This is a genomic window from Aeromonas veronii, from assembly GCA_041319085.1.
GTDB lineage: Bacteria > Pseudomonadota > Gammaproteobacteria > Enterobacterales > Aeromonadaceae > Aeromonas > Aeromonas veronii_F.
The window spans coordinates 3,019,283-3,134,625 of sequence record CP101033.1; the positions used below are offsets into that span (position 1 = coordinate 3,019,283).

The following is a 115,343-nucleotide window of genomic DNA, read 5'->3' on the forward strand; positions in this document are numbered from 1 at the left end:
AGCAGCTGGAGCAGGCCGCCGCCAGCGCCGATCTGGTGCTGAGCTCGGGCGGGGTCTCCGTGGGCAACGCCGACTTTATCAAGCTGGTGCTGGCGGAGCTCGGCCAGATCGATTTCTGGCGCATCCAGATGCGGCCGGGCCGCCCGCTCGCCTTTGGCAAGCTGGGGCAGACCCCCTTCTTCGGCCTGCCGGGCAATCCGGTGGCGGCGATGATCTGCGTGCTGCAGTTTGTCGAGCCCGCCATCGCCCGCCTGCAGGGCAAGCGGTGGCAGCCGCTGCGCCTGTCGGCACTGGCGGATGAGAAAATGAAGAGCCGCCCGGGGCGCACCGAGTTTCTGCGCGGCATCTTCCATCAGGACCGTAACGGCCAGCTGCGGGTGCGCACCACCGGGCCACAGGGCTCCGGTATTTTGAGCTCCATGGCCGATGCCAACTGCCTGATAGAAATCGTACCGGATCAACCCGGGATCGCCGTTGGCGAGCGGGTCTGGATCCACCCCTTGCAGGGACGACTGGCCTGATACCCGCACGGGGCGTCGGCCGGATGCACGGCGCCCCGTCACCCACCTGACAGGAGGTAGACCTTGCGTCTTGATGCCCCCCTCTCCCGACTCGATCTGCTGGTCTATGGCCGCTACCGGATCGTCCATGGCCTGCGCATTGCGCTCGCCTTTATGCTCACCTTTCTGCTGACCCGCGAGCTGAAACTGCCGGAGAGCACCTGGCCGCTGATCACCCTGGTGGTGGTGATGGGCCCCATCTCGTTTTGGGGCAATGTGCTCTCCCGCGCCCTGCAGCGGGTGGTGGGCACCATCTTCGGCGCCAGTTGCGGGGTGGTGGCACTTTATATCGAGATCTACTCCCTGCCGCTCACCCTGGTCTGGTGCGGATGCATCATGTTCCTCTGCGGCTATCTGGCGCTCGGCAAGCGCCCCTATGTGGGGCTGCTGATCGGTATCACCCTTGGCATCACCATGGGGGCCATGCCGGGGGACATCAAGATGGCGCTGTGGCGCAGTGCCGACGTGATCCTCGGCTCCCTGCTGGCGCTGCTCTTTTGCAGCATCTATCCCCAGCGGGCCTACAGCCACTGGCGGCTGCAACTGCACCAGATCTTGCAGCAGTCGGGGCGGCTCTATCACACCCACCTCTCCCCCAATGTGCTGGAGCGCCCGCGCCTCAAGCACAATCTCTCCCAACTGCTGGCCCAGACCGGCAAACTGCGGGCCCTGTTAGCCCCCGCAGCCAAGGAAACGCGCCACAGCGTCGCCCTGTTTGATGCGGTGCAGGTCACCATGCGCAACACCCTCTGTACCCTGGAGATGCTGGCCAACACCTACTGGAACGATCGGGAGAGCCACTTCCTGATGCAGAGCACGGCTGCGCTGCACATCTGTCATCAGGCTACCGAAGAGGCGATCAGCCAGCTTGCCCTGATGATGCAAACCGGTGACGGGCGTGGCGCAGACGCCGCCATCGCCCGCCTGCACGAGGTGGCAACGCAGGTGTCGCTGCCGCCCAATACCGAGGCGGCGATCAATGGCTACCTCTGGCTCAACGTCCAGCTGACCGAACAACTCACCCACCTGCACCGTCTACTGGAGCTGATCCTCACCCCGCCGCATCGCAAGCAGCCCGACTAGGCACAATGCAAAACGCCCCGCAGTTGCGGGGCGTTTGTTGTCGGCATGAGCCGTGATAATCAGGCGGCGCTGGCGTTCACGCTCATCTGCTCCAGCTCTGAGCGGGTCAGGGTAGAAACTAACTTGCCGTCGAAGTAGATATCCATCAGCTCGCCGCGCTTCTCGCCGCGCATCATGCTGCTGCGACCATCCAGATAGTGCACTTCCATCTGGGCGGTTCGCTCGTTCGGGTAGCTGATCTCTACCTCGCGCACCCCTTGTGGCAGCATGGCCAGCGGCACCTTCTTAAGGGCCGGATCCAGATGCTGGTTCACCTTGATCACCGGATTGGCCTTCATGTCCACCACGGCCGGGGATTTGCCGGTGATGGGGTTTTTGCCAGACCAGAACTCGATGGTATTGAAGACGAACAGGTCCGCGGTCGCGGCCAGACCGTAGATAGGGGAGAGCAGCATAAAGACCCCGGCACGACCGTAGCGGTTATCCACCACGCTCAGGTTGCCTTTGGTGACCATGCCGGAAAGCCCCATCTGCCCCATGCAGCCGCCCAGACCCATGCTCGCGACCATAACCAGCAGGGCCATGGCCCGCCCCTTCTGTTGTAATGCCATCTTGTTCTGTTCCTGCTCTGAAATGAATAAGGCGGCAAGCCTAGTCAAGGGGCCAGGAGAGGACAATTCACAATGGCGGCACGATACAGGAGGGGTTCAGATTGGGGGACTGACTGCTCAAATATGCGTCAATGCCTCGTCATGGCAGGAAGTCAGGGAGCTCAGAACGCCAGATCCGAGACGGTGCTGGCGACGTCAGAGATCTCGGTCGTGACCCTGTCGATCAGTTCGCCGTATTTCTGGATCACGCTGGCGATCTCGCCGGTCGAGAGGATGCCACTTATCGGCATCCTCTTTTGTGCTGGTTCAGCTCAAACCATCTGAGGCATACTATCGCCCGCAATGCACCTTAAGGAGCGAATTATGCAAACAGAAAAAACCCTGCTCAGTCATGATGAGCTGCTGGCAATGGCCAATGACATTATCAAGAATCACGAGGATTTCATCCACGGCATGCGCGCCGACTCGGTGGAGCAGAAGGGGGAGATTCTGGTGTTCAAGGGGGAGTTTTTCCTGGCCGAAGATGGCACCCCGACCGGCAAGACCATGGCGGTCTTCAACATGTTCAAGCTGCTGGCCCAGCAGCTCTCCGGCAAGTACAAACTGGCCTGATTTCACCAGCACATTGCCAACAGGATGCCGCCCTCAGGCGGCATCTGTTTTTGCGCTGTTCTGACCCTCGACCACCACGCAGTTGCGTCCCGCCATCTTGGCCTGATAGAGACACTCATCGGCACGGTTGATCAGAATATCGATGGTGTCGTCACTATGGGCCAGGGCAATCCCGATACTCACCGTCACTTCCAGCAATTCGTCCGAGGTGGGGCTCTTCACCAGCCGCGCCTCGACCGCAATGCGCAGCCGCTCGGCCACCCGACTCGCCAGCACCGGATCACCGCAGTTATGCATCAGGATGGCAAACTCTTCGCCACCATAACGCCCCAGCACCATATCGGGCTCCAGCTGCTCCCCCAGAGTGGTGGCCACCTCCTTGAGCACCGCATCCCCCGCCAGATGGCCGTAGATATCGTTGATCCGCTTGAAGCGATCGAGATCCAGCAGCATCACCGCAAAGGGCTTCCTCTTGGTCTGCAACCGGACTCTGGCCTGCTCCAGCTGCTTTATCAGCAAGCGGCGGTTCATCATGCCGGTCAGCTCGTCGGTTGTGGATTCCCGATAGAGCCGCAGCAGCATGTTGAGCTGGCCGCACTGCACCCAGCAACTGGCCATGGTAAACATGCCAAGTACCCACACCTGATTCAGGGTGGCCTGACTCCAAATGCTCTGGCCCACCAGCAGCCAGTGGCCCAGCAGCATGGTCACCAGCACCACGCCTGCCAGCTGCAAGCCGAGGGAGAGGGGGATGGGGAAGATGGCAAACAGGGTGATCAGCAGATAGGGAAAGACGGCATAACCAGCCTGCAACTCCTGCTCGCTGCCAAAGCTGTGCAAGCAGAAGAGGGAGAAGATCATCATCACCATCATCAGATAACCGAGAGCCAGCTTCATCCGCTCGCGACGAAAGTGAATGAGGTAAGAGAGGGGGATCAGCGGAGAGAGCGCCAGGGTGCAGAAGATCCTGGCCTGGAACAGCTGCTCGAAATGAACGGCGGGCAAGGTCAACCAATCCACCACGGCCCAGGCGGGCAATCCGAGCATCAGCAAGCAGGTCAACAGGCGCAAACGCACCGTCATGAAACCCATACGAGTACGAGTAAAGTCTTCGGAGTGAACCCTCGCACTCCAGAACTCTGACAACTTGAGCATCCAGAGTCTCCACGATGAATACGGAGGGCTCATTCTACACCTACAAAGTGGTAAAAATGTCATTAGCGGGGAGAATAAAAAGGAGAGGTCGATCACACAAACCGACAGATGATAATCGCCGCGCGCAAACGTTTCAACCCATCAAAAAATAAACCTTTTTTTGCATAATTAGCGCTGGTCAGCGTCAGTTCAATCACTACAATAGCGCCCAATTTTCTCCCCCTCCCCACACAATTCGAGGTACTTATGGAACAGGCTGCTGTCACACGCGCCAATCGAGAGGCACATCCCCCCAGGCGAGCCCATAGCGAACTGGTCTACGGCATAGACGATGTACCGCCCCTGCCCCAGACGCTGTTCGCCGCCCTGCAGCATATGCTCGCCATGTTTGTCGCCATCATTACCCCACCCCTCATCATTTCCAATGCCCTCGGCCTTCCTGCCGCCGACACCCGTTATATCGTCTCCATGTCGCTGGTCATGTCCGGCATCGCCTCCTTCATTCAAACCCGCCGCTTCGGCCCCATCGGTTCCGGCCTGCTCTCGGTGCAAGGCACCAGCTTCAACTTCCTCGGCCCCATCATTGCCTCCGGTCTCGCCCTTAAGCAGGCGGCCATGCCCACCGAGGATCTGTTGGGCACATTGTTTGGCACCATGATGGTTGCCGCACTCACTATCGTGGTGATGAGCCGCTTCCTCCATCTGGTGAAACGGATCATCACCCCGCTGGTGACCGGTATAGTGGTACTGCTGATCGGCCTGACCCTGATCAAGGTGGGGCTGATCAGCATGGGCGGCGGCTATGCAGCCCTCTCTGATGGCAGCTTCGCCAGCCACACCAACCTCTTCCTCTCTCTGCTGGTGCTCGGCCTTATCGTGTTGCTGCAGCGCAGTCGCAACCCCTGGTTGCGCCTCTCCGCCATCATGATCGCCATGCTGGCGGGCTATGCCGTGGCGCTGCTGCTGGGCAAAGTGAGCGCCCCCACCTTCGATGGCCCGCTGGTGATGGTGCCCATTCCGCTTCACTACGGCCTCGGCTTTGACTGGCAGCTGTTCGTGCCGCTCGCCATCATCTTCGTGGTGACGGCGCTCGAAGCGATCGGCGACATGACCGCCACCTCGGATATCTCCGGCGAGCCGCTGGAAGGGCCTGTCTATATGGCGCGGATCAAAGGCGGCGTGCTGGCCGATGGTGCCAACTCCATGCTGGCGGCGCTCTTCTCCACCTTCCCCATGTCCACCTTCGCCCAGAATAACGGCGTTATTCAGCTGACCGGAGTGGCCAGCCGCCACGTCGGCCTCTTTATCGCCGCCATGCTGGCGCTGCTCGGCCTGTTCCCGGCGGTCGCCAGTCTGGTCCAGCAGATCCCGGAACCCGTGCTGGGGGGCGCCACCATAGTGATGTTTGGCACCATCGCCGCCGCTGGCGTGCGCATCATCTCCCGCGAGGAGCTGGATCGCCGGGCCCTGATGATCCTGGCGGTATCGCTCGCCATGGGGCTGGGTGTCGCGCAGGTGCCGGAAGTGCTGCAACACCTGCCGGAGCTGGCCAAGAGCGTGCTCTCCTACGGCGTCGCCACCGGTGGCATCACCGCCATCGTGCTCAACCTGCTGCTGCCCAAGCGCGAACCGCGTCACTCCTGAGACGTCGCCCACCGATAGCAAACCCAAGCCCCGCACTGCGGGGCTTTACCTTGCCAGCGGCCACGGGTAGTGTGCTGGGCAGCCCTTTTTGAGGATGCCGCCATGCCCTATCGCCTGCTCTCTCCCCTCCCCGATACCGCCTCCCCCGCACAGATACTGGCGCAAGAGCAGCGCTGGCTGCGCGACTGTGCCCGTGACGGCCAGCCCCGCGCTCACCTCTGGCAGGCGCCCCAATGCCTGATTGTCACCCGCAAGGATACCCGGCTGCCCCGCTACGAAGCAGCCTGCCAGCAACTTGCGAATGAAGGCTGGCCGGTACATGTGCGCGACAGCGGCGGCACCGCCGTGCCCCACGGCGCGGGCATTCTCAACCTCTCCCTGCTATTGCCCCGCACCACCACCGATCTCGCCCACTACTACCGGCTGCTGGGCGCGCCGCTGCTGACCCTGCTGGCAGAGTACGGCCTTGCGGGAAGCTATGACTTCGTGCCCGGCTCCTTTTGCGATGGTCAGTACAATCTGGTGATCGGGGGACGCAAGATCACCGGCACTGCCCAGCGCTGGCTGGCGCCGGGGCAGGATCACCAGGGTGCCGTGCTTGCGCAAGCCATGCTGCTGGTGGCGGGGGATGTGGATGAGGGAACCAGGATGGCGAGCCGCTTCTACGAGCTGGCGGGTGGCGAACAGCGCTTTATGACGGGAACCTCCACCACGCTGGCAAGCTGCATCGATTGGCGCGGTAGCGATCAGGCGTTGGTGAAGAAAGTGCGAGCACGTCTGGATAACCTGCTAAGCGAGGGGCTATCCCCCTCATCCTGACCTTATCCCGAAGGGAGAGGGAAAGTCCCCATCCATAGACACAGCGCCCAAAAAAGCCACGACCGGAGTCGTGGCTTGTTCTTTTCAAGGGGAGCGTGAAACGGGCTGAGGCGTTCAGGCCGTCTGCGGCTCGGGCTCCGACTCCGTATCGCAGTCGCGGCCAAAGTAGGCGCGAGTCTCGGCGATCACCACATGGCGCAATCCGATAAGGCCGATGAGGTTGGGCACCGCCATCAGACCGTTGACGATATCCGCCAGCAACCAAATCATATCCAGATGGAGAAAGGCGCCGCTCGCCACCAGCGCCAGATAGACCAGACGATAGGGCTTGATCGCCTTCACCCCGAACAGGTATTCGGTGCAGCGCTCACCGTAGTAGTTCCAGCCAAGGATGGTGGTAAAAGCGAAGAACAACAGGCCAATGCTCACCAGATACTGGCCAATATGGGCATCCAGTCCTTGCGCAAAGGCGGCACTGGTCATGGCCGCACCGCTCAAGTCACCACCCCATACCCCGGTCACCACCAGAGTCAGGCCGGTCATGGTACAGATGATGATGGTGTCGATGAAGGTGCCGGTCATGGAGACCAACCCCTGCTCCACGCAGGAGTCGGTCTTGGCTGCCGCTGCCGCGATGGGCGCAGAGCCCAGCCCCGACTCGTTGGAGAAGACACCGCGCGCCACCCCGGACTGAATGGCCAGCATGATGCTGGCGCCGACGAAGCCGCCGGTCGCCGCATGGCCGGTGAAGGCACTCTCAATCACCAGCATGACGGCATCGGGCAGGGCGCTGGCGTTGTTCACCAGCACGCCCAGACAAGCGACGATGTAGAAGATGGCCATGAAGGGCACCACCTTGCTCGACACGCTGGAGATGGACTTGATCCCCCCCAGAGTCACCAGCGCCACGATCAGGGTCAGCACCACGGCGGTCGCTTCACGGGGCACCGAGAAGGAGAGGCTCATGGCGTCGGAGATGGCATTGACCTGCGGGAAGGTACCGATGCCGAAGAAGGCGACACCGATGCCGAACAGGGCAAACAGCTTGGCGAGCGGTTTGGAACCGAGCCCCTTCTCCAGATAGTACATGGGGCCGCCAGCCATCTGGCCGTTGGCATCCTGCTCGCGGTATTTGACCGCCAGCAGGCACTCGGCATACTTGGTGGCCATGCCGAACAGTGCCGCCATCCACATCCAGAACAGGGCACCGGGGCCGCCGAGCTTGATGGCGGTAGCCACCCCGACGATGTTACCGGTGCCAATGGTGGCAGAGAGTGCGGTACAGAGGGCGCCGAAGCTGGAGACATCTCCCTGCTTACCCTGCCCCTGATCGCGACCAAAAACCAGCCGCAGAGCGAGCGGCAAGCGCACCACCTGAAGCAGACCCAGACGCAGGGTGAGATAGATACCGGTCCCGACCAGCAGGATCAGCAGGGGCGGCCCCCAGATAAAACTATCGATGGCGGTTAACGCCGATTGAATTGATGACATGCATCCTCCTTAAGAAACAGAAATTAAGGAGGAGAAGGATGATCTTCCCATAGGTGTCGCGATCGGCCAGAGGCGATCGGATGCGGGCCAAGCCCAGGTACAACCATCCCATCCCCTCTGTCCTTTTGCCTGAGAGTTTCCGGCGCCAGCCTGCCCTTGCGGGTAGTCATGGTGCCTTGCTCCTTCGGCGCCCGATTTAACGGGTCTCTCCAGAGTATCGTCCAGTAGCAGTCCACACCGGTTGCCCGGTACCTGAAAGATTCACTTCTTCGGTGGATGGTTGCCCATCGCTCTCCTGCTACCTTCATCCGAACTAGTTTGGATTAGGAAGTCGGCATGTTAATCCAAAAAATGTGAGCTGTCTCGCACTTGGCCGCCCCCATTTATATTTTTTTAGTGACCATCAGAATCGCAGCAAGAATGTTAAATGTTAGTTAACTATCAACAAGTTAGGCTCTCACGAATCAAATGTGGCCCAAACGGGAAAAATGGCGGATAGAGAACAGTGATCCCTCTCGTTTCGCCAAGAAAATCTTGCCGACATATCCAATCAAAATGCTTGCACACAGAATCAATAAGCCGATAATCCGCTGCATAACCAAGCACTTTGTTATCAATTTATGCACTGTGTTCGGTTGGTCCCACCGGACCGCTCGCCTGACCCGGCCGTCGCCGGTTCAATCGCATATGGCTTGGGCATATCACGCCCCCTAAGGATGACCAAAAGAGAATGAACGAGACCCTGGTTGCAAAAGATGTGGTCGCACAAGATTACCGTCAGCTGGTTGAACAATTCGGTTCCCCCCTGCTGCTGCTCGACAAGGCAGCCGTCCGCAAACAGTATCGGGCCCTGGCCGCCGCCCTGCCCGATGTACGATTGCACTATGCACTCAAACCCCTGCCCCATGAGGCGGTGGTCTCTGTCTTGAAGGAAGAGGGGGCCTGTTTCGATCTGGCCACCAACGGCGAAGTGGATCTGGTGCGCAGTCAGGGGGTTCGCCCGGGACGTTGCATTCATACCCATCCCATCAAGCGCGACAGCGATATCCGTTACGCGCTGGAGTTCGGCTGCACCGTGTTTGTCTATGACAACCCGCTGGAGCTGGAAAAGTTCATTCCCTACAAGGACGAAGTGAAACTGCTGCTGCGGGTCAGCTTCCCCAACCCCGAGACCAAGGTCGATCTCTCCAAGAAGTTCGGCTGCACTCCGGAGCAGGCGCTGCCGCTGCTGCAACTGGCCCACGCCAAGGGGATCAAGGTGATGGGGCTGTCGTTCCACGTCGGCTCCCAGGTACCCCACGCCCGTCGCCATGTGCAGGCCATCGACGCCTGCCGCGAGATCATGGAGCAGGCCTGGGCGCTCGGGCTCAAGCCCTGGGTGCTGGATATCGGCGGCGGTTTCCCGGTCGATTATGAAGGGGGCGAGTTCGATATCGACGGCTTCTGCGCGCCGATCCGCGAAGCACTGGCCAAGCTGCCCGCTACCGTGCAGAAGATTGCCGAACCGGGCCGCTTTATCAGCGCGCCGGCCATGACTTCGGTATCCAGCGTGATGGGCAAGGCCCACCGTGGCGACAAGATCTGGTACTACCTGGATGACGGTCTCTACGGCAGCTACAACGGCCAGCTCTATGACCACGTTACCTATCCGGTGAGCACGCCTTATGCCTGTGGCGAGCAGCACAACTCGGTGCTCTCCGGCCCCACCTGCGACAGCGTGGATGTGATCCGCGATGGCATCATGCTGCCGGATCTGGCTATCGGCGAGTTGGTGGTTGGCAAGGTGATGGGCGCCTACACCTGGGCCTCGGCCTCCACCTTCAACTTCTTCCCCAAGGCCAACATCCTCATTCTGGACAGCAGCCAGAAGGGGCAGAAGCTGGTGGCAGTAGCCTGAGCACACCGCTCGCTCGCCAACAGGTTCACTGGGCAAAAACAAGAGGGGGAAGCTTGCGCTTCCCCCTCTCTCATTTCACCAACCCCTATCAGATAAACTGACTGGTCAGCAGCCAGCCGGTGTAGGCGACGAAGCAGGTGAGCAGCACGCCCCCCTCCAACCGGTTGATACGGCCTTGTCCCTTGCGGCCCAGACACATCACCAGCAGCAGCAGGGTCAGCCCCATCATGATGCTCCAGTCACGGGTGAGCACCTCCGGCGCCACATCGAGCGGGTGGATGCCCGCCGCAATCCCCACCACCGCCAGGGTGTTGAACAGGTTGGAGCCGAGCACGTTGCCAAGGGCCAGATCATGCTCGTTCTTGCGAATGGCGATGAGGGACGAGGCCAACTCCGGCAGGGAGGTTCCCACCGCGACTATGGTGAGGCCAATCACCAGATCGCTGATACCAAGCGCCTGAGCGATGGTCACCGCCCCCCAGACCAACAGGCGGGAAGCGCCGATCAGCAACACCAGCCCGACCACCAGCCAGAAGATGGCGCTCTTGAGGGACATCCCCTCGCTCTCGATATCCTCGGCGGTCTCGGTATCCAGCGCATCTCCCTTGCCATTCATGCCAGCCCAGATGGACCAGCCCATCAGGGCAACGAAGACGGCCCCCAGAATGACCGCATCCATCCGGCCCAGATGCCCATCAATCAGCAGGGCGCCGGAGAGCAGGGTAATACCGAGCAGAATGGGGATCTCCTTGCGTACTACCTGAGAGGCCACCGCGATAGGGCTGATCAGTGCCGTCAGACCCAGGATCAGCGCGATATTGGTGATGTTGGAGCCATAGGCATTACCGAGCGCCAACCCGGGATTGCCCTGGGACGCCGCCAGTGCCGAGACCACCATCTCCGGTGCCGAAGTGCCAAAACCGATGATCACCATGCCGATCAGCAGCGGCGGCATCCCCGCATAACGGGCAGTGGCGGCAGCACCATCGACAAACTTGTCTGCACTCCAGACCAGCAGCGCCAGTCCGGCAATCAGGGCAACAAAAGCCAGGGTCATAGGATCTTCTTCTCTTATTATCTGCAACGAAGCGCCAGCCAAAACAGGCAGGCACCATGGGAAAGTGGCGCCAGTGTAGCTGTGCCGCCTCCCATTTCAAGGGGAAATCAAACCGTGATTAACATTTCACAGCCCAGCCAGCAGACTCGCGGCATCGGAAACCTCGAACTTGCCCGGCGCCTCCACAAACAGCTGCTCGACCACGCCATCGTTGGCGATCAACGCAAAGCGCTGGGCACGGATGCCGCCAAAGGCGCCGGTATCCTTGGCCAGGCCCAGCGCCCGGGTCCAGCTGCCATCGCCATCTGCCAGCATGGTGATCGCCTCGGCATTCTGGGCCGTCTGCCAGGCCCGCATCACGAAGGCGTCGTTGACCGACAGACAACAGATGGCATCCACCCCTTTGGCCATAAACTGATCGGCCAGCACCACGTAACCGGGCAGATGGGCATTGGAGCAGGTGGGAGTAAAGGCGCCGGGCACGGCAAACAGCACCACTTTTTTACCGGCGAACAGCGTCTGGCTATCCCACAGCTGCTTGCCCTCGGCGGTGATAAAGGTAAATTCGCCCGCAGGCAGGGGTTGTCCTACAGCAATCATGATTTCTCGTCCTGAGTCGTGGTGGCAAGTGGCCAGTTTAACCCGATGTGACGAGCCATCCCAACCGGAACCGTGAGTCGGATCACCGATGGCGGACGGGCATTTTCCCCTTGGGCAGACTACTCTTGAGCTGGTTTCACGGCGCCAGGAGGCCCCATGCAACACTATTACGATGGTCTGGAAATTCGTCCCCCCGCCCTGCGCGAACAGCAGCAACTGGACCAGCTCAATCATCAGCTTACCCATGTCAGTCAATATTGCGCCGGTTACTCCAGCGCCTATCGCCAGTGTCGCCTCGAGGATCTGGCAGAGCTGGCCACCCTGCCCTTGCTGGACAGCAAAGAACTGTTTGCCGCCCAGCAGGCTCACCCCCCCTTTGCCGGTCTCACCGGCCGACCAGCCAGTCAGGCGCTGCGGGTCTTCTCATGTCCGGGCCAGCTGGCCATCCCCGAATATGCCGGGGCAGACTGGTGGGGCGCCACCCGGGCGCTGTTTGCCGCCGGTTTCAAGGCGGGAGAGGTGATGCTCAACGGCCACGACTATCACGCTGGCCCCACCGCTTTTATCTTCGATAACGGAGCCCGCCAGCTGGGCGCCCCCGTGGTGCCTTGCGGGCCACACGATACCCAGCGCCAGCTGGAGGCACTGCTTCGCTATCAACCCACCGGCTACGTCGGTCCGCTGGTGACCCTGCTCGACCTGCTGGAGGCGGCCGAAGCGGCGGAGATCCCGAGCGACTCGCTGCGCCGCGCCCTATTGTGCGAAGCCACCCATCCTGAAACCGCGCCGCTGCGCGCCATTCACGGCATTGCGGCCCTCAACTGTCTGGTGTGGCAGGATGTAGGGGTAGTGGCCTACGAGAGTCAGCCCGGTCAGGGCTTTATCGTCAACGAGAGCTGCATTGTCGAGATCATCGATCCCGCCAGCGGCAACCCCGTGAGTGGCGACGAGACCGGCCAACTGGTGGTGACCCGGCTCGATCTGGAGTATCCCCTGCTGCGCCTCGTCACCGACTGGCAGGGCCACTGGCTCGCCAAGCCGAGCGCTTGCGGGCGCACCAACCGGCGCCTCAAGCTGGTGTAGCAACTCAAACAGATGCACAAATGCACAAATGCAAACGGGCAGCCATCAGGCTGCCCGTCTTGTCTCTGGCGAGGAGAAGGTCTGAAATTGGTCAGCGCCTCGCCTGCCAGGTGGCGATGGCGAGCAGGGAGTCGGGGGTAAATTCGTTGGCGCGCTCGGCAATCTCGGCCAGGCTCATCCAGTGCACCGCGCTCACCTCTTCGGCCTGCAGCTGCAACGGCCCCTGATAGCGACAACTGAAGAGACCGCCCCAGACCCGATAGCCCGCCCCTTCGGCATAAAAACTGCCAAAGCCCTGCAGGGGGACATCGGCAATGCCCAGCTCCTCGGCCAGCTCGCGCCGGGCGGAGAGTTCCATCTCCTCACCGGTCGTGACCACACCACCGGCGCAGGCATCCAGCATGCCGGGGCAGAAATCCTTGCTGAGGGTGCGCCGCTGCACCAGGATCCGATCCGCGTCGTCGAGCACCAGAATATAGCTGGCGCGATGGCAGAGATTCTCCCGCCGCACCTTGGCTCGCTCGGCCACGCCAATCACCCGGTTATCCTCGTCCACCACATCAACCCATTCCACGCACAGGCCCTTTCGTTTGTTCCATTCAAGCCCGCAGTATATCGGTGCAGCTCGTTGTCATGGCACTACTTTTTCGGCCGGAGCCCCCCTTTTATGGGGTTCTTCGCGGAAGCGTGGGGAAGAGTAAGTTGACAGACAGGGTTCGGGTAAACTGGTAGTCGCCAAACAACCGGACTCCCTTACCCTGCTGTCGCTATGCATCATATTGATTTTGCCTCGTTCTGGCCAGGTTACGACGTTTCTGTACATCGCCGCTCTGCCACACAAATCACATTGGCTCTTGAGCCTCTCGCCAATCATCTACCGCTCTGTGGTCAGTGCCATCAGCCCTGTCCACTCATCCATGACCGCCGAATGCGCACAGTTCGTGACCGTGACCTCTTTGAACTTCGCGTACATCTGCAAGTCCCCGTCCGTCGGGTTGACTGCCTGCGTTGTGGTCGGGTTTCTGAGCATATCGATTGGTTACCCCCAGCTCCCGGTTGACACAGCGATTGCTGCGCTGGGTAGAGGCCTTGCTTGAGCTGATGCCTATCAGTCATGTCAGCCAGCTCACCGGACTGCACTGGCATACCATCAAGGCCATCGACAAGCGTCGGCTACAGGCCAGTGTTGGCACCTTTGAGCCCGGCTCGGTGCGGCGCCTGGTGATGGATGAATTCGCCCTGCATAAAGGCCACCGCTATGCCACAGTGATCATGGATGCTGAACGGACTCGCGTTTTGTGGGTGGGGCATGGCAACAGCCGAGAGGCTATTCGCCCCTTTTTCGAGCTGATGGGCGAACGATGCCAACAGATTGAAGCGGTGGCCATGGACATGAACTCCGCCTTCGATCTGGAAGTGAAACAGCACTGTCCACAGGCGGAGGTGGTGTATGACTTGTTCCATGTGGTGGCCGGTTATGGCCGCAAAGTGCTCGACCGAATTCGGGTGGATCAAGCCAATGCATTAAAGCATGACAAGCCGGCTCGCAAGGTCGTCAAGCTGGCGCGTTGGCTACTCCTGCGCAATCGAGAAAATCTCAAGGAAGACCAGGCGGTGAAATTACAAGAGCTATTGGAAGCCAATAAGCCCTTGGCGACAGCATATGTTCTCAAGGAGGCCCTGAAGGAAATCTGGTACGCCCCGAGCGTCAGGGAAGGTTGGCGACGATGGAAGGCCTGGATGCGGCAAGCGAAGGAAAGTGGCCTGGAGCCCTTAGAGCGTTTTGCCAAAAACCTTCGCCGTTACACCCGGGGGATTTTGGCTAGCGCAATCTTTCCCATGCACACCAGCCTGCTGGAGGGCGTGAATAATCGGATCAAGGTGATCAAACGCATGGCTTATGGATTTCGGGACTCAGAATACTTTTTCCTGAAAATCAAGGCCGCCTTCCCCGGAAAGACGCGATGAACCTTTTATGGTGCCCTTCGCCATAATGAGGATTCATGCAAATCTTTATAAACCGTCATCTCGGTGTCATCGACCGACACCATAGTGTGGCCTGTCCAGGCAATCAGGGAACTTGTGATGAAGGTGTTCAAGCAGTTATCCCCACGGCAGATCGCTCGCTACATCAAGAGCTTTCACCGAGGCTATTTTGCCATCGAGTCGCTGGGGACATTTGAATTCAACGCAGGCAGGATCAGCCTCCATGGCCTGACCTGCCGCCAGCGGCTGAGGCTGGCCCGCCAGATCAATCAGGCCATCAGCCAGCTTCGTCACAACGCCCCCTTGCCGGACATGTGAGTCAAAGGGTCTTGCCCTACTGTCTGTTGTGCAACCATGCTTTGCCCGCCGGCTAGTCGCCGCGCGGGCCGTTTTCGATGTCGGTGATGATGCCGTTGCGCACCGTCACGAAGCGCATGAACTCGTTCTTGCCGAAGTTGTAGGTCCAGCGTTCGCCATACCTGACCTGGATCAGGTTGCCAAACTGGTTCTCCTCGTTGCGACTGAGCTCTTCTCGCAGCATGGGCTCACCGCACTTGAGCAGCATCTCGGCGGTGGTGTCGCCCTCGGTGATCAGGGCGTTCTTGCAGCGCATGGCATCGGCACTGGCCGGAATGCTCAGCAGCAACAGGGACAGCCCCGCTACCATATTCATCTTTTTGCTCATCGGGTTCTCCTTCTCCGGTCGCATGAGTCGCAGTATGCCTGTTCCCGTTACTGAAAAAACCAGTCAATGGCGCAAAAGAGCCGCCATTTTCTGCTCCACAGCCCGCAGGCCGCGACACATGCTGGCTATCGCATCGCACCAAAAACAAACGGCGACCCGAGGGTCGCCGTCTGCATCAAGCCCGCAGGATCACAGGATATCCAGCAACTCGACTTCAAATACCAGTGCAGAGTAGGGCGGGATGGAGCCCGCGCCACGGGCACCGTAGGCCAGATCGTGGGGGATGTAGAGCTTCCACTTGGAACCAACCGGCATCAGCTGCAGCGCTTCAACCCAGCCAGCGATCACGCCGGTCACCGGGAACTCGGCCGGCTGGCCGCGAGCGACGGAGCTGTCGAATACGCCGCCGTGGGTGAAGGTACCGTGGTAGTGCACGCGCACGGACTGACCGGCTACCGGAACGGCACCGTTGCCTTCGACCAGCACTTCGTATTGCAGACCGGAGTCGGTCACGTTCACATCGTCGCGCTTGGCGTTATCAGCCAGGAAGGCTTCGCCGTCAGCAGCGGCGGCCTTGGCAACGGCTTCCTGCTCTTCTTGCATGCGTGCAGTGATCACCTGGAAGGCATCATTGATATCGTCACGGCTGACCGCGAACTCCAGACCATTCAGGGCATCTGCCAAGCCTTGTTGCAGGGCCGGGATATCCAGACCGGCGAAAGCTTGCTGCGCTAGCTGATCACCCATGTTGCGGCCGATGCCATAGCTGGCCTTCTGTTCGATAGAGTCGTATTGGGACATTGAGATGTTACTCCAGATCCAAGTAATAAAGAGGCGGGATAATATCAGACTTTTGGCCGGGGTGCTGCCGGAGGCGCCCCTGATTTCCCCGTCAGTGGGAGGAACTTCACATCTGTCCCTCATCCCCGGCCCTTCTCCCACGAGGGGAGAAGGGAGAAGAGTGATGCATCACTCTTTATCAGGTTCGATCCAGCAAGGCTCTGACCGCGGCCACCTTGGCACCATCGGTGATATTGACCCGACCATCGTCCGAGGTGCCCATATTGACGCTATACGGAGGGACACCATGCCACCGCGCTGCGTTCCTCACGCCTTGTCGAGCAGAGCTCTGACAGCTGCGACCTTGGTGCCATCGGTGATATTGACCCGGCCATCGTCCGAGGTGCCCATATTGACGCCATGGGGTACCATGCCACCGCGCCAGCCCATGCCGGACATATGCACTTCGCTCACCCCGGTGAACTCGATGATGGTGCGCACGTTGTCGGCATTGACCCCGGCGCCCGGCATCAGGCTGGCACGCCCCGCCAGCGCCTGTTGCATCGCCTGCAGGGTTTCCAGCCCCGCCAACGCGGTCGGCGCATGGCCGGAGCTCAGAATGCGCTCGCAGCCAGCAGACACGATGGTCTCCAGATCGGCGCGCCAGTCGGAGGAGAGGTCGATGGCGCGATGGAAGGTGACCCCCAACGGGCCGGCGGCATCCACCAGCTGTTTGAGCTTGGCAGCAGGCACCCGCCCCTTCTCATCCAGCAGACCGACCACCACCCCTTGCAGACCGGCAGAACGTGCCGCCGCGATATCTTGCAGCATCATCTCGAACTCGCCGTCGTTGAAGCAAAAATCCCCGGCGCGCGGGCGGATCATGGCGTACACCGGCACGCTGGCGTGGCGGGCAGCCAGCTGCATAAAGCCGCAGGAGGGGGTCAGACCACCCAGACCCAGCGCAGAGCAGAGCTCGATGCGATCCGCCCCGGACCGCTCTGCGGTGAACAGGGATTCCAGGTTGTCGATACAGATTTCAAGACGGGTCATGAGGACTCCTTTTTCGGGGAGATCAGACCCCACATCTGATCTCATAGATTGAGCAAGGCTGCGCCGCGCACACCACCGGCGCCGCCAAAGCGGGCCTGACGGATCTCGGGCAGGGCGACCCCGGGCAACAAATGCCCCGGCAGGCGCAGCGGCAGCTGTTCATAGAGGGCGGGCAGGCCGCTCAGGCCGCCCCCCAACACCACCACCTCGGGATCCATCACCGAAATGGCGGTGGCAAGCCCGGCGGCCATGATCTCCAGCCAGCAGTCGACGGTCTCGACCGCATGGGGCTCATGGGCCTCGAAGCGTCCCACAATCTGGTGACCCGTGGCGCGCTGGCCATGGAAATGGTGATAGAGACGCTCCAGACCGGTGCCGGATGCATAGGTTTCAAAACAGACCAGACGGCCGCAACCGCAACGGGGACGGGGCAACTCGGGGTACTTCATCAGCATGGTCGCGGGCAAGGGATAGTGACCAATCTCGCCAGCCAGCCAGTTGCGCCCCTGAATAAGCTTGCCCGCCAGATAGACGGCGCCGCCGATACCGGTGCCGACGGTGACACCGAGCGCACTGCCTGCGCCGTCGGCTGCCCCTTGATGCACTTCGGACCAGAGGAAGCAGTTGGCATCATTATCCACCTTGACCGGCCGCTCCAGCAACTCGGCCAGATCGGCGCCCAGATGGCGACCATTGATGGAGGGCAGATTGGCCGCCACTATGCTGTGATCCTGGCTGTTGATGACGCCGGGAAAACCGATACCAACCGAGCCCCGTGCGCCGAAGCGAGCATCCGCCTGCTCGACCCGGGAGCGGATCAACTGCTGCAACCCCTCGTAATCGTTGCCGGGGGTGCTCATGCGCTCCTCGTGGCAGAGGTTCAATGCACCGTCATAGACCGCGAAGGCGATCTTGGTGCCACCGATATCAAAGCCGTAATACATGCCCGCACTCCCTTGTCAGCCTGTGTTTATCCAACTCTGTTCCAAGGGGGACATTGTATTAATTCGCAAAAAAAATAAAGTGACCGGAGGCGAAAAACGGGAGCGTGGTCAGAGCAAACGGCTCATTTGTCGCTGCAGGCAGGGCTGTCCGGGGCTTATCAGGGTGCGCTCTGCACCATCAAAGACGAAGCCGCGGCGCAGGTAGAACCCCTCGCCGATGTGGTTGCCATCGAGCAGCCACAACTTAACGCAAGAGCAGCCGTTGCGGCGCATCTGCATCGCCACTGCCTGCCACAGCCGCTTGCCATAACCTTGTCGCCAGTGTTCGGGATGGAGGTAAAAGGCGCGGATCAGGGCATGGCTCTGTCCCGCTTCCTGCTGTGGTTGCCAATAGAGCAGGCCAATCACCACCTCATCAAGGCAAAGCAGCATGGGCCTTGGGCCCAGCTTGGCCAGACGGCTCTGCCAGATCTGCAGATGGGCGGTGACGTCCAGCTGCTCCAGCAGGTCAGCACCGAGCACCTGACCATAGGCAGCGAGCCAGCTGGCTCGCTGTATCACCGTCATGGCGGCGGCATCGTCGCTGCGCGCCATGCGCAGGTTTATGCCTTGCATTGGGGCACCAGACCGTTGGCGCGGGCCTGCTCATAGAGCGGCAGCACTTGCGCCTGTTGCGCCCGCAACTCGGCGATCCGGTTCTCGTTGCTCGGGTGGGTGGAGAGCAGTTGCGGCGGGGTATTGCCACCGGCGGCGGCACTCATGTTTTGCCACAGGGGGATCGCCTCGGCCGGATTGAACCCGGCGCGTGCCATCAGCGCTAACCCCAGCCGATCCGCTTCGCTCTCTTGGGTGCGGCCATAGGGCAGCATCACCCCGACCTCAACCCCGAGGCCAAGGGCGGCCATGGTGGCGCCGCGATACTCGCTGGTGCCCATGGCAATGTCGGCGGCCGCCAGACCGATCCCCGCCAGCTGGCTGCGCGAGAGTCGCTCGTTGGAGTGCTGGGCCAATACGTGAGTCAGCTCGTGGCCAATGACGGTCGCCAGCTGATCCTGATTCTTGGCCACCTTGAGCAGGCCACTGTAGACCCCGATCTTGCCGCCCGGCAGGGCGAAGGCGTTGACCTGTTTGGCGTCAAACACCACCACTTCCCAATTGGTGATGCCATAGCTGGCCGGCACCTGCGCGGTCACCGCCTTGGCGACACAGGAGACATAGGCGTTGAGTTTGGTATCCTTGCTCACCTTCTCCTGCTTCTTCATCTGTTCGAAGGAGTCGGCGCCCAGCTGGTTCATCTGCTGGGGAGAGTAGAGCAGCATCTGGCTGCGGCCGGTCGGCGACTGGGCGCAGGCGACCAGCAGAGAACTGCAGAGGGCTACCAGGCCAAACTTGGAGAGAGACGCAATCATGAAGGGATCCTTTGCCGTGACGTTGCGCTATTCTCGGAAATGCCGCCAGGCTCTGCAAGGGAGCAAGCTCCCGGCTGGCGGAAAAAGATCCATCCTGCGCGATTAACAAAGCTGACAGCCGCCAAAAAACAAAACGAGCCCGCTTGGGGCTCGTTTTATCAGGGCATGCTGACTGCAGGCAGTTACATGATACCCAGCTTTTTCAGGTCAGCCTGTACCACCTTGGCCGGCACCGGCACGTAACCATCTTTGGCAACGATGCTTTGGCCCGCTTTGGAGAGCATCATCTTGACGAACTCTTGCTCCATCGGGGAGAGCGGCTTGTTCGGATGCTTGTTCACGTAAACATACAGGAAGCGGGACAGCGGATACTTGCCGGTGATGGCATTATCGGAGGTCGCTTCGATGAAGGTCTTGCCATCCTTGGAGAGCGGAACCGCACGCACGCCGGAGGTGACATAACCGATACCGGAGTAACCGATGCCGTTCAGGGAGGCGGAGACGGACTGCACCACGGAGGCAGAACCCGGCTGCTCATTCACACCGCTCTTGAAGTCGCCGTTACACAGCGCGTGCTCCTTGAAGTAACCGTAAGTACCGGATACAGAGTTGCGACCGAACAGTTGCAGATCCTTGCCGGACCAGTTGCCGGTCAGCCCCAGATCAGACCACTTGGTGGCGGCCTTGGCTTCGCCGCACTTGAGGGTGCTGGAGAAGATGGCGTCGATCTGCGGCATGGTCAGCCCCTTGATGGGGTTGTCCTTGTTGACGAACACGGCCAGGGCATCAACCGCGACGCGGATGGCAGTCGGCTTGTAGCCGTAGCGCTTCTCGAATGCTTCCTCTTCACCGGCCTTCATGGCGCGGCTCATCGGACCAAACTGGGCAACACCTTCGGTCAGGGCGGTCGGCGCGGTAGAGGAGCCGGCAGCCTGGATCTGCACGTTGACGTTGGGATACATGCGCTTAAATTCTTCAGCCCACAGGGTCATCATGTTGGCCAGGGTATCCGAGCCGACAGAGGACAGGTTGCCCGAGATGCCGCTGGTCGGGGTGTATTCCGGCAGGTTTTTATCGACACCATAGGCCAGGGTGCTGGCAGAAAACAGGGTTGCTGCGGTGAATCCGATTACACCAGCCAGTTTGTTGAGTTTCATCCAATCTCTCCAAAGTTACTAAAGGCGATTACCTTGAGTTTCATTCTGTCCCCTCTCTCCAAAGTGACAGAAGGCTATTACCAATACATGGCGCCGATTAACACTGTCTTGCGGCAGTCAGTTCGACTGAGTCAGCGGTGAGTTCCATTCCGACCAACTCTCCAAAGTTACAGAAGGTCCGTTGTTAAGACGGCGCCAGTATCTGACCTGGCAGTGACAAATTTATGGATTTAATGTGACACTTTAATGACATGGCGACAGATTTGAACAAATGAAAAGAGGGCCCGCTCAGTGGCCCTCTTGTTGAAGCTAACCCATTGCCATAAAAGACTATTTAATCACCACCATGCGTGCCGGGATCAGAAAGCTGAAGCGGCTGCCAAGGCCGACCCGGCTCTCGATATCGAGCTGGCAGTCGTGATGACTGAGGGCATGCTTGACGATGGCAAGCCCAAGACCCGAGCCGCCGGTATGGCGGGAACGGGCCTTGTCGACCCGATAGAACCGCTCGGTCAGCCGCGCCAGATGCTCGGGGGCAATCCCCTCCCCCTCATCGCTCACGGCAAACAGTGCCATCGCTCCCTGCTTGCGCCACTCAACACTGATCTTGCGCCCCGCCGGGGTGTAGTGGATGGCGTTATAGACCAGATTGGAGATGGCACTGCGCAGCTGCTCCTGATCCCCGCGCACCAGAAGATTGGGCTGCACCATAAATTCGATCTGGTGGGCCCGCTCGCCCGAGAGCGCCCGCGCCTCCTGCTCCAGCAGCCCCAGCATGGCGGGCATGTCCACCAGATGGGAGAGATCCACCGAGGGAGCCGCCTCGATACGCGACAGGGTGAGCAGCTGATTGACCAGATTGTCCATCCGGATGGTCTGCTCCATCATTACCCGATGCGCCTTGGCCCACATGGCGGGCGGGGGCGGCTCTTCGGTCATCTCCAGATAGCCCTTGAGCACGGTCAGCGGGGTGCGCAGCTCGTGGGAGACGTTGGAGACAAAGTGTTTGCGGGTCTTCTCGAGACTGCGCAACCGGGTGACATCCCGCACCACCAGCATCGCCTGATCCGAGGCGTAGGGCATGATGCGAAACTCGAGAAACTTCTCCTCGTTGACCGGGGAGCTCATCTCCAGCGGCTCGTCATACGCCCCCTTGCCCAGATAGGCGTTAAAGGCCGGATTGCGAATGAGGTTGCCGATATGCTGACCGGCATCTTCCGGCCAGCGAAAACCGAGCAACTGCTCCGCCAGCCGATTGCACCAGAGGATGCTGCCATCGGTACGAAACACCACGGCCGCATCGGGCAGCGCCTCGGCCCCTTCCCGGAAGCGGCGGATCAACCCCGCCAACTCGCGGCGGCGAGCCCGGTGACGCTGCTGCAACTTGTAGATACCGTTGAAGATATGCTCCCAGCTGCCACTGCCGTTGGGCGGCACCAGACTGCGGTCATGCCACAGCCAGTCCGACAGCCGCTTCTGAAAGCGATAATGCCAGCCCAGATGCAACACGGCCGCCACCAACAAGCAGAGGGGGAGATGATCAATCAACCAGCCAACCAATGCGAAGGGGGCGTAAAAAAACGCCATCCGCCACAACTGTCGCCGCCAGGCGTAAGGTTGCAACATAACTGCCTCTAGAGACGGGTTGAGAAGCGGTATCCGGCTCCACGCACCGTCTGGATCAATCTGTCGTGCCCGGTCTCTTCAATCGCCTTGCGCAAGCGACGAATATGCACATCCACGGTTCTGTCCTCGACGTACACATTGGTACCCCAGACATTGTTGAGCAGCTGTTCACGGCTGTAGACTCGCTCGGGGTGGGTCATGAAGAAGTGGAGCAGCTTGAATTCGGTCGGCCCCATGTCGAGCGCCTTCTCTTCGGCACTGACCCGGTGCGAGACAGGATCGAGTTTCAGCCCCTGTACCTCGATCACCTCGTCCACCGAGGTGGGAGAGACGCGTCGCATCACCGCATGGAGGCGAGCGGTCAGCTCCTTGGGCGAGAACGGCTTGGTGATGTAGTCGTCGGCACCGGCCTCCAGACCACGCACCTTGTCCTCCTCTTCACCGCGGGCGGTGAGCATCACCACCGGGATCTGGCGCGTCACCTCATCCTGCTTGAGCTGCTTGATAAACTGGATGCCACTGCCGCCCGGCATCATCCAGTCCAGCACGATGAGTTCGGGGTAGGGTTCGCGCACCTTCGCCAGTCCATCGGCGAAATCTTCCGCTTCAATCGTCTCATATCCCTTCTGCTCGAGCACGAAGCAGAGCATTTCGCGGATCGGTGCTTCGTCCTCGACCACCAGAATTCGCTTAGCCATTCCCTTCTCTCTCCTCTGTGAAGATGGGTGCGCCAATTATTAGAATTTTCTGTGACACTTTTATGACTTTATGACAGGCGGGATGATAAACGTTTTCAGATTCAGTTGGCAGCAGTGCGTTGCAACAAGTCCCAGCGGTTGCCACTGATGTCCTCGAACACCACCACGGTGCCGTAAGGCTCGTCGCGGGGCTGTTCACAAAAATGAACACCGTACGCCTGCATGCGCTGGTAATCCCCCCAGAAGTCATGGGTCTCGAGAAACAGGAACACCCGGCCGCCGCCCTGCTTGCCGATGGTGGCCTGCTGCTGTGCATTAGCCGCTTGCGCCAGCAACAACGCGGAACCGGGGGCGCCTTTGGGGGCAACCCGCACCCAGCGTTTACCCGGTTTGCCCGGCTCATCGAGCCGGGTATCTTCCAGTAGTGCGAAGCCAAGTCCCTCGGTAAAAAAGCGAATGGCCTGATCGTAATCGGCCACCAGCAGGGTTAGTGCCCCTATATGTTGTGACATGGCAGAAAATCCTCAACGGATGAGTCAACGGGCGCAATGCCCCGGCAAGGACGCATCATAACGGCTGGACGGGCAGGGCTCCAGCCGCCATGTGCGTCTTGAAAACAACCGATGAGAGAGTGTGAGAACTCAAGGGGCTTCGCGCAGCGCACGGTAGAGGGTGGTACGGCTGATCCCCAGCTGGCGCGCCGCCTCGCTCACATTGCCGCCGCATGCCGCCAGGGTTTGCTGTACCCGCCGCCGGGTTTGTTCACGCAAGCTGGTCGCCTCCCCCATCGACAAGGCGTCGGGCTCTGTGGCCACACTGGGCAGATGCAGGTGGGCGGGTTCTATCCAGCCCAATCCCTCAGCCAACACACAGGCCACTTCCAGTGCCTGCTTGAGCTGGCGCACGTTGCCGGGCAGCGGATGGGTCAGCAGTTGCCGCTCCGCATCGCGGGTCAGACGCAGGGTCGGGTCCATCTCCGCCAGCAGTCGCTGGATCAGTCCCAGACGCTCAGCAGCAGGCCAACGGCGCAGCGGCATCTGCTGCTGGCGCCAGCCGCAGATCCGGTAATAGAGATCTTCGCGAAATGCGCCGCTCTGCACCATGGCCGCCAGATCCCGATGGCTGGCGCTGACCAGCCAGAAATCCACCGCCTCCGGCTTGTGACTGCCAACCGGGGTCACGCTGCGCTCCTGCAATACCCGCAGCAGCCGGGTTTGTGCCTGCAGCGGCAGTTCGCCAATTTCATCAAGCATCAGCATGCCGCCGTGGGCTGCGCGCAGATACCCCTGACTGCCCTGGCTGCGGGCACCGCTGAAGGCCCCGCCCACATATCCAAACAGTTCGGCTTCCACCAGATCTGCTGGTAACGCGCCACAGTTGACGCACACCAGTGGCTGATCCCGCCGACTGGACGCTCGGTGCAGTTCGCGCACCAGATGCTCCTTGCCGCTACCGGTCTCCCCCTCGATAAGTAGCGAAATGCCGCGCTCCAGCATCTTGAGCGGCACCTGCTGCGGATAGGGCAACGGGTTTGAGTGATCCTGTAGTGCGGTGCACGAAGGTGTCGCGTTCGCTTCTGGCACCAGCCGCAAGCCACGCCCCTCGCGCAGCAGTTGCCGGCCATCGAAAGGGTGCTGGCCGAGCCAGAGTCGGCCTGCCCGGTTGGCGCCGAGCAGTTCGCCCTCCTCACCCAGCAACAGGCGGGCGGACCAGAGGCTCTGGGGATCGAGATCCACCAGCCAGCCCGGCTGGCGCGCCAGCAGTGCGTTTTCCAGCGTCATGGCCAGCAGCCGCACCGTGCCCAGCATGTCACCATCGTGGTGGGCCGCATCGGTGGAGATATCGAGCACCCCCAGCAATTGCCCATCCGGCCCGAGCAGCGGACAGGCGCTGCAACTGAGAAAGCCGTGCTGGGCAAAGAAGTGCTGATTGCCGAGCACCTGCACTTCGCTCTGCTCGGCCAGCGCGGTACCGATGGCGTTGGTGCCCTTGCTCGCCTCCCCCCAGCGGACGCCGCTGCGCAAGAAGATCCGCTCGGCATGGCGGGCGAAGCCCTCATCTCCACTGGCAGCCAGAATGGCCCCCTCACCGTCGCACAACAACAGGCGACAGGGGCGCCCTGCCAGCAACTGGCCAAACAGCGGCAGCACAAAGCGCTGGAAGCAGGCGATCAGCGCCCTGTGCTGCTCCTGACGGGCCGACAGCTCCCCCTGGGGCAGCAAGTCCAGATCGGCGCTCTGCTGGCGGCTCAGCCCCTGATGCAGGCAACGCTGCCAGGAACGCTGGATCGGACCGGGACCGGGACCGGGTTGAAGTGACTCACTCATCACGCCTCCTGTTCACAAACAGCACGACTGTCTCGGCCACTGTCCAGAAACGGCACAGTTTTCTCGCCACAGCCGTGGTCATTGGTTAACCAAGATACGCCCTCACACCCCATTTGATAACGTTTTTGTAACTTTTCCAGTGCTGGCCAGCCCCTCTGGCACGTCCCTTGCGATACACAGCAGCAACCGGTCTGTCAGCCAGCCCGGTCAGGACCACACACATAAAGGATGATGAGATGATTTATACCGCTCCCGGTCAGGCAGGTGCCCTGGTCAGCTTCAAGTCCCGTTACGAAAACTTCATCGGTGGTGAGTGGGTGGCGCCGCGCGCCGGCCGCTACTTTGAAAACATCTCGCCGGTGGATGGCAAAGTATTCTGCGAAGTCGCCCGCTCAGATGCCGCCGATATCGAGCTGGCGCTGGATGCCGCCCACAAGGCGTTCACCAGCTGGAGCAAGACCAGCGTCACCGAGCGCAGCAACCTGCTGCTGCGCATCGCCGATCGCATCGAGCAGAACATCGAAAGGCTCGCCATCGCCGAAACCTGGGAGAACGGCAAGGCGGTGCGTGAAACCCTGGCGGCAGACCTGCCGCTGGTGGTGGATCACTTCCGCTACTTCGCTGGCTGCATTCGCGCTCAGGAGGGCTCGGCCGCCGAGCTGGATCAGCATACCGTCAGCTACCACTTCAAGGAGCCCATCGGCGTGGTCGGCCAGATCATCCCGTGGAACTTCCCGCTGCTGATGGCGGCGTGGAAGCTGGCCCCGGTGCTGGCGGCGGGTTGCTGCAGCGTGCTCAAGCCCGCCGAGCAGACCCCGGTCACCATCATGCTGATGATGGATCTCATCAAGGACATCCTGCCTGCCGGCGTGGTCAACGTGGTCAACGGCTTCGGCGCCGAGGCGGGCCAGGCGCTCGCCACCAGCAACCGGATCCAGAAACTGGCCTTTACCGGTTCGACCGAAGTGGGCGCCCATATCCTGCGCTGCGCCGCCGACAAGCTGATCCCCTCCACCGTGGAGCTGGGGGGCAAGTCCCCTAACATCTACTTCGCCGACGTGATGCAGCACGAGAGCAGCTACATCGACAAGGCGGTAGAAGGGATGTTGATGACCTTCTTCAACCAGGGGGAAGTGTGTACCTGCCCCTCCCGCGCGCTGGTGCAAGCCAGCATCTACGACGACTTTATGGACCGAGTGCTGGCCCGTGCCCGCACCATCGTTCAGGGCAACCCCCTCGATACTGCAACTCAGGTGGGTGCGCAGGCGTCCCGCGAGCAGTTCGACAAGATCCTGGGCTACATGGAGATCGGCCGCAGCGAAGGGGCCAAGATGCTGATCGGTGGCGGCCCGGCCAAGGTGAGCGGACTGGAAGGGGGCTTCTACATCCAGCCCACCATCTTCTCCGGCCAAAACAAGATGCGGGTGTTTCAGGAGGAGATCTTCGGGCCCGCCCTCGGGGTCACCACCTTCAAGGACGAAGCGGATGCCCTGGCCATTGCCAACGACACCCAGTACGGGTTGGGGGCAGGCCTGTGGACCCGCGACAGCAATCTGGCCTGGCGAATGGGGCGTGGCATTCAGGCTGGCCGGGTCTGGGTCAACTGCTACCACGCCTACCCGGCACACGCCGCCTTTGGCGGTTACAAGAAGTCGGGGATCGGCCGCGAGACCCACAAGATGATGCTGGACCACTACCAGAACACCAAGAACCTGCTGGTGAGCCACGACATCAACCCGCTCGGCTTCTTCTAGCGCAAGCAGATGTCATCAGAAAGGGCGCCTGCGGGCGCCCTTGTTATTTGGCCATATGGCCATTGGGCGTCTCAACCAGCCCGCCGCCAGCGGTAGCGTCGCTCCGGCCGCCCGCGCTGACCGTAGTTGAGATCCACATCCACCCGGTCTTCCGACTCCAGATACTCCAGATAGCGGCGCGCTGTGGTACGGCTGAGGGAGAGTCGCAGCGCCACCGTGTCGGTGGAGAAGACGTTCTCCGGCTCGCCCGCCAGCAGATCCAGCACCTGACGCAGGGTGATGCTGTCGATCCCCTTGGGGGTGACGCGCATCTCCTTGATCTGGGAGCGCCCCCCCTTACCCAGCAGCTTGTCGAGATCGTCCTGCTCCAGCCGACCTCGCTCGCACAGACGGCTGTGCAGTTGCAGGATCTCATCCAGGCTCTGCTGGATGCGAAACAACCGCAGTGGCTTGATGACGTAGTCATGAACCCCCAGATTGAGGGCCTGCTGGATGGTCTCCACATCCCGCGAGGCGGTCACCATGATGACGTAGGCTTCGCGGTTGTGGCTGCGCAGACGGCTGACCCACTCAAGGCCGGAGCCATCGGGCAGCGAGACATCCACCAGCAGCAGTTGGGGCACCACATCGGCCATCATGGCATCGGCCTGGGCCAGGGTGCCGGCCCGTCCCAGCAGGGAGAAACCGGGGGTCGCCGCCACCAGTTCTGACAAGATGGCACCGATCCGATCGTCATCTTCAATAACAAGCGTGATTATTGGGTCCATGGCTCACATTAATTGGTTTTTATTCAAGTAGATACCAAACAGGGTGGTCTGTTCGGCAGTTCGCCGCCATTCTATCACACCCTCGTGCCGACCCACGGTCTCCTTGACCAGGAACAGGCCCACCCCGTGATCGCCACTCTGGCGACTCACCCCGTAATCGAACAGATGATCGGCCAGCTCCTCGTCAACCCCCTCGCCGCTATCCTCCACCTCAATCACCAGCCGCCGCCCCACATCGCACAGGGACAGCAGCACCCGGGGCGGCCGCTGCTGGCGGTTGCGCCAGGCCGCCTGCAAACCGTTATCCAGCAGGTTGCCAATCAGCGTGATGAGATCGGCCGAGACCGAGGCCGGATACTCCGCCAGCGCCGAGTCGGGATCGAGCTCCAGGGTCACCCCCAGCTCGCGGGCCCGGCTGAACTTGCCGAGGATCAGCCCCGCTACCGGCTTGTTGTCGATCAGCCGCAGCAGCTCCTGCAACATGGTCTGGCACGCTTCATTCTCCTGCTGGATCAGCTCCACCGCCTGATCCACATGGCCCAACTGCAGCAAGCCGGAGAGGCTGCTCAGCTTGTTGGCAAACTCGTGGCTTTGCATCCGCAGCATCTCGGCATACTGGCGCAGATGGGTCACCTGCACCCCCAGACTGGCAGCCACCTCCGGACGACTGAAGATCAGCAACCGCCCCGGAGCCTTGCCCTGCACCGCCTGCCAGCGACCAACGAAGGACTCCCCCTGAATGGTGAAGCTCACCTCGCTCCGCTCCTGCTCCAGACAGGGGGCAAGAGGCGGCACCAGCTCAGCCAGCGACTGCCCTTGCAGGGCGTGGCGCCCGGTGACCGGCAGCCGCAGCTGATAGCTAGCCGTGCTGTTGATCATGTTGATGTTACCGTGGCCATCGAGGGCGATGACCCCTTCGGTGATGTGTTCCAGCACCAGGTCCTGCAGGGTAAAGCGGCGCACGATCGCCTCCGGCTCCAGATCGAGCAGGGTCTTGCGCAGCAGGTATTGCACCCAGAGCGCCAGCAGCAGGCCACACCCCAGCACCGCCACGATGGCGCTGATCAGCAGGGCCACCCGCTCCATGTAAATGCCCTCCACCTGCTGCATCAGGTAGCCCACCACCACGGCCCCCATGACGCGTCCGTCCCCGCCCACCACCGGGGAGAAGCAGCGGATCGCCGGCCCCATGGTGCCCCGATCCTTGGAACAGTAGCTACGCCGCTCCTGCAGCGCGGGCCAGATATCTTCGCCACGGAACTTCTGTCCCACCAGTTCGGAGTTGGGGTGGCTGAGACGGCGACCATGCTCGTCGGTCACCACCATATAGGTGACATCAGTGCGGTTGCTGACCGCCTCCATGTAGTCGCGCAGGGTCGGGTCCCTCCCCTGCCGCAGCGCCTCGACCACCCGGGTATCGGCCGCCATGATCCGGGCCAAATCGCTCCCCTTCTCCTGCAGGTTGCTCTCCAGCAGATGACGGATAAAGAGGGCCAGCAAGCTGCCCAATATGAGGATCAGCAGCAGGGAGAGCCCAAGGGAGAGAGTGACCAACTGATGGCGAAGTTTCATGCACATACCTTAAATCGTCAGGACGCGGCCCAATAGTGCGGATGCCACCAGGTCTGGTCAATCAAAGGTGCCGGATCGCCGGCAAAGCAGCAAAGGGATCAGGTTGCTCACCACATATTGATAGCTGTCGGCAGTCGGCTGCCGCCTGCTTATAACGGCGCGGCAGCCGGCCGCTCAAGCTCGGTCAGTAGGGAGCCCGGCACGAACATCACATTCCAGCCGGAATACGGGGCGCAGGTCACCAGCCCAAGAAAGATAAAGAGCAGTATCCCAGTTATTTGTTGGCCACCTATCACGGCGACCTTTTCTTGTGTGGTTGGGAGGGGTGAGAGGTTTTTCATTGTTATGAAATGTGATCTGCGTGTGATTGCCGCGCTACTTTATTGAACCCCCACTCCTCGGTCGGTTAGCCAGACTACAAAACCATATAAAAACATTAAAAACTTAAACTTCATGGTGCCACCCAGGGCGGGAGCACACTTCGCTGCTTATTTAGCTTTAGCCAAAGAACAACTTGAACAACACCGGTAAAAGAACCCCGCGTGGATCCGTGCCGGAAACAATATCAGGGGCTCGAATGCCACTCACTCGCACCAACCAAAGATCCGACCAGAAACATGATCTTCATCACGCTATTTACTTAGCCTGCTAAATAAGTAAAATGCTTAGCAGGCTAAGTACATTGAGGATGAGAAGATGACGGATCTGGAAAGGTTGCGTGAGCTGTCGCTCGCCGAGCAGATAGCGCGGATGCACCGGCTATGGCGTACTGCCGCCGATCTGGAGTTGGCGCCCCTTGGCCTCACCCATCCCCGCTGGACCGCACTGTGGAAACTTTCCCGCATGGGGAACCATGTCAGCCAGAAGACCCTGGCCGAAGCCCTCGAGATAGAGCTCCCTTCCCTGATGCGCACCCTGGGCCAGCTGGAAGAGCAGGGACTGATTGAGCGCCACTGCTGCAGTCAGGACAAGCGCGCCCGTATCGTCTGCGTGACCCCGGCTGGCCAGACTCTGCTCGATCAGATCGCCGACCGCATCATGAATATCCGCCGCGAGCTGCTGGGGGGCATCGACGAACAGACCCTGCAACTGTTTGAAGCCACGGTGCAGCGGATCTCGGCCAACGCCCTCAGCAAGATTGAACAGCACCACGACCGACAGGCAGGAGGCGATACAAGCCCTCCCGATGCCAGCACAGAGAGAGAATAAGATGACACCGGATCAACAATTTACCCGCTGGATCAAATGGTCCATGGCAGGCTTTGCCGCCCTTTTTGCCTATTTTCTGGTAGCCGATCTGCTGATGCCCCTCACGCCGCAGGCGATGGCTACCCGGGTGGTCACCAAGCTTGCCCCGCAAGTGAGCGGCAAGGTGGTCGAAGTTGCCGTTCACAACAACCAGCAAGTCAAGAAAGGGGACCTGCTGTTTACCCTGGATCCCGAGCCCTTCGCACTGGCGGTAGAGCAGGCCCGTCTGGCCTTGGCTCAGGCCGAACAACAGAACAACGAACTGGATGCAGAATTGACCGCTGCCGCCGCCGATATCAGCGCCAAAGAGGCGCTGGCCAGCCAGAAGTGGCGAGAAGCAGAGCGCCTCGATGCGCTGTTCCAGCGTCACATGGTCTCATTGCAACAAAAAGATGAGGCGGACAGCGCCCTGCGCAGTGCTCAGGCCAACCTGCGCGCCAGCCAGGCCAAACTGGCCCAGATCAAGGCCAGCCGTGGCGTGACCGGTGAGGACAATCTGTTGCTGCGCCAGGCTCGCAACAAGCTGGCGCAGGCGGAGCTGGCCCTCTCTTACAGCCGGGTTCACGCGGATCAGGATGGCACCATCACCAACCTGCAGCTCAAACCGGGCAGTATCGCCAGCGCGGGCAGCCCGCTGCTGGCGCTGGTGTCAGAGCAGGTCGATGTGATCGCCGACTTTCGGGAGAAGAGCCTGCGCCATGTCGGCGAGCAAACCCGCGCCCTGGTCGCCTTCGATGGCGAGCCGGGCCAGCTCTATCCTGCCCGGGTGAGCAGTCTGGATGCCGGGGTGAGTGCCGGTCAGTTTGATGCCAACGGTCGGCTGGCGGCGCCGACGGAGTCGGATCGCTGGGTACGGGATGCCCAGCGGATGCGGCTGCACCTCGAGCTAGAGCAGTTACCCGACCATCTGCCAGCAGGAGCGCGGGCCACGGTGCAACTGCTGCCAGACAATGCCCTGACCGCCATGCTGGCACGGGGCCAGATCCACCTGCTCAGCCTGCTCCATTATGTCTATTAATCAGGTATCTACTAATCCCGTAGCGACCTCCGTAGCTGCCGATACCGTGCCTGCTCATCACGCCACGCACCTCTGGTATCGGCCCCTTACCGGCAACGAGCTGCGTCAGTGTTTGCGTATCGCTTTTGGCTGCACCACGGGCTTTCTGCTCTGCAAGCTGTTTGGCTGGGGTTACGGGGTCTTCTACACGGTCACACCGGTGCTGCTGCTGGGGATGGTGCCAGTGATGAATGGCCATGCCGCCCGCCAGCTTATCGCTTCAGCGGTGGCCTGTGGTGTAGAGGTCGGGCTGCTGGGGGGGCTGTTTGGCAGCCATCCAGCGCTGATAACCCCCATCGCCTTTCTGCTGTTTCTCTACCGCTTCGCTGCCATGTCACGCGGCAGCCTGTTTCTGTTCGGGGCCAACGGGGTGCTGAGCCTCAGCATCATGCTGCACTTTGCCAGCTATCCACAAACCGATCTTAACGATCTGATTTTCAACAATCTTTGGGCAAACATCCTGTCGGTGCTGATCGCCTATATGATGACGGCGCTGATCCCCGACCTGGAGGCACGACCGAAACCGGCACCCGCCCCCAAGGCGCCGCACCGGATGCGCCACGAGGCGCTACTGGGCGCCACGGTGGCCACCCTGTCGTTCCTGTCCTTTCAGCTGTTTGATCTGCGTGACTCCATGTCAGCCCAGGCCACCACCCTGCTGGTACTGTTCCCCATGCACTGGAACGGCGCCCTCAGTTATGCCCGCAAACGGGCGATGGGTACCTTGCTGGGGGTCACCTTTGGCCTGCTCGGCCAGCTGGTGCTCTATGACTGGTCAGGTCAGCTGCTGCTGGTCGCCCCGCTGCTGTGGCTCGGCGCCATGTTGTTCAGCCATGCCCACGTCAAGGAGGCAGGCGGTTCCGGCGTCGGCTTTGGTGCCCTCACCACCCTCGGCATTCTGTTTGGTCAATACCTCACGCCGGGCAACGATCTGGTGTTCAGCGCCCTCTACCGGGTCAGCAGCATCCTGTTTGCCATCGTGGTCACCCTGCTGGCCTGCTACCTCATCCACCGGTTGCTCAACCGCTTCGAGGCGACCCGCTTCGGTTATTGATCTCCTGTTGTAAACACTGTTGTCTGCCCATGGATGAGCTCTCTTTCGCCCCGTCGCCTGCCGGGGCATTTTTTTGTCTCCCTCGTTTTCCTGCCTCGCACTCCCCGCTGCCACAGGTCAGCGCAGAAGTGTGGCTATGCTTGAAAAGCTGCTGTCGATGAGGTGTACCTATGGTCATATTATTTAAAAAAATGGCTGGTTTATCTGGTACGACTGGCCACCAACCCACTCGGGCCGCACCGCTGCTCATTGGCGCCGAAGCTGGTCAAGGCGGTGTTCGCCGCCGGAGGGAGCGAGATTGTGTTTCGCCCCCTCACCGAAGATAACCGCCAGCATTACCACTGGCACGCCCCCCCGTTGTTCGAGGAGGCTCTCGCCTTCTCCCGCCACCACCCACAAGAGGAAACACTGGCCAAACGGTTCGAGCAGGCGCTGCAGAAGATCAACAACAACGGCACCTATGAGACTCTCAGCCGCCAATATAAAACCCAACTTGGCTTGCATGGATTGTCGCGCCCTTGCTGGTATCGAAATCCCACCTCACACCCACGACGGTATGCCGGACAGCCAGCGGCGCACCGAATGGCCCCGATGATTGAACAATAACGGTAACCTGTTAGGCCGTAACTGTTCACCCGCAGGGTATTGACAGGCAAATAATGATACGATCGTCTCTTGATCCACATTTGCTTCTTGTTTGATCCTGCCCATCAGGCAACCTTGTCTTCATGAACAGGAACAACACGCCTCCACCAGGATTGCCGCTCACGCTGGAGCAGGCCAATGAGCTGATTTACAAGCTACTCGACCGTATTGCCGAGCTGGAGGATCGCCTTAATCAACACAGCGGCAATTCATCCAAGCCGCCATCCAGCGATGGCGCAGCGGCCCCACGCTCTGAGCGCAAACGGCCTGCTTCTGGCAAGAAGCGGGGGCACAGCCCGGCCACAAGGGGAGCCGGCGCGAACTGCATCCCCATGATGCCCGGCTGACGACAACGGCTCACTATCCGGCGTCGGAGTGCCTCTGTTGCGGTGGCAACGTCTTGCCTCATGCCAAACCCTACCGCGTGCATCAGGTGTTTGAACTGCCCGAGGTAAGCTACTTCGTCACTGAGCATCGGCTGTTTCGGGGCACCTGCACTCACTGCGTGACCAGTGCCCAGGCTGAGCTGCCCGAGACGATCAGCTGCTGCCAGATGGGCACCCATTTACTCAGTTACATTGCCCTGCAAAGTGGCCAGTTCCATCAGAGCATCAGCCAGATACAGCAGCAGCTTAAACAGCACTTCGGCCTGACCTTCAGTCGCGGTGCCATCAGCGAGGCGCAGGGCCGGGTGAGCGCCATGCTCACCCCCACGCACCAGGCCATCAAGCGGCAGGTGCAGTCGGCAAGCCATATCCATGCCGATGAGACCCGGCACCAGCGCGGTGGCGAGCGGCGCTGGATGTGGTTGGCGCTGAGCAAGATTGCGGTCTGCTTCATGACCGCCTACGGGCGTGGTCAGGATGCCGCCAAGCGGTTGCTGGGTTCTGAACTCGATGGCGTGTTGGTGACAGATCAGTACGCCGGTTACCGCTTCATCGATGCCAGTCAGCGTCAGCTGTGCTGGGCCCATGTGGCGCGCAATGTGGCCGCAATAGCCGATAGCAGTGATGACGTTAATCAGCTAATCGGAGCCCGCCTGGTCCTGCTGGCAGACAGCGTGTTCAGGGCCAGGCACCGATGGGAAAACGGTCTGCTGAGCAAAGAGCGTTATCTGCGAAGGCTCAGGCGATACAGGCAAAACTGGCGCAAGCGGTTGGAATTGGGAGCGTTATGGTGCACCAAGCGTTACCGTGGGCGCTGTGAACTCTTGCTCCGGGATGACGAGATGCTGTGGCGGTTCATGAACGATGATGAGCTCGCCTTGACTAACAACGAGGCGGAGCGAGCCCTGCGCGGTTATGTGCTGTGGCGTAAGGGAAGCTTTGGCGTTTGGTCTCATCGAGGGGAACAATTTCGCCAGCGCATCCTGTCATTGGTGGAGACCGCCAAAAAACTGGGTCGTTGTCCTCAGGAGTGGTTGCGAGCAGTTGTTCGTGCTTGCATCGAGAAAACAGATTACCCCATTCCTGTCGAATTGTGTGTGTCAAGCCCCTGTCGGTGAACGCTTACGTTAGGCCCACGCCCGTATCCGATCCTGTGCCGTAGAGGCAATACCCTGTGCAAATTTATGGCATAGGATTTTATGGCGTTAGTCACAGAGTCAGGCGGCCAGCAAAGCGTCATCACGTATGCCGGAATAACCATTGACAGAGGGGAATGCAAAAACCGTGAATTATATTCCAGAGGAATCTTTAATAATCTTGATATGCATATTCAAGCGAACTTTTACAGCCCCTTAAAAAAGCCGAAAGCGGATATCCATGCACCATCTCATGCATTATTTGCACATCAGCGCATAATATTAACCCTTTATTCACACTTCGGCTTCCCCGAGAGGGGGACAACAAACCCTATCAGGACAAGGCTATCCGCCAGTTCAGCTTCATTTGCCCACGAATTGGCTGCGATTGCGGGTGAATTGAATAGCAATCCGATTAAATTTGCACGCATTGAGCTATCTCATAGAAATGCGATCAGCAGTTTGCAACCCCTGATAGCCACTCATAGAATCGCAGCGTCTGAAATATCTACCCTGTCCTATCCTCCCTTATTCCTCTCGGCGATTGAGTGGATCACAAATAATAACCGGGGATGCCGCCGCAGGCAAAATGGCCGTGGCGCACAACAAGATGGGGTAAACCTGTACCTGAATGAACAACAAATATTAAAAAGAGGCATATCTATGAGTGGCACCATCATCAAGTCGGCAAGAAATACCCCCCATGCACCCCAGGATCTGGGCCCCTGCACCCAATCGGTGGCGTTTTCTCATTACAACAATATCTCCGCCCAGCTGCCGGTCGATCCCGCCACCGGCAAGCTGGTGAGTGGCGATGTCACTGCGCAGGCCAGACAGTGCCTGAGCAACCTCAAGGCGATCATCGAGAGCATCGGCCACGTGATGGACGATATGGTGAAAGCGACCATCTTCCTCAAAGAGATGGCGGATCTGGAAGCGGTCAACGCCGTCTATCGCGAATTCTTCCCGGGCTATCTGCCGACTCGCACCACCCTCGCCGTCGCTGCGCTGCCGCTGGGCGCGCTGGTGCAGATCGATGCCATCATCTCCAACGGCGAAGGCACCTTCCCGCAAGCCCCCTGTGCGCTGGTGAAGCTCGCCCGCAATAGCGACAAGGCGCCGCACAACCCGCTCTCCACCCAGACCGTCGCCTTCTCCCACTACAACAATATCGGCGCCCAGCTGCCGGTTGAGCCCGCATCCGGCGCCCTGATTGGCGGCGGTATTCGCGAGCAGGCGGCCCAGTGCCTGCACAACATCAAGGCGGTGCTGGAGGGGATCGACGTGCCGTTTGACGATATCGTCAAAGTGAATATCTACCTGACCAGCCTCGCCGATCTGGAGGCCGTCAACGAGGTCTACACCACCTTCTTCCCCGACTCTGCCATCGCCCGCGCAGTGGCCTATCTGCCAGCCCGCTCGGTGGTCAGTGCCGCCGCCCTGCCCATGGGTGTGCGGGTGCAGATGGATGCGGTCATCTCCCACGGTGACGGCACCCCGCCACAACTGGTGGAAGATCGCCACAATCTGGTGATCCGTGCCCGCAATACCGACAAGGCGCCGCGCAGCCCGTTGCACACCCAGACCGTTGCCTTCTCCCACTACAATCATCTCTCTGCCCAGCTGCCGATTGACCCCGCCACCGGCAAAATCCTGACCGGCTGTGTCAAAGAGCAGACCGCCCAGTGCCTGAGCAATATCAAGGCGATTGTGGAGAGCATCGGCCACGTGATGGACGATATCGTCAAGGTCAATATCCAGCTCGGCAATATCGCCGATCTGGATGCGGTCAACGCCGTCTACACCAAATACTTCCCGGGCTATCTGCCGGCCCGCACCGTATTCGGGGTGAGCGAACTGCCCGCAGGCGCCCTGGTGCAAATTGATGCGGTGATGTCCAACGCGGAAAGTACCCCGCCGCAAGTTTAAGGCTCGCTTTAAATAATAAAAAGAGACCGGCTATATGTCGGTCTCTTTTTTGGTAACAAGAAGGGATATGATTTTTATGGCATCGAATTACAGAACGCGAACGTCCGATTACGCTTCGCTAATCGAACCTACAGACTTTCTTGACTTATTTCGCCACGACTTAACATTCCTACGTTCTTTTTCAACCAATCTTGAACGCCACATTAAATCTGACAGTAATATTGCCATAGCAAAATTAAAGCGCATTCTTGGTGTTGAATTTGACCCCGGCTCATCTGGGCCACACCAAGGTAACTGGCTCACAAGATTTAGTACCTTACCAGAACAAAAATCAACACATCTCCAACTATGACCGAACTCATTTCTAATCTTACGGATTATAGTTATCTCATGATACTCACTTTCTTCAATTAGACCGAGCGCATGAGCAGCAGTTACCTTGGCGGCAAACGTTCCAAGTAGTGCATTGAAACCACTAAAATAAAACGCCCCTCATCTTGCGATGGGGGGCGTTTTATCGTTCCGGCTATTGGGCCAAGTTTGCCCAACGTTCAGGAATTACAGGGGCTGTTACAGGGATTCAGCGGTCGCAACCACGTTTTCCACGGTAAAGCCAAATTCCTTGAACAGCAGCTCGGCCGGTGCGGACTCACCGAAGGTGGTCATACCGATGATCTTGCCGCCGAAACCGACGTACTTGTACCAGTAGTCAGCGATGCCGGCTTCGATGGCCACACGCTTAGGTACGGACATCGGCAGGACGGACTCTTTGTACTCGGCAGACTGGGCGTCGAACACGTCGGTGGCCGGCATGGAGACCACGCGCACGGCACGGCCCTTGGCAGTCAGCTGCTCATAGGCGGCAACAGCCAGTTCTACTTCGGAACCAGTGGCGATCAGGATCAGCTCAGGCGTGCCGGCGCAATCCTTCAGCACGTAACCACCCTTGGCGGTGTCGGCCAGCTGCTGGGCAGTACGGTCCATCTGGGCCAGGTTCTGACGGGAGAAGATCAGCGCAGTCGGGCCGTCGGTACGCTCGATGGCGTGCTTCCAGGCGATGGCAGATTCAACCTGGTCACACGGACGCCAGGTGCTCATGTTCGGAGTCAGACGCAGGGAGGCGATCTGCTCAACCGGCTGGTGAGTCGGGCCATCTTCACCCAGACCGATGGAGTCGTGGGTGTAAACGAAGATGGCGCGCTGCTTCATCAGGGCGGCCATGCGCAGGGCGTTGCGGGCGTACTCCATAAACATCAGGAAGGTGGCGCCGTAGGGGATGAAACCACCGTGCAGGGCGATACCGTTCATGATGGCGGACATGCCGAACTCACGGACACCGTAGTGGATGTAGTTGCCGGAGGCATCGTCGTTGGTCAGGGACTTGGAGCCGGACCACATGGTCAGGTTGGACGGTGCCAGATCCGCAGAGCCGCCCATGAATTCCGGCAGCAGCTTGCCGAACGCTTCCAGCGAGTTCTGGGACGCTTTACGGGTGGCGATCTTGGCCGGGTTGGCTTGCAGGGTTTCGATGATCTTGGCGGATTCGGCAGCCCAGTTGGCCGGCAGTTCGCCAGCGGTACGGCGCTTGAATTCGGCAGCCAGCGTCGGGTGAGCGGCTTCATAGGCGGCGAACTTGGCAGCCCAGTCGGCTTCCAGCGCAGCGCCCTTCTCCTGAGCGTTCCACTCGGCAGCGATATCAGCCGGGATAACGAACGGCGCGTGGTCCCACTTCAGGAACGCGCGAGCGGCGGCGATCTCGTCGTTGCCCAGCGGTGAGCCGTGGCAGTCGTGAGAACCGGATTTGTTCGGCGAACCGTAACCGATGATGGTACGGCAGCAGATCAGAGTCGGTTTGCCGGTCTCGGCCTTGGCGGCTTCGATGGCGGCATTGATGGCTTCCGGGCTGTGACCGTCAACAGCCGGGATAACGTGCCAGCCGTAGGCTTCGAAACGCTTGACGGTGTCGTCGGTGAACCAGCCTTCTACGTGACCGTCGATGGAGATACCGTTGTCATCCCAGAACGCGATCAGCTTGCCCAGTTGCAGGGTACCTGCCAGGGAGCACGCTTCGTGGGAAATACCTTCCATCAGGCAGCCGTCGCCCATAAAGGCGTAGGTGTAGTGGTCAACGACATCAAAGCCCGGCTGGTTGAACTGCTCAGCCATGGCTTTTTCGGCGATCGCCATACCCACGGCGTTGGTGATGCCCTGACCCAGCGGGCCAGTGGTGGTTTCAACGCCCGGTGCATAGCCGTACTCCGGGTGACCCGGGGTGCGAGAGTGCAGTTGGCGGAAGTTTTTCAGATCATCGATGGAGAGGTCATAACCGGAGAGATGCAGCAGGGAGTACAGCAGCATGGAGCCGTGGCCGTTGGAGAGAATGAAACGGTCGCGGTCGGCCCACTTGGGGTTGTTCGGGTTATGTCTGAGGTGGCTACGCCACAGCACTTCGGCGATATCCGCCATTCCCATGGGGGCGCCCGGGTGACCGGAGTTGGCTTTTTGAACGGCATCCATACTCAATGCACGAATGGCATTGGCAAGCTCTTTACGAGAAGGCATCTGAATCTCCTGCGATTGCTTCATTTTGATGGCCAAGATTAAGGCGCGTCATTGTCCCAGTAGGGCGCACGGCGTGCAAATATTATCTGGACTAATAAAATGGCTTTGGGAGGACAATCGCTTTTCTTGCCCTCGATTGACCAGCAGCAATCATGGAAAAACGTTTGACTTTCATCTCCTTTGGGATTGGAGAGCGCCGCTTGCGACCCATCAGCCTCGGTGCGACAAAATAGTGCTGGCAATCATAGAGGGCGCTAATTAAAATAGACGTCCAGATGTAGATACCTCTACACCATCCCATTCATCCGGTTATTGCTGTGACGATAACCCAGACAAGCTGAGACTCCCATCATGGCAAAGCTGTTTACTTCCGAGTCGGTCTCCGAAGGCCATCCCGACAAAATTGCGGACCAGATCTCCGATGCGGTACTGGACGCCATCCTCAAGCAAGATACCAAAGCCCGTGTCGCCTGCGAGACCCTGGTCAAGACCGGTATGGTCATGGTAGCCGGCGAAGTCACCACCTCTGCTTGGGTCGACATCGAACAGATCGTGCGCGACACCGTGCGTGAGATTGGCTACACCCACTCCGACATGGGCTTCGACGCCGACTCCTGCGCCGTGCTGAACGCCATCGGCAAACAGTCCCCGGATATCAACCAGGGCGTTGACCGTGCCGATCCGCTGGAGCAGGGCGCCGGCGACCAGGGTCTGATGTTCGGCTACGCCACCAACGAAACTGACGTGCTGATGCCCGCCCCCATCACCTACTCTCACCTGCTGGTGAAGCGTCAGGCTGAAGTGCGCAAGAACGGTTCCCTGCCGTGGCTGCGTCCGGATGCCAAGAGCCAGCTGACCTTCGCCTACGACGGCGCAGGCAAGATCATCGGTGTGGATGCCGTGGTGCTCTCTACCCAGCATTGCGACTCCATCAGCCACAAGGATCTGGTGGAAGCGGTACGCGAAGAGATCATCAAGCCGGTGCTGCCGGCCGAGTGGGTCAACAAGGACACCAAATACTTCATCAACCCGACCGGCCGTTTCGTTATCGGCGGCCCGATGGGCGACTGCGGTCTGACCGGTCGCAAGATCATCGTCGACACCTACGGCGGCATGGCCCGTCACGGTGGTGGCGCCTTCTCCGGCAAGGATCCGTCCAAGGTTGACCGCTCCGCAGCCTATGCCGCCCGCTATGTGGCCAAAAACATCGTCGCTGCCGGGCTGGCCGATCGCTGTGAAATCCAGATCTCCTACGCCATCGGCGTGGCCGAGCCAACCTCTATCAGCGTCGAGACCTTCGGCAGCGCCAAGGTGGCCGAGGATCTGCTGGTCAAGCTGGTGCGCGAGCACTTCGAGCTGCGTCCGTATGGCCTGATTGAGATGCTGGATCTGAAGCGTCCGATCTACCAAGCCACTGCCGCCTACGGTCACTTCGGTCGCGAGGAGTTCCCGTGGGAGCAGACCGACAAGGCCGAACTGCTGCGTTCCGCCGCTGGCCTGTAAGGCTCGCTGTTGTGATAAAAGGGGAGCCTGGCTCCCCTTTTGCTTATCCGCTACCTGACGAGATGTTGATGTCTGCCACCCCTGCCCAGCTTGTCGCCCTGCTGCAACAACGCGTAGAAGCCAGTTTTGTGCAGGCCGAAGCGCGCCTTGGCCGCACCTTCCCCCGCCCGCAAGTCCATTGCAACATGCGGGGCCGGGCGGCGGGATCGGCGCGGCTGCAAACCTGGGAGCTGCGCTTCAATCCTGCCCTCTATCAGGCCAACCAGCAGGCGTTTCTGGCCGAGGTGGTACCCCACGAGGTGGCCCATCTGCTGGTCTATGCCCTTTGGGGTGAACATAGCGGGGAAGGACGCGGCAGATCGCGGGTGCTGCCCCACGGCCGCCAGTGGCAGTCGGTGATGCGGGAGGTGTTCGGCCTTGAGCCCAGAACCACCCACAGCTTCGACCTGGCGGTATTGGCGCAGCGCACCGTGCCCTATCGCTGCCTCTGCCAGCAGCATCAACTGTCGGTGCGACGCCACAACAAGGTGGTGCGCGGCGAGGCCCGCTATCACTGCCGCCGCTGCAAGCAGCCGCTGGAGCGGGAACGGCCGGAGCCCAAACAGTAAGCCAGCTTGTGTCGCACCCCTGTGGTAGGGTGCCCGCCATCGTTCGTCAATCATCCCGTTTGCAAGGAATCCCATGCGTCTTATCTCCTCCCTCGCCCTGACCCTGCTGGCCGGTTCACCGCTGCTCAGCGCTCCCCTGCACGCCCAAACCTTTCGTGAAGCCAAGCAAGATCTGGTGAAGCTCTATCGCAGCCAGCCTGCGGCCACCACCTTCTACTGCGGCTGCAAGATTGACTATCAGGGCAAGAAAATGAGCCCGGATCTCGCCAGTTGCGGCTATGAGCCGCGCAAACAACCCAAGCGCGCCGCCCGCATCGAGTGGGAACACGTGGTCCCCGCCTGGGAGTTCGGCCACCAGTTGCAATGCTGGCAGGATGGCGGTCGCAAGAACTGCGAAAAAGCGAGCCCCGAGTTCAACAAGATGGAGGGGGACATGCACAACCTGTTCCCCGCCATCGGCGAAGTGAACGGTGATCGTGCCAACTACCGCTTCAGCGACTGGAACGGCAAGCCGGATCAGTATGGCCAGTGCCAGATGCTGATCGACTTCAAGGATCATAAAGTCCAGCCCGCCAAGGGGCCGGTGCGCGGCCAGATTGCCCGTGCCTATCTTTATATGAGCGACCGCTACAAGCTGCGTCTGGCGGATCAACAGCGTAAACTGTTCGAAGCGTGGGATCGCCAGTACCCGGCAGAAGGCTGGGAGTGCGAGCGCAACCGTCGCATCGGCACACTGCAGGGCAATACCAATCCCTTTATTGAAAAGCAGTGCCAATAACCCCATTTGACCAGGGAGGGGGATCGCCCCTCCTATCATGAAGCCCTTCCCCACTGCCGCGTGAGCCTTGCTCGCCGCCTCGCTGCAGGATATGAAGGGTTTCCAAGCAAGAGACTGACAATCAGCCATGCGCATTCCACGTATCTATGAAGCGGCCACCCTGCAAGTTGGCCAGACCCTCGCCCTGTCGGAAGACGGCGCCAACCATATCGGCCGGGTACTGCGCATGCAGCCGGGCCAGCAGCTCGAGCTGTTCAATGGCGATGGCAATCAATACTCCGCCACCATAGCCAACGTCGGTAAAAAGTCGGTGGAAGTGACCATCGACCGCTGCGACGCCCAATCGGTGGAGTCACCGCTGGCCATCCACCTCGGTCAGGTGATCAGCCGTGGCGACAAGATGGACTTCACCATCCAGAAATCGGTGGAGCTGGGCGTCACCTGCATCACCCCGCTCTTCTCCGAGCGCTGCGGCGTCAAGTTGCCGGCAGACCGCTTGGAGAAGAAGCGCGAACAGTGGCAGAAGGTGGTGATCAGCGCCTGCGAACAGTGCGGCCGCAACGTGGTGCCAGAGGTGCGCATGCCGATGGAGCTGGATGTCTGGCTGGCGGAAGAGACCAAGGAGCTCAAGCTCAACCTGCATCCGCGCGCCGAGTACAGCATCAACACCCTGCCCGTTCCCGAGCACGGCGTACGGCTGCTGATTGGCCCGGAAGGGGGATTGTCGAGCGACGAGATCGCCCGTACCGTGCAGGAAGATTTCAAAGAGATGCTGCTGGGGCCGCGGGTGCTGCGCACTGAAACTGCCGCCCTGACTGCGATAACTGCGCTGCAGTGCCGCTTTGGCGATCTCGCTTGAAACCAGTCCAATGTCTTACTGCGAGGTCGTGATCAAGGCTCATGCGCTGCTCGGAATCCTCACGTATGTCTATACGCTCCGGTTCCTGCGCTGCTCTTTACCTTGCTGACAACCTCTCGTGACAGACTTTGAACAGGTTTTAGAATCTCACTCGCAATCGAGCTACCAGAAGGATATTCGGATGACCATTAAACTCGGCATCGTGATGGACCCCATCTCGGCCATCAACATCAAGAAAGATTCCAGCTTTGCCATGCTCGAAGAGGCGCAAAAGCGCGGCTATGAGCTGTTCTATCTGGAGATGAAGGATCTCTACATGGAAGCCGGTCGCGCCTTTGGCACCATGCGTCCGCTCACCGTCAAATATGACTATGCCGACTGGTACAGTCTGGGTGAGGTGGTGGATCAGCCCCTCTCCAACCTGGACGTGATCCTGATGCGCAAGGATCCGCCGTTCGACACCGAGTTCATCTACGCCACCTACATGCTGGAGCGGGCCGAGGATGAGGGTTGCCTCATCGTCAATAAGCCGCAGAGCCTGCGCGATGCCAACGAGAAGCTCTACACTGCCTGGTTTGCCGAGCACACCCCGACCACGCTGGTGACCCGCCGCGCCGACAAGCTGCGCGCCTTCCACGCGAAGCACAAGGACGTGATCCTCAAGCCGCTGGACGGCATGGGCGGCGCCTCCATCTTCCGCATGAAGGAAGATGACGCCAACGTCGGCGTTATCATCGAAACCCTGACCGCCCACGGCAGCCAGTACTGCATGGCCCAGACCTATCTGCCCGCCATCAAGGATGGCGACAAGCGGGTGCTGGTGGTGGATGGGGAACCGGTGCCCTACTGCCTGGCGCGCATTCCGGCGCAGGGTGAGACCCGTGGCAATCTGGCGGCCGGTGGCCGTGGCGAGGCACGCCCCTTGAGCGACGCCGACTGGGCCATCGCCCGCGCGGTGGGCCCGACGCTGAAAGAGAAGGGTCTCATCTTCGTCGGTCTCGACATCATCGGCGATCGGCTGACCGAGATTAATGTCACCAGCCCGACCTGCATTCGCGAGATTGAAGCGGCCTTCGACGTCCATATCACCGGCATGTTGATGGATGCCATCGAGCGTCGACTGGCTCAGTGATCGCCAAGCAGGCTAACCGGCCTGTTTAGGAGCAAGCCCAGAACCAGAGAGGGTGGCCCAGCGCCACCCTCTCTGTTTCAAGGCAATCCGGACAGGGGCGGGATCTCGCCCAGCCCAAAAAGCGGTTTTTCCCATGGGGATCAACTGCCATAATTGATCTCAAATACCTTTGCACTATTTAGCCTCTATGCAAACACTGCAAAATCACTTCCTGCTTGCCATGCCAAGCCTGACGGATCCCTACTTCGAGCGCTCGCTGGTCTATCTGTGCGAGCACAACGAAGAGGGCGCCATGGGGCTGGTGGTCAACATTCCGGTGGAGATGTCGCTGGAAACCATGCTGACCCAGCTCCAACTCAACCCACCCGGCAACCCTGAGCTCAAGCAGCCGGTGCTGCAAGGGGGACCGGTGCACGCCGATCGCGGCTTCGTGCTGCACAGCTTCCGCCCCGGTTTCAACTCCACCCTGCAGGTGGGGGATGAGATGATGGTGACCACCTCCAAGGATATACTGGAAACCCTGGGCACGAGCGAGGCCCCTGCCCATTGGCTGGTAGCCCTTGGTTATGCGGGCTGGAGCGCCGGTCAGCTGGAACAGGAGCTGGTGGATGGCGCCTGGCTGGTGATCCCCCCCAATCCGGCTCTGGTGTTCAAGACCCCCATTCACAAACGTTGGCAACAAGCCGCCGCCAGCATAGGGGTGAACCCGGTTCACCTCTCCAGCGACATCGGCCACAGCTAACCCCTGCAGCACATCTGAGCATTTCGAGGATTTTTTCATGTCATCACGCAGCATCATGGGCTTTGACTATGGCACCAAGAGCATTGGCGTCGCCATCGGTCAGGAGCTGACTGGCACAGCCCAGCCTCTGCGCGCCCTCAAGGCCAACGACGGCATCCCCAACTGGGACGAGATTGAGAAGCTGCTCAAGGAGTGGCAACCGGACCTGCTGGTAGTCGGCCTGCCGCTGAATATGGATGGCACCGATCAGGAGATCACGGTACGGGCCCGCAAATTCGGCAACCGGCTGCACGGTCGTTTCGGCAAACCGGTGGAGTTCAAGGATGAGCGACTCACCACCACCGATGCCCGTGCCCGGCTGTTTGAGCGCGGCGGCTATCGCGCGCTGGAGAAAGGCAGTGTGGACGGGGTATCGGCACAACTGATCGTCGAAGCCTGGATGGAAGAGCAATATTGACCAGACCGGGAGCCTTGGCTCCCGGTTTTTCATGCAGGGCACCCGGCTAAACCATGTGCAATTCGGCCAGCGGTATCGCGGTTTGTTGACCACCCTACCTGTGTTATGGTTAATACTATAAAACAGCGTTTCTAATTTTCAGGTTTATCAGGTTATGAATCGTTTTGTCCTGGCTGATGCCAGCCACTGCATTGGTTGCCGCGCCTGCGAAGTCGCCTGCGTGATGGCGCACAATGATGACCAACACGTCGCGACCGCCGCTGAATTTCAGCCGCGCGTACAAGTGATCCGCCATGAGGCGCTGCGCACGGCCGCGCTCTGCCGCCACTGTGAAGAGGCCCCTTGCGCCAAGTCCTGCCCCACCGGGGCCATTGTCGAACGAAATGGCAGTGTGCAGGTGCTCCCCGAGCGCTGCATCGGCTGCAAGAGCTGCGTGCTCGCCTGCCCGTTTGGTGCCATACAGATGGCACCACAAGCCGGCAGCCAGCGCCACGTGGCCCACAAATGTGACCTGTGTGAAGGGCGCGAAGATGGCCCGGCTTGCGTGGCCGCCTGCCCGAGTGACGCGCTGCAATTGATGAGTGACGAGACGCTGGCTCGTCTGCGCCAGCATCGTCAACAGTGCAGCGCCACCGGCCAGACCATCCGCCACGTGGCCGTCAAACGCAACCAGATGGCACAGACGCCGGAGCGCTGCGATCCCGCCAAGATCCCGCTAACCCTGCGCCGCAGCACCTTTACCGAGCTCTACCCCACCTACTCGACCGAGCAGGCCAGATCCCAGGGCGATCGCTGCCTCGGCTGCGGCCATCACAGCGTCTGCGAGTGGACCTGTCCGCTGCACAATCACATTCCGCACTGGATCGCGCTGGCCCGTGAAGGCCGCATTCTGGAAGCGGTCGAGCTCTCTCACCAGACCAACAGCCTGCCGGAGATCACTGGCCGCATCTGTCCGCAAGATCGCCTGTGTGAGGGGGCTTGCACCCTGAAAGATGAATCCGGCTCGATGGCGATCGGTAATCTGGAGCGCTATATCACCGAGCAAGCCTTCGAGCTTGGCTGGCGTCCTGATCTCTCCTATGTACAACCGACCGGTAAACGGGTCGCCGTTATCGGTGCCGGCCCCGCCGGGCTTGGCTGTGCTGACATTCTGGTGCGAAACGGCATTCAGCCGGTGGTATTTGACCGCCATTTTGAAATCGGCGGCCTGCTCACCTTCGGCATTCCGGCGTTCAAGCTCGACAAACAGGTCATGATCCGCCGCCGCGAGCTGTTTACTGCCATGGGCATCGAGTTTCGCCTGGGCGTGGATGTCGGCCATGACATCCAGCTTGAAGCATTACTCGAGGAGTTTGATGCGGTCTTTGTCGGCGTGGGCACCTACCGATCCATGACCGGCGGCTTGCCCAACGAAGAGGCGCCGGGTGTTTACGCGGCCCTGCCCTATCTGATGGCCAGCACCCGTCATCTGATGGGCTTGCCACAACCCGAGAGCGAGCCCTACCTCAATCTGGCCGGCAAGCAGGTGGTGGTGCTCGGCGGGGGGGATACCGCGATGGATTGCGTGCGCACGGCATTGCGCCAGGGGGCAACTTCCGTCACCTGCGCCTATCGCCGGGATGAAGCCAACATGCCGGGATCGCGCAAAGAGGTGAAAAACGCCCGCGAAGAGGGGGCCGATTTTGAGTTCAATGTGTTGCCCGTCGCCATCGAGCTCAACGGGCAAGGCGCAGTCAGTGGCATTCGCATGCAGCGCACCCGCATGGGCGAGCCCGATGCTGCCGGGCGCCGTCGCCCGGTGGTCATTGAAGGCTCCGAGTTTGTGATGCCGGCTGATGCGGTGCTGGTCGCGTTTGGCTTTAATCCACACCCGCTGCCCTGGCTTGAAGCCCAGGGAGTGCGTCTCGATCGCTGGGGACGGATTGCGACCTCTCATGCCGAGCAGTTTGCCTACCAGACCAGTAACCCGCAGATCTTCGCCGGTGGCGATGCCGTTCGCGGCGCAGATCTGGTGGTAACCGCCATGGCCGAAGGACGCCAGGCGGCTGCCGGAATCATGGCGTATCTCGACGTGGCGCCGCAGCGACCCAAGATAACACCCGATCAGGCCGCTTGACTTCGCGCCAAATGAATGGGGGAGCCGATGGCTCCCCCTCTTACTATTACTTCTCCGGCTGATCCCAGATACCCGCCTCAAGCTGGCTGCGGATCTCGGGGTACTTGTTGGCATCGAAGCTGGGCACCTTGCCAAGCCTGAGCTGGTCGTTGTAATCCTTCGCCAGCTTGATGGCGACGCCGGAGAGCAGCAGGATCGCCACCAGGTTGACGATCGCCATCAGCCCCATGGAGATATCCGCCATCGCCCACACAATCGGCAACTCACCCACGGCACCGAACATCACCATCCCTAGCACGAACAGCCGGAACAGCATCAGGCCGCCCTTGTGGTTGTGCTCGAGGAACACCAGATTGGTCTCGGCATAGGAGTAGTTCGCCACGATAGAGGTGAAGGCGAAGAAGAAGATGGCCGCAGCAATGAAGATGTTGCCACCGCTGCCAATCTGGGAGGAGAGCGCCCGCTGGGTCAGCTCGACACCTGTGATACCTGAGCCCGGTTCAAACTGACCGGACATCAGGATGATGGCGGCGGTGCAGCTGCAGATGACGATGGTGTCCATAAAGACCCCCAGCATCTGCACATAGCCTTGTGAAGCCGGATGCGGCGGATAGGGAGTGGCTGTCGCCGCGGCATTGGGCGCAGAGCCCATGCCCGCTTCGTTGGAGAAGAGACCACGCTTGATGCCGTTGATCATCGCCTGGGAGATGGCATAACCCAGCGCACCAGAGCCTGCCTGCTCAATCCCGAAGGCGGACTTGATGATCAACATGAAGACATGGGGCAGCTCGGTGATGTTCATCGCCACGATCACCAGCGCCAGCAGGATGTAAGCCAGCGCCATAAAGGGCACCACCAGCTCGGCAAAACGGGCGATGCCACGAATGCCGCCGAAGATAATCATGCCAGAGAGCGCCACCAGCGCCAGCCCGCTGACCCAGTCAGGAATGCCAAACGCCACCTTCATCGCCAGACTGATGGAGTTGGCCTGCACCGCGTTGAACACCAGACCAAATGCCAGGATCAGGCAGAGCGAGAACACCACCCCCATCCAGCGCATGCCAAGTCCTTTCTCCATGTAGTAAGCGGGGCCACCACGGTAATTGCCATCCTCATCCTTGACCTTGTAGAGCTGGGCCAGGGTGCTTTCGACGAAGGCGGTCGCCATGCCGATAAAGGCGATCAGCCACATCCAGAAGATGGCACCGGGACCACCCAAATAGATGGCAACGGCCACACCGGCGAGGTTGCCGGTACCGACACGAGCGGCGAGACTGGTACAGAGAGCCTGGAAAGAGGAGATGCCCGCGTTGTCCGATTTACGGCTGTTTCTCAGCACGGAGAACATGTGACCAAAGTGACGAACTTGGATAAAACCCAGTCTGAAGGTGAAAAAAATACCGACCCCGATCAGCAGGTAGATGAGCACGGCTCCCCACATCAGGTCGTTTAGCATCGCAATCAAGGTGTCCATAATTCTCTCGTTGTTATTCACATCCATGGTCAATCTGCGCTGACCGTTTTCTGTCTATCGTTTAATTAGCGTTTCGCTAAAGGGGCGGAATCTAGCACAGCAGGAGAGCCTGGAATAGTGAACCCGATCACTCGGGACACAAAAAACGAACGGAAAAAGCCAATAAAGCTCCATTTAAATCGCAAAATTTCAAAAAAAACAATAACTTGATCAGATAGGCCACCTTTAGGCTCCATAAGAGAACCTCTTTGATATATCCCTGATGAGTTATCCGAAAACGCAAACGCTTGCCTGAAATGGCTTTCAAACGGGGATATTTAGCCAAACGTTTTCTATGTAATTAAATTTCAAGTACGCAACGAGATAATTTATGTGATCGACGACACAAATATGGAGATTGGCTAAAAAAGTTGAGCTGAAAGCAAACCGGAGCGAGGTCGGGATGAAATGTAAAAAACCTTACTAATCATATAGTTTCACACCATAAAACGGGATAACTCAACAGCCTGAATGTTTAACAACCAAGCGCCCCTATTGCAGGATGCAGCACATCAGTATTAATTAGGCAGGCAATGACGATGGGCCCTACCCATCGCGCTTTTCTGAGCCTGAGGCACCACGCTCCTGTAATTTTATTTCAGAACCACCGTCTCAAGCCCTCAACCCAGGGATGACTCCCTCATTAAGAGATGATATTCGCTATGGCCGATAAATTAACCCAGCTGAAAGCCCTGACCACTGTTGTTGCCGACACCGGTGATATCGAAGCCATCAAACGCTATCAGCCCATCGATGCCACCACCAACCCCTCTCTGGTTCTGAAGGCCTCCGAGATCCCCGAGTACGCTCCGCTGATCGAAGACGCCATCAACTGGGCCAAAGCCCAGAGCCAGAACAAGGCACAGCAAATCATCGACGCGGGCGACAAGCTGGCCGTCAACATAGGTCTGGAAGTGCTGAAGATCGTTCCGGGCCGTATCTCAACCGAAGTGGATGCCCGTCTCTCCTTCGATACCGCTGCCAGCATCGCCAAGGCCCGCAAGCTGATCCGTCTCTACAACGAAGCGGGTATCAGCAACGACCGCATTCTGATCAAGCTGGCCTCCACCTGGGAAGGGATCCGTGCCGCCGAGGTACTGGAGAAAGAGGGTATCCAGTGCAACCTGACCCTGCTGTTCTCCTTCGCCCAGGCCCGTGCCTGTGCCGAAGCCGGTGCCTTCCTGATCTCCCCGTTCGTGGGTCGCATCCTCGACTGGTACAAGGCCAAGCACAACCGTGACTACACCGCCAGCGAAGATCCGGGCGTAGTGTCCGTTACCGCCATCTATGACTACTACAAGCAGCACGACTACCCGACCGTGGTGATGGGTGCCAGCTTCCGCAACACCGGCGAGATCCTGGAACTGGCCGGTTGCGACCGCCTGACCATAGGCCCAGCCCTGCTGGAAGAGCTGAGCAAGACCGAAGGCACCGTGGTTCGCAAACTGGACTACACCGGTGAGCGCAAGGCCAAACCGACCCCGATGACCGAAACCGAATTCCGCTGGGAGCTGAACCAGGACGCCATGGCTCACGAGAAGCTGGGCGAAGGCATCCGCATGTTCGCCATCGACCAGGGCAAGCTGGAAACCATGCTGGCAAGCCGCCTGTAATCAGTTCTTTTTTGTGATAAAAACCGGGCCTTTACCAAGGGGCCCGGTTTTTTTCATGGGCTTATTTAGCGCTGTCATAGAGTCGTCACGAAAACGTTTTAATTTCAGATTCATTATGTTATACGGGTGGTGAAAACGATAAAACCAAGGAGGGAGCCATGGAAATGTTCAACTTCGATTATGACGAGGTGGTTGAACTCGGTTCGCGTAGCCGCGGGACAACGGGAAAAAAACGTAAATGGCGTGAAATCGAGGCGTTGAAAGACAAACATCGCCTGCAGAAGGAGCTGCAATCCATCGATATCGCCTATGAAGGTCTCACAGACGAGATTGAACTGTAATATCACCAGACACCTGTAAAAGCGCCCCACACAGCCGGGGCGCTTTTTTATGCCGCAATCGGATGATCGAGCTGCGGGTCATGTCACCGCGAGAGATGCCACGAGATGCTGCAATGCAGCGGACGAGCCTGTAAATAATTCTGTGTAACTGCCCACCCCATTACAGGTGACCGTTCAGGCGATCACCGAACTCGATAATAAAGCGATTCAGGGCAGGCTTCCAATTCTGGATCGGCATGGTCCATTTCTTGGAAGCCTGTTGTATCGCCAGGAACGCGACTTTGAGCGCCGAATCATCGGTCGGGAACAGCTTCCTTTGCTTGGTCGCTTTGCGCAGTACGCTGTTTAGCGACTCAATGGCATTGGTGGTGTAAATCACCTTCCGGATCGCAGGGGGATAATCAAACAGTGTGATCAGATTGACCCAGTTACTCTGCCAAGAGCGCGCTATTTGCGGGTACTGACTATCCCAGCGTTCACCAAAGGCCGCTAGCGCCTGCTGAGCCTCACGCTCTGTCGCAGACTGGTAGATCTGCTTCAGATCCGCCGTCACCGCTTTGTAGTCTTTCCAGGACACATAGCGCAACGAATTGCGGACCATGTGGACGATACACAGTTGGACCTTCGTCTGGGGATACTCCACGGCAATGGCATCAGGGAAGCCCTTGAGACCATCCACACATGCGATCAAGATGTCTTCCAAGCCGCGATTCTTCAGCTCCGTCAGGACCGACAGCCAGAATTTTGCTCCTTCGGTCTCGGCCAACCACAGGCCCAACAGCTCCTTGTGCCCCTCCATATTGATGCCCAGAGCCAAATAGAGCGACTTGTTGATCACCCGCTGGTTCTCGCGGATCTTCAACACAATGCAGTCCAGATAGACAATGGGATAGAGCGGATCGAGCGGCCGGTTTTGCCATTCGTGGACCTGCTCAATGACACGCTCGGTTACGTTGGACACCAGCGTCGCCGAGATATCGGCGTCATACATCTCTTTGAACGCGTCAACGATATCGCGCGTGCTCAAGCCCTTGGCGTAGAGGGCGAGGATCTGATCGTCCATCTGGGTCAGGCGGGTCTGCCCCTTGCGGACGAACTGCGGCTCGAAGGAAGCGTTACGGTCGCGAGGTGCCTGAATGGTGACCTCGCCGTGCTGCCCTTTGAGGCGCTTGGTGGAATAGCCATTACGATTGTTGCCGGTCCCGCGGCCCTCGGGTGCGTGCTTTTCGTAGCCCAAGTGCTCGTCCATTTCAGCATTGAGAGCGGTCTCGACAGTGAGCTTGATCAGCTGTTGGGTGAGGGTGCCGAGATCTTTTTCAGACTTGATGTCTTTGGCCAGCTCAGCGGCCAGTGCTTTGAGTTTGTCTTGGTCCATTTGCTTACCCACGAAGGTATCCTTTTGAAAAAGTTACTTATTCGTGGGCGGTTACACAATTGGATTTACATGCTCCAGCGGACCAGAGACAGACAGGCTGACAGGCTACAGACAACGCGGGCCACACTCCTCTTTCTGCCACCCTGACAGCCCTCGCCTACAGCATGGCATACCAACCCCTCCCCTCACCCGCGAATGCAGACCCGCGCCGTTTCAGGACGCGTTGGGGCAATCACCGCAAGAGCGGTCATCAGCAATAAAAAGGCGCTGTTCCCTTTACGTGTAGGTGAGCCGAGTGACTCCGCCAAGCAGCCATGAACAGGATGTATTCGGCTCCTGGTTCACCACTCGAAACCAAGCAAGGTAGTTTTCCAGGTAGTCTGTCCCTACTCCGTGAAATTTGGCCATCCATTCCCGCCAACGACTCACGTAGTTATTGAGGGTCTGGATGTGGAAAACATCATCTTCTACTCGATGATGAGCGCTGGCGATCAACCGCTTATGGATCACGCCCGGCGCATTCTGTGCAATCGTGCTGTAACTTAGATTGCCATCCGTGCACAGGATTGTTCCCGCCGTGAGGAGTGGTTTTAGGGAAGGTTCGATTTGACTCAGGCTTTTATCTAACAACACAGCATCACTTTCTCGACCATATCGATCTAGTGCGATTAAGAGCGGGACCAAGGGTATATGCCCACGTTTTTTACCCTTCGCGCCCCGGCGTCTTGCTGGACGATCCAGATGACGTCGTCCCTTAAATGATTCGGCTACAAATACCTCATCGGCCTCGACGATCCCGGCCAATTGCTTGGCTCGAGTGGTCAGTGCGTAGCGCAGAAAGCGATGGCGCCAACGAAATGCGGTCTTCAGGTTGATGGCGCACTCTCTGGCTGCGGCTCGCAGCGACAACCCACGACTGAGGCAGTCAGCATAGGCAGCCCACTTGTGCTTGTGATGAAGCCCCGCCAAAGCAGAACCATCCAATTGATTGAATGTTTTGCCGCATGCCTTACAACGGAACCGCTGCTGACCACGAGCACGTCCCCAATGAATGACATGGGAGGAATTGCAACAGGGGCATGCTGCGACAGCCTCGCTCTGGTTTGCCAATGCCTGATGGAGTTGATCACGTTGCAGATGGTGACGAAGTTGTTCCTGGGCGCGTTCTAGCTGGATTGGGTCGAGCTGGGCAAAAGAACGCAGCATTGAGGAAAACGCTTGGCTGTCCATGGCAAGCTCCTTACTCAAATAACCTGAAATAAGTATAACGCTTGCCACCAATACGGCTCTGGAACAGCGCCAATAAAAAGCCCCCGTCGATAACGGGGGCCAGGATGCTCGGGATTAACGGCTGCGCTTAGCAGTAGCCGTAGCCCAGCAGACGCTGGTAGCGCTGCTCCAGCAGTTGCTCGGTATCGAGCGGACGCAGGGCGTCCAGATCCTGCTTGATGCGGGCCTTGAGGTTTTTGGCCATCTTCTCCACATCGCGGTGGGCACCACCGAGGGGCTCGTCGATCACGTGGTCAATCAGCTTGAGCTCTTTCAGACGCTGGGCAGTGATCCCCATCGCTTCGGCAGCTACAGAGGCCTTGTCGGCGCTCTTCCACAGGATGGAGGCACACCCTTCCGGCGAGATGACGGAGTAGGTGGAGTACTGTAGCATGTTGACGCGATCCCCCACGCCAATAGCCAGCGCACCGCCGGAACCGCCCTCACCGATCACGGTGCAGACCACCGGCACGGTCAGACCGGCCATCACTTTCAGGTTGCGGGCAATCGCCTCGGACTGGCCACGCTCTTCAGCACCGACACCGGGGTAAGCGCCCGGGGTGTCGATAAAGGTGATGATCGGCATCTTGAAGCGCTCGGCCATCTCCATCAGACGCAGGGCCTTGCGGTATCCTTCCGGACGCGGCATGCCGAAGTTGCGCTTGATTTTCTCTTTGGTCTCGCGACCCTTCTGGTGACCAATCACCATCACCGGCTCACCGTCGAGACGGGCGATACCGCCGACGATAGCCTTGTCATCGGCATAGGCGCGATCGCCAGCCAACTCGTCGAAATCGGTGAAGATATGCTCGATATAGTCAAAGGTGTAGGGGCGCTGGGGATGACGCGCCATCTGGGATACCTGCCAGGCACCCAGATCACCGAAGATCTTCTTGGTCAGCTCTTCGTTTTTCTTCTCCAGCCGGCGGATCTCGTCTTTCAGATCCACGGCGTGATTGCCTTCACTCACATGTTTGAGTTCATCAATCTGCGCCTGCAACTCGGCAATCGGCTGTTCAAAATCCAGAAAAAGACTCATAGGGCCTTAGAACCTCTAATCAAAAACCAATTCAACCCGCTCTCGTCCAAGCAGGACTCGCAAGTCATCTATCAGTTGATCGGTGGGCGTCACCCGCCACTCGGTACCGAGCGTCAATCGCACCCGAGAGCCGGGGCGACAATAGTTTACCTGAACCGGACAGACTCCGGCACGGGCGGGCTCCAAAATCTCGCACAAACGCGGGAAAAAGCGATCATCAATCCGCTGTTCATCGAGGGAGATGCGGATTGCTCTGGCAAAACGCTCCCTCGCATCGTTGATATCCAGTAATTCTCGAGCCGACATTTTAAGGCCACCGGAGAAGTCATCAAAGCTGACCTGTCCAGAAACCACCAAAATGCGGTCTTTTTGCATCAATTCTTCATATTTTTCCAGCGCTTCACTAAACAGGGTCACATCGAGGCGACCGGAACGGTCGTCCAGGGTGAAGATCCCCATCTTGTTGCCACGCTTGGTCACCATGCTGCGGGCCGCAATCACCAGCCCCGCCGCAGTGGTCACGGTATCGCGGGAGGTGGGATGCAGATCGCACAGGCGACCCGAGGTATAACGACGCAATTCGCTGCTGTACTGGTTGATGGGGTGGCCGGTGAGATAGAGCCCGAGGGTCTCGCGCTCCCCTTCCAGCCACACCTTGTCAGGCCAGTGCGGCACGTTGGCAAACGCCTTCTTGACGTCGTCAATCTCTTCGGTGAGCACGCCGAACATGTCGACCTGCCCCACCGCCTGCGCCTTGGCGTGCTGCTCGGCGGCACGCATCGCCTCCTCCAGGGTCGCCATCAGGGCGGCGCGGTGAGGGCCGAGCCGATCCATGGCGCCGGAGAGGATCAGCTTCTCCATCACCCGCTTGTTGAGCTTCTTGATGTCGACCCGGTTGCAGAAGTCGAACAGATCGCGGAACGGGCCGTCTTGATCCCGGGCGCTCAAGATCGCATCGATGGGGCCTTCACCGACCCCTTTCACTGCCCCGATCCCGTAGACAATATGACCATCTTCGTTGACCGAGAAGCGATAGCGGCCGGTGTTCACATCCGGCGGGATCACGGTGAGCCCCATCCGCTGGCACTCGTCCACCAGAGTCACGATCTTGTCGGTGTTGTCCATATCGGCGGTCATGACCGCCGCCATGAACTCGGCCGGGAAGTGGGTCTTGAGCCAGAGGGTCTGGTAGGAGACCAGCGCATAGGCGGCGGAGTGGGATTTGTTAAAGCCGTAGCCCGCAAACTTCTCCACCAGATCGAAGATCTTCATCGCCAGTTCGCCGTCGACGCCATTTTTGACGGCGCCCTCCTCGAAACCGGCTCGCTGCTTGGCCATCTCCTCGGGCTTTTTCTTACCCATAGCCCGGCGCAGCATATCCGCGCCACCCAGCGTATAACCCGCCAGGGTCTGGGCTATCTGCATCACCTGCTCCTGATAGAGGATGATGCCGTAGGTCGGTTCCAGAATCGGTTTCAGGCTCTCGTGCTGCCACTTCTCGTCCGGATAGGAGATCGCTTCATTACCGTGCTTGCGGTTGATGAAGTTATCCACCATGCCTGACTGGAGCGGGCCCGGTCGGAACAGGGCCACCAGTGCGATCATGTCTTCGAAGCAGTCGGGGCGCAGCCGCTTGATGAGATCCTTCATGCCGCGGGATTCCAGCTGGAATACCGCGGTGGTCTCGTAGCGCTGCAGCAGGTCAAACGACTTCTTGTCATCGATGGGGATGGCGGCGATATCCACCGGCGGCTTGCCCTCTTTGGCAAGACGCGGGTTTATCATGCCGAGCGCCCAGTCGATGATGGTGAGCGTTCGCAAACCCAGGAAGTCGAACTTCACCAGACCGGCGTACTCCACGTCGTTCTTGTCGAACTGGGTGACCGGGTGATGGCCCTCGTCATCGCAATAGAGCGGCGCAAAGTCGGTGATCTTGGTGGGTGCGATCACCACGCCACCGGCGTGTTTACCGGCGTTGCGCACTACCCCTTCCAAGCGGCGAGCCATGTCGATGAGGTCTTTGACCTCCTCATCCTGCTCGTAGAGCTCGGGCAGCTTGGGCTCGGCCTCGAATGCCTTGGCAAGCGTCATGCCCGGATCCGGCGGGATCAGCTTGGAGATACGATCCACAAAGCCGTAAGCGTGGCCCAGTACCCGGCCCACATCCCGCACCACCGCCTTGGCCGCCATGCTGCCGAAGGTGATGATCTGGGAGACCGCATCCCGGCCATACATGTCGGAGACGTGCTCGATCACCTCGTCGCGTCGGTCCATGCAGAAGTCGACGTCGAAGTCAGGCATGGATACCCGCTCGGGGTTGAGGAAACGTTCGAACAGCAGGTCAAACTCCAGCGGGTCGAGGTCGGTGATCTTGAGGGCATAAGCCACCAGAGAGCCCGCCCCCGAGCCCCGGCCCGGACCAACGGGGATGCCGTTGTCCTTGGACCACTGGATAAACTCCATCACGATGAGGAAGTAACCCGGGAAGCCCATCTGGTTGATCACTTTCAGCTCGATGTCGAGACGCTCGTCATATTCGGGACGACGCTCGGCCCGCACCGCCGGATCCGGGAACAGAAACTCGAGACGCTCCTCAAGACCCTCTTTCGACTTGGCCACCAGAAAATCTTCGGTAGTCATGTCGCCGGTCGGGAAGTTCGGCAGGAAGTATTCGCCTAGACGCACCGTCACGTTGCAGCGCTTGGCGATCTCCACCGTGTTCTCCAGCGCTTCGGGGATATCGGCAAACAGCTCGGCCATCTCCTCCTGACTGCGCAGGTACTGCTGGGGGCTGTAGCGACGGGGGCGGCGTTTGTCCATCAAGGTATAGCCATCGTGGATAGCAACCCGGATCTCGTGGGCGTCGAAGTCATCGGCGTTGAGGAACACCACCTCGTTGGTGGCGACCACCGGCAGCTCGAACTCGGTGGCGATGGCCACCGCCATGTGCAGGTAGACCTCTTCGTCGGGTCGACCGGTACGCAGCAGTTCGAGGTAGTAGGCATCGGGGAAGTGGGTCTGATAGAAGGCGACGCACTGCTCGGTCATCTGCCGGTTGCCCTTGAGCAGGAACTTGCCCACATCCCCCTCGCGGCCACCGGAGAGGACGATCACCCCCTTGGCATGCTCGGCGAGCCAGCTCTTGTCGATAACCGGCCGCCCTTGCACGTGGCCGCGCTGGTAACCGCGGGAAATAAGCAGGGTGATGTTCTGGTAGCCGTCGTTATCCATGGCTAGCAGGGTGAGACGGAACTGCTCGTCGCCGAGCTCATCGCTCTGCACCCAGAAGTCGGCACCGACGATGGGTTTGATCCCCTTGCCGTGGGCTGCGCCATAGAAGCGCACCAGACCGCACATGTTCATCTGATCGGTCAGCGCCAGCGCCGGCATGTTGTTGGCCGCCGCCGCCCCGACGATGGGATTGATCTTCTGCAGGCCATCGACCATGGAGAAGTCGGAGTGGACTCGCAGGTGGATAAAACGGGGGTCAGCCATCGTCATCTCCTCTCGCTGCTCAAACTAAATGGCATGGTCTACTCGATCCCCAGTGCGCGGCGCACCGGCTTGAAGCTCTTGCGATATTCGGGCAACGGGCCACGCTCGGCCAGAATGGCGAGGTGCTCAGCGGTCGGATAACCCTTGTGGCGGGCAAAACCATATTCGGGATGACGGCTGTCCAGCTCGGTCATCTCCGCATCGCGGGTCACCTTGGCGAGGATCGAGGCGGCGCTGATGGCGGCCACCAGGCTATCGCCCTTGACCACGGCGCGCGCTTCCATCGGCAGCGCCGGACAGCGGTTGCCATCGATAAAGACCAGCTCGGGGGTGACCTTCAATCCCGCCACGGCGCGCTGCATCGCCAGCATGGTGGCATGCAGGATGTTGAGCTCGTCGATCTCCTCCGGAGTGGCGCGACCGATGGCCCAGGCGAGCGCCTTCTCTTTGATCTCGTCAAACAGAGCGAGGCGCTTCTTCTCGGAGAGCTTCTTGGAGTCGTTGAGCCCCGCGATCGGATTGGCGGGATCGAGAATGACCGCAGCGGTGACCACGTCACCCACCAGGGGGCCACGACCCACTTCGTCCACACCGGCAACCAGCTTGTCGTCAGGAATATCGATCATCATCTTGTAGCCTTGAATCAAAACAGGCCCCGTGGGGCCTGACAGGGGTCGACTGGCGCGGCATTACCGCTCGAAAACGAATGAACGGGTAGCGCGGCGCAATCGACGGTCCGAAATAGCGTTATCTGCCGAGCAGATCCGCCACCGCATCGGCGGCCTGCGAGTCGGCATTGCAGCGGATCAGCTGGTGCAGCTCGGTGAAGGTGTTGACCAGCGCACTGTTGTCGTGCTCGAAGTACTTGCTCACCTCTTCCACCAGATTCTCCGGGGTGCACTCGTGCTGGATGAGTTCCGGCACCAGCATGCGACCGGCGAGCAGGTTGGGCAGAGAGACAAATTCGGTCTTTACCAGTCGCTGGGCCAGCCAATAGCTGAAGGGCTTGAGCTTGTAGCCCACCACCATCGGCTTTTTCACCAGCATGGCTTCGAGCGCCGCGGTGCCAGAGGCCAGCATCACCACGTCAGCGGCGATCATCGCCTCGCGGCCCTGCCCTTCCAGCAGCACCATGTCGAGACCCGGTGCTACCTCGGCCTTGATGGCCATAAACTGCTCGCGCCGTTTCTGGTTGACCAGCGGCACGATGAAGCCGAGATCCGGATAGCGCACCGTCAGGTGTTTGCACGCTTCGAGAAACAGGGGGGACATAAAGCCCACTTCTGCGGTGCGGCTGCCCGGTAGCACCGCCAGCCAGCGGCGATTGGCATCGATACCGAGATTGCGACGCACGGCAGCCTGATCCGGCACCAACGAAATATCGTCCGCCATGGTGTGACCGACAAAACGGCAAGGGGCGTCGAAGCGGTCGTAGAAGGCTTTCTCGAACGGCAGGAAGGCGAGCACCATGTCGGTGGCAGCCTTGATCTTGTGAATGCGGTTCTGGCGCCAGGCCCACACAGAGGGGCTGACATAGTGAACCGTCTTGATACCGGCGCGGCGCAGTTTCAGCTCCACTCCGATATTGAAGTCCGGTGCATCTACGCCGATGAAGATATCGGGCGGATTGGCAATAAAGTGGCGCAACAGTTCGCGACGGACTTTGAGGATGCGCGGCAGACGGCCCAGCACCTCGGTGATCCCCATGACGGAGAGCTCTTCCATCTCGAACAGCGCCTTGACGCCGAGGGCCTGCATCCGCGGCCCGGCGATCCCTTCGAACTGCGCATCCGGGTAGCGGGCCTGCAACTCGCGCACCAGACCGGCAGCCAGAATGTCGCCGGAGACCTCTCCGGCGACGATACCGATACGAACCGGATCAGGCACGGATGATCCCGCGCTCATTGTCTTTGAGGAAGTCCACATAGAGCTGGACGGCCGGTTCGGCTTGCGCCATCTCGATCAGCACCGGCAGCACCTCTTCGATGGTCTTGCCAGAGCGGAAGATCTCTTTGTAGGCACGCTTGACGGCGGAGATAGCCTCCGCGCTGAAACCGCGGCGACGCAGACCTTCGGAGTTGACCCCGAACGGCTTGGCGTAGTTACCAGCAGCCATCACGTAAGGCGGCACGTCCTTGTTCAGGGCAGCGCAGCCACCGACGAATGCATGGGAGCCGACGCGGCCAAACTGGTGAATGGCGGAGAGACCACCGAAGATCACGAAGTCACCGATCACCACGTGGCCCGCCAGGGTCGCGTTGTTGGCGAAGATGCAGTTGTCACCGATGATGCAGTCGTGGGCAACGTGGACGTTGACCATGAACAGGTTACCACTGCCCACCTTGGTCAGGGATTGATCCTGAATGGTGCCACGGTGGAAGGTGCAGTTCTCGCGAATGACGTTGTTGTCGCCAATCTCGAGGAAGGTGCGCTCACCGGCATACTTCTTGTCCTGGCAATCCTCACCGATGGAAGTGTGCTGGAAGATCTTGTTGCCACGACCAATCTTGGTCGGGCCCTTGATCACCACATGGGAACCTACCCAGGTGTTGTCACCGATTTCCACCTCGGCGCCGATGACAGAAAAGGGGCCGATTTCAACCCCTTTACCGATCACGGCAGACTCATGGACGATGGCAGTATCGTGAATGATGGCAGTCTGGTCGATCACGTGTGTTAAACCTCGCGTTTGGCGCACATCAGCTCGGCGGTACAGACCACTTCACCGTCGACGGTAGCGATACCGGTGAACTTGGCAATACCGCGACGCTCTTTCAGGAACTCCACGTCGAGCACCAGCTGATCACCGGGGCCGACCGGGCGCTTGAAGCGAGCGTTGTCGATTGAGGCAAAATAATAGAGTTCGTTGGGAGACGGCTTGCCCACCATGGTAAAGGCCAGGATACCGGTGGCCTGTGCCATCGCTTCCAGGATCAGTACGCCCGGGAACACCGGCTTGGCCGGGAAGTGCCCCTGGAAGATCGGCTCGTTGAACGAGACATTCTTGATGGCACGCAGAGTTTTGCGCTCATCGCTGATCTCGTAGTCGTCCACCCGATCCACCATCAGAAACGGATAACGGTGGGGCAGCAGATCCATGATTTCCTGGATACCCAGGCTCTTCTTTTCAGTAGTCAAAACAGTACCCTATACCAATCGTGATTATTCTTGATCCAGCGTCTTCTCAAGCTTGCTTAACCGCTTGTGCATCTCTTCGATACGCATCACCCGGGCGGCGGTCTTGCGCCACTCTTTATTGGTTTGCAGAGGGATGCCGGAAGAGTAGACACCGGGCTCGGTAATGGGTCGCATCACCATGGCCATACCGGTGACGGTGGCCTGGTCGCAGATCTCCATATGCCCGTTAAAGACAGAAGCGCCGCCAATGATACAGTATTTGCCGACCTTGAGACTACCAGCCATCACGGTGGAGCCCGCCACGGCGGTGCCGTAACCGATCTCCACGTTGTGGGCGATCTGGCACTGGTTGTCGATGATGACGTTGTCAGCGATGCGGGTATCTTCCAGCGCACCGCGGTCAATGGTGGTACAGGCACCGATCTCGACCCGGTTGCCAATGGTTACGCCGCCGAGCTGGGGGATCTTGATCCACTCGCCACGTTCGTTGGCATAACCGAAACCATCGGCCCCGATCACTGTACCGGATTGAACCAGACAGTCGGTGCCCATGGTCACATTGTGATAGAGGGTGACGTTGGCCCACAGCCGGGAGCGAGCACCCAGCCGGGTGTTCTTGCCAACGAAACAACCCGGGCCAATGCGTACATCGTCACCCAGCACCACGCCGGATTCGATCACTGCATTGGCGCCGATGGCCACTCTCTCGCCCAGTTGCACGTCAGCCTCAATAACGGCGCTCGGATGGATATCCGTGGCCGGCTGCGGCGTGGTGTCCAGCAGTTGGGCTACCCGGGCAAAGCCCACGTAGGGGTCTTTGAGCACTAGGGCATTGGTGGGACAAAATGGCAGATCCGCTTCTGTAATGAGCACGGCGGTCGCCTTGCTCTGCTCCAGATAGTGCCGGTACTTTTTGTTGGACAGGAAGGTGATATCCCCCTCCCCGGCCTTTTCCAGTGTCGCTACCTTGCGGATTTCCAGGGTTCCGTCGCCATGAACCTGGGCCCCCAGTTGCTGGGCCAGCTGTGCGAGAGTGAATGCCATCAATTAGTTGCTCTTGCTTACCTGAGAAATAACCTGGGCAGAGATGTCCAGCTTGCTGGCGGCATACGGGGCGGCGTTGCGCTCCAGCACCAGATCGTAACCATTGCTCTTGGCGATGGAGTCGATGGCAGCCTGCACCTTGGTCAGGATCTTGTTGCGCTCTTCGGACTGACGGCGACCGTTGTCCTGCTCAAAGGCTTGACGCTTCTGGTTGAACTCCATCTGCAGCTTGGCCAGCTTCTCCTGGTTCTGCTTCTTCTGCTCGGCGCTCATGAAAGCTTCATCCTTGCGGAACTTCTCGACCAGCTTCTGGCCTTCCTGTTCCAGCTTCTGCAGCTCACGCATGCGCGGCTCGAATTCGCCTTTCAGCTTGGCGGCAACGGCTTCACGCTGGGGCAGCTTTTGGAAGACTTCGCCCATATTAACCACGGCGATCTTGGTCTCAGCGAAGGCAGAACCCATGCCGGCAGCCATCAGTGCAAAGCTCAAACCAGCTACTTTCAACGCTTTATTCACACTTACTCCTTGTTCCCTCATGGTGAGGGCTACCTGATTTACCTGATTATGCAAGCGGCGTTAGGGCCATCTTGTTACCTGGTGAGGCACGCATACCGCGCGTCCCATCATTAAATACCCCCACCACATGGGTGGGGGTGAGACACGAATTAGAAGGTGCGACCGATGTTGAACGAGAAGAACTCGGTGCGATCTCCTTCGTATTTCTTGATTGGCTTGGCCAGGGCGAACACCAGCGGGCCCATCGGCGAGAGCCACTGCAGGGAGACACCGGCCGAGACCCGGATATTGCCCGGGCTGGAGTAGTCCTGGCTCAGATAGTTGCAATCTGCTCCGTCCGCACAAGGGTAAGCACCGTTGGCAAAATCAGTGCTCCAGACCGTACCTGCGTCCATAAAGACGGTGGAACGGATCTGCGGACGGTAGGTCTCGGAGACGAACGGGGTCGGGAAGACCAGCTCCAATGAGGCGACGGCCAGCGCGTTGCCACCCACCGAGGTATCGGAACCTTCGTAGTAGCCAGTTTCACACGGCTGAGAACCCGTGCAACTGCCAGCACCAGGCTTGTTGTAGGTTTTGTAGATCGCCTTGGGACCAATGGTATTGCTCTTGAAGCCACGTACCGTATCGAAACCACCGGCATAGTAGTTCTCGAAGAACGGCAACATGGAGTCACTGCCATAACCCGTGCCGTAAGAAGCGCGCGCTTTGCCGATCATTACCCAGCTATGATCCGCATCGAGCGGGAAGTAGTGGGCATCTTCGGCAGAGAGCTTGTAGTACTGCAGATCCATGCCCGGCACGGTCACCTTGGCGTTAATACGCTGACGATCACCCGCGGTCGGGAACATCCCCTTGTTCAGGGTGGAGCGGGTCCAGCCAGCGGTCACATCAACGGTCACGAAGTCGAGGTTGGCGCCATCTTGCGAGTAGGCATTCCAGAACTGATCCATTTGTTCTGACTGACGATTATCATTCAACTGATTCCAGCAATCGTCGTTCTCATCTACACCATCAGGACCAACGCACTCGTTGTACTTAGTTGGACTAAAGGTAGGACGGCTCAGCTTGGAGCTTTCAATACCGGTACTGAAGTCGAGACGGTTGAATTCGTTAACCGGGAAGCCGCTGGAGAGACGGAAACCGATGGTTTCGTTCTCGTAATCGACGATATCGGCATCATCGGCGCGGAACTGGTTGTAGTAGACCCGACCACCCAGGCTGACACCATCCACGGTGAAGTAGGGGTCGTTGTAGCTCAGGTCAACGTTCTTGGAGTAGTCGTTGGTGCTGGCGTTGATGGAGACCTTTTTACCGGTACCCATGAAGTTGTCCTGGGAGATCCCCGCCTGCAGGCTCAGACCTGACTCGGTACCGTAACCGATACCGGCGTTGATGGAGCCCGCTGGCTGCTCCTTGACCTTGAAGTCGAGGTCAACCAGATCATCGTTGCCCGGCACCCGCTTGGTATCCACTTCGACACTCTCGAAGTAGCCAAGGCGGTTGAGACGGCTCTTGGACTGCTCGATGTTGTCGGAGGAGAGCCAGGTGCCTTCCATCTGACGCATCTCGCGACGCAGCACCTGATCTTCGGTGGTGGCGTTACCGCTGAAGTTGATGTTGCGCACATAGACACGGGGGCCCGGCTCGACGTTGACGATCAGCTCCACTTCCTTGGTTTTGTCATTGACCTGCGGGAAGGTGACCACTTTCGGATAGGCGTAGCCGTAACGGCCGAGGAACTTGGAGAGCACCTCTTCGGTATGAGTTACCTGACTGGCAGAGTAGGTGCTGCCGGCAGCGATCGGGATCAACCCCTTCATCTCGCCACCGCGATCGATCAGATCGCCCTTGAGCTGCACGCCGGAGACCTTGTACTGATCCCCTTCCTTGATGTTGAGGGTGACGTAGACGCCCTTCTTGTCGGGGGTCATGGAGACCTGGGTAGACTCTTGGCTAAAGCGGATATAGCCGCGATCCATGTAGTAGGAGCGCAGGGTCTCGATATCACCCGCCAGCTTCTGCTTCTGATAGCGCTGATCGGCGGTGAAGTTCCACCACGGCACCTCATCGCGCAGGGAGAGCTGGGCAATCAGCTTATCTTCCGGGAAGACGCTGTTGCCAACGATGTTGATCTGCTGGATCTTGGCCGCTTCCCCTTCCACGAAGGAGAACTTGAGGTCAACCCGGTTGCGCGGCAACGGGGTGACGATGGCCTTGACCTTGGCGGAGTATTTACCCACGCCATAATAGAAATCTTCCAGTCCCTTCTCGAGGGAGGTAAGCACGGTGCGATCCAGCGGATCACCCACGCGGATACCGGAGGACTCCAGACTCTGGGTCAGTTGTTCCTCTTTGATATCCTTGTTGCCGGCAAACTCGATGCTGGAGATGGTCGGACGCTCCTTGACCATCACCTGCAGCACCTGGCCGTCACGGTAAACCTTCACATCCTCGAAGTTACCCGAGGCATAGAGCTTTTTGATGGCGCTGGCCAGAGCCACGGAATCGACGGTATCACCGACCCGGATCGGCAGGTTCAACAGTGCAGCACCCAGGGTCACCCGTTGCAGACCTTCGACCTGGATATCTTGCACCACAAAAGAGGCAGGGGCCGCCTGGGCCAGGAAACTGGCACCCAGCAGGCAACTCAACACCAATGCTTTTTTAACAGCCATTTTGTTCTTATGTGTCCTTGTTGATGCTCTGGCCTCAGAGGCGAGCGAAATCGTTAAACAGCGCAATGCCCATCAATAACATCAGAATGGCGGCGCCGATCCTGAAACCCACTTCCTGTATTTTCTCTGATACCGGCTTGCCAGTGACCGCTTCGATGAGGAAGTAGACCAGATGGCCACCATCGAGCACCGGCAGGGGGAACAGATTGATAATCCCCAGGTTGACGCTGATCAGCGCCAGAAAACTCAAGAAATAGACCAGACCATAGTCGGCACTGCTACCAGCACCCTTGGCTATCGAGATAGGGCCGCTCAGGTTGTCCAGAGAGACTATGCCAGCTACCAGCTTGCCGATCATGTCAAAGGTGAGCGTGATCAGGCTCCAGGTCTTGTCGGCCCCCTGCCACAGCGCCTGCAAAGGCCCATACTGTAACAGAATTCGATATTCATCCGGTAATGGAACCAGTTGCGGTGAGAGACCGACGAATCCAACCAGCTTGCCCTGCACCTTGCGGCTATCCGGGGTCAGGGTCAGGTTGAGATCACTGTTATTGCGCTCAACCACCACTTGCAGGGGCTCACCCGGTGCCTGCTGCACCCGTTCGACAAACTGGGCCCAGGCGGTGATGGGCTGATCGCCGACCTGTTTGATGCGGTCACCGATCTGCAGCCCCGCCTTTTCACTGGCACTCTTGGCCACCACGGCAGCCACGACAGGCAGCACTTTGCCACTCAGGGGAACAATCCCCAGACTGCCGATGGGCGACTCTTTATCCGGATCAAAGGTCCAGCCGGTCAGCGACAAGGTTTTGTCGGTGGCGTAGCTGGTATTGGGGGCCTGTACCTTGAGGGTGACCGACTTGTCTCCCAAATGACTGATAAGGGCATAGGTGACGCTCTCCCAGTCACCGGTCTGCTCATCGCCAACCCCGACAATCTCCATCCCGGGCAGCACCCCCGCCTCGGCCACGATGGAGGCCGGACGCACTTCACCGATCACCGGCTTGACGCTCGGCACCCCGATGATAAACATCAACCAGAGGGCAAACAGAGCAAACACGAAGTTGGCCATGGGGCCTGCCGCGACAATCGCCATCCGCGCCCAGACACTCTTGTGGTTGAAGGCATATTGCTCGTCACCGGGTTTGAGTTCATCGACCCGGCCATCGAGCATCTTGACGTAACCACCGAGGGGGATCAGCGCCAGCACATATTCGGTGCCATCCTTGCCCATCCGGCGCCAGATCGCCTTGCCAAAACCGATGGAGAAGCGCTCAACCTTGACGCCACAACGACGGGCCACCCAGAAGTGGCCAAACTCGTGCACCGCGACCAGCAGGCCCAGCGCAACCACAAAAGCACCGATATTCCACAACACACCGCCCATCAGCCAAGCTCCTCAATCAAAGTGTGAGCACGGGCTCTTGCCGCACCGTCCAGGGCAAACAGATCATCGAGCGAGCCGACGGCGCAGCTCTCCAGCGCCAGCATCACCGCCTCGTTGATCCGGGCAATATCCATAAAGCCGATGCGCCCGGCCAGGAAGGCGGCAACCGCCTCCTCGTTGGCCGCATTGAGCGCAGTGGTCGCCGCTTGTCCCTTCTGGCAGGCATTGATGGCCAGCGCCAGACAGGGGTAGCGATCGTAATCAGGCCGGATAAAGCTGAACTCTCCGACACTGAAGAAATCCAAAGGTTCCACGCTGGAGGGAATACGATTGGGATAAGCCAGCGCATGGGCGATGGGCGTACACATATCCGGATTGCCCAGCTGGGCCAGCACAGAGCCATCCTTGTACTGCACCATGGAGTGGATCACCGACTGCGGGTGGATCACCACCTGGATCTGCTCGGGCGCCGCATTGAACAGCCAGCGCGCTTCGATGTACTCCAGCCCCTTGTTGATCATGGTAGCGGAGTCGACCGAAATCTTGGCCCCCATCGACCAGTTGGGATGCGCGATGGCCTGAGCCGGCGTCACCTTGGCCAGCTCGTTAATCTCGGTGTAACGGAACGGGCCGCCGGAACCGGTCAGTAAAATTTTGCTGATCCCCGCCGCCGCCAGATCGCAAAAACCGGGCTGGCGCTGCACGGCGGTCGGCAGACACTGGAAGATGGCATTGTGTTCGCTGTCGATGGGCAGCAGTTCGGCGCCATGCTCGCGCACGGCCTCCATGAAGAAAGCACCGGACATCACCAGCGCCTCCTTGTTGGCCAGCAAAATGCGCTTGCCGGCACGTACTGCGGCCATGGTCGGGGCCAGACCGGCCGCACCGACAATGGCCGCCATCACGCTATGAGCATCGGGATGAGCAGCCACCTCGCACAGGGCGGCGGCACCAGACATGACCCGGGTCGCACTGCCGTGCGCTTTCAGACGGGCGGCCAGCTCACGGGCGGCCTCCTCATCGACCATGACGGCAAAACGGGGGGAGAATTCGAGGCAGTCCCGCAACATGGCATCCACATTGCGGGCGGCGGTCAACGCCAACACTGGCCAACTGCCCGGGTTATGGCGCAGCACTTTCAAGGTACTCTGACCAATGGAGCCGGAGGCCCCCAGAATAACCAATGATTTGCGCATCAAAACTCCCGACTAATCATAAGCAGACCTATGGTACGGTAGGCCCTCAATATCGCCAGTGACTTGTGCATCCAAAACTCCTAGCTGAGTAGCAGATAGCTGAGCAGAAACACCGGCAGGGCGGCGGTCAGGCTGTCGATCCGGTCGAGAATGCCGCCATGACCCGGCAGCAGGGTGCCGGAGTCCTTGATGCCCGCTTCGCGCTTGAACATGCTCTCGGTCAGATCACCGAGTACGGAGGCAAGCACCGCCAGCAGGGAGCAGAACAGCACGGTGATCATCTTGGCAGGCACAAAGCCCATCGACCAGGTAACGCCAATGGCCAGCACGCTGGCGGTAAAGAGGCCGCCACACATTCCTTCGATGGTTTTGCCCGGACTGACGGCCGGTGCCAGCTTGTGTTTACCGAATGCCTTGCCGAAAAAATACGCGCCAGAATCTGCCGCCCAGACCAATCCCATCACGAACAACAGGATCCAGGCGCCCATCATGGGGTCATGGTAAAAGTTGTAACCACGGATGGCGACCAGCGACCAGAAGAAGGGCACCAGGGTCACCAGACCAAACAGCGACTTGAGCCAGATGGACTCTTTCCACAGCTTGGCGCTCTGAGGATAACGCAGCACCAGCAGCAGACCGAGCAGCCACCAGCTTACCGCGGTCCAGAGTACCCCCATCACCAGGGGGTGCAGGTGAGGCGTCCAGAGTTGCTCCACCGGCAGCCAAAAGAGGCTGGCACCGAGCAACAGACAAAATACGATGGGCAACCATTGCTGCGGGGTAGCACAGACAAACCCACTCCATTCGCGACTGGCCAACAAAAACACCAGCGCAGCCAACAGGGCAAAGAATTTCAATGGCAGAAAGAAGAGCGCCCCCAACACCAGGGGGATCAACATCAAAGCAGTAATAATTCGTTGTTTTAGCAAAAGAAACCTCTCTCTTGGGAGCGGGGTTTAGCCGGTCTGCTGCTCGGCGATCAATTCCCGTATCTGTTCACCGGTGCAACCGAAGCGACGCTCGCGGGCAACGAAGGAGGCAACCGCCTCACTGAACTCGGCCTCGTTGAAATCGGGCCACAATACCGGGGTAAAATAGAGCTCGGCATAGGCGAGCTGCCATAACACAAAGTTGCTGATGCGATGATCGCCACCGGTACGGATCAACAGGTCCACGGGGGGCAGATCGGCCATGCAAACCTCACGGGTCAGCATGGACTCATCAATGTCGTCAGCGGCCAGTTCACCGGCCGCGACCGCTTTGGCCAGCCTGCGGGCCGCCTGGGCGATATCCCACTGGCCGCCATAGTTGGCCGCAATGTTCAGGGTCAACCCCTTGTTATTGGCGGTCAAGGCTTCCGCCTTGGCGATTTTGGCCTGCAACCGCTCACTAAAGCGAGCAGTATCGCCAATCACCTTGAGCCGGATCCCATTGTTGTGCAGTTTCTGCACCTCACGACCCAGCACGGTGATGAACAGTTCCATCAAGGCACTGACCTCCCCTTCCGGGCGGCGCCAGTTCTCGCTGGAGAACGCAAACAGGGTCAATGCCTCGATCTTGGCCCGCGCAGCAAAGGTAACTGCCTCGCGCACTGACTTGACGCCCGCCTTGTGGCCATAAACCCGCATCTTGCCTCGGTTCTGGGCCCAGCGACCGTTACCATCCATGATGATGGCGACGTGACGGGGTAAAGACGAGTTGGCACAATCACCCAACGCAGCCAAAAGCGACATGGTTTTCTCCCACAAAGACAAAAGCGCCGTGCAGGGGCACTACACGGCGCTCGTAATATACCTTTCAGCCCGTTAGATTTCCATTAGCTCCTTCTCCTTTGCGGCAAGGGCCTCATCGACCAGCTTGACGTAGGAGTCGGTCAGCTTCTGGATCTCTTCCTGGGCACGACGGTCGTCATCCTCGGAGATCTCTTTGTCCTTCAGCAGCGCTTTCAGGTCGGCGTTGGCGTCACGACGGATGTTGCGCACGGCAACACGGGCGTTTTCCGCTTCGGCACGGACGATCTTGGTCAGGTCGCGACGGCGCTCTTCGGTCAGCGGCGGCAGCGGCACGCGCAGGGTCTGGCCATTGCTGGACGGGTTCAGGCCCAGATCGGAGGTCAGGATCGCCTTCTCTACCGCCTGGATCATGGAGCGGTCAAAAATGGAGATGGAGAGGGTGCGAGCATCTTCTGCCACGACGTTGGCCAACTGTTTCAGCGGAGTGGCTGCACCGTAGTACTCAACCTGGATGCCGTCGAGCAGGCTCGGGTGAGCACGGCCGGTACGGATCTTGGACATTTGGGTCTTGAGCGCTTCTACGCTCTTGCCCATACGGTCCTTGGCGTCGTTTTTAATCTCGTTGATCACAGTGGTTTTCCTTTTGGCGAACGAGCCGTTACCCGGCCCTTGTCTATCTTATTTACTGACGTGATGGATAGGATAAGAGCGCCTGGTGGCTCACTTTTATCTTATTTACCAACGTGGTGGATCAGAGTGCCTTCCGGTTCACCCATGATGACCCGGCGCAGGGCGCCCGGTTTGTTCATGTTGAACACGCGGATCGGCAGATCATGGTCACGCGCCAGGGTAAAGGCAGCAAGATCCATCACCTTGAGCTCTTTTTCAAGAACTTCATCATAACTCAGTTCATGATACAGCACGGCATCCGGATTCTTGACCGGATCTTCGTTGTATACACCATCAACCTTGGTGGCTTTAAGTACCACGTCAGCTTCGATCTCGATCCCGCGCAGGCAAGCCGCAGAATCGGTAGTGAAGAAGGGGTTGCCGGTACCGGCAGAGAAGATAACGACTTTGCCAGCACGCAGCTGGCTGATTGCCTCGGCCCAGCTGTAGGAGTCACAAACGCCTTGCAGGGAGATGGCAGACATCAGACGGGCATTCACATAAGCACGATGCAGGGCATCACGCATGGCCAGACCGTTCATCACGGTTGCCAGCATACCCATGTGGTCGCCCACCACGCGGTTCATGCCCGCTTTGGCAAGACCGGCACCACGGAACAGGTTGCCGCCACCGATGACCAGACCGACCTGAACACCCAACTCAACCAGTTCTTTGATCTCTTGGGCCATCCGCTCCAGCACCGCCGGATCAATGCCGAAACCCTCGGATCCTTGCAGGGCTTCACCACTCAACTTCAGAAGAACACGTCTGTATGCAGGTTTGGGATTGGTACTCATGTCACTGATTCCTGGTCATATAAAGACCGCGACATAAGTCGCGGTCTGGGGAAACGGAAAAACCGGTTCGATTAGGCCTTTTGAGCGGCCGCGATTTGGGCTGCAACTTCAGCAGCGAAATCGGTCTCTTGCTTCTCGATGCCTTCGCCCACTTCGAAACGGGTGAAGGAGACAACGTCAGCGCCTTCTTTCTTCAGCAGCTCGGCAACGGTCATGGAAGGATCTTTCACGAACGGCTGACCAGTCAGGGAAACCTCACCGGTGAACTTCTTCATGCGGCCTTCAACCATCTTCTCGGCGATCTCTTTCGGCTTGCCGGAGTTGATGGCGATGTCGATCTGGATTTCGCGCTCTTTGGCAACGACTTCGGCAGACACGTCTTCAGGCTTGACGAATTGCGGGCTGTTGGCAGCAACGTGCATGGCCAGGTCTTTGGCCAGCTCGGCAGAACCACCGGTCAGCTTGGTGATAACCCCAATACGGGAACCGTGAACGTAGGTACCCAGGTTATCACCTTCAACCAACATCACGCGACGCAGGTTCATGTTCTCACCGATCTTGGCGATCAGGTTGGTGATGGTCAGCTCGACGGATTCGCCGTTACCGAAGTCAGCGGCTTTCAGCGCGTCAACGTCAGCAATTTTCTGGGTCGCAGCGATGTCAGCGATCTTCTGGCCCATTGCCATGAAGCTGGCATCTTTGGCGACGAAGTCGGTTTCGCTGTTCAGCTCGATCATGACGGCAACGTTGCCTTCGGTGCGAGCAAAGATAACGCCTTCAGCGGCGATACGGCCCGCTTTCTTGGCGGCTTTGGCCTGACCGGATTTGCGCATGTTCTCAATGGCCAGCTCGATATCACCAGCAGCTTCTTCCAGTGCTTTTTTGCAATCCATCATGCCAGCGGCAGTGCGCTCGCGCAGTTCTTTTACCAGGGCGGCAGTAACGTTAGCCATGTCCAGTATCCTCGGTCTTGAATTGACAAGAAACAGGGGCCACAAGGGCCCCTGCTAACCAATTACATCAGCTTGGTTAATAAGGGCTTTACAGTCCTTATCAATTACTCAGCTTCAACGAAGCCATCTTGTTCGGCTTGAACAACGATGTCCTGTTCGCGAGCTTCCAGTACGGTGTCAGCAGCAGCATTCAGGTACAGCTGTACGGCACGGATAGCGTCGTCGTTACCCGGGATGACATAGTCAACGCCGTCCGGGTTGGAGTTGGTATCAACGATGGAAACGACCGGGATACCCAGGTTATTGGCTTCTTTGATAGCGATGTGCTCGTGGTCGGCATCGACAACGAACAGAACGTCGGGCAGGCCGCCCATGTTCTTGATACCACCCAGGCTCTTCTCCAGCTTTTCCATTTCGCGAGTACGCATCAGCGCCTCTTTCTTGGTCAGCTTGTCGAAGGTACCGTCCTGGCTCTGGGTTTCCAGATCTTTCAGGCGCTTGATAGACTGACGAACGGTTTTCCAGTTGGTCAGCATACCGCCCAGCCAGCGGTGGTTTACATAGAACTGGTCGCAACGCTCAGCGGCTTCTTTTACGGCTTCAGACGCGGCACGCTTGGTACCAACGAACAGTACCTTGCCTTTCTTGGCAGCTACGGAGCTGATGAAGTTCATGGCATCGTCAAACAACGGAACGGTTTTTTCCAGGTTGATGATGTGAACCTTGCTGCGGGCACCGAAGATGTAGGATTTCATTTTCGGGTTCCAGTAACGAGTCTGGTGACCGAAGTGAACGCCGGCTTGCAGCATGTCGCGCATAGAAACTTTAGCCATTTTATACCTCTGTATGGGGTTAGGCCTCCACACATCCCATATAACCGACCCGTTAAGGCACCCCGGTATATGTGTCGATGTGTGTGTGTTATTGATTAAGGGTGATGAAATGGTGGACGCAAGTTCCCCATTCCGGCGCGCTTTATACCATAACTTTGGCCAGGACACCACCGGCCGACACCCGAAACGAGTGTAAATATGGATCCCGCCAGAGGATGCTGCGGCGTCGATTTGACGTTGTGATAACAATCACACTGGAAGTACGCGGGGGTTGCGGATAAAATTTTGCCCTGATTGCAAACGCATCTATTTTTCATTACCTGTCCTGTCTGCCCTCGCAGGCCCAGCGGCAGGCCGCAAGAGAGATCCCATGTCCATTAAAATCAAGACACCGGAAGAGATTGAAAAGATGCGCGTTGCCGGCCAATTGGCCGCCGATGTGCTGGTCATGATTGCGCCCCATGTCAAAGCTGGCGTCACCACTGACGAACTGAATACCCTCTGCCACGACTATATTGTCGACGTACAACAGGCGGTTCCGGCTCCGCTCAACTACCACGGCTTCCCCAAATCCATCTGCACCTCGGTGAACGATGTGATCTGCCACGGCATCCCGAATCACAAGAAGCTGCGCGATGGTGACATCATCAACCTGGACATCACCGTCATCAAGGATGGCTACCACGGCGATACCTCGGCCATGTTCATCGTCGGTGAAACCACCCTGCTGCGCCGCCAGCTCTGCAAGGTTGCGCAAGAGAGCCTCTACGCCGCCATCAAGAAGGTGCGTCCGGGAACCTGCATCACCGAGATTGGCGCCGTTATTCAGCCCATCGTCGAAAAGGCCGGTTTCTCCGTGGTGCGTGACTACTGCGGTCACGGCATCGGTGCCGAGTTCCACGAAGAGCCGCAGATCCTCCACTACCGCAACAGCGGCAAGCTGGAGCTGAAAGCGGGCATGTGCTTCACCATCGAGCCCATGGTCAACAGCAAGAAGTATCACTGCAAGGTCAATCCGAAGGATGGCTGGACCGTGACCACCAAGGATGGCGGCGATTCCGCCCAGTGGGAGCACACCCTGCTGGTGACCGAGGATGGCTGCGAGGTGCTCACCCTGCGCCCCGACGACACTATCGACCGCTTCATCAAACACAGCTAACATCGAACCCCGGCCCTGAATATCCAAAGCGCCGGGGTTTTTACTTCTGTTTCAGCCCTTTGCCTGCCACTTGCGTGTGAGATGCCATGGACGCCAGCCTGCTTTCCCCCCATTTGTTACCCGATGACCAGCTCACCCGCGACAACTGCAAAGAGTACCTGAGCCGCTTTCTCGGCTGGCTGCACGCCCGTTTCGATGCTGGTGACAACATCATCGAGCTGGTCGCCACCCGCTCCGAGTACATGGATCAGCTGCTCTGCCGCCTCTGGCAGAAGTTCGGCTTCGACAAGAGCGACCTCACCCTCATTGCGGTGGGGGGCTATGGCCGCGGCGAGTTGCATCCTCACTCCGACATCGACCTGCTGATCCTCTATGACGGCGACGAGCTGGACGAGGTGCTGGGACTGCGGATCGGCGAGTTCATCACCTTGTTGTGGGATCTCAGGCTGGAAGTAGGTCAGGCGGTGCGCAACGTGGCCGAGTGCCTCGAACAGGGGCGCGCCGATATCACGGTGGCCACCAACCTGATCGAGGCCCGCTATATCACAGGTCGCCAGGAGGGCTTCCGGCAACTGAAAGAGGCCACCGGCCCCCAGCACTTCTGGCCAAGCGAAGCCTTCTTTCGCGCCAAACGGCAGGAGCAGGCGGAACGTCATCAGCAGTTTCTCGGCACCGCCTACAAGCTGGAGCCCGATCTCAAGAGCAATCCGGGCGGCCTGCGCGACATTCAAACCCTCGCCTGGGTTGCTCGCCGCCACTTCGGCGCCACCACCCTGTTCGAGATGACCAGCCACGGCTTTCTCAACCGCGCCGAGTACCGCGAGCTGCTCGACTGCCAGAATTTCCTGTGGAAGGTGCGCTTTGCTCTGCACATGGCCATCAACAAAGGGGATAACCGCCTGCTGTTCGATCGCCAACGCACCGTAGCCCAGATGTTGGGGTTCGAGGGGGAAGGCAACACCCCGGTCGAGCAGATGATGAAACGCTTCTACCAGACGGTGCGGCGGGTCTCCGAACTCAACGAGATGCTGCTGCAGCTGTTTGACGAGGCGATCCTCGGCAACACCGCCATGGATGTACGCCGCCTCTCCGATGAGTTCCAGCTCCGTGGCCGCCTCATCGATGCGGTGGATGCGGAGCTGTTTAGCTGTGAACCGGCCGCCATCCTGCGCCTCTTCTATCAGATGGCCCAACATCCCGAGATTGCGGGCATCCACTCGGCCACCTTGCGCCAGCTGCGCGAGGCGCGCCGCAAACTCAACTGCTGGTTGCAGGACCTGCCCGACTGCCGTCGCCTGTTTATGGCGCTGCTGCGCCACCCCAACGGCATCGGCCTGCCGCTCACCCTGATGCACAAATACGGCATCCTCGCCGCCTATCTGCCGCAATGGAACCTGATCGTCGGCCAGATGCAGTTCGACATGTTCCACGCCTACACGGTGGATGAGCACACCCACCGGCTGCTCAAGAACATTCACCAGTTCCCCAATCCGGCCAGTCGCCAGAGCCACCCACTCTGCCACGAGGTCTTAACCCGGCTGCGCAAACCGGAGCTGCTCAGCATCGCCGCCCTGTTCCACGACATCGCCAAGGGGCGGCGCGGCGATCACTCTGAACTCGGCGCGGTCGATGCGCTGGAGTTCTGCCAGTTACACGGTCTGGATCGCTACGAGAGTCGACTGGTGGCCTGGCTGGTGCGCCACCACCTGCTGATGTCGGTCACCGCCCAGCGCCGCGATATCTACGACCCCGACGTGGTCACCGACTTTGCCCAGAAAGTGCGCGACGAGCAGCACCTCGACCTGCTCTACTGCCTCACCGTGGCCGATATCTGCGCCACCAACGATACCCTGTGGAACGACTGGAAGGGTACCCTGCTGCGGGAGCTCTACTTCGCGACCCAGAAGGCGCTGCGCCAGGGACTGGAGAACCCGCCCGACATGCGGCTGCGCATTCGCGAGAACCAGCGTCAGGCCAAGCAACTACTGGCGCAACGGGATGTGTCGCTTGATGCGATCAACCAGCTCTGGGCCGATTTCAAGGCGGATTACTTCCTGCGCCACAGCCCGGAGCAGATCGCCTGGCACTGCCGCCACATCATCGAGCATGGCGACAATCCTGCACCGCTGGTGATCATCGGCAAACACCCGACCCGCGGCGGCAGCGAGGTGTTTATCTACTGCCGCGATACCCCGAATCTGTTTGCCACCGTTGCCTCGGCGCTGGATCAGAAGAACCTCAACATCCACGACGCCCAAATCATGAACTCGCGCAGCAACTTCGTGCTCGATACCTTCATAGTGCTGGAGCCAAGCGGCGAACCCATCAGCCCCAATCGCACCGCCACCATCAAGAAGGCGCTGGAGAAGGCGCTGCAGGAGCCGGGCAAGCTGGTGCTGCGCAACAAGCCGTTGTCACGGCGCCACCGCCAGTTCAGCGTGCCGACCCGGGTGGTCTTCCTGCCCCGCTCCTCACCCACTAAGGGGGAGAGCCGCCACACCCTGATGGAGCTGACCACCCTCGACACCCCCGGCCTGCTGGCCCGGATCGGCGCGGTATTCCAGCAGTGCGGGCTGTCGCTGCACGCCGCCAAAATCGCCACCTTCGGCGAGCGGGTCGAGGACTTTTTCAGCCTGACCAGCCTCGATGGCGAGCCATTGACTACCGAGCAGCAACAACAACTGGAAGAGCGACTGGTACACCAGCTCAACCCCCAGCAGTCGGTACTGGATTAAGCGATAAATGATTCAAAAGAGGCTGATTGTCGGGCGTTTTTTGCCATGCCAAACAAATGGTTGGCGCACACAGGATCAAGAAATGGTCGCAGGCCGGAAGAATTCCGGTCACCCCCTTAAAAAAAGTCGGAAAAGTGTGATACAACAAACAGAATTTTTTAGAGGAAACCTGTCATGACCGAGTTGCAACAGATCATTGAAGCGGCCTTCGAGCGCCGCGACACCATTACTCCGGGCTCCGTGGATAGCGCCACCAAGTCCGCCATCCTGCAAACCATCGACCTGCTGGACTCCGGCAAGGCGCGGGTGGCCGAGAAGATCGCCGGTGAGTGGGTTGTCCATCAGTGGTTGAAGAAAGCGGTACTGCTCTACTTCCGCATCAACGACAACGGCATCATCAAGGGTGACGATGCCCAGTACTACGACAAAGTTCCCCTCAAGTTCTCCGACTACACCGCCGAGCAGTTCAAGGAAGCGGGTGTGCGCGTGGTGCCGCCGGCAACGGCCCGCAAAGGTGCCTTTATCGCCCCCAATACCGTGTTGATGCCCTCCTACGTCAACATCGGCGCCTTCGTTGATGAAGGTACCATGGTCGATACCTGGGCTACCGTCGGCTCTTGCGCCCAGATCGGTAAAAACGTACACCTCTCCGGCGGCGTCGGCATCGGCGGCGTATTGGAGCCACTGCAAGCCAACCCGACCATCATCGAAGACAACTGCTTTATCGGTGCCCGCTCCGAAGTCGTTGAAGGGGTGATCGTCGAGGAAGGTTCCGTCATCTCCATGGGCGTCTTCATCGGCCAGTCCACCCGCATCTATGACCGTGAAACCGGCGAGATCCACTACGGTCGCGTACCAGCCGGCTCCGTGGTCGTCTCCGGCTCCCTGCCCTCCAAGTGCGGCAAGTACAGCCTCTACGCGGCAGTGATCGTCAAGAAGGTCGATGCCAAGACTCGTGCCAAAGTCGGCATCAACGCCCTGCTACGCTCCATCGACGAGTAATTCCGTGGTGCGATGATGAAAAGGGCGTCTGATGGCGCCCTTTTGATTTTGGCGCCCCTGTCACAGGCAAGCCATGAGGCTTCGGTTAAGATAGACGGGATAGGATCGTTTCACACCGAGGAAGCCCGATGTACGAGAATCTGAAGAGCCTGGGGATCCAGGAACCCACCTCCGTCGACAGTTATACCCTGCGCCAGGAGGCCAACCACGACATCCTCAAGATCTACTTCAAGAAACAGAAGGGCGAGTTCTTCGCCAAGAGTGTCAAATTCAAGTATCCCCGCCAGCGCAAGACCATGCTGGTCGACTCCGGTACCCATGAGTACAAGGATGTCACCGAGATCAACGCCAACCTCAAGTATGTGGTGGATGAGCTGGACAACCTGACCCAGGGCGTCCACCTGCAGGCCGATCAGGATATCAAGCAGAAGATCCTGCGCGACCTGCGCCACCTGGAAAAAGTGGTGCAGAACAAGATCAGCGAAATTGAGCGAGATCTGGAGAAACTCTAATCTCCCCGCCTCGACAAAAGAGCACCCAAGTGACCTAATGCTGCTCAGTTAAGGATCCCTTGGCCGATCATCCTGATGTGTAAAAATCCGAAACCTGTTGATTGGTTTCGGATTTTCTATGCGTATCGACCAGGCTCTCGACGTCCTTCATACCAGCAATGCTACCCGGCTTGCGTCACTCTTCAACCTCACCCCCCAGTACCGTCAACGAGAAGACGCTCTGCGAGCAGCAAGTCGGGTCGATTAGCGAAGCGTAACCGGCCACATCGCACGCTCCGTGGCAATGGGGATAGCGTGCAGATGGATGACCAGCAGAATGATGGCAACCGGTTTTCGCGAACGTCTGATTACGCTTCGTTCATCAGACCTATGGCCCTGCAAACCGGATAAAAGGTGAGGCCCGCCAAAGGCGGGCCTCAAGGTCAACACAGGAGCACAGGAGGAGAGGAGCGTGCTGACCTTGTAACTGATCAGGCAGCCAGCACAGTCTTCAGGTAGTCAGCGATGACGGCGTCCTGGCAGTTGGCAAAGAAGTATTCCTGGAACTTCTCGCCGGAAATGGCGGTCTTGAGCAGATCCTGATCGATGTTCTTCAGGATAGTCAGCATGTCCTGGTGGGTCACTTCCTTAACCTGAGAGAGAATGCCGCGGTTCTTGGCCATGATGGCAGCACGCTCACGGGGATAGCCCAGACCACGCTCACCTTCAAACAGCTTGCGATACACGTCTTGCAGATTCAGCTCGGCAGCCCAGCCAAAGCCCTTGGCATAGGGCATGGAGATGGCGTTACCGTCGTTGATCTGGCCAAACAGGAAGGCGTCGGTCGGATCGATCACCAGGCCGCACTGCACGCCCGGGAAAGCGTTGGCCGCCAGCATGGCGCCCATACCGGTACCGCAGCCGGTTACCACGAAATCAGCCGCCTTGGTGTTGAGCAGGATGGCAGTCAGCAGGCCGTTCATCACGTAGGTCAGCTGGGTCTTGTCTTCCGGGGAGTACATGCCGTAGTTGTAGACTGTATGGCCCATGGGCTCGGCAACGGTCTTGAGCGCATTGAAGATCGCGTCGTTCTTGGCGGCCTGGCTGTTTTCGTTGATGAGTGCAATTTTCATGGTGCTTGTCCGTTTCAAAAAAGAGAATGAAGTCTGATGGATGGGTTGCCGGCACGAGTCGATATTACTGCGTTCGACTCACGTCACAACCTGAATGAGAGGTAGAATAAACGGCGCGCAAAGAAAAACAAAACAACATTTCACTATTTTTTATTTGTTTTCATTTTTTGTGAGCAAGGTCAGAACTTCACATGAAATAGGAGGCGAGTTCGCTCCCGCCGTCCTCTCACCCCACCCTACGTACGGTTCCACATATGGCGGTTCATGTTAACGCTAGATCTGTCGATGACGTTCCATGACACCCGTCCCAACCTCTCGAACCATTGCGTCCTCACCGCATGGTTCCAGTGGCTGGCCCACTGCGCCATCACAGACCACGCCGCTCACATGTCGACCTCCAGGCCCGCTTTCATCAGCGGTGTGGCTCGGGTAAAGTGCCCCTTCCATGCACAATGCGCCGTACCCGGCGCACCATAAAAAACGGCACCTTCGGGCGCCGCATTGTCTGTTACGCCAGTGGCAGCAGTTCGCTGTCGCTGGGATAGTAGCCCTGCTCCGGCTCGATGCCGGGAGGATAGAGCGCCAGCAACTCGGCCACCTTGTTACGGGTGCCGCCGTTGCGGCTGATGGTGCGCTTGACCAGGATCTCATCGAGACGAGCGCCACGGTAAAGCTCGCGAGTCAGCTCGATATCGTGGTTGCTGATCAACACCGGCACCCCTTTGTGAGCGGCGGTGTGACGGGCCAGTCGCGCCAGGATCGCCTGATCATCCAGGGTAAAACCACCGGAGGCATAGCTGGTAAAGCTGGCGGTCGTGGAGAGCGGTGCATAGGGAGGATCGCAGTAGATCACCCAATCCTCTTCGGCACGCTTGATGGCGTTGGCGTAGCTCTCGCAGATAAAGGTCGCCTTCTGCGCCTTTTCGGCAAAGGCCCACAGCTCTTTTTCCGGGAAATAGGGCTTCTTATAGGAACCGAACGGCACGTTGAAACCGCCCTTCTTGTTATAACGGCACAGCCCGTTGAAACCGTGACGGTTGAGAAACAGGAACAGCAGTGCCCGCTCGAAGGTGGTCTCGGTCTGATTGAACTGGGTACGCAACCGGTAATAGGCGGCTTTGTGGTTGTGTTCAGCCACAAACAGCTTGCGCGCCTCGGCGATGAATCGGTCAGGCGTCAGCTTGAGGTGGTTGTACAGGCAGATCAGATCCGGATTGATGTCGTTGAGCACATACGCGTCGTAGTCGGTGTTGAGAAACACAGACCCGGCCCCGACGAAGGGCTCCAGCAACACACGCCCGGCCGGCAGGCGCTCGGCAATCTCTTCAACCAGGGAGTATTTTCCCCCGGCCCATTTTAAAAAAGCGCGTGTTTTTTTCATGGAAATCCGGTGTGTAAGAAGGCAAGACCCAAAAAGGGGGACGATTCTACCCCCTTATCCGGTATCAAGGCTATTGCTTCAGCTCTTTTTGTACCTGTGCAAACGACTTGGGCCAGGGCTGACCTTTCAGCAAGGCTGGCGAGAGCTTGCGAATGGCACTCTTGGCCTGGGTCAGACCAGCATAATCCCCTTGCAGCACCACGTACCAGGGGCTGCCACGGAATTTGGTCTGATAGACCCATACCTTGCCCGCCAGACCATGCTCGGCGACAAATTGATCCACCGCCTTGGTGTTGCTCGCCCCCATCAGCTGCACACTGTAGTGGTTGCGCGGCTTCTTGTTCAAGGTGGCGACCGGTGTCAGGGCAACCTTGGGTGCCGGCGCGGCAACCGGCTCGCTGCTGGCGGTGTTGGTGGTAGCCGCAGGCGTTGGGGTTGTCACCGGGCTCTGTGCCTTGCTGGTGCTGGTGCTGGCTGGCGCCGTGGTTGCAACGGCGCCACTGGTGATTACACCGTTCGGGCTCTTGCCGGTCAGCTCGTCCACCACGTCAGTAGGCAGTGCGCCGCTCACCTTGGGTTCGGTCATCAGCTTTTGCACGACCTCGTCAGAGATCACCACCCGACGCCCTTCGTAATTGGTTGATTCGGTGGTCATGGTTTCGCTCTCCACCGATTTGGGCAGCACTTTCGCTTCCGGCTGCCAATCCTTCACCACCCCGTTGGGATTGCTGGCTGCACCGCTGTTTTGTGCGCCTTGTGCAGCAGCATCGGCATTCGAGTCACCCGCAGTAAGAGGGTCTCCTCCTGCCACCGGGATCGGCAATGCCGTGTTCTGTGCCGGATCCTGCAGTGCCGGTTTGCTTTCATGATCAAACAACGCAGGCAACAGGTAGCTCAGCGCCAGCAGGCCGCCTGCGACCAGCGCGATAGCTGTGGCAATCTTCTTGACAGGCAACTCCGCCTGACGCTTCTTGGGCCTTCTGTCGGTCATGATATCCTCCAGTAACTGCATGATGGTGGACGGATGTCCGTTCGCCGTTTTCAGGATCTCTTCCACTTGCAGCTTGGGCAAGAGGGTCGCCGGGATCTTGAGCGCTTTGGCTTTCTCATACAAGAAGATGCGCTGCTCGGGCGGGCTCAGTGGCGGCACTTCCAGCTCCAGGGCCGGCATGGCGCGCCCTTTGAGCAGCGGTCGTTGCGCACGACACCAGACGTCACTGCCCGAGACGATAATGGCCAGCTGATGGGGCACCGCCAGGGTATCGTTATGACGGATGATCGCCCACAACTCTCCCAGCAGCTCGGCCGGCAACTGGTCGGCCCGCTCTATCAACAGCAGCAGGGTGGCAGGCTTGCTCCCCTCCAGCATGCGAAAGAAGCTCTCCGCCAGCGCATCCTGTGGATTGAACAACGGCCGCGCCACTACCTGTGGCAATAACAGCTGACGCACATCCACCATCTTCATGGCAGGCGTACCAATCAGGCTTACCACCCGCACTTTTTCCGGCAACACGCCGAGCAGGGATTCGCACAGGGTACCGCGACCACAACCGGGTTTACCGGAGAGAAAAATGAAGGGGTGATTGAATTCAATCAGATGCAGCAGCCGGTCAACCAGCTGCCGCTGGGAAGGAAGTTTTAGCAGTTTATTCGTCACGACCAGACTCGATCACCGCCAGCAACTCGGCATCGGACACATCCCCCACCACCTGCGCATGGCCGATGCCAACCGGCAACACCAGACGCAGCTTGCCTTCCAGCACCTTCTTGTCACGGCGCATATGGCGAATAAAGGCGGCGAAATCCATCTCGGCAGGCGCATGAATGGGCAGATTGGCGGCCAGCAGCAGGGCGCGCACACGCGCAACGTCCGCTTCGCTCATTTCGCCACGGGCCTGCGCAGTCCAGGCAGCCAGCATGGTGCCGGCGGATACTGCTTCACCGTGCAGCCAGTTACCATAACCTTGCTCGGCCTCGATGGCATGACCAAAGGTGTGGCCCAAATTGAGCAGCGCACGGACGCCGTGCTCGGTCTCATCCTGACCGACCACATCGGCTTTGATCTCGCAGCAGCGTTTGATGGCGTAGGCCAGCGCGGCAGGTTCCAGCTGTTGCAGACGCACCATGTTCTGCTCCAGCCAGCTGAAGAAATCAGCATCCCAAATGATGCCGTACTTGATCACCTCGGCCATCCCCGCGGCAAATTCGCGGGCAGGCAAGGTACTCAGACATTCGGTATCGATAACAACCTGTTTAGGCTGATAAAAAGCCCCAATCATGTTCTTGCCGAGGGGGTGGTTGACAGCGGTTTTACCGCCGACAGAGGAGTCGACCTGGGAGAGCAGGGTGGTCGGGATCTGGATAAAAGGAATGCCACGTTGATAGCTTGCTGCCGCAAAGCCCACCAGATCCCCGATCACGCCGCCCCCCAGAGCGATCAGTGTCGTATCGCGCCCATGGTTGGTTTCAAGCAGAGCAGACATGATCTGCTCAAAGGTCGCCAGGTTCTTGTATGCCTCGCCGTCAGGCAGGATCAGGTGTTCAACCTGAAAACCCGACAGCAGGGCCGTTACCCGTTCAAGATAGAGCGGAGCAACGACCGTGTTGGTCACTATCATCACCCGCTTGCCCTTAATGGTCGATACCAGCGCCTCGGGGCGCTGCAACAACCCGGCAGCTATCTCGATGGGATAGCTGCGTTCACCCAGTTCGACCTTCAACCGTTCCATGGACGTCCTCTAGATTACATACCGATCAGCTTTACAATTTGATTGGCAACGATTTTTGCGCTCTGGTCATCGGTATGCACAACAAAGTCGGCAACCTCTTCGTACAGGGCATTGCGCTCTTGCGCCAGACGTTCCAGCACTTCGCGTGCCGGTTCTTCGGTCTGTAGCAGAGGGCGGCGTTTGTCTCGCTGTGTGCGCGCCAACTGCTTTTCAATAGTGGTTTCGAGGTAGACCACGATGCCACGAGCAGACAACTTGTTGCGGGTTTCGCGACTCTTGATGGCACCGCCACCCGTCGCCAACACGATACCCTGCTGCTCTGACAATTCGCCGATCACCTTCTCTTCGCGAATCCGGAACCCTTCTTCGCCTTCAACATCGAACACCCAGCCGATATCAGCACCACTGCGGCGCTCAATCTCATGATCTGAGTCGAAAAACTCCATATGCAGTTGTTCTGCCAGATGTCTACCTATGGTGCTCTTGCCCGCACCCATGGGACCTATCAGGAAAATATTGCGTTTCTCAGCCATGTCTTTTCGTTAGTAATTACAAACTGTACGACCCCGATGAACACTGGATCGGGGTACCTATGAACCTTATCTTGCGATGGATCAGGAGGGGGATTATCTCAATAGATATCAGGACTGGCAACCGCAGCCCTTACGCCCCAGCCTCGTTGGGGCGTAAGGTTATATGTGTTTTACCCTCACATGTAAAGCATTCAGAAGGCGTCGGTGACTATCTTGGGCGTCACGAAAATCAGCAATTCCCGCTTTTTGTTCTCGCTGGTGGTCTTGCGGAACAGGGCTCCCAATCCGGGGATATCGCCCAGCAGCGGCACCTTGGTCACATCGCTCTTGATGGTCTGCTGATAGATACCGCCGAGCACCAGCGTCTCGCCATTGTTCACCAACACCTGAGTGGTGATGGACTGGGCGTTGATGGAGACAGCATCACCGGTACCGGTTGGCACGGTTTCACCCTTGGTATCCTGGGTCACGGTCAGATCGAGAATCACCCGATTGTCAGGGGTGATCTGCGGGGTAACCTTCAAGCTCAATACCGCCTTCTTGAAGGTGACCGAGGTTGCCCCACTGGAAGAGGACTCCACATAGGGGATCTCGGTACCCTGTTCGATCAACGCCGGTTTCTGGTTCGCCGTGGTCACCCGCGGACTGGCGATAATCTCGGCCTTGCTCTCTTTTTCCAGCGCCGATAACTCGAGATCCAGCAAGGTGCCATCAGCCAGACGGGCCACCTGGAAGGCCAAAGTACCGGCCGCATTGGTCACCGGCAGGTTGACGTTCATCCGATCGTCTGCTGTCGGTCTGGTAATTGTCGAACCGCCATTGTTGTTACCAGAACTATCATTCCCCTCGATAGAGCCGGACGTACTGTTGCCATGACCATCGTTCTTGGTCACCCCCCACCGCACCCCAAGCGCCTCATCAAAGCCATCATCAATAGTCACCATCCGCGCCTCGATAACCACCTGCTTGACCGGTATATCGAGGATATCAAGCATCCGCTTGATGCTGCTGATGACCTCTGCCGTGTCTTTGACTACCAGCACGTTGGTGCGCTCATCGACACTCACCGCCCCGCGGGATGACAGCAGCTTGGTGCTTTCGGAAGAGAGCAGAGCCGCCACTTCCGAGGCCTTGGCATAGTTGATCTGCAGATATTCGGTATAGAGCTGTGCCAAATCAGCAACCTGATTGCGGCTCTCCAGTTGTTGTTTCTCGCGTGCGGCAATTTCCTCTGCCGGCGCCACCAGCAGAATGTTGTTGTCCAACCGCTTGTCGAGACCCCGCACCTTCAAAATGATGTCGAGCGCCTGTTCCCACGGCACCCCGTCCAGACGCAGGGTGATATTGCCAGACACAGAATCTGTGGTTACCAGGTTGAGATTGTTGAAATCGGCGATCAGCTGCAGCACGGTACGAACAGGAATATCCTGGAAGTTCAATGAGATGGGCTTGCCCTGATACTGCTTGGATGCCGTGGCCGTCGTCCGCTTTTTCACCTCGATAATGAAGAGCTTGTCTGCCTGATCGTAGCGGTAATCAAACTGACCATTGATCGACAGCTCAAACAGGGTATCGCTCCCCTGCCGGGAGACTTCAACCTGGGAGACCGGCGTCGCAAAATCCTGCACATTGATCAGATTAAGCAAACCATCCGGCACCCGAGTGCCATGAAACTTGGCCAGAACGGTCTGGCCACGGCTACTCACATCAACGGCCGCTGAGCTGTTATCCAGCGTGACCAGAAACTCCCCCTGACCCTCTTTGCCACGACGAAAATCCACACCGGTCACCGAGTTGAAATAGGCGCCGCCTCCACTGCTCTGATTGTTGTTGAGCACCGGCTTGCTAGCGGGCTGCGTTGCTACCGGCGTTGTCGCGGGCGCCACAGGCATCGACCGAGCAACAACCTGAGGATTGAGCAGCCCCGAGGGAGAGGGAGTGGCCACCATCGCAGAGGGCGCTGGCACAGGGGTAGCCGAGGCTGTGGGGGCAATGAGGGCGCTCTCACCACTGATGAGCCCGGAGGACGCCCCCTCACCCACTGACACCAGCAATTTGTTACCCTGTTGCTGCACCTGATAAGGGGCCAGCTGATCGAGCGCGATCTTGATATCCAGACCCGCCCCCTTGCCCTCAACCTTGATATTATCAACCCCCCGGCGCTGGATCGACAGCGGGTTCACTTTGAGCGCCCCCACCGCACCGGGAACATGCAACAACAACTGATTGGGTTGATAAGAGAGACGATCGGTAAAGCCGGTGACCGGCTCACTGAAACTGAGCTCCACCAGCAATTGATCGGCAAGCAGCGGATTGACCTTGATCTCCTGCAGGGTTGCCACTGCCCACACCTGACTAAAGGCGCTGGCGCAAAACAGCAAAGCCACTTTGGATACACTCTCTATTGTTGTTCTCATTGCTGTTCGTCCCTGATTATTGTTTTTCTTGCACATTGGCCATCGCCAACTGGGTTTCTCTTGTTACCCAGCACCCCTTCCCATCTGGAATGGTTTCCAGCAAATCCACGGCCGTGTCGGTGATCTTGATGATACGCCCCTGATCAAGGCCCATATACTGGTTGAGTCCGACCCGCATCGATTTGCCATCCGGGGTACTGATCAGGGCCCATAACTGCCCCGCCTTACCCAAAGAGCCATGCATCGACAGACTGGCCAACGAATAATTTTCCAGCACCTCTTTCTCCCGTTCCAGCAAGGTCTGAGCACAATCCGGCTGAACCTTGGCTGTGCTTGTACTTCCGACTGTCGTCTCTGGCTGGGGAACCATAAAAGGGCTGCGCAACTCGCGCTGTTGGTAGTGCATGGGGGAAAAAGGCTTCAGCTCGGGCAAGGGCTCGATAGGTATCGGCGGTCTTGCTTTGGTCTGGGCGACATAACTATCCATGTCCTCTGGGCCACCACACGCAGCCAGCAAGAGGGCAGGCAACAACCAGCAGATGCGTCTCATTGTTTCGGCTCCACTGTTTTACCGTTGTACTTGTAGGTCTTGGCCAGCATCGACATCGAAATCAGATCTCCTGCATCCTTGCTCTGACCCAGGGTGAAGGAGTCAAGGATGACGATGCGGGGCAAGGCCGCCATGTCAGCCGTGAACTTGCCAATTTCATGGTAAGTGCCCACGACTTCGATACGCATCGGAAGCTCGGTCGAAAACTCGTGCTTGAGCTCGGGTTCCCAGTTGATCCGGTTCAGTTTCAGACCGTTGTCGGTAGCAATAAAGCTGATATCGTCCAGCAGACCGGCGACCTCATGGGTATTTGGCAACTGCTTGAGCTGGGTATCGACCAGTTGCTCAAGTTGAACCATCTGTGCCTTGTATGCCCCCAGGTTGGCAGCCAACATCGCTTTGCTTTCAAACTGGGTTTTCAGCTCGGCCTCCTTCCCCGCTTCCTGAGTCAAATTGGTCAGGGAGTTGGCAATCACATAGTAGTAGATGAGGCCACCGGTCAACACGCAGCAAAAAAAGATGAAGATCCCTTTTGCCCATTTTGGCCAGCTTGCTATGTCATTGATATCCAGCTCGTTGAGTTGCTGAAGGTTCATTTTTGCTCCTTGGCCACATTCCCTGCAGCCGCAGCATTGTTGGCGATCAGGAACATCATGGAAAACTGGCTCAATGACACGGGCGCAACATCAGCCGCAAAAATAGTGCTTATCTTTGATTGGCCCAACCAGCCGGAACCATCAATCCGTCGCATCATGCTGGCCACCCGGCCATAAGCTTCAGTCTTGCCATTTACATCGATAATATTGTTCTGCATCGAGAGGGTATTGAGGTACACCCCATTGGGCACCAGTGAAGGCAGCTGATTGAAGAGGCGAACGGGCACATTGCGGCGCAGCTGCAACTGCTCGATGAGCTGCATCCGATCGATCAGATCCTTGCGACGCTCCTTAAGCAGACGGATCTCCCCCAGCTGGGCATCCAGAATAGTCATCTCCTGAACCAGCCGCTGGTTGCGCTGCTGCTGGGCGAGGATCTGGCGATCGACCAGCCAGTTGGCAAAAAATCCCAGCGCGACCGTAGCCAGCACAAAAAAAACCAGCAAGACCCCGAACTGCTTCTTTTGGCGCTGGGCCAGGGCTTCACGCCAGGGCAGAAGATTTATATTTGACATGGTGTGAAACTCCTCAGAGCCAACCCGAATGCCGTCATATATTTAGCGCCATGTACCAGCTCGGCCTCCCCTTTCGGTTTGCCAAACAGGGCGAACAGATCCGGGTGCAATACCTCGCAATTGACCTCTTCTTTTACCTGTACCAACAAACCGGGCAGCAGACTGCCTCCTCCTGTCAGCACCAGTTTTGCGATGTCGCGATAGCCCGATGAGCTGCAAAAGAGCTGGATATTGCGCCGCACCTGCTGCAACAGCAAGTTGATGTGGGGCATCAGCACATCCAGTTCATGGTCCACGGGCAAGGTACCTTTGGTTTTGGCCTGCTCAGCCTCATCAAGCGCCATGCCATAAAAGGAGGAGAGCGCCTGGCTGTATTGGTCGCCGCCGAAGTTTTGCAAACGGGAGTAGATCACCTCGCCTTTGACCAAGGCGGCAAAGGTCATGGCGCTGGCACCGATGTCGATCACCCCGATCGGCCGTTCACTCTCTTGCAATTCGGGCAGACAAGTCACCACGGCACGGCCCAGCGCGTGAGCGCCCACATCCACCACCTTGACAACGATATCGGCTTCGGCCAGAGCGCTGACCCGGCCATTGACGCTCTCGGTGCGGGCTGCACTCAGCAGGACATCCTGACGATCGTCACCGCTGTTGGTGCTGAGCACCTCAAAATCGAGGCTCACTTCGTCGAGGGGGAAGGGAATGATCTGTTCGGCCTCCAACTGCACCTGATTTTCCAGCTCCTTGTCGTTAAGACGAGCATCAATCTGGATCACCTTGGTGATCACATTGGAGCCAGTCACCGCGGTGGCAGCATAGTCACTGTGGCCCTGAATAAGGCGCTTGAGGGTCTTGAGAGATTGGCTGACGCGTTCGATATCCTGCAACTGATAATCGATCAGTGTCCCTTTCGGGGTAGGAACATCGGCGACTGACTCTAGATGCAGCTTACCCGGGCGGCCACTGAGGGTGACGGCCTTGATGGTCTGACTACCGAAATCAATGCCCACCAGAGGGAGGAGGGAGCCCTTATTAAATAGCCCAAACATATACACGTCCATGCGTTATTTGGTGTTATTCCTGAACTGAGTGTAGGACACCCGATCAGAGGAGTACTGGAATCATCCTAAATGCTCTAACTATCAATGTCATAAAGTTTATACCGAAAAGTGACCCATCTCGCTTTCTTCATCACGCAGTACCCTCCTTGGTTATTGTTTCCTGTAATGCTAACCTCTCGCATCCTTTTGAGGCAGGTGGCTCGCCACAGGAAAACCTCGAATTTTCCATGGCAAAAGGGCTATACTCTGCGCCCGTTGGTTAATTTTAAGACGATTGGTAGTTCTTCCATGCTGAAATGGCTCGTTCGCCTGTTTATTGTCATGATGCTGGGTGCTGCGCTGGGTGTTGCCAGCCTCATCGGTATCTACTTCTATATCAAACCCCAACTGCCTGATGTCACCGCCTTGCGTGATGTCAAGCTGGCAACCCCTATGCGGGTTTACAGCCGGGATGGGGAGTTGATCGCTCAATATGGCGAAATTCGTCGTATCCCGTTGCGTCTGAACGACATTCCGCAACCCATGATCGATGCTGTTCTGGCGACTGAAGACGCACGCTTCTATGAGCACCTGGGTGTAGACCCAATCGGAATCATTCGAGCCGCATCCGTCTGGGCAGTCTCCGGCCATGCTCGTCAGGGTGCCAGTACCATCACCCAGCAGGTTGCCCGTAACTTCTTCCTTAGCAATGAGAAGACCATCATCCGCAAGGTCAAGGAGGTCTTCCTGGCCTGGCGGATCGAACAGAATCTCTCAAAAGACGAGATCCTCGAACTGTACCTCAACAAAATCCCGCTTGGTTATCGCGCCTTTGGGGTCGGTGCTGCAGCCCAGGTTTACTTTGGTAAAGAGGTCAAGGATCTGGGGCTGGACGAGATCGCTATCATTGCCGGTCTGCCAAAAGCCCCCTCCATGCTCAACCCCATCCGCTCCCCAGAGCGGGCGTTTGCGCGTCGCAACGTCGTGCTGGGCCGGATGCTGGAAACCGGCAAGATCACTCAGGCCCAGTTTGATGAAGCCTCCAAGATGCCGATCAAGGCCCGTTTCCATGGCGCAGAGGTGACCCTGCATGCTCCCTATCTGGGTGAAATGGTTCGCCAGAAGATGGTCGAGCAGTTTGGGGAAAATGCCTACACCATGGGCCTGCACGTCTACACCACCGTCTCGGCCGAACGTCAGCGGGCAGCCAGACAGGCGCTGCTGGATGGCGTCTTTGCCTATGACATGCGCCACGGCTATCGCGGTCCGACGGCGCAGTTGTGGAAAGCGGGTGAAGCCAGCTGGGATTACGAACAGATCGTGGCCCACCTTGGCAACCAACCCATCTATGATCCGCTGATGGCTGCCGTGGTCACCAAGCTCGGAGACCGCAGCGCAACCCTGGTGCTGAAAAATGGCAAGGAAGCAGAATTGGGCTGGGACGGCATCAAATGGGCTCGCTCGTTCATTACCGACGACCGCCAGAGCTATGCCCCGAAATCGGCGCGCGATGTGCTGAAAGTCGGTGCCCAGATCTGGGTGCGGGAAGAGGGCGAAGCGCTGCTGCTGGCCCAAATCCCGGACGTCAACGCCGCGCTGGTTGCCATGAACCCGAAAAATGGAGCACTGGAAGCACTGGTCGGTGGTTTCAGCTTCGAGCTTTCCAAATTCAACCGGGTCGATCAGGCGCGCCGCCAGATTGGCTCCAACATCAAGCCTTTCCTCTATGCCACCGCGCTGGAGCACGGCTATACCTTGGCATCGCTCATTAACGATGCGCCGATCAACCAGTGGGATCCGTCTAAAGGCCCCATGTGGCAGCCAAAAAACTCCCCGGCTGTCTATGATGGGCCAACCCCGCTGCGCCTTGGCCTGGCAAAGTCCAAGAATGTCATGTCGGTTCGACTGATGCGCGCCATCGGTCTGGATACCTATATCGACGGTCTGACTCGCTTCGGTTTCCCACGCGACTTAATCTCTCCCCATGAATCGCTGGCGCTGGGTGCAGCCGAATTCACTCCCCTTGAGGTGGTGCGTGGTTACTCGGTACTGGCCAACGGTGGCTTCCTGGTGACCCCATACTTCGTCGACAAAGTGACCGACAGCCTGGAGAACACGCTCTATCAGGCCAACCCTGCCATCGCTTGCACCAGCTGTGAGCAGCAGGCCACGCCCGAGCAGAGCACACTGCCAGAGCCAACTGTTGATGGTGCCGCACAAGATGGCACGCAGACCCCTCTCGCGCCGACCATAGCCCCGCATACCATCAGTGCCCAGAGCGCGTTCCTGATCACCGACACCCTGAGCACAGCTATCTGGGGTGGCAACGGCTGGCGTGGTACCGGCTGGCGTGCCGCCCGCGACCTGAAGCGTCACGACATCTCCGGTAAAACCGGTACCACCAACGAATCGCGGGATGCCTGGTTCTCCGGCTATACCCCGGAGATCGTCGCCACCTCCTGGATCGGTTTTGACAACCACCAGCGTAGCCTTGGCCGTGCCGAATTTGGCGGTGGCGCCGCGCAGCCTATCTGGATCGACTTCATGAAAGTCGCCCTCAAAAAGCTACCGGAGCACAAGATGCCGGTTCCCGAGGGGATCATGACGGTGAAGATTGACAGCGAAACCGGCCTGCTGACGACCGGTGGCGGCACTGACGAATACTTCAAGGAAGGTACCGAACCGACCCGCTATGCCGCGCCCAGCTCGGATGGCAATCAGGTTTACGACGGTGACAACCCCAACATGGAAGGGCCTGTCTCTACCGACGATATCTTCTAAACTGCTCTCGTGGCAGAAAAAACCGGCAGCCACGGCTGCCGGTTTTTTACCTGCTAATCAGAGCCCTGATCCCCTCGTTGTTCTTATTTGTGCTCTACTCTATGGGGCTTTTGCTCAAAACATCTTGGCAAACCGCCATAAACCTCAGAAAATTCCGACCTTCAAAACCCGGTTCATCCCGCATGTGCGAAATAAGTGAGACAAGCATGAGTCAAACACCCCCCAAGGCCCGCGACGGCTTTACCAGTAAATTCGGCGTCCTTGCCGCCACTCTTGGTTCAGCCGTCGGCCTCGGCAATATCTGGAAATTCCCCTATCTGACCGGTGAAAACGGTGGTGCGGGCTTTCTGCTGGTCTATGTGATCGCGACCCTGCTGGTCGGTTTGCCGGTGATGATTTCCGAGATCATGCTGGGCCGCAAAAGCAAGACCGATGCGGTCACTACCCTGAGCAATCTCGCTCCTAAAAGGCAACCCTGGTGGCTGATTGCGGTGATGGGGGTGCTGGCGGCTTTCTTGATCATGTCCTTCTACTCTGAAGTGGCGGCCTGGGTGTTTGCCTATATCTTCAAGGCGATCGACGGCTCGATACTCTCCACCGATCCCAAGGTGACCGGCGCGGCGTTTAGCGCGCTGATCAGCAACCCGCTGCAGAGTCTGTTGTGGCAGTGGCTGGTGCTGGCCCTGATGGGCGGCATCCTGCTGATGGGGGTCTCCAAGGGGATCGAGGCGGTCACCAAGAAGCTGATGCCGGTGCTCTTTATCCTGCTGCTGGTGATCGGTATTCGCAGTCTGACGCTGCCGGGGGCGAGCGAAGGTCTCTCCTTCCTCTTCTCGCCCGATTTGTCCAAGATCACCTCTGGCGTGGTGCTGACCGCCATGGGACTGGCCTTCTTCAAGCTCTCCATCGGCATGGGCTGCATGATGACCTATGGCAGCTACTTCCGTGATGACCAGAACATTCCGGTCACCGCGTTCCGGGTGATGTGCGCCGACCTGTTTGTCTCCATGCTGGCCGGTATCGCCATCTTCCCGGCGGTGTTTGCCTTCGGGTTCGAGCCGACCGCCGGTCCTTCGCTGCTATTCATCACCATTCCGGCGGTGTTTGCCAGCATCCCGTTTGGTCATCTGTTCATGGTGCTCTTCTTCGTACTCTCGGCCATCGCGGCCACCGGTGCCATGCTCTCCATTCTGGAAGTGCCGGTCTCGGTGCTCTCCGAACGCTTCAAGATGAGCCGCCCGAAGGCGACCCTGATCAACCTGCTGGTACTGGGTGCGGTAGGTTCCACCTGTGCGCTCTCCAACAGCACCATGGCGGATGTGCAGATTGCGGGCAAGACCTTCTTCGATCTGTTCGACTACCTCTCCTCCAATATCCTGATGCCGGTGGGCGGTATCTTCCTCTGCCTGTTCGTGGGCTGGGTATGGGGCGAGGAGAAGATGCGCGATGCCCTGACCAATGGCGGCGAGCTGGCTCTGCCCATTCTCAAGCCACTGTTCTTCATCATCCGCTACGTATCGCCACTGCTGATCCTGATCGTGATGCTCAAGGGGCTGGGGCTGTTCTAAGCCGAGCATTTGGTCATCGCAAAAGAGCGCCGCAAGGCGCTCTTTTTGTTGGTGCGATGGGCGTGAGGATCACAGCAACCCGAGGCGGCCCAGTTCATCCTTGAGCTGATCGAGGTTGCGCTCAACGCAGGCTTCCCCCTCGTTGATGGCATCGCTGGCGCGATGAAAATCCATGATGGAGAAGCTGCCAAGGCGCGGACAGAGCTGGATTTCCGCCGGGTCCCCGGCCATCCGGGCACGGGTAATGCGCTCCTGCATGATGTTGATGGAGCCACTCATCACGCTCCACAGACCCGGGGTGGCTGGCGCAGATTCACCGCGATTAAGCCACTGGCTCAGCAGGCCGCCGCTGCCCGGCTGATCCGGCTCGTCGGTCCAGGGTTGGTGCATGTCGGTGTTGAGGTTGACCGCTATCACCACTTCGGCCCCCATGGCGCGGGCCAGCGAGATGGGCACCGGGTTGACCACCGCGCCATCGACCAGCCAGCGGTCGTTGACCCGGGTCGGGGTGAGGATCCCCGGCATGCCGCAGGAGGCGCGCACCGACTGGCGCATCGAGCCCTGTTGCAGCCAGATTTCGCGGCCGGTATCGAGTTCGGTGGCGATGCAGGCGAAGGGAATGGGCAGGCTCTCGAGATCGGGATCCCCCAGATGGCTGGCGGCAAGGCCAAACACCTTTTCGCCGCGAAACAGCCCGCCGGAGAGAGCCGGGTCGAGCAGGCTGACCACTTGCAGGCGAGTAAAGCCACGCACCCAGGTTTCCAGCCGATCCAGTTCACCGGCGGCATAGGCTGCGCCGACAAAGCTGCCGATGGAGCAGCCAGCGATCAAATCCGGTTTGATGCCGAGACGTTCAAGGGCGCGGATGACGCCGATATGGGCCCATCCTCTGGCGGCGCCGCTTCCGAGAGCGAGCCCTACGCGGGGTTTACGTGGCACGACGTTCCTCCAAAAAAGGGGGGGGGGTGAGCAACCAGCTTACTCTGCAAGTCAGAGTCCGTCATCCTGGCGCGGCCCCCGAGTCCTTATCGGGGTAGGCCATAAGTTCATCACCTTGTTACGTTTTGTCACATTTATACATAGTCACGGCATAGTCTGGGGCTAAAATGGCCCCAATCTGGATTTACCCTCTCACTCTTCATGGACCGTTCGATGAAAATGCGTATCTGGCTCGGCTTGGGCCTTCTTCTAATCGTGGGTGCCGGCGTCTGGGCGCTGCGTAACAGCGAACCCGCCGCCAAAGCACCGGCCAGACAGGTCAATATCCGCACCCAAACCGTCAAGCAGAGTCTGGCCGAGCCGACCCTCAAGCTGGTGGGCAAGCTGGCGGCCAATCGCTCCGTCATCATCAGCCCCGAAGTGACCGGTCGCATCGTCAAGATTGCGGTGCAGTCGGGTCAGAGCGTGGCGAAGGGGGCGACCCTGATCGCGCTCGATGCGGGCAAGCAGCAGGCTGAGCTGGCCGAGCAGAGCGCCAGCCTGCGCGACGAGAACCGCAAGCTGGGGGATATGCGCAAGCTGGTGGCCCGTGGCGCCGTGACCCAATCCGAGCTGGAGGGGCAGGAGGCCACCGTGGCCCAGGTGCAGGCACGCCTCGATGCCGCCCGTTACGAGCTCTCCCTGCGCACCTTGCAGGCGCCGTTTGCCGGCACCGTGAGCCTGATTGATCTCAGCGAAGGGGCGCTGGTCAACAGCGGCGATACCCTGCTGCATCTGGATGAACTCGACAAACTGCGTCTCGATCTGGCGGTGCCGGAGCGTTACCTCTCCCTGCTGCGCTCGGGCATGGCGGTCACCGCCACCAGTACTGCCTGGCCGGATCAGCAATTCAACGGCACCCTGACCACCCTCGACAGCCGCGTCTCCAACGATACCCAGAACATCAAAGCGCGGGTGATGATCCCCAATGGCAACGGCCAGTTGCGCCCGGGCATGCTGCTCAATGTGGCGCTGGCACTGCCTGCCCGGCAGCTCACCCTGATCCCCGCCCAGTCGGTGGAGTATGCCGGTGAGCAGCGCTTTGTTTACCGTCTCGAGGCCGATGGCCGGGTCAAGCGGGTGCCTGTGGTGCTCGGCGAGACCGAAGGGGAGACCGTCTGGGTCACCGAGGGGCTGAAGGTCGGCGATCGCATCGTGGTCGAGGGGCTGGTCAATCTGCGTGATGGGGTGCAGGTGCGCGATCTGGCCGAGGTGAACGGCTGATGTGGCTCTCCGATATCTCAGTACGCCGCCCGCTGGTGGCGGTGGTGCTCAGCGCCCTGCTTACCGTGTTTGGTCTGGTCGCCTTCAGCAAATTGACGGTGCGGGAGATGCCGGACGTGCAGACGCCGTCGGTCTCCATCACCACCACCTATGAGGGGGCGGCCCCCTCGGTGATGGAGAGTCAGGTCACCAAGCCTATCGAGGATCAGCTCTCCGGCATCAGTGGCATCAAGAACATCAACTCCATGACCCGCAAGGGGCGCTCGATGATCACCGTCGAGTTCAAGCTCGGCTGGAACATGGTGGAGGGGATCTCCGATGTGCGCGATGCCCTCTCCCGCGCGCGGCCACGGCTGCCCGATGATGTGGACGAGCCGCTGGTGACCAAGGACAGCGGCAACGGCGATGTGGCGATCTGGCTCAACTTCAGCAGCAGCCAGATGGATCGCACCGCCATGACCGATTACGCCAACCGCGTGCTGGTCGACCCCCTGAGTCTGGTGGACGGGGTGAGTGAAGTGGCGCTCTCCGGCGATCTGACCCAGGTGATGTATGTGCGGCTGCGCCCTGCCGACATGGCGGCCCGTGGCATCACGGTGAGCGATGTGGAAGAGGCCCTCAAGCGGGAGAACATCGAGTTGCCGGGGGGGGAGATCCGCAACAACTCCATGACCATGGCGGTGCAGATCGCCCGTCTCTACCACACAGCGGAAGATTTCCAGCAACTGCAAGTCACCACAGCCGCCAACGGCCAGAGCGTCTATCTGGCCGATATCGCCGATGTAGAGGTCGGGGCCAAGAACGAAGACAGCGCCTATCAGCGCAACGGCAAAGAGAGTCTGGGTATCGGTATCGTTGCCCAGTCCACCGCCAACCCGCTGGCTGTCGCACAGGGGATCGAGAAGAAACTCGGCGAGATGCAGCGCTTCCTGCCGGAGGGGGCCAAGCTCGAGGTGGATTACGACTCCACCATCTTTATCAAGCAGGCCATCGACGAGGTGTACGAGACTCTGGCCATCTGCGCCGTGCTGGTGGTGGCGGTGCTCTATCTGTTCCTCGGGCAGGGACGTACCACGCTAATTCCGGCCATTACGGTGCCGGTGTCGCTCATCTCCGCCTTTATCGGCGCCTGGTATTTCGGCTTTTCCATCAACCTCATCACCTTGCTGGCCCTTATTCTCGCCATCGGTCTGGTGGTGGATGACGCCATCGTGGTGGTGGAGAACATCCACCACCATCTGCAGCGGGGCGAACCGCCGCTGCTGGCGGCATGGCACGGCACCCGCGAGGTGGGCTTTGCGGTCATTGCCACTACCGCCGTGCTGGTGATGGTGTTTGTCCCCATCGCCTTTATGGATGGCATGGTGGGGCGGCTCTTTACCGAGTTTGCGATATTGCTATCGCTGGCGGTGCTCTGCTCCTCGCTGGTGGCGCTGACCCTGACCCCGGCCATGGGCTCCTGGCTGATGCGCCCGCTGGATAAACCGAATCGGCTCACCGCCGGGCTCGATCGCGGGCTGGGCTGGCTGGAGGGGCACTATCGTCACCTGCTGGCGTGGGTGCTGCGTCGTTCCCGCTGGACGCCGCTGGTGCTGCTGCTCTGCCTTGGCGGCATCGGCGCCCTGTTTACCCAGTTGCCGACCAGCCTCACCCCGACCGAGGATCGCGGCGTCATCTATGTCTTCGTCAAGGGGGCAGAGGGGACCAGCATCGAGCGGATGAAGCGCAACATGCAGCAGGTGGAGTCCGCCATCATGCCGATGCTGGGCAAAGGGGTAGTGCAGGCGCTGAGCTTCAGCACCCCCGCCTTTGGCCGTGGCGGCGATCAGACCGGCATGGTGATCATCCAGCTCACCGACTGGGCCGAGCGTGACGTCACTGCCACCGAGTTCTCTCGCTCGCTCGGCGCCAAGCTCTCCGGCATTCCCGACGTGATGATCCGCACCTTCCAGCCCGGTTTCCGGGGCGGCTCCACCGCACCGGTGCAGTTCGTGCTGCAGGGTAACGACTATGCCGAGCTCTACCAGCAAGGGTTGGCGCTGCAACAGGCGGCGCAGGGCAGCGGCCTGATGCTGAGCCCGGATCTCGACTACGCCGAGAAGACCCCCGAGCTGCAGGTGACCATCAATCGCGACAGCGCCAGCCAGCTCGGCATTCCGGTCTCCACCATCGCCAACAGCTTGCAGACCCTGCTGGGCGGGACGAGCAAGACCACCTATGTGGACAGGGGCGAGGAGTATGACGTCTACCTGCGCGGCAACCAGAGCGAGTTCAACGGCATCTCGGATCTCGGCCGCATCTATCTAAAAGCCGCTAATGGTGAGATGGTCACTCTCTCGACCCTGGCCACCGTCAAGCAGGTGGCGACCGCCAACCGCCTCAACCACTACCAGCGGCAAAAAGCGATCACCCTGACTGCCGACGTGCACCCCGACCACACCCTGGGTGAGGCCCTCGATTTCCTCGATGGCTGGGCCAACGCCAACCTGCCCACCGGCATGACGGTGGATTACGCAGGTGATTCAAAGGATTACCGCGACAATCAGGGGGAGATGGTGCTGGTGTTCGGCCTCGCCCTGCTGGTGGTCTATCTGGTGCTGGTGGCCCAGTTCGAGAGCACCCTGACCCCGGCGGTGGTGATGGTGACGGTGCCGCTCGGCATCTTCGGTGGTCTCTTGGGCCTCTGGCTGACGGGGCAGGAGATGAGCATCTACAGCCAGATCGGGATGATCATGCTGATCGGCATGGTGACCAAGAACGGCATCCTCATCGTCGAGTTCATCAACCAGTTGCGCCAGCGCGGCGAAGGGTTCGAGCAGGCGATAATCAAAGGCTCGGTGCGCCGCTTGCGCCCGATCCTCATGACCTCGCTCACCGCCATTATCGGCGCGGTGCCGCTGATGCTCTCCATGGGGGCTGGCTACGAGAGCCGGATGGCGGTGGGGACAGTGGTCTTCTTCGGGCTGTCGTTGGCAACCCTGGTCACCCTGCTGGTAGTGCCCGCCATCTACCATCTGCTGGCGCGCCACGCCGGGATGACCGGCGCGCGGGATCAGCAGGTAGATGACGCGCTGGCCGCCAAGGGGGTTGGGGAGTCGCAGCCTCCGGCGCTCTGAGCAGCATTCTTAGCTGAATCCTGACCTGACCCCTGACCTGCGCGCTCAAGCGGGGCCAGTTATCAGCCTCTATCATCACAAGGGCGCCTGCGGGCGCCCTTGCTATTAGTGGCGGCGGCCTATTCCACGGGATCTACAGGGACAAAAAGCCATCGCTCCCCTTGACCGCAACCGGTATAATGCGCGACCCGAATTTTTCCAGGTGTTCAAAATGCAGCCGGTACCCCACCTTTTCTCCTACCCCCGCTATTGGGCCGAGTGCTACGGCACGGCGCCCTTCCTGCCCATGTCCCGCAAAGAGATGGACAAGCTGGGTTGGGACAGCTGCGACGTCATTCTGGTGACGGGGGATGCCTATGTGGATCACCCGAGCTTCGGCATGGCGGTGATTGGCCGCATGCTCGAATCCCAGGGTTTTCGGGTCGGCATCATCGCCCAGCCGGACTGGTCATCGAAGGATGACTTTATGCGTCTGGGCAAACCGAACCTCTTCTTCGGGGTGACTGCGGGCAACATGGACTCCATGATCAACCGCTACACCTCCGACAAAAAGCTGCGCCACGATGACGCCTACACCCCGGGGGATGTGGGCGGCAAGCGGCCGGACCGCGCGACGCTGGTCTATACCCAGCGCTGTAAAGAGGCGTTCAAAGAGGTACCGGTGCTGATCGGTGGCATCGAGGCTTCCTTACGCCGTATCGCCCACTACGACTACTGGTCCGAGACCATCCGCCGCTCCATCCTGCTCGATGCCAAGGCCGATATCCTGATCTACGGCAACGCCGAGCGGCCGCTGGTGGAAGTGGCCCACCGCATCGCGGCGGGGGAGACCATCGACACCATGCAGGATATTCGCGGCACCGCCGTGATCCGCAAGGAGCCGCTGCCGGGCTGGAAAGGGGTGGATTCGAGCAAGCTCGACCAGATTGGCCGCATCGATCCCATCATCAACCCCTATATGGAAGGGGCACCCTGTGCGGATGACGCCAGCGACGCGGCCCCTGCCGCGCAGGAAGCCCAACCCGTGCTGGTGCAGCCGGCCAAGCCCAAGCCGTGGGAAAAAACCTATGTGAAGCTGCCGGGGTTCGAGCGGGTGAAAGAGGACAAGGTGCTCTACGCCCACGCCTCGCGCATTCTGCACCACGAGACCAACCCCGGCTGTGCCCGCGCCCTGTCGCAGGCTCACGGCGATCGCATCGTCTGGGTCAACCCGCCCGCCTTCCCGCTCGAAACCGACGAGATGGACGGCGTATTCGGCCTGCCCTACCAGCGGGTGCCGCACCCGGCCTATGGCAACGAGAAGATCCCCGCGTTCGAGATGATCAAGACCTCGGTCAACATCATGCGTGGCTGCTTTGGCGGCTGCTCCTTCTGCTCCATCACCGAGCACGAAGGGCGCATCATCCAGAGCCGCTCGGAAGAGTCGATCCTGAAAGAAATCGAAGATATCCGCGACAAGGTGCCGGGCTTTACCGGCGTCATCTCGGATCTCGGCGGCCCCACCGCCAACATGTACCGCTTACGCTGCCAGAGCCCCAAGGCCGAGCAGACCTGCCGTCGCGCCTCCTGTGTCTGGCCCACCATCTGCCCGCATATGGACACCGACCACAGCCCGACCATCAACCTCTATCGCAAGGCGCGCGACCTCAAGGGGATCAAGAAGATCCTCATCGCCTCCGGCGTGCGTTACGACATTGCGGTCGAAGATCCCCGCTATATCAAGGAGCTGGCCAAGTACCACGTCGGCGGCTACCTCAAGATCGCGCCGGAACACACCGAGGAGGGGCCGCTCTCCAAGATGATGAAGCCGGGCATGGGCAGCTACTACCAGTTCAAGGAGCTGTTCGACAAATATTCCAAAGAGGCGGGCAAGCAGCAGTACCTGATCCCCTACTTCATCTCCGCCCACCCGGGCACCACAGATGAAGACATGGTCAATCTGGCGCTCTGGGTCAAAGAGAACCGCTTCAAGCTCGATCAGGTGCAGAACTTCTACCCGTCGCCGCTCGCCAACGCCACCACCATGTATTACACGGAGAAAAACCCGTTAAACAAGGTGAGCCGCGAAGGGGGCGATGTGTTTGTTGCCAAGGGCGAGCGCCGTCGCCGCCTGCACAAGGCGCTGCTGCGCTACCACGATCCCGCTGGCTGGCCGATGATCCGCGAAGCCTTGCTCGCCATGGGCAAGGGCCACCTGATTGGTAATGGCCCCGGCTGTCTGGTGCCTGCGGAAGGGCGCAACGAGCGCGCCGCCAGCGGCAAGGGGCTAAAACCGGCCCTGACTCGCCATAGCCCAATGTCTCAACAAAGGGGCGAACACCAGCGAGGCAATGGTGGTAATGGCGCTGGCAACAAGCCGACGGGCGGCAAGCCGGTGGGTTCCCAGCTACAGAAAGGGGCGGCTAATGGCAAACCGGCCGCGCCGGGTTCTGGACATGGCGAAGGCAAGGGCAAACCGACTGGTAAACCCGTCCATAAGGGCAAGGCGCCGACCCGCGCAGGCTCCACCAAGCCGGGCGCCAAACCCGCCACTCAAGGTGGCAAGCCAGCGGCCAAAGGGAATGGTGCCAAGCGACCGGCGCGGTAAGTTTTCCTGATTGGAAAGTGATAGAAATAAAAAAGGCGACCGGATGGTCGCCTTTTTACAGATACATAGACAATATGAATTTTATCTTTCTCAAGTGTAGTTATAAGTATTTGCTCTAGAATCAGTTACACCAGCGATACGGAAGAAATTTGGGATACCCACCTTTTTGATATATTTGATATTATACTATTTGTTGTCGCTTGCATTTTTTTGGATAAGTAAATTGTTTATGTGTACTTGTATAGATTTATCTATGTTACCTTGCTTTTAAATTTATTGACGAACCATGGTGGCTTTAAGCTGATCTATTGTAATCTCACCTTTATGCAGCATCGCATGACAATTTGGACACACCGGTACTAAATCTCTGATAGGATCAACTTGATAAGCCTCGCCAATTGATGAGATTGGCACTACATGATGAACATGAATGAAGCCGGATCCAAGTTTTCCGTATTTATTTTCAAAGTTAAAACCACAGATGATACAGTCTAAGCCAAAGTGTTCTATGCATTTTTTTCTGGCAATAGGATTTCTTTCATATGAATTAATATATGCAGTCTTTAAAGCGCCTTCATAGATACCTTTATCCGTTTCCATTTCACCAGAATAAAAATTGTTCTCTCTTTCTGGAGGGATTTTTGCGTATTCAAATATTGCCTGCCTTATTAATTCGGGCAAATTTCCTTTCCAAGCTGGCTGTCTATTATTTGGTTGCTCATAGGTATAGGGCTTATCCCCAAAGAGATGCACCATAAAGTTAAACATTCGGTTATTTAAAGACTCCCCAGACAAGCTAATGACAAACCCATCCTTTCTTGAATGAAACCATATTGATTCATTTTTAAACCCTACAACTGCCATATTATTTTTGTTTTTTTCCTGCTCATGAAAGCTGACTGGCGTTGACTGATACTTTAGAGCTATATCTTGAATGCAAGCTTTTATTAATTGTTTTAACTCGGGAATGTCCATGTTGGCCTCTTATTTCGTAAAGTTGAATTTTCTTAATATTGTACACTCATCCCGTATGTTGGGCTAAAAATCGTAGGTTGGTGCTGAACGTAGGGCAAAAGATGTGTGTCCCAATTATCCTTGCGGCTTGACCTGATTGCCATCGATAGGCAGGCACAAAATAACGAATTAGAAACTCATGGCCAGCCCGATGGAATAACCGTGGGTGTTGTGGCTGAACATATAGCGGGCGACCAGACGGGTACGGGTGACTATGATGTCGTATTTGCTGCTGTCGAGCTCCAGCCCGAGACCAAGGGAGTTGAGGGAGTTGAACCCGAGCAGGCCGCGCTGCTCGCCGAGGTATTCGGTGCGCGCCCCCTCCATCACATAGCGCACCGGTCTGTCGAGCAGTGTCCAGTCAAACAGCGGGGCCCGGCGGCGCAGATAGAGACCGAGGTTCTCCGCCTCGGCGTGACCACGGACGCTGGTCGAGGTGCCGCCAAAGCTCTGCAGGTGCTGGTAGGAGTAGCGCACTTCGACATCGATATCCTGAGTCTTTGAAAAGAGCTCGTAGTCGAGCATCAGCGAGCCACCCAGTCCGTACATATTGAGCTGTCCACCATCGAGAAAATCCAGCGAGTAGCCCTTGGTGCGCTCCAGCAGCCAGTTGCCGATCCGCAGATCGCTGGCCATGGTGCCCAGCGAGACGTTGGCGATGGGGCGCAGCACCCAGTGGCCACCGCGCGGGTCTTCATGGAGGGCAATATCCCAGCCGATCCCGCCCGAAGCGGTCAGGCTATTCCATTTGGTCGGGAGGGTGCGGCTCTCGGTGCCGTTGCTCACTACAAACTGGGGAGCATAGCGGCTAAAGCCGATCGCCCCTTCCAGATAGATGGGCACGGCTTCGCTCATGGTGGCGCCGCCACCGATCTGGGTCATGTTGAGGGCGGCAGATTGATTGGTGCCGCTGCCGATATCGAGGTTGCTGGCGGTGATGTCGGGCACCACGGTGAAGGTCATCAGCGAGAGCACCGCATTGGCGCGCTCCTGTGCCCACTCCTGCTCCTGAGTAGCCCCATGAACGACGCTGCCCGATAGCGCCAGCAGCATTGGCAACAACATCTGCAATAAAGAGGAGCAAGATCGATGCATGAGCGTGGTTCCCGATAAGCGGGGTCTGATTGTCCTCGCTTTACTGTAGCGAGCTTACCGCCGGTTGGCACGGCAAAAAGGTGGGTGTCCCAATTCGCCTACCGGTTTTCACGAACGTCTGGTGATGCTGGCGGGCCCAGTGGCTGCGCGCCGTGCGGGAGGCAGGGTTTGCAATAGAGATAAAAAAATCCGGAACCCATGACGGGTTCCGGATTGTCTTGCTGCAGAAAGATCGGTCAATGGATCTTTAGCTAATCAATATGGCGAACATCTGTTCGGCTTCGCCGCTACAGCACAATCATGACTTGGCGGGCTGGCGCTCACCGGTCACAGTCGGGTTCTTGGGATCGGAACTCCACTCGTACCAGCCACCGTCATAAACGCTGATCCGCTTCCAGTCCATCAGCCAGGCGTAGAAGAACGCCTCGGAGGCGCGCCAGCCGGTACCGCAGTAGAACGCGGCCTGCTGGGTTGGTTTGATGTCCCACTGGTCCCACATGGCGAGGATCTCGCGGGCCGGCTTCATGGTGCCGTCCGGGTTGTGGAAATCGCTCATGCTGTTGGCATCCACCCCGCCGTGACCCCACTTGGCCCCCGGGATATCACCCTTCGGCTTGATGTAGTTGTAACCGGAGGTGCTGCCGACAAACTCGTCCCAGGTCCGCACGCTGACCAGTGCGCCATCGGGCTGCTTGAGCAGCGCCTTGGCCTGATCCTGGGTGGTGTAGTACTCGGGGTGAGCCGGAATGGCCACGCCAAACTCCTTCACCGGTTCATATTTGTTGGGCAGCCCGGTCTCGGTGCGCAGATGTTGCACGAACCAGGCATCCAGACCGCCGTCCAGCAGGCGCACATCTTCCACCCCCGCATACATCATCAGATGCGCGGCACGGGCGGCCGCCATGGTGTTGCGACCATAGAGGATGACGGTGGTGTCGTGACGGATGCCGTTGTCCAGCAGCAGCTTCTTGAGCGCTTCGTCAGAGACCTTGTTCCACAGCGGCTCCGCTTCGATGCTGTTGGTATCGATATAACCGGCCCCCGGGATGTGGCTGATGAGGTACGCCTTGGGTGAACCCCAATCCACTTCAAACAGCTTCCAGTCCCCCTTGGGCGCCGCGACCACCGGCTTGCCCGCCTGCAGATCCGCAAGCCAGCGCGGATGTACCAGCTGCTGCCAGCGTGCCAGCGACTCGCGCGGCGCAACTTGCCACCCCTGCAGCTCGAACAGCTGCTTGATCCCCTGCTTGCGCAGCAGACGAGCCACCTCGGCCACTTCGCGCGGCGCACCGTAGAGGGCAACCGGACGATCGGCTTTCAGCCCCTTGATCTCGAGCGCCTTGGGCCACTCTTCATTGCTATATTTCCACTCGGCAGAGAGGTTCTCGGCGCCCGCCACATGCCCCCCCTGCGGCTCCCCTTCCATCGGCCACCCCTGATAGAAGTAGCTGGCACGGGTATCCAGGATGACCGCCTGTTTGGCCTTGGCATCGGCCAGCGAGAGCGGTGGTAATTCCCCTGCCACGGCGGGCAGGGCACACCAGAGCAGTAAGGTCGCCAGTGCGGCCTGCAGGAAGCGAAGATGTCGTTTCATGGTGATGTCTCGATTCATAGTGAACAGGGTTAAAAAATGGAGCGACCCAGCCGCTCGGCCAGCAATTCCAGCGCCGCCGTACCCGCCAGCGAGTTGCCGGCTTTGTTGAGTTCGGGCGACCAGACACAGACGCAGAGCTCGCCCGGGATCAGGGCGATGATACCGCCACCGACCCCCGATTTGCCCGGCATGCCGACCCGATAGGCAAAATCCCCCGCCTCGTCATAGAGGCCGCAGGTAGCGAGCAGGGCGTTGACCTGTTTGGTGGTGCGGGCAGGCAGCAGCGGCACGCTGTCGCCCAGTGGTACACCACGGTTGGCAAGATAGATGAATGCCCGCGCCAAATCGACGCAGCTCATGCGAATGGCACAGGCATTGAAGTAGCTTTGCAGCACTTTGTCCACTTCATTTTCGACGTTGCCATAGGCCTTCATCAGATAGGCGATGGCGGCGTTGCGGGCAGAGTGCTGATATTCGGAGCGGGCCACCACCTGATCCGCCATGATGGCCGGATTGCCGCTCAGACGCCGCACCAGCTCGAGGGTGCGTTGACGCGGCGCAGTGAGGCGGGTCTCCAACAGATCGCTCACCACCAGCGCCCCGGCATTGATAAAGGGGTTGCGGGGGATCCCCTGCTCGAACTCGAGCTGCACCAGCGAGTTGAAGGGCTGGCCGGAGGGCTCCTTGCCAACCCGGGCCCAGATCTCCTCCTCCTGATAGAGGGTGAGTGCCAAGGTCAGGCTCAGGGCCTTGGAGATACTCTGGATGGAGAAGGGTTCAAAAGCGTCACCGGCGGTGAACAGCTCCCCCTCGACGGTACAGACTGCGATACCGAGCCGATCTGCCGGTACTTGAGCCAGTGCCGGAATGTAGTCGGCCACCTTGCCTTGTCCCAGCAACGGGCGCACCTCTTCAAGGATGCTGGCCAGTAATTCGGATGACAACACCATAAGCAATAAGCGATTCCATGACTAAAACAGCGGTGGAGATCCCATCCCCACTGACAAAAATCCCGCCAGCGGCGGGATTTTTCCAGTTACCCACAACAAGGCGCCAGATGCGGCAGCCTTGTATCAGGCCGGTTCACCGTACCAGAGGTCGAACAACTCGGTGACCACCACGGCTTCCATCCCCTTGCCTTCCAGCCAGGATTTGATCGCAGCGCGGTCTTCTTCGGTACATTTGCCCAGTTGCTGGGTGCAGATCATCCCTTCCCAGGCCAGATGGCCGGAACCGGCAAACGCCAGTTTGCGGGGCTCGATCACTTCATCGATCATCGCATCGACTACCGCATCGATGGTCTCTTCGGCAGTGCCGACCGGGAAGTTGAAACTGATGTCGAAACCCATTTCCTGGAATTCATCGACACGCAGTTTCTTACGCAGACGGCGGCTACGATTGGCCATGATAGCTCCTCAAGTTAGTTGATACGCGAGTTGACGTGCCAGCTTAGCTGACACGCTTGAAAATCAGATCCCAAACCCCGTGACCGAGTCGGTGGCCACGTTGTTCAAATTTGGTCAGCGGACGCCAGTTCGGACGGGGCACCCAGTTGCCGGTGGCGGAGGTGTTCTCATACCCCTCGGCGGCGCTCATCACCTCCAGCATGTGCTCGGCATAGTTTTCCCAGTCGGTGGCCATGTGGAACACGCCACCGATGGCCAGCTTCTGGCGAATATCCTGGGCAAACGCAGGCTGTACGATACGGCGCTTGTGGTGACGGCTCTTGTGCCAGGGATCCGGGAAGAACAGCTGCAGGCAGGAGAGTGAACCGTTCGGGATCATGTGCTCCAGCACCTCGACCGCATCGTGACAGATCACTTTCAGATTGGTGACGCCCGCTTCCTGAGCGGTGCCCAGACAGGCGCCCACGCCCGGCGAGTGCACTTCGATGCCGATGAAGTTCTTCTCGGGGGCATTCTTGGCCATCTCGACCAAAGAAGCGCCCATGCCAAAGCCGATCTCCAGCACCACCGGGGCCTCGCGGCCAAACAGCGCGACCAGATCGAGCGGCGCTGGCGCAAAATCAATACCCATGACCGGCCAGAGATCTTCCAGAGCCTTCTCCTGCCCTTTGGTCAGGCGGCCTTCGCGACGGACAAAGCTGCGGATCTTGCGCATGAACTTGCCGTCTTCGTTAAATACATCTTGGGTCACAGGCATAATGGTCTCGTTATTTCATCAATCCGGGTAATACATCTGGTGTCCGATCCCGAGCGGGACCGCTCGCGGCTCGTCATTTCATCGACCCGCGAAAACAGGGGAGCGAATTATCCCAAGATAGGCCCAAGGCGCAAGTGTTTCGCGCAACAAATATTCCGGTCATCTGCTTCTCAGCCCACTCACTGCCATCACCACCCCGACTAACCGCTCAATATAATCCGCACTAGAGTCAATCCAGCCCTTTTTTAGCGATTTTTGTGACAATCATTGCCTCATTTCTGAAATCTGATACAAACGGATAACCTGGCGGTCGAATGGAGCGACCGCCCACATGCCGAGAGAATTGTCTATGCAGCCGTTTTTTGCCCAGCGCTTCGAGAAGGTCGAACCTTCCTTTATCCGTGAAATCCTCAAAGTTGCCGCCAATCCGGAGATCATCTCCTTCGCCGGTGGCCTGCCCAATCCCCACCTGTTTCCGGTCAAGGCGATCGATCAGGCGTGTCAGGATGTACTGCGCGAACAGGGGGCGGCCGCCCTGCAATATGCCGCCACCGAGGGCTTCGCCCCGCTGCGCCAGTATATTGCCGACCGCTATCTGGCCCGCCACGGCATGCAGGTCAATCCGGACAACATCCTCATCACCAGCGGCTCCCAGCAGGCGCTGGATCTGCTGGGCAAGGTACTGATCGACGAGGGTCAGGATCTCATCATCGAAGAGCCGGGTTACCTTGGCGCCATTCAGGCCTTTTCTGTCTACCAACCGACCTTCAAGCCAATCACCCTCGGCGAAGCCGGGCTGGATCTGGCGGCGCTGGATGCGCTGCTGGCAAGCGGCTCCAATGCCAAGCTGCTCTACGGCGTGCCCAATTTCCAGAACCCGAGCGGCGTCTCCTACAGCCGAGCCAACCGCGAGGCGCTTGCCGAGCGTCTGGTGCGCCACGAGCTGTTGATGGTGGAAGATGATCCCTACGGCGAGCTGCGTTTCGAAGGGGAACATCTGCCCCCCATTGCCAAGCTGGCGCCAAACAATACCGTGCTGCTCGGCTCCTTCTCGAAAACTGTGGTGCCCGCCTTCCGTCTCGGTTGGATGGTGGTGCCGGACTGGCTGCGCAAGAAGGTGACTATCGCCAAACAGGCCACCGACCTGCACAGCAACGCCTTCAGCCAGCAGGTGCTGCACCGCTTCCTGACCGACAATTCGTTGGATGCCCATCTGGAGCAGATCAAGGAGGTCTATGGCCGCCAGCGTGCCGCAATGGAGGCAGCTCTGGCCCGTCACTGCCCGCCCGGCGTCAGCTACACCCGGCCCGAGGGTGGCATGTTCCTCTGGCTGACCCTGCCCGCCAGTGTCAGCGCCATGGCGCTGTTTGACGAGGCGATCAAGGAGAAGGTGGCCTTCGTACCGGGCGCCCCCTTCTATGTTCGCCCGGAGATCAAGAACACCCTGCGCCTGAGCTTCTCCTGCGTCGATGAAGCGACCATCGAGGAGGGGGTCAAACGCTTGGCCCGCGCCCTCCGGCGCATGCTCTGAACGCCCAAGCCAAACGGTATCAACAAAAAAACCAGCGATCGCTGGTTTTTTTGTGCCCTCAACGCAACCCATCAGCCAAACAGGGTCTGGCGGAACTGCTTCATCGGGATGGGGCGGCCGTAGAGATACCCTTGCAGGTAGTCCACGTGACGCGCCTGCAGATAGTCCGCCTGCACCTGATTCTCCACCCCTTCCGCAACCAGCTTCAAACCCAGCCGGGTCGCCAGATCGATCACGTTCTCGACAATATGGCTGGAAAGAGCATCGGAGCCGATCATCCCGACGAAGCTCTGATCGATCTTGAGAAAGTCCACCTTGAACTGCTGCAGATAGGTGAGGCTGGAGTGGCCGGTGCCAAAGTCGTCGATGGCGATAAAAACACCCAGCTGCTGCAACTCGGCAAACAGCTGGTCGGTCATCTCGTCTGCCACAATCAGCTCGCGCTCGGTCAGCTCCAGCACCAGCTTGATCGGGTTATCGCGAAACGCATCGATAAAGGCCCGGCAATCGGCCACCAGGCTCAAATCCTTGCAGTGGCTGGCGCTGATGTTGAAGCCGAAGTGGAACCCGTTGGGCAACTCGGCAGCCTGTGGAGCAAAGTAGTCCCGCACCTGCGCCATCATCAGGCTGGTCATGGGCACGATCAACCCGCTGTCTTCCGCCAGCGGAATAAAGCGATCCGGCGAGATCATCCCCTGTTTGGGATGCTGCCAGCGCATCAGCACCTCGCAGCCGCTCCAGTGGTCATCCTCTCCGGTGACCACGGGTTGCAGGTAGGGAATGAACTCCTCCTCGACCAGCGCGCGCTTGAGCTCCTCCGCTGGTGAGCTGCTACGCCCCATCAGCCAGAAGGTACCGACCCCGATCAACAGAGACAGCAGGGGAAAGAGGAGCAAGGTATCTCTGGAGTAGCGCCATGCGTGGCTAAGATAATCATCATTCGTCACCCGAGTGCCCACTTTATAGGGGAAATTGGCCGAAGAAAGTGCCATATAACCCTCTTCTGCCGGAGAGGGCGCAGGCCCTACCCGACCAGAACCAAACAGCGCTTGCTCTCCGACCACTAAAACCAGCGAGGAGTTCTTGCTGGCGATATCAAGGGTATGACGCAGATAGTAGCCATCCACACCGATCAGCACACTCCCCTTGTCCGTCTCATGACGAAGAACCATCAAGGGATGATCCGGCGTTGCCACATTACCACTGAGCAATTGCAGCTTGCCTGCCACATAGTTATCCGGATTGAAGGGACCGTCGTAGTCACCATAAAGCGAGGTACAGTAGACGCGACGCCCGACAACCAGATTGGCGGAGCGCACATCGGGCACCGTCAGTACCTGAGCACGCAGTTGCAACGCAGCCTCCGAACAGGGGTGACCAACCATCCCCTCCACATTAGTGGCAGCTTTCTGAGCATGACCCATGATGCGATCAAACATCAGCTGGGCACGCAGCAACCGTGACTCGGCATCACGCTCTATCTCCGTTACGGTCTGCCAGATGACGGCAACCCCCAGCAGCAGGATCCCGCCCCCCATCAGCAGCGCCACCAGAATCCTCGAGTAAAGTTGGCGTAGTTTCAGACGGCGAAATGGCATGGTGGCCTCTTTGATGCTCGGATAATGGGTGACAGCCCCGGTGGACAGGCGAAAAGGGTCGCCATAATAGCGATTGTTCAACAAATGTCCACCCAACAAAAATCAATTAATTCAAACCACTGTTCAACAATATGTCGCAATAAGAGGATAGTGTTAGCACCAGCCGAGTGAACATCACGAGCCAAGCGAGTCCGCTTGTTGAAGGCGAGCGACGCCATTAGAGTAGAGCAAACGGCAGCAGGAGCGTGTAGCGATGAAGATGCTTATTACCGGAGGAACCGGCTTTATCGGCCGCAAGCTGGTTGCCCATCTCAAGGTCAATCACGAGGTCGTGGTATTGAGCAGGCAGGGGAGCCGCGCTTACTCCCTGCTCGGTCACGATATCAAGGTATTGGATAGCCTCGATCGGCTCGATGACCTTAATGACGTGGACGCGGTGATCAATCTGGCCGGTGAACCCATCGCCGCCGGACGCTGGAGCGAGTCGCGCAAACAGCTGCTCTGCGATAGTCGCTGGCTGCTGACCGAGCAGTTGGTGGATCTCATCAAGCTATCCAGCACACCGCCCAAAGTGCTGATCAACGCCTCCGCCATCGGCTGGTATGGCAGACAGGGCACCGAGACCCTCGACGAGCAGTGCCGCTCTCCCCACGACGAGTTCACCCACCAGCTCTGCCAGCAGTGGGAGACCTTGGCCCAAGAGGCCCAGAGCAGCCAGACCCGGGTCTGTATCGTGCGGATCGGGCTGGTGCTTGGCATGGATGGCGGCGCACTGCCCAAAATGCTCCCACCCTATCGGCTTGGACTCGGCGGCCCCATGGGCAGCGGCAGCCAGATGATGAGCTGGATCCATGTGCAGGATCTGGTACGCGCCATGCTGTTCTTGCTGGAGCACGAAGAGTGCAACGGCATCTTCAACGGAACCGCCCCTCATCCGGTCAGCAATCGGGAGTTCAGCCAGACCCTGGCCGCCACGCTGCACCGCCCGCACCTCTTCTTCGTCCCGGCACCGCTGCTGCAACTGGTGATGGGGGAAGCGGCGGATCTGCTGCTGACCGGACAAAAGGTGATACCAGCCCGGTTGCAACAGGCCGGTTTTCACTTCAGCTATCCCGAGCTGCCGAGCGCCCTCACCAATCTACTGCGCGAGCCCCGCTAGCTAACACCAGCTCGTCAGCACCTCATATAACAAGCAGCCCGGCCAATGGCCGGGCTGCTTGCTTGTTGGTGAAAGTGAGTGGTGGATGCTCGATTGCACCTTGTGGCATCGGCTCGCGCTGGCGGGATTACAACAGTCCCTGACCCAGCCCCCGCAGCCGATCGCTGAGGGTGCCAGCCAGCAGCTGACGCTGCATCCCCTGCCCCGCCAGCGTTACCAGCAAGGCCCCCAGCGTCGGCAGACCGAGCCAGATGGCCCAGTGGAACTGCCACTGCCCCTCGAACCACCACCATTGCAGGCCAAAGGAGCAGAGCTCCACCACCATGGCGGCACAGAGCCCCGCCAGCGCACCACTGGCCACCAGCTCCCAGCGCAGCATCTTTTTCAGCAGATCGCTGCTGGCACCCAGGGTGCGCATCAGCAACAGCTCGCGCCGACGCTGGGCCATGCTGGCCTGGGTCTGGGTCAGCAACACCAGCAGCGCCGCTACCGTCACCAGCCCCAGCATCAGGGCCAGCGCCCGGCTAACCTGCTCCGATACCTGAGTGAGCCGCGCAATCAGGTCATCCACATCGATCAGGCTCACCGTGGGGTGACGGCGGATCAACTCCACCTCGGCAGTGCGCCCCGCCGCGGGCAACCGGTAACTACCAAGCCAGGTACGGGAGAAGGGGGCCAGCAGATCCTCGGAGAAGATCATGTAGAAGTTGGGCCGCATATTGTCCCACTTGATGCTGCGCAGACTGGTCACCCTGGCGCCGAAGCTGCGCCCCTCGATGGTAAAGGCGAGCATGTCACCCAGCTTGATATCGAGCCGCTTGGCCAGCTCACTATCCACCGACACCTCGCCGGGGCCAGATAGCCATGTTCCGGCCACCAGCTTGTTGTCGGTTGGCAGGGTGGCCGTGGTGGTGAAGTTAAGCTCCCGATCGACCCCTTCGCGGCCACTGCTGGCCCCCTCGCCCACCGCCTCACCGGCGATATGGGTCAACCTGCCGCGCACCATGGGGTAGAAGTCGGAGGTGGTGGCCCCCGCCGCGGCCAGTTCGCTCAGGATCCCCTCCCGCTCGTTCTCGGCCACATTGACCAGAAAACGGTTGGGCGCATCGGCGGGCAGACGAGCCGAAAACTCATCCAGCAGATCGACCCGGGCCGCCCAGAGCAAGCCAAACAGCATCAATGCCAGCGCAAAGCCCGCCAACTGGAACAGGCCGCTGCTGCGCTCGCGCGACAGATGGGCGAGCGCCAACCGCAAGGCATGAGGCCCGCTCACTCTTGCCCCCAGCCGCAACATCAGCGCCGCCAGCAGGGCCAGCAGCCCCATCAGCAAGCCCATGCCACCCACCAATCCCAGCGCCAGCCGCACATCGGCGGTAAAGCCCCAGACCAGCGCAAACAGCCCGAGCAGACCGACCGGCAGCGCCAACCAGGGGGGAATGCCCGCCTCCAGCTCGCGGCGCAGTACCCGCAGTGGCGGCACTTTCAGCAGCCGCAAGAAGGGGACAAAGGCGAGCAGCAGGGTGATAAAGAGCGCCACCGCCACCCCCAGCGCAAAGGGGCGCCAGGAGGGGGGCGGCAGATCCGGCGGCAGCAGGTCCCCCAGCAGTTGCAAGGTGATCCACTGCATGACGGTGCCCGCCACCAGCCCCAGCAGCGCGCCGACCAGCGTTAGCGACAGCAGCAGGGTTCCCATCAGTTGCCAGAGCGAGTGACGGGATGCCCCCAAGGTTTTGAGCAGCGCCACCATATTGGTCTGGCGCTCGGCAAAGTGACGTACCGCAATGCCCATCGCCAACGCCCCCAGCAATACCCCGCTTAGCGAGGCGAGCCGGAAGAAACGCTCGGCATTGGCCAGCGAGCGGCCCACCTGGGATTCGCTGTCATCCGGTTTGATCCACTTCTGTCCGGCCTGCAATTGCGGCAGCAGCCATTGCTCGTAACGGGCCAGCGACTCTCGCGGCCCCTTGAACAGATAGCGCCACTGCTGGCGGCTGCCGGGGAGCAGAGCACCGGTCGCCTCGATATCGGCAGTGTGGATCAGCGCCCGCGGTGCCAGCAGGAAGGGGCTGAAGCCCTGATCCGGCTCCTCACCAAGCAGGCCGGCCACCTTGAGCACCGTATTGCCCACCTCCAGCTCATCCCCCGTTTTAGCCTGCAGCAGCTGCATCACCCGGGCAGAGAGCCAGATCTCGCCGGGGGCCGGGGCGCGGGCAGGTTCCAGCGCCAGCTTACCATAGAAGGGGAAACCGTCCGGCACCGCCCGAATGGAGGCAAGCTGCAGCGCATCGCCGTGAAACAGCATGCTGTTGAAGCTGACGGTGGTCTGCACCGCCAAGCCATCCTGTTTTGCCCGGGCCAGCCAGCCATCCGGCAGAGCCGCGGCGGTGCGCAGCACCCGATCCGCGCCGATAAAGTCACGGCCCGATGCCTTGAGTCCGGCATCGAGCCGATCCGCCACCAGCGCCACACTCAAGACGCACGCCACGCTCAGCGCCAGCGCCAGCACAAACCAGCGCAGCTCGCCGCTGAAACCTTCCCGGCGAAGCAGCCGCCATCCCAATTGCCACTGCATCATCCCTTGCATCTCCCGCCTGACCCGCAGCTCAGCCCGTTACACCACACCATGGGCCACCTCGCAACCCAGTCTGCCTGCAGTCATGACCACTTGCCGCTGGCAGCGTTCGGCCAGCTGATGGTCATGGGTTACCACCACTAGCGTGGTGCCGTGCTTGCGATTGAGTTCAAACAGCAGCTCGATCACCTTCTCGCCGGTCTTACTGTCGAGGTTGCCGGTAGGTTCGTCCGCCAACAGAAGGCTGGGACGAGTCATAAAGGCGCGAGCGATGGCCACCCGCTGCTGCTCACCGCCAGAGAGCCGTGGCGGCAGATGGTGCAATCGCTCGCCAAGCCCGACCGCCGCCAGCAGCTCGCGGGCTCTTGGCTCACAATCCCGCTCACCGCGCAGCTCGGCGGGCAGCATCACATTCTCGAGCGCCGTCATGGTCGGGAGCAGCAGGAACGACTGGAACACAAAACCGATCTGCTCGGCGCGCAATCGGGCCCGCCCCTCCTCATCCAGCTCGCCCAGGGATTTGCCGAGGATCTCGATATCCCCCTGACTCGGCAGATCGAGCCCGGCCAACAGCCCCAGCAGGGTGGACTTGCCGGAGCCGGAGGCGCCGACCAGTGCCACCGTCTCGCCGCTATTGACTTGCAGATCGATCCCTTCAAGGATGGTGAGGCTTTCCTGGCCGAGGCGAACCGATTTGCCGAGGCCCTTGACGACAATAATGGGGGTTGAACTCATGCTCTGTGTCCTTTGTTCCAATCCCTTGATGGCAATCCATAGCGGGAGTTGAATTGATGGTGCGTATTCTGTTTGCCTTGTTGGCTGGCCTTGGCAGCCTGCTCTCGTCGGTTCAG

At 59.2% G+C, this 115,343-nt stretch carries 96 protein-coding genes, 3 pseudogenes and 1 riboswitch (2 of these 100 running past the window's edge); of the genes and pseudogenes, 38 read left to right on the forward strand and 61 right to left on the reverse strand.

The annotated features are described in order from the left end of the window. Positions 1 to 521, forward strand: the 3' portion of a protein-coding gene (locus NMD14_14215) for a bifunctional molybdopterin-guanine dinucleotide biosynthesis adaptor protein MobB/molybdopterin molybdotransferase MoeA (protein XEI31912.1). 1,258 nt of this gene lie to the left of the window's left edge; the window shows 521 of its 1,779 coding nt (coding positions 1,259-1,779); the start codon falls outside the window, past its left edge; it ends in the stop codon at positions 519 to 521. Between the two features lie 63 nt (positions 522 to 584). Next, complete coding sequence (locus NMD14_14220) at positions 585 to 1,643, forward strand: FUSC family protein (protein ID XEI31913.1); 1,059 nt, start codon at positions 585 to 587, stop codon at positions 1,641 to 1,643. A 59-nt stretch (positions 1,644 to 1,702) separates the two neighbouring features. On the opposite strand, the gene NMD14_14225 is transcribed toward NMD14_14220, so the two are convergent. Beyond that, entirely contained in the window at positions 1,703 to 2,254 is a 552-nt protein-coding gene (locus tag NMD14_14225) for a DUF3332 domain-containing protein (protein ID XEI31914.1), read from the reverse strand. Positions 2,255 to 2,617: 363 nt separating this feature from the next. Here NMD14_14225 and NMD14_14230 point away from each other — a divergent pair, with 363 nt between their 5' ends. Continuing rightward, positions 2,618 to 2,866, forward strand: coding sequence for a DUF2498 family protein (locus NMD14_14230; GenBank protein XEI31915.1), 249 nt, complete (start codon positions 2,618 to 2,620; stop codon positions 2,864 to 2,866). A gap of 33 nt (positions 2,867 to 2,899) precedes the next feature. Here the strand turns inward: NMD14_14230 and NMD14_14235 are convergent, their stop codons facing one another. Continuing rightward, entirely contained in the window at positions 2,900 to 4,021 is a 1,122-nt protein-coding gene (locus tag NMD14_14235) for a GGDEF domain-containing protein (GenBank protein XEI31916.1), read from the reverse strand. A 246-nt stretch (positions 4,022 to 4,267) separates the two neighbouring features. On the opposite strand from NMD14_14235, the gene NMD14_14240 reads away from it, so the two are divergent. Next, positions 4,268 to 5,665, forward strand: a complete 1,398-nt coding sequence (locus tag NMD14_14240) for a purine permease (GenBank protein ID XEI31917.1) — start codon at positions 4,268 to 4,270, stop codon at positions 5,663 to 5,665. Between the two features lie 102 nt (positions 5,666 to 5,767). Next, on the forward strand, positions 5,768 to 6,484 hold the full coding sequence (locus NMD14_14245) for a protein ligase (protein ID XEI31918.1): 717 nt from the start codon (positions 5,768 to 5,770) through the stop codon (positions 6,482 to 6,484). Positions 6,485 to 6,598: 114 nt separating this feature from the next. On the opposite strand, the gene NMD14_14250 is transcribed toward NMD14_14245, so the two are convergent. Continuing rightward, positions 6,599 to 7,975, reverse strand: coding sequence for a sodium:alanine symporter family protein (locus tag NMD14_14250; GenBank protein XEI31919.1), 1,377 nt, complete (start codon positions 7,973 to 7,975; stop codon positions 6,599 to 6,601). A 107-nt stretch (positions 7,976 to 8,082) separates the two neighbouring features. Beyond that, positions 8,083 to 8,198: riboswitch (glycine riboswitch) on the reverse strand. 507 nt (positions 8,199 to 8,705) lie between these two features. Between NMD14_14250 and NMD14_14255 the strand changes: the two genes are divergently transcribed. Then, positions 8,706 to 9,872, forward strand: coding sequence for a type III PLP-dependent enzyme (locus NMD14_14255; protein XEI31920.1), 1,167 nt, complete (start codon positions 8,706 to 8,708; stop codon positions 9,870 to 9,872). A gap of 88 nt (positions 9,873 to 9,960) precedes the next feature. Here NMD14_14255 and NMD14_14260 read toward each other — a convergent pair whose 3' ends face one another. Next, positions 9,961 to 10,929 (reverse strand): calcium/sodium antiporter, encoded by a 969-nt coding sequence (locus NMD14_14260; protein ID XEI31921.1) that lies wholly within the window; start codon positions 10,927 to 10,929, stop codon positions 9,961 to 9,963. A gap of 126 nt (positions 10,930 to 11,055) precedes the next feature. Next, the gene (locus tag NMD14_14265) at positions 11,056 to 11,529 is read right to left on the reverse strand and encodes a redoxin family protein (GenBank protein XEI31922.1); all 474 of its coding nucleotides are present in this window, start codon (positions 11,527 to 11,529) and stop codon (positions 11,056 to 11,058) included. Positions 11,530 to 11,685: 156 nt separating this feature from the next. On the opposite strand from NMD14_14265, the gene NMD14_14270 reads away from it, so the two are divergent. Next, positions 11,686 to 12,612, forward strand: coding sequence for a phenylacetate--CoA ligase (locus NMD14_14270; protein ID XEI31923.1), 927 nt, complete (start codon positions 11,686 to 11,688; stop codon positions 12,610 to 12,612). Positions 12,613 to 12,703: 91 nt separating this feature from the next. Here NMD14_14270 and yfcD read toward each other — a convergent pair whose 3' ends face one another. Next, on the reverse strand, positions 12,704 to 13,186 hold the full coding sequence (gene yfcD / locus NMD14_14275; protein XEI31924.1) for an NUDIX hydrolase YfcD: 483 nt from the start codon (positions 13,184 to 13,186) through the stop codon (positions 12,704 to 12,706). Positions 13,187 to 13,381: 195 nt separating this feature from the next. Here yfcD and NMD14_14280 point away from each other — a divergent pair. Both NMD14_14280 and NMD14_14285 read left to right on the forward strand, forming a co-directional pair. Then, a pseudogene (locus NMD14_14280) lies at positions 13,382 to 14,580 on the forward strand (ISL3 family transposase). A gap of 117 nt (positions 14,581 to 14,697) precedes the next feature. Further along, positions 14,698 to 14,916, forward strand: coding sequence for a DUF1107 domain-containing protein (locus NMD14_14285; GenBank protein ID XEI31925.1), 219 nt, complete (start codon positions 14,698 to 14,700; stop codon positions 14,914 to 14,916). A 52-nt stretch (positions 14,917 to 14,968) separates the two neighbouring features. Here NMD14_14285 and NMD14_14290 read toward each other — a convergent pair whose 3' ends face one another. The 12 genes and pseudogenes from NMD14_14290 to NMD14_14345 all read right to left on the reverse strand — a co-directional run bounded on the left by NMD14_14290 (position 14,969) and on the right by NMD14_14345 (position 25,277). Beyond that, positions 14,969 to 15,283, reverse strand: a complete 315-nt coding sequence (locus NMD14_14290; protein XEI31926.1) for a DUF2845 domain-containing protein — start codon at positions 15,281 to 15,283, stop codon at positions 14,969 to 14,971. A gap of 189 nt (positions 15,284 to 15,472) precedes the next feature. After that, positions 15,473 to 16,090 (reverse strand): FKBP-type peptidyl-prolyl cis-trans isomerase, encoded by a 618-nt coding sequence (locus NMD14_14295; protein XEI34772.1) that lies wholly within the window; start codon positions 16,088 to 16,090, stop codon positions 15,473 to 15,475. A gap of 172 nt (positions 16,091 to 16,262) precedes the next feature. Next, positions 16,263 to 16,370, reverse strand: a pseudogene (locus NMD14_14300) (copper homeostasis protein CutC). A gap of 20 nt (positions 16,371 to 16,390) precedes the next feature. Continuing rightward, positions 16,391 to 17,116, reverse strand: coding sequence for a copper homeostasis protein CutC (locus tag NMD14_14305; GenBank protein ID XEI31927.1), 726 nt, complete (start codon positions 17,114 to 17,116; stop codon positions 16,391 to 16,393). 41 nt (positions 17,117 to 17,157) lie between these two features. Beyond that, positions 17,158 to 18,060, reverse strand: coding sequence for an ROK family protein (locus tag NMD14_14310; GenBank protein XEI31928.1), 903 nt, complete (start codon positions 18,058 to 18,060; stop codon positions 17,158 to 17,160). A 108-nt stretch (positions 18,061 to 18,168) separates the two neighbouring features. Next, positions 18,169 to 18,675, reverse strand: coding sequence for a GNAT family N-acetyltransferase (locus tag NMD14_14315; GenBank protein ID XEI31929.1), 507 nt, complete (start codon positions 18,673 to 18,675; stop codon positions 18,169 to 18,171). Beyond that, on the reverse strand, positions 18,663 to 19,469 hold the full coding sequence (locus NMD14_14320; protein XEI31930.1) for a M48 family metallopeptidase: 807 nt from the start codon (positions 19,467 to 19,469) through the stop codon (positions 18,663 to 18,665). Before NMD14_14320 ends, NMD14_14315 begins: the two co-directional genes overlap by 13 nt. A 182-nt stretch (positions 19,470 to 19,651) precedes the next feature. After that, positions 19,652 to 20,626, reverse strand: a complete 975-nt coding sequence (locus NMD14_14325; GenBank protein XEI31931.1) for a phosphate ABC transporter substrate-binding protein PstS family protein — start codon at positions 20,624 to 20,626, stop codon at positions 19,652 to 19,654. Between the two features lie 330 nt (positions 20,627 to 20,956). Further along, the gene (phoR, locus tag NMD14_14330; protein ID XEI31932.1) at positions 20,957 to 22,252 is read right to left on the reverse strand and encodes a phosphate regulon sensor histidine kinase PhoR; all 1,296 of its coding nucleotides are present in this window, start codon (positions 22,250 to 22,252) and stop codon (positions 20,957 to 20,959) included. A gap of 8 nt (positions 22,253 to 22,260) precedes the next feature. After that, a complete protein-coding gene (phoB, locus tag NMD14_14335; protein ID XEI31933.1) occupies positions 22,261 to 22,950 on the reverse strand; it encodes a phosphate regulon transcriptional regulator PhoB in 690 nt (229 codons plus the stop codon). Positions 22,951 to 23,051: 101 nt separating this feature from the next. Then, positions 23,052 to 23,462, reverse strand: a complete 411-nt coding sequence (locus tag NMD14_14340) for a VOC family protein (protein XEI31934.1) — start codon at positions 23,460 to 23,462, stop codon at positions 23,052 to 23,054. 129 nt (positions 23,463 to 23,591) lie between these two features. Further along, the gene (locus NMD14_14345; GenBank protein ID XEI31935.1) at positions 23,592 to 25,277 is read right to left on the reverse strand and encodes a sigma-54-dependent Fis family transcriptional regulator; all 1,686 of its coding nucleotides are present in this window, start codon (positions 25,275 to 25,277) and stop codon (positions 23,592 to 23,594) included. Positions 25,278 to 25,513: 236 nt separating this feature from the next. Here NMD14_14345 and NMD14_14350 point away from each other — a divergent pair, with 236 nt between their 5' ends. Continuing rightward, positions 25,514 to 27,031 carry an aldehyde dehydrogenase gene (locus tag NMD14_14350; GenBank protein ID XEI31936.1) on the forward strand — a complete coding sequence of 506 codons (1,518 nt, stop codon included), beginning with the start codon at positions 25,514 to 25,516 and terminating at the stop codon, positions 27,029 to 27,031. 71 nt (positions 27,032 to 27,102) lie between these two features. Here the strand turns inward: NMD14_14350 and NMD14_14355 are convergent, their stop codons facing one another. Continuing rightward, positions 27,103 to 27,798 (reverse strand): response regulator, encoded by a 696-nt coding sequence (locus NMD14_14355; protein XEI31937.1) that lies wholly within the window; start codon positions 27,796 to 27,798, stop codon positions 27,103 to 27,105. 3 nt (positions 27,799 to 27,801) lie between these two features. Continuing rightward, complete coding sequence (locus NMD14_14360; GenBank protein ID XEI31938.1) at positions 27,802 to 29,370, reverse strand: sensor histidine kinase; 1,569 nt, start codon at positions 29,368 to 29,370, stop codon at positions 27,802 to 27,804. A gap of 696 nt (positions 29,371 to 30,066) precedes the next feature. Between NMD14_14360 and NMD14_14365 the strand changes: the two genes are divergently transcribed. From NMD14_14365 to NMD14_14390, 6 genes and pseudogenes are all read left to right on the forward strand, one after another. Next, entirely contained in the window at positions 30,067 to 30,579 is a 513-nt protein-coding gene (locus NMD14_14365) for a MarR family transcriptional regulator (protein ID XEI31939.1), read from the forward strand. Position 30,580: 1 nt separating this feature from the next. Beyond that, positions 30,581 to 31,636 (forward strand): HlyD family secretion protein, encoded by a 1,056-nt coding sequence (locus NMD14_14370; GenBank protein ID XEI31940.1) that lies wholly within the window; start codon positions 30,581 to 30,583, stop codon positions 31,634 to 31,636. Then, positions 31,626 to 32,729 carry a DUF2955 domain-containing protein gene (locus tag NMD14_14375; protein XEI31941.1) on the forward strand — a complete coding sequence of 368 codons (1,104 nt, stop codon included), beginning with the start codon at positions 31,626 to 31,628 and terminating at the stop codon, positions 32,727 to 32,729. The genes NMD14_14370 and NMD14_14375 overlap by 11 nt, the downstream gene beginning before the upstream one ends. A 249-nt stretch (positions 32,730 to 32,978) precedes the next feature. After that, positions 32,979 to 33,335, forward strand: coding sequence for a hypothetical protein (locus NMD14_14380; GenBank protein ID XEI31942.1), 357 nt, complete (start codon positions 32,979 to 32,981; stop codon positions 33,333 to 33,335). 122 nt (positions 33,336 to 33,457) lie between these two features. Continuing rightward, a pseudogene (locus NMD14_14385) lies at positions 33,458 to 34,878 on the forward strand (IS66 family transposase). A 681-nt stretch (positions 34,879 to 35,559) separates the two neighbouring features. Beyond that, the gene (locus NMD14_14390) at positions 35,560 to 36,825 is read left to right on the forward strand and encodes a Rid family detoxifying hydrolase (GenBank protein ID XEI31943.1); all 1,266 of its coding nucleotides are present in this window, start codon (positions 35,560 to 35,562) and stop codon (positions 36,823 to 36,825) included. 570 nt (positions 36,826 to 37,395) lie between these two features. Here the strand turns inward: NMD14_14390 and tkt are convergent. After that, positions 37,396 to 39,387 carry a transketolase gene (gene tkt, locus NMD14_14395; protein XEI31944.1) on the reverse strand — a complete coding sequence of 664 codons (1,992 nt, stop codon included), beginning with the start codon at positions 39,385 to 39,387 and terminating at the stop codon, positions 37,396 to 37,398. Positions 39,388 to 39,738: 351 nt separating this feature from the next. Here tkt and metK point away from each other — a divergent pair, with 351 nt between their 5' ends. The 8 genes from metK (at position 39,739) to aegA (ending at position 47,582) form a co-directional block, all read left to right on the forward strand. Then, positions 39,739 to 40,890 (forward strand): methionine adenosyltransferase, encoded by a 1,152-nt coding sequence (gene metK, locus NMD14_14400; GenBank protein ID XEI31945.1) that lies wholly within the window; start codon positions 39,739 to 39,741, stop codon positions 40,888 to 40,890. Positions 40,891 to 40,958: 68 nt separating this feature from the next. Next, the gene (locus tag NMD14_14405) at positions 40,959 to 41,498 is read left to right on the forward strand and encodes a SprT family zinc-dependent metalloprotease (protein XEI31946.1); all 540 of its coding nucleotides are present in this window, start codon (positions 40,959 to 40,961) and stop codon (positions 41,496 to 41,498) included. A gap of 73 nt (positions 41,499 to 41,571) precedes the next feature. Beyond that, the gene (locus NMD14_14410; GenBank protein ID XEI31947.1) at positions 41,572 to 42,276 is read left to right on the forward strand and encodes an endonuclease; all 705 of its coding nucleotides are present in this window, start codon (positions 41,572 to 41,574) and stop codon (positions 42,274 to 42,276) included. Positions 42,277 to 42,403: 127 nt separating this feature from the next. Then, positions 42,404 to 43,135, forward strand: a complete 732-nt coding sequence (gene rsmE, locus NMD14_14415; GenBank protein XEI31948.1) for a 16S rRNA (uracil(1498)-N(3))-methyltransferase — start codon at positions 42,404 to 42,406, stop codon at positions 43,133 to 43,135. 181 nt (positions 43,136 to 43,316) lie between these two features. Next, complete coding sequence (gshB, locus tag NMD14_14420) at positions 43,317 to 44,267, forward strand: glutathione synthase (GenBank protein ID XEI31949.1); 951 nt, start codon at positions 43,317 to 43,319, stop codon at positions 44,265 to 44,267. Between the two features lie 187 nt (positions 44,268 to 44,454). Further along, positions 44,455 to 45,009 (forward strand): YqgE/AlgH family protein, encoded by a 555-nt coding sequence (locus NMD14_14425; protein XEI31950.1) that lies wholly within the window; start codon positions 44,455 to 44,457, stop codon positions 45,007 to 45,009. Between the two features lie 37 nt (positions 45,010 to 45,046). Further along, the gene (ruvX, locus tag NMD14_14430) at positions 45,047 to 45,466 is read left to right on the forward strand and encodes a Holliday junction resolvase RuvX (GenBank protein XEI31951.1); all 420 of its coding nucleotides are present in this window, start codon (positions 45,047 to 45,049) and stop codon (positions 45,464 to 45,466) included. 154 nt (positions 45,467 to 45,620) lie between these two features. Then, the gene (gene aegA, locus NMD14_14435; GenBank protein XEI31952.1) at positions 45,621 to 47,582 is read left to right on the forward strand and encodes a formate-dependent uric acid utilization protein AegA; all 1,962 of its coding nucleotides are present in this window, start codon (positions 45,621 to 45,623) and stop codon (positions 47,580 to 47,582) included. A gap of 46 nt (positions 47,583 to 47,628) precedes the next feature. Here the strand turns inward: aegA and NMD14_14440 are convergent, their stop codons facing one another. After that, complete coding sequence (locus NMD14_14440; GenBank protein XEI31953.1) at positions 47,629 to 49,056, reverse strand: sodium:alanine symporter family protein; 1,428 nt, start codon at positions 49,054 to 49,056, stop codon at positions 47,629 to 47,631. Between the two features lie 701 nt (positions 49,057 to 49,757). Here NMD14_14440 and tal point away from each other — a divergent pair. Continuing rightward, on the forward strand, positions 49,758 to 50,708 hold the full coding sequence (gene tal, locus NMD14_14445) for a transaldolase (GenBank protein ID XEI31954.1): 951 nt from the start codon (positions 49,758 to 49,760) through the stop codon (positions 50,706 to 50,708). Positions 50,709 to 50,866: 158 nt separating this feature from the next. Continuing rightward, positions 50,867 to 51,049, forward strand: a complete 183-nt coding sequence (locus NMD14_14450) for a DUF3545 family protein (GenBank protein XEI31955.1) — start codon at positions 50,867 to 50,869, stop codon at positions 51,047 to 51,049. 160 nt (positions 51,050 to 51,209) lie between these two features. On the opposite strand, the gene NMD14_14455 is transcribed toward NMD14_14450, so the two are convergent. From NMD14_14455 to rpsB, 19 genes are all read right to left on the reverse strand, one after another. After that, positions 51,210 to 52,424 carry an IS256 family transposase gene (locus tag NMD14_14455; protein XEI34773.1) on the reverse strand — a complete coding sequence of 405 codons (1,215 nt, stop codon included), beginning with the start codon at positions 52,422 to 52,424 and terminating at the stop codon, positions 51,210 to 51,212. Between the two features lie 276 nt (positions 52,425 to 52,700). After that, on the reverse strand, positions 52,701 to 53,654 hold the full coding sequence (locus NMD14_14460) for an IS1595 family transposase (GenBank protein XEI31956.1): 954 nt from the start codon (positions 53,652 to 53,654) through the stop codon (positions 52,701 to 52,703). A 127-nt stretch (positions 53,655 to 53,781) separates the two neighbouring features. Further along, positions 53,782 to 54,732, reverse strand: a complete 951-nt coding sequence (gene accA / locus NMD14_14465; GenBank protein XEI31957.1) for an acetyl-CoA carboxylase carboxyl transferase subunit alpha — start codon at positions 54,730 to 54,732, stop codon at positions 53,782 to 53,784. Positions 54,733 to 54,747: 15 nt separating this feature from the next. After that, positions 54,748 to 58,227, reverse strand: a complete 3,480-nt coding sequence (dnaE, locus tag NMD14_14470) for a DNA polymerase III subunit alpha (protein ID XEI31958.1) — start codon at positions 58,225 to 58,227, stop codon at positions 54,748 to 54,750. A 38-nt stretch (positions 58,228 to 58,265) separates the two neighbouring features. Continuing rightward, positions 58,266 to 58,856 carry a ribonuclease HII gene (rnhB, locus tag NMD14_14475; GenBank protein XEI31959.1) on the reverse strand — a complete coding sequence of 197 codons (591 nt, stop codon included), beginning with the start codon at positions 58,854 to 58,856 and terminating at the stop codon, positions 58,266 to 58,268. Positions 58,857 to 58,974: 118 nt separating this feature from the next. Next, positions 58,975 to 60,114 (reverse strand): lipid-A-disaccharide synthase, encoded by a 1,140-nt coding sequence (gene lpxB / locus NMD14_14480; protein XEI31960.1) that lies wholly within the window; start codon positions 60,112 to 60,114, stop codon positions 58,975 to 58,977. Beyond that, positions 60,107 to 60,898 carry an acyl-ACP--UDP-N-acetylglucosamine O-acyltransferase gene (gene lpxA, locus NMD14_14485; protein ID XEI31961.1) on the reverse strand — a complete coding sequence of 264 codons (792 nt, stop codon included), beginning with the start codon at positions 60,896 to 60,898 and terminating at the stop codon, positions 60,107 to 60,109. The genes lpxB and lpxA overlap by 8 nt, the downstream gene beginning before the upstream one ends. 5 nt (positions 60,899 to 60,903) lie before the next feature. After that, positions 60,904 to 61,326, reverse strand: coding sequence for a 3-hydroxyacyl-ACP dehydratase FabZ (gene fabZ / locus NMD14_14490; protein XEI34774.1), 423 nt, complete (start codon positions 61,324 to 61,326; stop codon positions 60,904 to 60,906). A 63-nt stretch (positions 61,327 to 61,389) separates the two neighbouring features. Next, positions 61,390 to 62,409, reverse strand: coding sequence for a UDP-3-O-(3-hydroxymyristoyl)glucosamine N-acyltransferase (gene lpxD / locus NMD14_14495; GenBank protein XEI31962.1), 1,020 nt, complete (start codon positions 62,407 to 62,409; stop codon positions 61,390 to 61,392). 3 nt (positions 62,410 to 62,412) lie between these two features. Then, positions 62,413 to 62,925, reverse strand: coding sequence for an OmpH family outer membrane protein (locus NMD14_14500; protein XEI31963.1), 513 nt, complete (start codon positions 62,923 to 62,925; stop codon positions 62,413 to 62,415). Positions 62,926 to 63,074: 149 nt separating this feature from the next. Then, on the reverse strand, positions 63,075 to 65,603 hold the full coding sequence (gene bamA / locus NMD14_14505) for an outer membrane protein assembly factor BamA (protein ID XEI31964.1): 2,529 nt from the start codon (positions 65,601 to 65,603) through the stop codon (positions 63,075 to 63,077). A gap of 34 nt (positions 65,604 to 65,637) precedes the next feature. Then, positions 65,638 to 66,990 carry a sigma E protease regulator RseP gene (gene rseP / locus NMD14_14510; protein ID XEI31965.1) on the reverse strand — a complete coding sequence of 451 codons (1,353 nt, stop codon included), beginning with the start codon at positions 66,988 to 66,990 and terminating at the stop codon, positions 65,638 to 65,640. Beyond that, positions 66,990 to 68,186: a 1-deoxy-D-xylulose-5-phosphate reductoisomerase gene (gene ispC, locus NMD14_14515; GenBank protein ID XEI31966.1), complete on the reverse strand. Its 1,197-nt coding sequence runs from the start codon at positions 68,184 to 68,186 to the stop codon at positions 66,990 to 66,992. The genes rseP and ispC overlap by 1 nt, the downstream gene beginning before the upstream one ends. Before the next feature lie 80 nt (positions 68,187 to 68,266). Beyond that, positions 68,267 to 69,085, reverse strand: coding sequence for a phosphatidate cytidylyltransferase (locus tag NMD14_14520; protein ID XEI34775.1), 819 nt, complete (start codon positions 69,083 to 69,085; stop codon positions 68,267 to 68,269). A gap of 57 nt (positions 69,086 to 69,142) precedes the next feature. Then, positions 69,143 to 69,919, reverse strand: coding sequence for a polyprenyl diphosphate synthase (gene uppS / locus NMD14_14525; protein ID XEI31967.1), 777 nt, complete (start codon positions 69,917 to 69,919; stop codon positions 69,143 to 69,145). Between the two features lie 72 nt (positions 69,920 to 69,991). Continuing rightward, positions 69,992 to 70,549, reverse strand: a complete 558-nt coding sequence (gene frr, locus NMD14_14530; GenBank protein ID XEI31968.1) for a ribosome recycling factor — start codon at positions 70,547 to 70,549, stop codon at positions 69,992 to 69,994. Positions 70,550 to 70,650: 101 nt separating this feature from the next. Continuing rightward, positions 70,651 to 71,385, reverse strand: coding sequence for a UMP kinase (gene pyrH / locus NMD14_14535; protein ID XEI31969.1), 735 nt, complete (start codon positions 71,383 to 71,385; stop codon positions 70,651 to 70,653). Positions 71,386 to 71,456: 71 nt separating this feature from the next. Beyond that, positions 71,457 to 72,338: a translation elongation factor Ts gene (gene tsf, locus NMD14_14540; protein ID XEI31970.1), complete on the reverse strand. Its 882-nt coding sequence runs from the start codon at positions 72,336 to 72,338 to the stop codon at positions 71,457 to 71,459. A gap of 104 nt (positions 72,339 to 72,442) precedes the next feature. Then, complete coding sequence (gene rpsB, locus NMD14_14545; protein ID XEI31971.1) at positions 72,443 to 73,171, reverse strand: 30S ribosomal protein S2; 729 nt, start codon at positions 73,169 to 73,171, stop codon at positions 72,443 to 72,445. A 370-nt stretch (positions 73,172 to 73,541) separates the two neighbouring features. Here rpsB and map point away from each other — a divergent pair, with 370 nt between their 5' ends. The 4 genes from map to NMD14_14565 all read left to right on the forward strand — a co-directional run bounded on the left by map (position 73,542) and on the right by NMD14_14565 (position 78,579). Further along, positions 73,542 to 74,330, forward strand: coding sequence for a type I methionyl aminopeptidase (gene map / locus NMD14_14550; protein XEI31972.1), 789 nt, complete (start codon positions 73,542 to 73,544; stop codon positions 74,328 to 74,330). A gap of 86 nt (positions 74,331 to 74,416) precedes the next feature. Further along, complete coding sequence (gene glnD / locus NMD14_14555; protein XEI31973.1) at positions 74,417 to 77,065, forward strand: bifunctional uridylyltransferase/uridylyl-removing protein GlnD; 2,649 nt, start codon at positions 74,417 to 74,419, stop codon at positions 77,063 to 77,065. Positions 77,066 to 77,239: 174 nt separating this feature from the next. Continuing rightward, the gene (gene dapD / locus NMD14_14560; protein ID XEI31974.1) at positions 77,240 to 78,067 is read left to right on the forward strand and encodes a 2,3,4,5-tetrahydropyridine-2,6-dicarboxylate N-succinyltransferase; all 828 of its coding nucleotides are present in this window, start codon (positions 77,240 to 77,242) and stop codon (positions 78,065 to 78,067) included. Positions 78,068 to 78,195: 128 nt separating this feature from the next. Beyond that, positions 78,196 to 78,579 carry a DUF3461 family protein gene (locus NMD14_14565; protein XEI31975.1) on the forward strand — a complete coding sequence of 128 codons (384 nt, stop codon included), beginning with the start codon at positions 78,196 to 78,198 and terminating at the stop codon, positions 78,577 to 78,579. Positions 78,580 to 79,049: 470 nt separating this feature from the next. Here NMD14_14565 and NMD14_14570 read toward each other — a convergent pair whose 3' ends face one another. From NMD14_14570 to tapM, 10 genes are all read right to left on the reverse strand, one after another. Then, positions 79,050 to 79,691, reverse strand: a complete 642-nt coding sequence (locus NMD14_14570) for an RpiB/LacA/LacB family sugar-phosphate isomerase (GenBank protein ID XEI31976.1) — start codon at positions 79,689 to 79,691, stop codon at positions 79,050 to 79,052. A 508-nt stretch (positions 79,692 to 80,199) separates the two neighbouring features. After that, the gene (locus NMD14_14575; GenBank protein ID XEI31977.1) at positions 80,200 to 81,072 is read right to left on the reverse strand and encodes a Dam family site-specific DNA-(adenine-N6)-methyltransferase; all 873 of its coding nucleotides are present in this window, start codon (positions 81,070 to 81,072) and stop codon (positions 80,200 to 80,202) included. A gap of 70 nt (positions 81,073 to 81,142) precedes the next feature. Beyond that, positions 81,143 to 82,729 carry an SPOR domain-containing protein gene (locus tag NMD14_14580; GenBank protein XEI31978.1) on the reverse strand — a complete coding sequence of 529 codons (1,587 nt, stop codon included), beginning with the start codon at positions 82,727 to 82,729 and terminating at the stop codon, positions 81,143 to 81,145. Continuing rightward, positions 82,719 to 83,801, reverse strand: coding sequence for a 3-dehydroquinate synthase (aroB, locus tag NMD14_14585; protein XEI31979.1), 1,083 nt, complete (start codon positions 83,799 to 83,801; stop codon positions 82,719 to 82,721). Before aroB ends, NMD14_14580 begins: the two co-directional genes overlap by 11 nt. Before the next feature lie 14 nt (positions 83,802 to 83,815). Then, the gene (gene aroK / locus NMD14_14590) at positions 83,816 to 84,334 is read right to left on the reverse strand and encodes a shikimate kinase AroK (GenBank protein XEI31980.1); all 519 of its coding nucleotides are present in this window, start codon (positions 84,332 to 84,334) and stop codon (positions 83,816 to 83,818) included. A 191-nt stretch (positions 84,335 to 84,525) separates the two neighbouring features. After that, complete coding sequence (locus NMD14_14595; GenBank protein XEI31981.1) at positions 84,526 to 86,751, reverse strand: type IV pilus secretin PilQ family protein; 2,226 nt, start codon at positions 86,749 to 86,751, stop codon at positions 84,526 to 84,528. A gap of 16 nt (positions 86,752 to 86,767) precedes the next feature. Next, complete coding sequence (locus NMD14_14600; GenBank protein ID XEI31982.1) at positions 86,768 to 87,301, reverse strand: pilus assembly protein PilP; 534 nt, start codon at positions 87,299 to 87,301, stop codon at positions 86,768 to 86,770. Beyond that, positions 87,298 to 87,897, reverse strand: coding sequence for a PilO family type IV pilus biogenesis protein TapO (gene tapO, locus NMD14_14605; protein XEI31983.1), 600 nt, complete (start codon positions 87,895 to 87,897; stop codon positions 87,298 to 87,300). Before tapO ends, NMD14_14600 begins: the two co-directional genes overlap by 4 nt. Then, positions 87,894 to 88,472, reverse strand: a complete 579-nt coding sequence (tapN, locus tag NMD14_14610) for a PilN family type IV pilus biogenesis protein TapN (GenBank protein ID XEI31984.1) — start codon at positions 88,470 to 88,472, stop codon at positions 87,894 to 87,896. Before tapN ends, tapO begins: the two co-directional genes overlap by 4 nt. Continuing rightward, on the reverse strand, positions 88,460 to 89,533 hold the full coding sequence (gene tapM, locus NMD14_14615; protein XEI31985.1) for a PilM family type IVa pilus assembly protein TapM: 1,074 nt from the start codon (positions 89,531 to 89,533) through the stop codon (positions 88,460 to 88,462). Before tapM ends, tapN begins: the two co-directional genes overlap by 13 nt. A 288-nt stretch (positions 89,534 to 89,821) precedes the next feature. Here tapM and NMD14_14620 point away from each other — a divergent pair, with 288 nt between their 5' ends. Together NMD14_14620 and NMD14_14625 are read left to right on the forward strand one after the other, a co-directional pair. After that, positions 89,822 to 92,293: a PBP1A family penicillin-binding protein gene (locus tag NMD14_14620; protein ID XEI31986.1), complete on the forward strand. Its 2,472-nt coding sequence runs from the start codon at positions 89,822 to 89,824 to the stop codon at positions 92,291 to 92,293. 206 nt (positions 92,294 to 92,499) lie between these two features. Beyond that, a complete protein-coding gene (locus NMD14_14625) occupies positions 92,500 to 93,861 on the forward strand; it encodes a sodium-dependent transporter (GenBank protein XEI31987.1) in 1,362 nt (453 codons plus the stop codon). Between the two features lie 69 nt (positions 93,862 to 93,930). Here NMD14_14625 and NMD14_14630 read toward each other — a convergent pair whose 3' ends face one another. Continuing rightward, the gene (locus NMD14_14630; GenBank protein ID XEI31988.1) at positions 93,931 to 94,800 is read right to left on the reverse strand and encodes a patatin-like phospholipase family protein; all 870 of its coding nucleotides are present in this window, start codon (positions 94,798 to 94,800) and stop codon (positions 93,931 to 93,933) included. A 213-nt stretch (positions 94,801 to 95,013) separates the two neighbouring features. On the opposite strand from NMD14_14630, the gene NMD14_14635 reads away from it, so the two are divergent. The 3 genes from NMD14_14635 (at position 95,014) to NMD14_14645 (ending at position 101,766) form a co-directional block, all read left to right on the forward strand. Continuing rightward, complete coding sequence (locus NMD14_14635) at positions 95,014 to 96,063, forward strand: efflux RND transporter periplasmic adaptor subunit (GenBank protein ID XEI31989.1); 1,050 nt, start codon at positions 95,014 to 95,016, stop codon at positions 96,061 to 96,063. Beyond that, positions 96,063 to 99,179: an efflux RND transporter permease subunit gene (locus NMD14_14640; GenBank protein ID XEI31990.1), complete on the forward strand. Its 3,117-nt coding sequence runs from the start codon at positions 96,063 to 96,065 to the stop codon at positions 99,177 to 99,179. Before NMD14_14635 ends, NMD14_14640 begins: the two co-directional genes overlap by 1 nt. A 211-nt stretch (positions 99,180 to 99,390) precedes the next feature. Beyond that, positions 99,391 to 101,766, forward strand: a complete 2,376-nt coding sequence (locus NMD14_14645) for a YgiQ family radical SAM protein (protein XEI31991.1) — start codon at positions 99,391 to 99,393, stop codon at positions 101,764 to 101,766. Between the two features lie 273 nt (positions 101,767 to 102,039). Here NMD14_14645 and NMD14_14650 read toward each other — a convergent pair whose 3' ends face one another. From NMD14_14650 to trmB, 6 genes are all read right to left on the reverse strand, one after another. Further along, positions 102,040 to 102,741, reverse strand: a complete 702-nt coding sequence (locus NMD14_14650) for an HNH endonuclease (GenBank protein ID XEI31992.1) — start codon at positions 102,739 to 102,741, stop codon at positions 102,040 to 102,042. Positions 102,742 to 102,909: 168 nt separating this feature from the next. Then, the gene (locus NMD14_14655; GenBank protein XEI31993.1) at positions 102,910 to 103,875 is read right to left on the reverse strand and encodes an autotransporter domain-containing protein; all 966 of its coding nucleotides are present in this window, start codon (positions 103,873 to 103,875) and stop codon (positions 102,910 to 102,912) included. 298 nt (positions 103,876 to 104,173) lie between these two features. Further along, a complete protein-coding gene (locus NMD14_14660; GenBank protein XEI31994.1) occupies positions 104,174 to 105,469 on the reverse strand; it encodes a sulfurtransferase in 1,296 nt (431 codons plus the stop codon). 29 nt (positions 105,470 to 105,498) lie between these two features. Beyond that, a complete protein-coding gene (gene glsB, locus NMD14_14665) occupies positions 105,499 to 106,419 on the reverse strand; it encodes a glutaminase B (protein XEI31995.1) in 921 nt (306 codons plus the stop codon). 123 nt (positions 106,420 to 106,542) lie between these two features. Next, positions 106,543 to 106,875 (reverse strand): YggL family protein, encoded by a 333-nt coding sequence (locus NMD14_14670; protein XEI31996.1) that lies wholly within the window; start codon positions 106,873 to 106,875, stop codon positions 106,543 to 106,545. Between the two features lie 43 nt (positions 106,876 to 106,918). Then, positions 106,919 to 107,632, reverse strand: coding sequence for a tRNA (guanosine(46)-N7)-methyltransferase TrmB (trmB, locus tag NMD14_14675; protein ID XEI31997.1), 714 nt, complete (start codon positions 107,630 to 107,632; stop codon positions 106,919 to 106,921). A gap of 349 nt (positions 107,633 to 107,981) precedes the next feature. Here trmB and NMD14_14680 point away from each other — a divergent pair, with 349 nt between their 5' ends. Continuing rightward, complete coding sequence (locus NMD14_14680) at positions 107,982 to 109,163, forward strand: PLP-dependent aminotransferase family protein (protein ID XEI31998.1); 1,182 nt, start codon at positions 107,982 to 107,984, stop codon at positions 109,161 to 109,163. A gap of 71 nt (positions 109,164 to 109,234) precedes the next feature. Here NMD14_14680 and NMD14_14685 read toward each other — a convergent pair whose 3' ends face one another. Next, positions 109,235 to 110,761 carry a cyclic diguanylate phosphodiesterase gene (locus NMD14_14685; GenBank protein XEI31999.1) on the reverse strand — a complete coding sequence of 509 codons (1,527 nt, stop codon included), beginning with the start codon at positions 110,759 to 110,761 and terminating at the stop codon, positions 109,235 to 109,237. Between the two features lie 253 nt (positions 110,762 to 111,014). Here NMD14_14685 and NMD14_14690 point away from each other — a divergent pair, with 253 nt between their 5' ends. Continuing rightward, complete coding sequence (locus NMD14_14690) at positions 111,015 to 111,920, forward strand: TIGR01777 family oxidoreductase (GenBank protein ID XEI32000.1); 906 nt, start codon at positions 111,015 to 111,017, stop codon at positions 111,918 to 111,920. Positions 111,921 to 112,047: 127 nt separating this feature from the next. Here NMD14_14690 and NMD14_14695 read toward each other — a convergent pair whose 3' ends face one another. Together NMD14_14695 and NMD14_14700 are read right to left on the reverse strand one after the other, a co-directional pair. Next, the gene (locus NMD14_14695; GenBank protein XEI32001.1) at positions 112,048 to 114,495 is read right to left on the reverse strand and encodes an FtsX-like permease family protein; all 2,448 of its coding nucleotides are present in this window, start codon (positions 114,493 to 114,495) and stop codon (positions 112,048 to 112,050) included. Between the two features lie 36 nt (positions 114,496 to 114,531). Beyond that, positions 114,532 to 115,227, reverse strand: a complete 696-nt coding sequence (locus NMD14_14700) for an ABC transporter ATP-binding protein (protein ID XEI32002.1) — start codon at positions 115,225 to 115,227, stop codon at positions 114,532 to 114,534. A 56-nt stretch (positions 115,228 to 115,283) separates the two neighbouring features. Between NMD14_14700 and NMD14_14705 the strand changes: the two genes are divergently transcribed. After that, a protein-coding gene (locus NMD14_14705; protein ID XEI32003.1) for an arylesterase crosses the window boundary here: on the forward strand, positions 115,284 to 115,343 show its 5' end (the start). Its footprint extends 552 nt past the window's final position; the window shows 60 of its 612 coding nt (coding positions 1-60); its start codon is at positions 115,284 to 115,286; its stop codon lies off the right edge, out of view.

Coding starts and splice junctions, on each gene's coding strand:
- NMD14_14225 (XEI31914.1), bottom strand. CDS start 2,254: ATGGCATTACAACAGAAGGGGCGGGCCATGGCCCTGCTGGTTATGGTC.
- NMD14_14230 (XEI31915.1), top strand. CDS start 2,618: ATGCAAACAGAAAAAACCCTGCTCAGTCATGATGAGCTGCTGGCAATG.
- NMD14_14235 (XEI31916.1), bottom strand. CDS start 4,021: ATGCTCAAGTTGTCAGAGTTCTGGAGTGCGAGGGTTCACTCCGAAGAC.
- NMD14_14240 (XEI31917.1), top strand. CDS start 4,268: ATGGAACAGGCTGCTGTCACACGCGCCAATCGAGAGGCACATCCCCCC.
- NMD14_14245 (XEI31918.1), top strand. CDS start 5,768: ATGCCCTATCGCCTGCTCTCTCCCCTCCCCGATACCGCCTCCCCCGCA.
- NMD14_14250 (XEI31919.1), bottom strand. CDS start 7,975: ATGTCATCAATTCAATCGGCGTTAACCGCCATCGATAGTTTTATCTGG.
- NMD14_14255 (XEI31920.1), top strand. CDS start 8,706: ATGAACGAGACCCTGGTTGCAAAAGATGTGGTCGCACAAGATTACCGT.
- NMD14_14260 (XEI31921.1), bottom strand. CDS start 10,929: ATGACCCTGGCTTTTGTTGCCCTGATTGCCGGACTGGCGCTGCTGGTC.
- NMD14_14265 (XEI31922.1), bottom strand. CDS start 11,529: ATGATTGCTGTAGGACAACCCCTGCCTGCGGGCGAATTTACCTTTATC.
- NMD14_14270 (XEI31923.1), top strand. CDS start 11,686: ATGCAACACTATTACGATGGTCTGGAAATTCGTCCCCCCGCCCTGCGC.
- NMD14_14285 (XEI31925.1), top strand. CDS start 14,698: ATGAAGGTGTTCAAGCAGTTATCCCCACGGCAGATCGCTCGCTACATC.
- NMD14_14290 (XEI31926.1), bottom strand. CDS start 15,283: ATGAGCAAAAAGATGAATATGGTAGCGGGGCTGTCCCTGTTGCTGCTG.
- NMD14_14305 (XEI31927.1), bottom strand. CDS start 17,116: ATGACCCGTCTTGAAATCTGTATCGACAACCTGGAATCCCTGTTCACC.
- NMD14_14310 (XEI31928.1), bottom strand. CDS start 18,060: ATGTATTACGGCTTTGATATCGGTGGCACCAAGATCGCCTTCGCGGTC.
- NMD14_14315 (XEI31929.1), bottom strand. CDS start 18,675: ATGCAAGGCATAAACCTGCGCATGGCGCGCAGCGACGATGCCGCCGCC.
- NMD14_14320 (XEI31930.1), bottom strand. CDS start 19,469: ATGATTGCGTCTCTCTCCAAGTTTGGCCTGGTAGCCCTCTGCAGTTCT.
- NMD14_14325 (XEI31931.1), bottom strand. CDS start 20,626: ATGAAACTCAACAAACTGGCTGGTGTAATCGGATTCACCGCAGCAACC.
- phoR (XEI31932.1), bottom strand. CDS start 22,252: ATGTTGCAACCTTACGCCTGGCGGCGACAGTTGTGGCGGATGGCGTTT.
- phoB (XEI31933.1), bottom strand. CDS start 22,950: ATGGCTAAGCGAATTCTGGTGGTCGAGGACGAAGCACCGATCCGCGAA.
- NMD14_14340 (XEI31934.1), bottom strand. CDS start 23,462: ATGTCACAACATATAGGGGCACTAACCCTGCTGGTGGCCGATTACGAT.
- NMD14_14345 (XEI31935.1), bottom strand. CDS start 25,277: ATGAGTGAGTCACTTCAACCCGGTCCCGGTCCCGGTCCGATCCAGCGT.
- NMD14_14350 (XEI31936.1), top strand. CDS start 25,514: ATGATTTATACCGCTCCCGGTCAGGCAGGTGCCCTGGTCAGCTTCAAG.
- NMD14_14355 (XEI31937.1), bottom strand. CDS start 27,798: ATGGACCCAATAATCACGCTTGTTATTGAAGATGACGATCGGATCGGT.
- NMD14_14360 (XEI31938.1), bottom strand. CDS start 29,370: ATGAAACTTCGCCATCAGTTGGTCACTCTCTCCCTTGGGCTCTCCCTG.
- NMD14_14365 (XEI31939.1), top strand. CDS start 30,067: ATGACGGATCTGGAAAGGTTGCGTGAGCTGTCGCTCGCCGAGCAGATA.
- NMD14_14370 (XEI31940.1), top strand. CDS start 30,581: ATGACACCGGATCAACAATTTACCCGCTGGATCAAATGGTCCATGGCA.
- NMD14_14375 (XEI31941.1), top strand. CDS start 31,626: ATGTCTATTAATCAGGTATCTACTAATCCCGTAGCGACCTCCGTAGCT.
- NMD14_14390 (XEI31943.1), top strand. CDS start 35,560: ATGAGTGGCACCATCATCAAGTCGGCAAGAAATACCCCCCATGCACCC.
- tkt (XEI31944.1), bottom strand. CDS start 39,387: ATGCCTTCTCGTAAAGAGCTTGCCAATGCCATTCGTGCATTGAGTATG.
- metK (XEI31945.1), top strand. CDS start 39,739: ATGGCAAAGCTGTTTACTTCCGAGTCGGTCTCCGAAGGCCATCCCGAC.
- NMD14_14405 (XEI31946.1), top strand. CDS start 40,959: ATGTCTGCCACCCCTGCCCAGCTTGTCGCCCTGCTGCAACAACGCGTA.
- NMD14_14410 (XEI31947.1), top strand. CDS start 41,572: ATGCGTCTTATCTCCTCCCTCGCCCTGACCCTGCTGGCCGGTTCACCG.
- rsmE (XEI31948.1), top strand. CDS start 42,404: ATGCGCATTCCACGTATCTATGAAGCGGCCACCCTGCAAGTTGGCCAG.
- gshB (XEI31949.1), top strand. CDS start 43,317: ATGACCATTAAACTCGGCATCGTGATGGACCCCATCTCGGCCATCAAC.
- NMD14_14425 (XEI31950.1), top strand. CDS start 44,455: ATGCAAACACTGCAAAATCACTTCCTGCTTGCCATGCCAAGCCTGACG.
- ruvX (XEI31951.1), top strand. CDS start 45,047: ATGTCATCACGCAGCATCATGGGCTTTGACTATGGCACCAAGAGCATT.
- aegA (XEI31952.1), top strand. CDS start 45,621: ATGAATCGTTTTGTCCTGGCTGATGCCAGCCACTGCATTGGTTGCCGC.
- NMD14_14440 (XEI31953.1), bottom strand. CDS start 49,056: ATGGACACCTTGATTGCGATGCTAAACGACCTGATGTGGGGAGCCGTG.
- tal (XEI31954.1), top strand. CDS start 49,758: ATGGCCGATAAATTAACCCAGCTGAAAGCCCTGACCACTGTTGTTGCC.
- NMD14_14450 (XEI31955.1), top strand. CDS start 50,867: ATGGAAATGTTCAACTTCGATTATGACGAGGTGGTTGAACTCGGTTCG.
- NMD14_14455 (XEI34773.1), bottom strand. CDS start 52,424: ATGGACCAAGACAAACTCAAAGCACTGGCCGCTGAGCTGGCCAAAGAC.
- NMD14_14460 (XEI31956.1), bottom strand. CDS start 53,654: ATGGACAGCCAAGCGTTTTCCTCAATGCTGCGTTCTTTTGCCCAGCTC.
- accA (XEI31957.1), bottom strand. CDS start 54,732: ATGAGTCTTTTTCTGGATTTTGAACAGCCGATTGCCGAGTTGCAGGCG.
- dnaE (XEI31958.1), bottom strand. CDS start 58,227: ATGGCTGACCCCCGTTTTATCCACCTGCGAGTCCACTCCGACTTCTCC.
- rnhB (XEI31959.1), bottom strand. CDS start 58,856: ATGATGATCGATATTCCTGACGACAAGCTGGTTGCCGGTGTGGACGAA.
- fabZ (XEI34774.1), bottom strand. CDS start 61,326: ATGGATCTGCTGCCCCACCGTTATCCGTTTCTGATGGTGGATCGGGTG.
- lpxD (XEI31962.1), bottom strand. CDS start 62,409: ATGGCATTCACTCTCGCACAGCTGGCCCAGCAACTGGGGGCCCAGGTT.
- bamA (XEI31964.1), bottom strand. CDS start 65,603: ATGGCTGTTAAAAAAGCATTGGTGTTGAGTTGCCTGCTGGGTGCCAGT.
- rseP (XEI31965.1), bottom strand. CDS start 66,990: ATGGGCGGTGTGTTGTGGAATATCGGTGCTTTTGTGGTTGCGCTGGGC.
- ispC (XEI31966.1), bottom strand. CDS start 68,186: ATGCGCAAATCATTGGTTATTCTGGGGGCCTCCGGCTCCATTGGTCAG.
- NMD14_14520 (XEI34775.1), bottom strand. CDS start 69,085: ATGTTGATCCCCCTGGTGTTGGGGGCGCTCTTCTTTCTGCCATTGAAA.
- uppS (XEI31967.1), bottom strand. CDS start 69,919: ATGTCGCTTTTGGCTGCGTTGGGTGATTGTGCCAACTCGTCTTTACCC.
- pyrH (XEI31969.1), bottom strand. CDS start 71,385: ATGAGTACCAATCCCAAACCTGCATACAGACGTGTTCTTCTGAAGTTG.
- tsf (XEI31970.1), bottom strand. CDS start 72,338: ATGGCTAACGTTACTGCCGCCCTGGTAAAAGAACTGCGCGAGCGCACT.
- rpsB (XEI31971.1), bottom strand. CDS start 73,171: ATGGCTAAAGTTTCTATGCGCGACATGCTGCAAGCCGGCGTTCACTTC.
- map (XEI31972.1), top strand. CDS start 73,542: ATGTCCATTAAAATCAAGACACCGGAAGAGATTGAAAAGATGCGCGTT.
- glnD (XEI31973.1), top strand. CDS start 74,417: ATGGACGCCAGCCTGCTTTCCCCCCATTTGTTACCCGATGACCAGCTC.
- dapD (XEI31974.1), top strand. CDS start 77,240: ATGACCGAGTTGCAACAGATCATTGAAGCGGCCTTCGAGCGCCGCGAC.
- NMD14_14565 (XEI31975.1), top strand. CDS start 78,196: ATGTACGAGAATCTGAAGAGCCTGGGGATCCAGGAACCCACCTCCGTC.
- NMD14_14570 (XEI31976.1), bottom strand. CDS start 79,691: ATGAAAATTGCACTCATCAACGAAAACAGCCAGGCCGCCAAGAACGAC.
- NMD14_14575 (XEI31977.1), bottom strand. CDS start 81,072: ATGAAAAAAACACGCGCTTTTTTAAAATGGGCCGGGGGAAAATACTCC.
- aroB (XEI31979.1), bottom strand. CDS start 83,801: ATGGAACGGTTGAAGGTCGAACTGGGTGAACGCAGCTATCCCATCGAG.
- aroK (XEI31980.1), bottom strand. CDS start 84,334: ATGGCTGAGAAACGCAATATTTTCCTGATAGGTCCCATGGGTGCGGGC.
- NMD14_14595 (XEI31981.1), bottom strand. CDS start 86,751: ATGAGAACAACAATAGAGAGTGTATCCAAAGTGGCTTTGCTGTTTTGC.
- NMD14_14600 (XEI31982.1), bottom strand. CDS start 87,301: ATGAGACGCATCTGCTGGTTGTTGCCTGCCCTCTTGCTGGCTGCGTGT.
- tapO (XEI31983.1), bottom strand. CDS start 87,897: ATGAACCTTCAGCAACTCAACGAGCTGGATATCAATGACATAGCAAGC.
- tapN (XEI31984.1), bottom strand. CDS start 88,472: ATGTCAAATATAAATCTTCTGCCCTGGCGTGAAGCCCTGGCCCAGCGC.
- tapM (XEI31985.1), bottom strand. CDS start 89,533: ATGGACGTGTATATGTTTGGGCTATTTAATAAGGGCTCCCTCCTCCCT.
- NMD14_14620 (XEI31986.1), top strand. CDS start 89,822: ATGCTGAAATGGCTCGTTCGCCTGTTTATTGTCATGATGCTGGGTGCT.
- NMD14_14625 (XEI31987.1), top strand. CDS start 92,500: ATGAGTCAAACACCCCCCAAGGCCCGCGACGGCTTTACCAGTAAATTC.
- NMD14_14635 (XEI31989.1), top strand. CDS start 95,014: ATGAAAATGCGTATCTGGCTCGGCTTGGGCCTTCTTCTAATCGTGGGT.
- NMD14_14640 (XEI31990.1), top strand. CDS start 96,063: ATGTGGCTCTCCGATATCTCAGTACGCCGCCCGCTGGTGGCGGTGGTG.
- NMD14_14645 (XEI31991.1), top strand. CDS start 99,391: ATGCAGCCGGTACCCCACCTTTTCTCCTACCCCCGCTATTGGGCCGAG.
- NMD14_14650 (XEI31992.1), bottom strand. CDS start 102,741: ATGGACATTCCCGAGTTAAAACAATTAATAAAAGCTTGCATTCAAGAT.
- NMD14_14655 (XEI31993.1), bottom strand. CDS start 103,875: ATGCATCGATCTTGCTCCTCTTTATTGCAGATGTTGTTGCCAATGCTG.
- NMD14_14660 (XEI31994.1), bottom strand. CDS start 105,469: ATGAAACGACATCTTCGCTTCCTGCAGGCCGCACTGGCGACCTTACTG.
- glsB (XEI31995.1), bottom strand. CDS start 106,419: ATGGTGTTGTCATCCGAATTACTGGCCAGCATCCTTGAAGAGGTGCGC.
- NMD14_14670 (XEI31996.1), bottom strand. CDS start 106,875: ATGGCCAATCGTAGCCGCCGTCTGCGTAAGAAACTGCGTGTCGATGAA.
- trmB (XEI31997.1), bottom strand. CDS start 107,632: ATGCCTGTGACCCAAGATGTATTTAACGAAGACGGCAAGTTCATGCGC.
- NMD14_14680 (XEI31998.1), top strand. CDS start 107,982: ATGCAGCCGTTTTTTGCCCAGCGCTTCGAGAAGGTCGAACCTTCCTTT.
- NMD14_14685 (XEI31999.1), bottom strand. CDS start 110,761: ATGCCATTTCGCCGTCTGAAACTACGCCAACTTTACTCGAGGATTCTG.
- NMD14_14690 (XEI32000.1), top strand. CDS start 111,015: ATGAAGATGCTTATTACCGGAGGAACCGGCTTTATCGGCCGCAAGCTG.
- NMD14_14695 (XEI32001.1), bottom strand. CDS start 114,495: ATGATGCAGTGGCAATTGGGATGGCGGCTGCTTCGCCGGGAAGGTTTC.
- NMD14_14700 (XEI32002.1), bottom strand. CDS start 115,227: ATGAGTTCAACCCCCATTATTGTCGTCAAGGGCCTCGGCAAATCGGTT.